At 72.6% G+C, this 107920-nt stretch carries 100 protein-coding genes and 13 tRNA genes; 61 read left to right on the plus strand and 52 right to left on the minus strand.

Features of this window, described 5'->3' with window-relative positions:
* The first annotated feature begins 60 nt into the window (after positions 1–60).
* A complete protein-coding gene (locus Dsi01nite_RS13865; protein WP_203846542.1) occupies positions 61–735 on the plus strand; it encodes a FadR/GntR family transcriptional regulator in 675 nt (224 codons plus the stop codon).
* A 34-nt stretch (positions 736–769) separates the two neighbouring features.
* A complete protein-coding gene (locus Dsi01nite_RS13870) occupies positions 770–1612 on the plus strand; it encodes a fumarylacetoacetate hydrolase family protein (RefSeq protein ID WP_203846543.1) in 843 nt (280 codons plus the stop codon).
* On the opposite strand, the gene Dsi01nite_RS13875 is transcribed toward Dsi01nite_RS13870, so the two are convergent.
* The gene (locus tag Dsi01nite_RS13875) at positions 1609–2433 is read right to left on the minus strand and encodes a class I SAM-dependent methyltransferase (RefSeq protein WP_239135884.1); all 825 of its coding nucleotides are present in this window, start codon (positions 2431–2433) and stop codon (positions 1609–1611) included. The genes Dsi01nite_RS13870 and Dsi01nite_RS13875 overlap by 4 nt on opposite strands.
* Before the next feature lie 83 nt (positions 2434–2516).
* On the opposite strand from Dsi01nite_RS13875, the gene Dsi01nite_RS13880 reads away from it, so the two are divergent.
* The gene (locus tag Dsi01nite_RS13880; RefSeq protein ID WP_203846544.1) at positions 2517–3269 is read left to right on the plus strand and encodes a winged helix-turn-helix transcriptional regulator; all 753 of its coding nucleotides are present in this window, start codon (positions 2517–2519) and stop codon (positions 3267–3269) included.
* On the opposite strand, the gene Dsi01nite_RS13885 is transcribed toward Dsi01nite_RS13880, so the two are convergent.
* The 3 genes from Dsi01nite_RS13885 to Dsi01nite_RS13895 are packed head-to-tail and all read right to left on the minus strand — an operon-like array spanning position 3233 to position 5479.
* The gene (locus Dsi01nite_RS13885) at positions 3233–3589 is read right to left on the minus strand and encodes a DUF4406 domain-containing protein (RefSeq protein ID WP_203846545.1); all 357 of its coding nucleotides are present in this window, start codon (positions 3587–3589) and stop codon (positions 3233–3235) included. The genes Dsi01nite_RS13880 and Dsi01nite_RS13885 overlap by 37 nt on opposite strands.
* Entirely contained in the window at positions 3586–4401 is an 816-nt protein-coding gene (locus tag Dsi01nite_RS13890) for a DeoR/GlpR family DNA-binding transcription regulator (RefSeq protein ID WP_203846546.1), read from the minus strand. Before Dsi01nite_RS13890 ends, Dsi01nite_RS13885 begins: the two co-directional genes overlap by 4 nt.
* Before the next feature lie 49 nt (positions 4402–4450).
* The gene (locus Dsi01nite_RS13895; protein ID WP_203846547.1) at positions 4451–5479 is read right to left on the minus strand and encodes a lysylphosphatidylglycerol synthase transmembrane domain-containing protein; all 1029 of its coding nucleotides are present in this window, start codon (positions 5477–5479) and stop codon (positions 4451–4453) included.
* Between the two features lie 106 nt (positions 5480–5585).
* Between Dsi01nite_RS13895 and Dsi01nite_RS13900 the strand changes: the two genes are divergently transcribed.
* Positions 5586–6347 (plus strand): polyphosphate kinase 2 family protein, encoded by a 762-nt coding sequence (locus Dsi01nite_RS13900; protein ID WP_203846548.1) that lies wholly within the window; start codon positions 5586–5588, stop codon positions 6345–6347.
* Here the strand turns inward: Dsi01nite_RS13900 and Dsi01nite_RS13905 are convergent.
* Together Dsi01nite_RS13905 and Dsi01nite_RS13910 are read right to left on the minus strand one after the other, a co-directional pair.
* Positions 6336–7043, minus strand: a complete 708-nt coding sequence (locus Dsi01nite_RS13905; protein ID WP_203846549.1) for an SDR family NAD(P)-dependent oxidoreductase — start codon at positions 7041–7043, stop codon at positions 6336–6338. The two genes, Dsi01nite_RS13900 and Dsi01nite_RS13905, sit on opposite strands and share 12 nt — an antisense overlap.
* 46 nt (positions 7044–7089) lie before the next feature.
* Positions 7090–7596 carry a hemerythrin domain-containing protein gene (locus Dsi01nite_RS13910; protein WP_203846550.1) on the minus strand — a complete coding sequence of 169 codons (507 nt, stop codon included), beginning with the start codon at positions 7594–7596 and terminating at the stop codon, positions 7090–7092.
* A 92-nt stretch (positions 7597–7688) separates the two neighbouring features.
* Between Dsi01nite_RS13910 and lysX the strand changes: the two genes are divergently transcribed.
* The 9 genes from lysX to Dsi01nite_RS13955 all read left to right on the plus strand — a co-directional run bounded on the left by lysX (position 7689) and on the right by Dsi01nite_RS13955 (position 18979).
* Positions 7689–10922, plus strand: coding sequence for a bifunctional lysylphosphatidylglycerol synthetase/lysine--tRNA ligase LysX (lysX, locus tag Dsi01nite_RS13915; RefSeq protein WP_239135885.1), 3234 nt, complete (start codon positions 7689–7691; stop codon positions 10920–10922).
* A 44-nt stretch (positions 10923–10966) separates the two neighbouring features.
* Entirely contained in the window at positions 10967–11695 is a 729-nt protein-coding gene (locus tag Dsi01nite_RS13920) for an IclR family transcriptional regulator (RefSeq protein ID WP_275423364.1), read from the plus strand.
* Positions 11696–11730: 35 nt separating this feature from the next.
* A complete protein-coding gene (locus Dsi01nite_RS13925) occupies positions 11731–12213 on the plus strand; it encodes a cation:proton antiporter regulatory subunit (RefSeq protein ID WP_203846551.1) in 483 nt (160 codons plus the stop codon).
* Positions 12214–12221: 8 nt separating this feature from the next.
* The gene (locus Dsi01nite_RS13930; RefSeq protein WP_203846552.1) at positions 12222–13397 is read left to right on the plus strand and encodes a cation:proton antiporter; all 1176 of its coding nucleotides are present in this window, start codon (positions 12222–12224) and stop codon (positions 13395–13397) included.
* A gap of 126 nt (positions 13398–13523) precedes the next feature.
* Entirely contained in the window at positions 13524–14246 is a 723-nt protein-coding gene (locus Dsi01nite_RS13935) for a hypothetical protein (protein ID WP_203846553.1), read from the plus strand.
* Between the two features lie 93 nt (positions 14247–14339).
* Positions 14340–14765, plus strand: coding sequence for a MarR family winged helix-turn-helix transcriptional regulator (locus tag Dsi01nite_RS13940; protein WP_239135886.1), 426 nt, complete (start codon positions 14340–14342; stop codon positions 14763–14765).
* 85 nt (positions 14766–14850) lie between these two features.
* Complete coding sequence (locus tag Dsi01nite_RS13945) at positions 14851–16578, plus strand: MFS transporter (protein ID WP_203846554.1); 1728 nt, start codon at positions 14851–14853, stop codon at positions 16576–16578.
* A gap of 160 nt (positions 16579–16738) precedes the next feature.
* The gene (locus Dsi01nite_RS13950; RefSeq protein ID WP_203846555.1) at positions 16739–17494 is read left to right on the plus strand and encodes a DUF2207 domain-containing protein; all 756 of its coding nucleotides are present in this window, start codon (positions 16739–16741) and stop codon (positions 17492–17494) included.
* A 78-nt stretch (positions 17495–17572) separates the two neighbouring features.
* Positions 17573–18979 carry an amidase gene (locus Dsi01nite_RS13955; protein WP_203846556.1) on the plus strand — a complete coding sequence of 469 codons (1407 nt, stop codon included), beginning with the start codon at positions 17573–17575 and terminating at the stop codon, positions 18977–18979.
* Between the two features lie 24 nt (positions 18980–19003).
* Here Dsi01nite_RS13955 and Dsi01nite_RS13960 read toward each other — a convergent pair whose 3' ends face one another.
* Positions 19004–19960 (minus strand): GlxA family transcriptional regulator, encoded by a 957-nt coding sequence (locus tag Dsi01nite_RS13960; protein WP_239135887.1) that lies wholly within the window; start codon positions 19958–19960, stop codon positions 19004–19006.
* A 71-nt stretch (positions 19961–20031) separates the two neighbouring features.
* On the opposite strand from Dsi01nite_RS13960, the gene Dsi01nite_RS13965 reads away from it, so the two are divergent.
* The 3 genes from Dsi01nite_RS13965 (at position 20032) to Dsi01nite_RS13975 (ending at position 22914) form a co-directional block, all read left to right on the plus strand.
* Complete coding sequence (locus tag Dsi01nite_RS13965) at positions 20032–21303, plus strand: APC family permease (RefSeq protein WP_203846557.1); 1272 nt, start codon at positions 20032–20034, stop codon at positions 21301–21303.
* A gap of 31 nt (positions 21304–21334) precedes the next feature.
* Positions 21335–21667, plus strand: a complete 333-nt coding sequence (locus Dsi01nite_RS13970) for a YciI family protein (RefSeq protein WP_203846558.1) — start codon at positions 21335–21337, stop codon at positions 21665–21667.
* A 65-nt stretch (positions 21668–21732) separates the two neighbouring features.
* A complete protein-coding gene (locus Dsi01nite_RS13975) occupies positions 21733–22914 on the plus strand; it encodes an RNA polymerase sigma factor (protein ID WP_203846637.1) in 1182 nt (393 codons plus the stop codon).
* A 90-nt stretch (positions 22915–23004) separates the two neighbouring features.
* Here the strand turns inward: Dsi01nite_RS13975 and Dsi01nite_RS13980 are convergent, their stop codons facing one another.
* Together Dsi01nite_RS13980 and Dsi01nite_RS13985 are read right to left on the minus strand one after the other, a co-directional pair.
* A complete protein-coding gene (locus tag Dsi01nite_RS13980; protein ID WP_203846559.1) occupies positions 23005–23196 on the minus strand; it encodes a hypothetical protein in 192 nt (63 codons plus the stop codon).
* 94 nt (positions 23197–23290) lie between these two features.
* Positions 23291–23635 (minus strand): nuclear transport factor 2 family protein, encoded by a 345-nt coding sequence (locus tag Dsi01nite_RS13985; protein ID WP_203846560.1) that lies wholly within the window; start codon positions 23633–23635, stop codon positions 23291–23293.
* A 137-nt stretch (positions 23636–23772) separates the two neighbouring features.
* On the opposite strand from Dsi01nite_RS13985, the gene Dsi01nite_RS13990 reads away from it, so the two are divergent.
* From Dsi01nite_RS13990 to Dsi01nite_RS14015, 6 genes are all read left to right on the plus strand, one after another.
* Complete coding sequence (locus tag Dsi01nite_RS13990; protein ID WP_203846561.1) at positions 23773–25023, plus strand: ROK family transcriptional regulator; 1251 nt, start codon at positions 23773–23775, stop codon at positions 25021–25023.
* A gap of 371 nt (positions 25024–25394) precedes the next feature.
* Positions 25395–26483: a sugar ABC transporter substrate-binding protein gene (locus Dsi01nite_RS13995; RefSeq protein WP_203846562.1), complete on the plus strand. Its 1089-nt coding sequence runs from the start codon at positions 25395–25397 to the stop codon at positions 26481–26483.
* The gene (locus Dsi01nite_RS14000) at positions 26480–27919 is read left to right on the plus strand and encodes a sugar ABC transporter ATP-binding protein (protein WP_203846563.1); all 1440 of its coding nucleotides are present in this window, start codon (positions 26480–26482) and stop codon (positions 27917–27919) included. The genes Dsi01nite_RS13995 and Dsi01nite_RS14000 overlap by 4 nt, the downstream gene beginning before the upstream one ends.
* Entirely contained in the window at positions 27912–28844 is a 933-nt protein-coding gene (locus tag Dsi01nite_RS14005; protein ID WP_203846564.1) for an ABC transporter permease, read from the plus strand. Before Dsi01nite_RS14000 ends, Dsi01nite_RS14005 begins: the two co-directional genes overlap by 8 nt.
* Positions 28841–29815: an ABC transporter permease gene (locus Dsi01nite_RS14010; RefSeq protein WP_203846565.1), complete on the plus strand. Its 975-nt coding sequence runs from the start codon at positions 28841–28843 to the stop codon at positions 29813–29815. Before Dsi01nite_RS14005 ends, Dsi01nite_RS14010 begins: the two co-directional genes overlap by 4 nt.
* Complete coding sequence (locus Dsi01nite_RS14015; RefSeq protein WP_203846566.1) at positions 29808–30674, plus strand: SMP-30/gluconolactonase/LRE family protein; 867 nt, start codon at positions 29808–29810, stop codon at positions 30672–30674. Before Dsi01nite_RS14010 ends, Dsi01nite_RS14015 begins: the two co-directional genes overlap by 8 nt.
* Before the next feature lie 39 nt (positions 30675–30713).
* Here the strand turns inward: Dsi01nite_RS14015 and Dsi01nite_RS14020 are convergent, their stop codons facing one another.
* Both Dsi01nite_RS14020 and Dsi01nite_RS14025 read right to left on the minus strand, forming a co-directional pair.
* A complete protein-coding gene (locus Dsi01nite_RS14020; protein ID WP_239135888.1) occupies positions 30714–31595 on the minus strand; it encodes a SigB/SigF/SigG family RNA polymerase sigma factor in 882 nt (293 codons plus the stop codon).
* 320 nt (positions 31596–31915) lie between these two features.
* Positions 31916–33091, minus strand: coding sequence for a HEAT repeat domain-containing protein (locus Dsi01nite_RS14025; protein ID WP_203846568.1), 1176 nt, complete (start codon positions 33089–33091; stop codon positions 31916–31918).
* A 31-nt stretch (positions 33092–33122) separates the two neighbouring features.
* Here Dsi01nite_RS14025 and Dsi01nite_RS14030 point away from each other — a divergent pair, with 31 nt between their 5' ends.
* The 6 genes from Dsi01nite_RS14030 to Dsi01nite_RS14055 all read left to right on the plus strand — a co-directional run bounded on the left by Dsi01nite_RS14030 (position 33123) and on the right by Dsi01nite_RS14055 (position 40905).
* A complete protein-coding gene (locus tag Dsi01nite_RS14030; protein ID WP_203846569.1) occupies positions 33123–33896 on the plus strand; it encodes an SAM-dependent methyltransferase in 774 nt (257 codons plus the stop codon).
* A gap of 136 nt (positions 33897–34032) precedes the next feature.
* Entirely contained in the window at positions 34033–35652 is a 1620-nt protein-coding gene (locus tag Dsi01nite_RS14035) for a DUF4331 domain-containing protein (RefSeq protein ID WP_203846570.1), read from the plus strand.
* 61 nt (positions 35653–35713) lie between these two features.
* Positions 35714–37003 (plus strand): tetratricopeptide repeat protein, encoded by a 1290-nt coding sequence (locus tag Dsi01nite_RS14040; protein WP_203846571.1) that lies wholly within the window; start codon positions 35714–35716, stop codon positions 37001–37003.
* A complete protein-coding gene (locus Dsi01nite_RS58295) occupies positions 37003–38619 on the plus strand; it encodes a nickel/cobalt transporter (RefSeq protein WP_203846572.1) in 1617 nt (538 codons plus the stop codon). The genes Dsi01nite_RS14040 and Dsi01nite_RS58295 overlap by 1 nt, the downstream gene beginning before the upstream one ends.
* Positions 38620–38692: 73 nt before the next feature.
* The gene (locus Dsi01nite_RS14050; RefSeq protein WP_203846573.1) at positions 38693–39610 is read left to right on the plus strand and encodes a type IV toxin-antitoxin system AbiEi family antitoxin domain-containing protein; all 918 of its coding nucleotides are present in this window, start codon (positions 38693–38695) and stop codon (positions 39608–39610) included.
* Positions 39611–39870: 260 nt separating this feature from the next.
* Complete coding sequence (locus Dsi01nite_RS14055; protein ID WP_203846574.1) at positions 39871–40905, plus strand: hypothetical protein; 1035 nt, start codon at positions 39871–39873, stop codon at positions 40903–40905.
* A 285-nt stretch (positions 40906–41190) separates the two neighbouring features.
* Here the strand turns inward: Dsi01nite_RS14055 and Dsi01nite_RS14060 are convergent, their stop codons facing one another.
* Positions 41191–43911, minus strand: a complete 2721-nt coding sequence (locus tag Dsi01nite_RS14060; RefSeq protein WP_203846575.1) for an ABC transporter permease — start codon at positions 43909–43911, stop codon at positions 41191–41193.
* Positions 43912–44129: 218 nt separating this feature from the next.
* On the opposite strand from Dsi01nite_RS14060, the gene Dsi01nite_RS14065 reads away from it, so the two are divergent.
* The 11 genes from Dsi01nite_RS14065 (at position 44130) to Dsi01nite_RS14115 (ending at position 53180) form a co-directional block, all read left to right on the plus strand.
* The gene (locus Dsi01nite_RS14065; RefSeq protein ID WP_203846576.1) at positions 44130–46388 is read left to right on the plus strand and encodes an ATP-dependent Clp protease ATP-binding subunit; all 2259 of its coding nucleotides are present in this window, start codon (positions 44130–44132) and stop codon (positions 46386–46388) included.
* Between the two features lie 38 nt (positions 46389–46426).
* A complete protein-coding gene (locus Dsi01nite_RS14070; RefSeq protein WP_203846577.1) occupies positions 46427–47053 on the plus strand; it encodes a TetR family transcriptional regulator in 627 nt (208 codons plus the stop codon).
* A complete protein-coding gene (locus Dsi01nite_RS14075) occupies positions 47050–47412 on the plus strand; it encodes a DoxX-like family protein (RefSeq protein ID WP_203846578.1) in 363 nt (120 codons plus the stop codon). Before Dsi01nite_RS14070 ends, Dsi01nite_RS14075 begins: the two co-directional genes overlap by 4 nt.
* Positions 47413–47470: 58 nt before the next feature.
* Positions 47471–48469, plus strand: coding sequence for a BtaA family protein (locus Dsi01nite_RS14080; RefSeq protein WP_203846579.1), 999 nt, complete (start codon positions 47471–47473; stop codon positions 48467–48469).
* Positions 48470–48471: 2 nt separating this feature from the next.
* Positions 48472–49611 carry a DUF2071 domain-containing protein gene (locus tag Dsi01nite_RS14085; RefSeq protein WP_203846580.1) on the plus strand — a complete coding sequence of 380 codons (1140 nt, stop codon included), beginning with the start codon at positions 48472–48474 and terminating at the stop codon, positions 49609–49611.
* The gene (locus Dsi01nite_RS14090) at positions 49608–50300 is read left to right on the plus strand and encodes a class I SAM-dependent methyltransferase (protein WP_203846581.1); all 693 of its coding nucleotides are present in this window, start codon (positions 49608–49610) and stop codon (positions 50298–50300) included. Before Dsi01nite_RS14085 ends, Dsi01nite_RS14090 begins: the two co-directional genes overlap by 4 nt.
* Positions 50297–50707 (plus strand): hypothetical protein, encoded by a 411-nt coding sequence (locus tag Dsi01nite_RS14095; protein ID WP_203846582.1) that lies wholly within the window; start codon positions 50297–50299, stop codon positions 50705–50707. Before Dsi01nite_RS14090 ends, Dsi01nite_RS14095 begins: the two co-directional genes overlap by 4 nt.
* A 47-nt stretch (positions 50708–50754) precedes the next feature.
* Positions 50755–51519 carry a 3-oxoadipate enol-lactonase gene (pcaD, locus tag Dsi01nite_RS14100; protein ID WP_239135889.1) on the plus strand — a complete coding sequence of 255 codons (765 nt, stop codon included), beginning with the start codon at positions 50755–50757 and terminating at the stop codon, positions 51517–51519.
* Between the two features lie 70 nt (positions 51520–51589).
* The gene (locus tag Dsi01nite_RS14105; RefSeq protein WP_203846583.1) at positions 51590–52060 is read left to right on the plus strand and encodes a hypothetical protein; all 471 of its coding nucleotides are present in this window, start codon (positions 51590–51592) and stop codon (positions 52058–52060) included.
* Positions 52057–52245: a hypothetical protein gene (locus tag Dsi01nite_RS14110; RefSeq protein WP_203846584.1), complete on the plus strand. Its 189-nt coding sequence runs from the start codon at positions 52057–52059 to the stop codon at positions 52243–52245. Before Dsi01nite_RS14105 ends, Dsi01nite_RS14110 begins: the two co-directional genes overlap by 4 nt.
* On the plus strand, positions 52233–53180 hold the full coding sequence (locus tag Dsi01nite_RS14115) for a nucleotidyl transferase AbiEii/AbiGii toxin family protein (RefSeq protein ID WP_203846585.1): 948 nt from the start codon (positions 52233–52235) through the stop codon (positions 53178–53180). The genes Dsi01nite_RS14110 and Dsi01nite_RS14115 overlap by 13 nt, the downstream gene beginning before the upstream one ends.
* Here the strand turns inward: Dsi01nite_RS14115 and glgA are convergent.
* On the minus strand, positions 53162–54346 hold the full coding sequence (gene glgA, locus Dsi01nite_RS14120) for a glycogen synthase (RefSeq protein ID WP_203846586.1): 1185 nt from the start codon (positions 54344–54346) through the stop codon (positions 53162–53164). The genes Dsi01nite_RS14115 and glgA overlap by 19 nt on opposite strands.
* Positions 54347–54406: 60 nt before the next feature.
* On the opposite strand from glgA, the gene glgC reads away from it, so the two are divergent.
* The 6 genes from glgC to Dsi01nite_RS14150 all read left to right on the plus strand — a co-directional run bounded on the left by glgC (position 54407) and on the right by Dsi01nite_RS14150 (position 63866).
* On the plus strand, positions 54407–55642 hold the full coding sequence (glgC, locus tag Dsi01nite_RS14125) for a glucose-1-phosphate adenylyltransferase (protein WP_203846587.1): 1236 nt from the start codon (positions 54407–54409) through the stop codon (positions 55640–55642).
* Between the two features lie 184 nt (positions 55643–55826).
* Positions 55827–57797 (plus strand): alpha-1,4-glucan--maltose-1-phosphate maltosyltransferase, encoded by a 1971-nt coding sequence (locus Dsi01nite_RS14130; protein ID WP_203846639.1) that lies wholly within the window; start codon positions 55827–55829, stop codon positions 57795–57797.
* Between the two features lie 20 nt (positions 57798–57817).
* Positions 57818–59551 carry a maltose alpha-D-glucosyltransferase gene (gene treS, locus Dsi01nite_RS14135; protein WP_203846588.1) on the plus strand — a complete coding sequence of 578 codons (1734 nt, stop codon included), beginning with the start codon at positions 57818–57820 and terminating at the stop codon, positions 59549–59551.
* Between the two features lie 15 nt (positions 59552–59566).
* Complete coding sequence (locus Dsi01nite_RS14140; RefSeq protein ID WP_203846589.1) at positions 59567–60904, plus strand: maltokinase N-terminal cap-like domain-containing protein; 1338 nt, start codon at positions 59567–59569, stop codon at positions 60902–60904.
* 8 nt (positions 60905–60912) lie between these two features.
* Positions 60913–63033 (plus strand): 1,4-alpha-glucan branching protein GlgB, encoded by a 2121-nt coding sequence (gene glgB / locus Dsi01nite_RS14145; RefSeq protein WP_203846640.1) that lies wholly within the window; start codon positions 60913–60915, stop codon positions 63031–63033.
* A 56-nt stretch (positions 63034–63089) separates the two neighbouring features.
* Entirely contained in the window at positions 63090–63866 is a 777-nt protein-coding gene (locus tag Dsi01nite_RS14150) for a phosphotransferase (RefSeq protein ID WP_203846590.1), read from the plus strand.
* A 30-nt stretch (positions 63867–63896) separates the two neighbouring features.
* Here the strand turns inward: Dsi01nite_RS14150 and rph are convergent, their stop codons facing one another.
* The 6 genes from rph to Dsi01nite_RS14180 form a co-directional block, all read right to left on the minus strand.
* Complete coding sequence (rph, locus tag Dsi01nite_RS14155) at positions 63897–66494, minus strand: rifamycin-inactivating phosphotransferase (protein ID WP_203846591.1); 2598 nt, start codon at positions 66492–66494, stop codon at positions 63897–63899.
* A 153-nt stretch (positions 66495–66647) separates the two neighbouring features.
* On the minus strand, positions 66648–67373 hold the full coding sequence (locus Dsi01nite_RS14160; RefSeq protein WP_203846592.1) for a hypothetical protein: 726 nt from the start codon (positions 67371–67373) through the stop codon (positions 66648–66650).
* 10 nt (positions 67374–67383) lie between these two features.
* A complete protein-coding gene (locus Dsi01nite_RS14165) occupies positions 67384–67968 on the minus strand; it encodes a DinB family protein (protein WP_203846593.1) in 585 nt (194 codons plus the stop codon).
* A gap of 54 nt (positions 67969–68022) precedes the next feature.
* Entirely contained in the window at positions 68023–68628 is a 606-nt protein-coding gene (locus tag Dsi01nite_RS14170; RefSeq protein WP_203846594.1) for a pyridoxamine 5'-phosphate oxidase family protein, read from the minus strand.
* Between the two features lie 45 nt (positions 68629–68673).
* The gene (locus Dsi01nite_RS14175; protein WP_203846595.1) at positions 68674–69699 is read right to left on the minus strand and encodes a LacI family DNA-binding transcriptional regulator; all 1026 of its coding nucleotides are present in this window, start codon (positions 69697–69699) and stop codon (positions 68674–68676) included.
* Between the two features lie 98 nt (positions 69700–69797).
* A complete protein-coding gene (locus Dsi01nite_RS14180) occupies positions 69798–70223 on the minus strand; it encodes an SRPBCC family protein (protein WP_203846596.1) in 426 nt (141 codons plus the stop codon).
* 128 nt (positions 70224–70351) lie between these two features.
* Here Dsi01nite_RS14180 and Dsi01nite_RS14185 point away from each other — a divergent pair, with 128 nt between their 5' ends.
* Complete coding sequence (locus tag Dsi01nite_RS14185; protein ID WP_203846597.1) at positions 70352–71707, plus strand: FAD-dependent monooxygenase; 1356 nt, start codon at positions 70352–70354, stop codon at positions 71705–71707.
* On the opposite strand, the gene Dsi01nite_RS14190 is transcribed toward Dsi01nite_RS14185, so the two are convergent.
* A complete protein-coding gene (locus Dsi01nite_RS14190) occupies positions 71666–73396 on the minus strand; it encodes a hypothetical protein (protein ID WP_203846598.1) in 1731 nt (576 codons plus the stop codon). The genes Dsi01nite_RS14185 and Dsi01nite_RS14190 overlap by 42 nt on opposite strands.
* A gap of 257 nt (positions 73397–73653) precedes the next feature.
* Positions 73654–74481, minus strand: coding sequence for a transglutaminase-like domain-containing protein (locus tag Dsi01nite_RS14195; RefSeq protein WP_203846599.1), 828 nt, complete (start codon positions 74479–74481; stop codon positions 73654–73656).
* 23 nt (positions 74482–74504) lie between these two features.
* On the opposite strand from Dsi01nite_RS14195, the gene Dsi01nite_RS14200 reads away from it, so the two are divergent.
* The gene (locus tag Dsi01nite_RS14200) at positions 74505–75299 is read left to right on the plus strand and encodes an alpha/beta fold hydrolase (RefSeq protein WP_203846600.1); all 795 of its coding nucleotides are present in this window, start codon (positions 74505–74507) and stop codon (positions 75297–75299) included.
* On the opposite strand, the gene Dsi01nite_RS14205 is transcribed toward Dsi01nite_RS14200, so the two are convergent.
* A complete protein-coding gene (locus tag Dsi01nite_RS14205; RefSeq protein WP_203846601.1) occupies positions 75287–76144 on the minus strand; it encodes a serine hydrolase in 858 nt (285 codons plus the stop codon). The genes Dsi01nite_RS14200 and Dsi01nite_RS14205 overlap by 13 nt on opposite strands.
* On the opposite strand from Dsi01nite_RS14205, the gene Dsi01nite_RS14210 reads away from it, so the two are divergent.
* Positions 76137–76988: a nuclear transport factor 2 family protein gene (locus Dsi01nite_RS14210; RefSeq protein WP_203846602.1), complete on the plus strand. Its 852-nt coding sequence runs from the start codon at positions 76137–76139 to the stop codon at positions 76986–76988. The two genes, Dsi01nite_RS14205 and Dsi01nite_RS14210, sit on opposite strands and share 8 nt — an antisense overlap.
* On the opposite strand, the gene Dsi01nite_RS14215 is transcribed toward Dsi01nite_RS14210, so the two are convergent.
* Both Dsi01nite_RS14215 and Dsi01nite_RS14220 read right to left on the minus strand, forming a co-directional pair.
* Positions 76958–78292, minus strand: a complete 1335-nt coding sequence (locus tag Dsi01nite_RS14215; protein ID WP_203846603.1) for a diguanylate cyclase domain-containing protein — start codon at positions 78290–78292, stop codon at positions 76958–76960. The genes Dsi01nite_RS14210 and Dsi01nite_RS14215 overlap by 31 nt on opposite strands.
* 30 nt (positions 78293–78322) lie before the next feature.
* Positions 78323–79642 (minus strand): ABC transporter substrate-binding protein, encoded by a 1320-nt coding sequence (locus Dsi01nite_RS14220; RefSeq protein WP_203846604.1) that lies wholly within the window; start codon positions 79640–79642, stop codon positions 78323–78325.
* Positions 79643–79814: 172 nt separating this feature from the next.
* Between Dsi01nite_RS14220 and Dsi01nite_RS14225 the strand changes: the two genes are divergently transcribed.
* The 3 genes from Dsi01nite_RS14225 to Dsi01nite_RS14235 all read left to right on the plus strand — a co-directional run bounded on the left by Dsi01nite_RS14225 (position 79815) and on the right by Dsi01nite_RS14235 (position 83689).
* Positions 79815–80645, plus strand: coding sequence for a C40 family peptidase (locus Dsi01nite_RS14225; RefSeq protein WP_203846605.1), 831 nt, complete (start codon positions 79815–79817; stop codon positions 80643–80645).
* A 76-nt stretch (positions 80646–80721) separates the two neighbouring features.
* Positions 80722–82752: a methyl-accepting chemotaxis protein gene (locus Dsi01nite_RS14230; RefSeq protein ID WP_203846606.1), complete on the plus strand. Its 2031-nt coding sequence runs from the start codon at positions 80722–80724 to the stop codon at positions 82750–82752.
* Positions 82753–82771: 19 nt separating this feature from the next.
* Positions 82772–83689, plus strand: a complete 918-nt coding sequence (locus tag Dsi01nite_RS14235) for an NHL repeat-containing protein (protein ID WP_203846607.1) — start codon at positions 82772–82774, stop codon at positions 83687–83689.
* Here the strand turns inward: Dsi01nite_RS14235 and Dsi01nite_RS14240 are convergent.
* The gene (locus Dsi01nite_RS14240) at positions 83679–84857 is read right to left on the minus strand and encodes an FAD-dependent oxidoreductase (RefSeq protein WP_203846608.1); all 1179 of its coding nucleotides are present in this window, start codon (positions 84855–84857) and stop codon (positions 83679–83681) included. The genes Dsi01nite_RS14235 and Dsi01nite_RS14240 overlap by 11 nt on opposite strands.
* Positions 84858–84946: 89 nt before the next feature.
* On the opposite strand from Dsi01nite_RS14240, the gene Dsi01nite_RS14245 reads away from it, so the two are divergent.
* The gene (locus tag Dsi01nite_RS14245; RefSeq protein ID WP_203846609.1) at positions 84947–85564 is read left to right on the plus strand and encodes a TetR/AcrR family transcriptional regulator; all 618 of its coding nucleotides are present in this window, start codon (positions 84947–84949) and stop codon (positions 85562–85564) included.
* A gap of 54 nt (positions 85565–85618) precedes the next feature.
* Positions 85619–86224, plus strand: a complete 606-nt coding sequence (locus Dsi01nite_RS14250) for a Clp protease N-terminal domain-containing protein (protein ID WP_203846610.1) — start codon at positions 85619–85621, stop codon at positions 86222–86224.
* Positions 86225–86909: 685 nt separating this feature from the next.
* On the opposite strand, the gene Dsi01nite_RS14255 is transcribed toward Dsi01nite_RS14250, so the two are convergent.
* The gene (locus Dsi01nite_RS14255; RefSeq protein WP_203846611.1) at positions 86910–87602 is read right to left on the minus strand and encodes a hypothetical protein; all 693 of its coding nucleotides are present in this window, start codon (positions 87600–87602) and stop codon (positions 86910–86912) included.
* Positions 87603–87724: 122 nt separating this feature from the next.
* Here Dsi01nite_RS14255 and Dsi01nite_RS14260 point away from each other — a divergent pair, with 122 nt between their 5' ends.
* From Dsi01nite_RS14260 to Dsi01nite_RS14270, 3 genes are read left to right on the plus strand one after another with little or no spacing between them, the layout of a single operon-like run.
* Positions 87725–88495: an SMI1/KNR4 family protein gene (locus tag Dsi01nite_RS14260; RefSeq protein WP_203846612.1), complete on the plus strand. Its 771-nt coding sequence runs from the start codon at positions 87725–87727 to the stop codon at positions 88493–88495.
* 41 nt (positions 88496–88536) lie between these two features.
* Positions 88537–89301: a class I SAM-dependent methyltransferase gene (locus Dsi01nite_RS14265; protein ID WP_203846613.1), complete on the plus strand. Its 765-nt coding sequence runs from the start codon at positions 88537–88539 to the stop codon at positions 89299–89301.
* Between the two features lie 19 nt (positions 89302–89320).
* Entirely contained in the window at positions 89321–89839 is a 519-nt protein-coding gene (locus Dsi01nite_RS14270) for an LURP-one-related/scramblase family protein (protein WP_203846614.1), read from the plus strand.
* Here the strand turns inward: Dsi01nite_RS14270 and Dsi01nite_RS14275 are convergent.
* Genes Dsi01nite_RS14275 through Dsi01nite_RS14285 form a run of 3 tightly spaced genes read right to left on the minus strand, consistent with a single transcriptional unit; the run spans position 89836 to position 90956 of the window.
* A complete protein-coding gene (locus tag Dsi01nite_RS14275; protein WP_203846615.1) occupies positions 89836–90075 on the minus strand; it encodes a hypothetical protein in 240 nt (79 codons plus the stop codon). The genes Dsi01nite_RS14270 and Dsi01nite_RS14275 overlap by 4 nt on opposite strands.
* A gap of 44 nt (positions 90076–90119) precedes the next feature.
* A complete protein-coding gene (locus Dsi01nite_RS14280) occupies positions 90120–90377 on the minus strand; it encodes a hypothetical protein (protein ID WP_203846616.1) in 258 nt (85 codons plus the stop codon).
* 9 nt (positions 90378–90386) lie between these two features.
* Positions 90387–90956, minus strand: coding sequence for a TetR/AcrR family transcriptional regulator (locus Dsi01nite_RS14285; RefSeq protein WP_203846617.1), 570 nt, complete (start codon positions 90954–90956; stop codon positions 90387–90389).
* A gap of 95 nt (positions 90957–91051) precedes the next feature.
* Here Dsi01nite_RS14285 and Dsi01nite_RS14290 point away from each other — a divergent pair, with 95 nt between their 5' ends.
* The gene (locus Dsi01nite_RS14290) at positions 91052–91987 is read left to right on the plus strand and encodes an SDR family NAD(P)-dependent oxidoreductase (protein WP_203846618.1); all 936 of its coding nucleotides are present in this window, start codon (positions 91052–91054) and stop codon (positions 91985–91987) included.
* 158 nt (positions 91988–92145) lie between these two features.
* Here Dsi01nite_RS14290 and Dsi01nite_RS14295 read toward each other — a convergent pair whose 3' ends face one another.
* From Dsi01nite_RS14295 to Dsi01nite_RS14380, 18 genes are all read right to left on the minus strand, one after another.
* Entirely contained in the window at positions 92146–93783 is a 1638-nt protein-coding gene (locus Dsi01nite_RS14295; protein WP_203846619.1) for an LLM class flavin-dependent oxidoreductase, read from the minus strand.
* 42 nt (positions 93784–93825) lie between these two features.
* On the minus strand, positions 93826–94233 hold the full coding sequence (locus tag Dsi01nite_RS14300) for a DUF1801 domain-containing protein (RefSeq protein WP_203846620.1): 408 nt from the start codon (positions 94231–94233) through the stop codon (positions 93826–93828).
* Between the two features lie 9 nt (positions 94234–94242).
* A complete protein-coding gene (locus Dsi01nite_RS14305; protein WP_239135890.1) occupies positions 94243–95448 on the minus strand; it encodes an RNA polymerase sigma factor in 1206 nt (401 codons plus the stop codon).
* Positions 95449–95452: 4 nt separating this feature from the next.
* Positions 95453–95869: a YciI family protein gene (locus Dsi01nite_RS14310; protein ID WP_203846621.1), complete on the minus strand. Its 417-nt coding sequence runs from the start codon at positions 95867–95869 to the stop codon at positions 95453–95455.
* A gap of 152 nt (positions 95870–96021) precedes the next feature.
* Positions 96022–96092: transfer RNA gene (locus Dsi01nite_RS14315), tRNA-Cys, on the minus strand.
* A gap of 24 nt (positions 96093–96116) precedes the next feature.
* Positions 96117–96189 (minus strand) — tRNA-Arg (locus tag Dsi01nite_RS14320).
* 11 nt (positions 96190–96200) lie between these two features.
* Positions 96201–96284 (minus strand) — tRNA-Tyr (locus Dsi01nite_RS14325).
* Positions 96285–96297: 13 nt separating this feature from the next.
* Positions 96298–96370, minus strand: a tRNA-Asn gene (locus tag Dsi01nite_RS14330).
* 22 nt (positions 96371–96392) lie between these two features.
* Positions 96393–96468 (minus strand) — tRNA-Glu (locus tag Dsi01nite_RS14335).
* Positions 96469–96476: 8 nt separating this feature from the next.
* Positions 96477–96549 (minus strand) — tRNA-Met (locus Dsi01nite_RS14340).
* A gap of 1 nt (position 96550) precedes the next feature.
* Positions 96551–96623 (minus strand) — tRNA-Lys (locus tag Dsi01nite_RS14345).
* Positions 96624–96636: 13 nt separating this feature from the next.
* A tRNA-Arg gene (locus Dsi01nite_RS14350) sits at positions 96637–96709 on the minus strand.
* 5 nt (positions 96710–96714) lie between these two features.
* Positions 96715–96787: transfer RNA gene (locus Dsi01nite_RS14355), tRNA-Leu, on the minus strand.
* Positions 96788–96813: 26 nt separating this feature from the next.
* Positions 96814–96886: transfer RNA gene (locus tag Dsi01nite_RS14360), tRNA-Gln, on the minus strand.
* A gap of 43 nt (positions 96887–96929) precedes the next feature.
* Positions 96930–97004, minus strand: a tRNA-Gly gene (locus Dsi01nite_RS14365).
* 90 nt (positions 97005–97094) lie between these two features.
* Positions 97095–97169: transfer RNA gene (locus Dsi01nite_RS14370), tRNA-Gly, on the minus strand.
* A gap of 275 nt (positions 97170–97444) precedes the next feature.
* Positions 97445–97518, minus strand: a tRNA-Glu gene (locus tag Dsi01nite_RS14375).
* Between the two features lie 386 nt (positions 97519–97904).
* Positions 97905–98477: a histidine phosphatase family protein gene (locus Dsi01nite_RS14380; RefSeq protein WP_203846622.1), complete on the minus strand. Its 573-nt coding sequence runs from the start codon at positions 98475–98477 to the stop codon at positions 97905–97907.
* 37 nt (positions 98478–98514) lie between these two features.
* Between Dsi01nite_RS14380 and Dsi01nite_RS14385 the strand changes: the two genes are divergently transcribed.
* Positions 98515–99207, plus strand: coding sequence for an HAD family hydrolase (locus Dsi01nite_RS14385; RefSeq protein WP_203846623.1), 693 nt, complete (start codon positions 98515–98517; stop codon positions 99205–99207).
* On the opposite strand, the gene Dsi01nite_RS14390 is transcribed toward Dsi01nite_RS14385, so the two are convergent.
* Genes Dsi01nite_RS14390 through Dsi01nite_RS14400 form a run of 3 tightly spaced genes read right to left on the minus strand, consistent with a single transcriptional unit; the run spans position 99204 to position 101909 of the window.
* The gene (locus tag Dsi01nite_RS14390; protein ID WP_203846624.1) at positions 99204–99644 is read right to left on the minus strand and encodes an Lrp/AsnC family transcriptional regulator; all 441 of its coding nucleotides are present in this window, start codon (positions 99642–99644) and stop codon (positions 99204–99206) included. The genes Dsi01nite_RS14385 and Dsi01nite_RS14390 overlap by 4 nt on opposite strands.
* 46 nt (positions 99645–99690) lie before the next feature.
* Complete coding sequence (locus tag Dsi01nite_RS14395; protein WP_203846625.1) at positions 99691–100818, minus strand: acyl-CoA dehydrogenase family protein; 1128 nt, start codon at positions 100816–100818, stop codon at positions 99691–99693.
* Positions 100815–101909, minus strand: a complete 1095-nt coding sequence (locus Dsi01nite_RS14400; protein WP_239135891.1) for a M24 family metallopeptidase — start codon at positions 101907–101909, stop codon at positions 100815–100817. Before Dsi01nite_RS14400 ends, Dsi01nite_RS14395 begins: the two co-directional genes overlap by 4 nt.
* A gap of 162 nt (positions 101910–102071) precedes the next feature.
* On the opposite strand from Dsi01nite_RS14400, the gene Dsi01nite_RS14405 reads away from it, so the two are divergent.
* Together Dsi01nite_RS14405 and Dsi01nite_RS14410 are read left to right on the plus strand one after the other, a co-directional pair.
* Entirely contained in the window at positions 102072–103022 is a 951-nt protein-coding gene (locus tag Dsi01nite_RS14405; protein ID WP_203846627.1) for an anti-sigma factor RsbA family regulatory protein, read from the plus strand.
* Between the two features lie 27 nt (positions 103023–103049).
* Positions 103050–103958, plus strand: a complete 909-nt coding sequence (locus Dsi01nite_RS14410) for a 5'-3' exonuclease (protein ID WP_203846628.1) — start codon at positions 103050–103052, stop codon at positions 103956–103958.
* A gap of 95 nt (positions 103959–104053) precedes the next feature.
* Here Dsi01nite_RS14410 and Dsi01nite_RS14415 read toward each other — a convergent pair whose 3' ends face one another.
* Positions 104054–104671, minus strand: a complete 618-nt coding sequence (locus tag Dsi01nite_RS14415) for an NADPH-dependent F420 reductase (RefSeq protein ID WP_203846629.1) — start codon at positions 104669–104671, stop codon at positions 104054–104056.
* 64 nt (positions 104672–104735) lie between these two features.
* On the opposite strand from Dsi01nite_RS14415, the gene Dsi01nite_RS14420 reads away from it, so the two are divergent.
* Entirely contained in the window at positions 104736–105083 is a 348-nt protein-coding gene (locus tag Dsi01nite_RS14420; RefSeq protein WP_203846630.1) for a winged helix-turn-helix transcriptional regulator, read from the plus strand.
* Here the strand turns inward: Dsi01nite_RS14420 and Dsi01nite_RS14425 are convergent, their stop codons facing one another.
* Positions 105084–107561, minus strand: coding sequence for a glycogen/starch/alpha-glucan phosphorylase (locus tag Dsi01nite_RS14425; RefSeq protein WP_203846631.1), 2478 nt, complete (start codon positions 107559–107561; stop codon positions 105084–105086). It abuts the gene before it with no gap.
* Positions 107562–107920 lie beyond the last annotated feature (359 nt).

The raw sequence follows: 107920 nt of genomic DNA on the forward strand, positions 1-107920 counted from the left end.
CTCGGGCCGGTCATCGAAGGGGCAGTGTTGGGTCATGCGCCCGGAACGAAGTGAGGACGCATGACGGATCCCGGTTTCGTCAGGGTGCGCCGCACCTCGGCGGCGGGGGACGCGGCCCGCAGCATCCAGGAGATGATCGTCGACGGCCGGCTCGCACCGGGGCAGCGGCTGCCGGCCGAGCGGGAGCTGTGCGAGCTGCTCGGCATCAGCCGCCCGACGCTGCGCGAGACGATCCGGTCCCTGGTCAGCCGCAACATCCTGGAGAGCCGGCACGGCTCCGGCACGTTCGTCGCGGCGCTGGACACCGCGACGCTGCTGGAGCCGATGCAGTTCGTGATGGCGCTCAACGAGCGCACGATCGGGGAGCTGTTCGAGGCCCGGCTGCTGCTGGAGCCGGCCCTGGCCGCCTTCGCCGCCCGGCGGGCCACCGGCGCCCAGGCGGCCGCGATGCGGGCCGCGATCGCCGGCGCCGACCAGGTGGAGGCGGACCTGCTGCTGCACCGGCTCATCGCCGAGGCCGCCGGCAACGCGCTGCTCGCCGCGATGCTCGAGTCGCTGTCCACGCTGGGCCGCTCCAGCCGGTCGATCACCGCGACCAAGCCGGGCGTGCGCCGCCGGACCGCCGCGGACCACGAGGCGATCGTCGCCGCCGTGGAGCGCCACGACGCCGACGGTGCCCGCGCGGCCATGGCCGCCCACCTGGAGCGGATCGCCGGGTTGGCAGGATTGGCTTGACCACTTGGCCACTGAATCCGTACCGTGGCCGCTCATGAAGCTTGCCCGGCTGGGACCTTTCGGTGCTGAACGACCCGTGGTGCTCGACGCGGACGGAGTGGCGCGTGACCTGTCCGCCCTGACCGCCGACATCGACGGCGTCTTCCTGGCCGGCGGCGGGATCCGCCGGGTCCGCGAGGCCCACGAGGCGGGCACGCTGCCGGTGCTCGCCGACCCCCCGGCCCGGGTCGGCGCACCCGTCGCCCGGCCCGGCAAGGTGGTCTGCATCGGCCTCAACTACCGCGCGCACGCCGCCGAGTCCGGCGCCGAGCCGCCCGCCGAGCCGGTCGTGTTCATGAAGGCGTCGGACACGGTGGTCGGCCCGGACGACGACGTGCGGATCCCGCGCAACAGCGTCAAGACCGACTACGAGGTGGAGCTGGCGGTCGTCATCGGCCGCCAGGCGCGCTACCTGGACCGCCCCGAGGACGCCGCGGCCTGCATCGCCGGTTACGCGATCAGCAACGACGTCTCGGAGCGGGAGTTCCAGCTGGAGCGCGGCGGCCAGTGGGACAAGGGCAAGTCGTGCGAGACGTTCAACCCGCTCGGCCCGTGGCTGGTGCCGGCATCCGACGTCGCGGTGCCGGCCCTGCGCCTGCGCTCCTGGGTCAACGGCGAGGCCCGTCAGGACGAGGTCGCCGGCGACATGATCTTCGACGTGCCGCACCTGATCTGGTACCTGAGCCAGTTCATGGTGCTGCACCCGGGCGACGTCGTGAACACCGGCACACCCGCCGGGGTGGCGATGGGCCTCCCCGGCCAGCCCTACCTGCGCGCCGGCGACGTGGTGGAGCTGTCCATCGACGGGTTGGGCCGGCAGCGCCAGCGCTTCGTCTAGGCATTTTCGGCCGGTGTACGGGCAACGAAGAGCAGGTACTCCCAGTCCATCGCGCCGTCACCCAGGTCGTGCGAGCGGGCCAGCTCCAGCAGGGCCGCGTCGAGCGCGCTGACGGCTGCGGGGTCGGCCGCGTTCGCGCGGTACACCGCGATGGTCGGACCGTAGTTGCGCTTGAAGAAGTCCAGGAACGCCGCCGCGGTCGGGAACACGTCGACCCGGAGCATCCGCCGCTGCGCCACGACGTCGGTGACCGCGTCGCCGAACAGGGCCCGGACGTGCTCCTCGCTGCCCCACAGCGGCGGCGGCTGCGCGCCGGGCGGGGGCGGCGGGGCGTAGGGCTTCATCGTCGCGAACATCTGCCCGATGAACCCCTGCGGGGTCCAGTTCACCAGGCCGATCGTGCCGCCGGGCCGGCACACCCGGACCAGCTCGTCCGCGCACACCTGGTGGTGCGGGGCGAACATCACCCCGACGCACGACATCACGGTGTCGAACTCGCCGGCCCCGAACGGCAGCGCCTCCGCGTCGGCGACCTGCCACCGCAGGCCGTCGTTGAGGTTCCGGCCGACCTCCAGCAGCTCCGGGGTCAGGTCGGTGGCCACCACGTCCGCGCCGGCGAGGGCGGCCGGGATCGCCGCGTTGCCGGAGCCGGCGGCGACGTCCAGGACCCGGGTCCCGGGGCCGGCGCCGACCGCCTCGACGAGGACGGGCCCGAGCGACGGGATCACGTCGGCGGCGACGGCCGCGTAGTCCCCCAGCGCCCACATGGCCCGGTGCTTGCTCTTCAACGCCTGGTCGGCGCTCATTTCAGCTGTCTGCATGCCTTCGACGGTACGAACGATCTTCAGGGCGGAACTAGTACAGGATCTGTACTAGTCGGCGAGACGACATCTACCGTGCGGGCATGGGTGCGTCCTACTACCAGTTCTGCCCGGTCGCCAAGACCATGGAGCTGCTCGACGAGCGCTGGACCATGCTCGTGGTCCGCGAGCTCGTCGGCGGCGACCGGCACTTCAACGACCTGCGCCGTGGCCTGCCGCGGATGTCCCCCACGCTGCTGTCGAAGCGGCTGCAGCACCTCGTCGCGGCCGGCGTCGCCGAGCGGCACAAGGCCGGCCCGGAGGTCCGCTACCGGCTCTCCCCCGCCGGCCGGGAGCTCGCCCCGATCGTGAGCGCGCTCGGCGAGTGGGGCATCCGCTGGATCGGCCACCTCGGCGAGCAGGACCTCGACCCGAAGATCCTGCTGTGGGACATGCACCACCGGGTCGACCACGACGCGGTCCCGGCCGGCCGGACCGTGATCCAGTTCCAGTTCCCGGCCGTGGCGCCGTCCCAGCGCAACTGGTGGCTGGTCCTCACCCCGACCGAGGCCGACGTGTGCGACGCCGACCCGGGCTTCGACGTCGCCGTGCGGGTGACCGCCGACCTGCGCAGCATGGTCGAGGTCTGGCTCGGCGACCTGGAATGGACCGACGCCCTGCGCAGCGGCGCCGTCGACATCCAGGGCCCGGAGGACCTCCGCCGCGGCGTCCCCGCCTGGTTCAAGCTCATCTCCTTCGCCGGCGTCGCCCGCCCCGCCCGGGCCGAACGCACCATCGGCGGCGAGCCGTCAACCTCAGCTCAGGAGGCTGCCGGGACCTCGGTCAGCGCGGTGTAGACGCGCTTGCCCTCCGAGCGGGCCTGGGCGACCATCTCGTCGGCGCCGGCCGAGGGGCCGCCGATGCGCAGCACCGCGTCGCAGTGGGTGAGCAGGCGGGCGGAGATCGGGTGGAAGATCTCGTCGAACACGGGATCGCCGACGGTGGCCGAGCCGGCCCGTTCGATCAGGGGCAGGGCGAGGGCCTCACCGGTGACCGGGAGGTGCCCGGCGCGGAAGAGGTGGACGGCGGCGTCGTTCATCGCGTCGACGTTGGCGCGCAGCTTGGCCGGGTCGTCGCCGGTGCCCGAGCGGTACGGCCCGGCTACCAGGATCATCATGACGGGAGCTCCTCAGGGGTTTCGGTGGTGATGACGTCGACGCCCGCCGCCCGCAGTGCCGCCAGGGTTTCGGTGGCGGCCGCGCCGGAGGGCGCGCCGGAGGTGACGAACGTGTCGGCGGCGTCGAGGGGGCCGACCCGGGCGAACGCCTGGACGCCGAGCTTCGTGGCGTCGGCGACGACGACGGTCCGCCCGGCCCGGCGCAGCGCGGCCCGCTTGACGGCGGCGTCGTCGAGGTCGAACTCGGACCAGCCGAGCTCGTGGTGCACCGCCCCGATCGACATGACGAACGTGTCGAAGCGGAGCTGATCCAGGGCGCTCAGCGTCAGGGGGCCGACGAGGCTGCGCTCACCGGCGCGGGACTCGCCGCCGAGGATGAGCAGCCGGATGCCGGGCTGATCGGCGAGCCGCACCGCCGCCTGCAGGCTCAGCACCGCGACGGTCAACGGCCCGGCACCACCGGCACCGGCGCCGAAGCGGGCAGCCAGGGCGGCGGCGACCGCGGCGGTGGTGGTGCCCGCGTCGAGCAGGACCGTGCCGCCCGGCGTGATCAGCTCCGCCGCCGCGCGGGCGAGGCGGGCCTTCGTGGCGGCCTGCCACTGCTCGCGGACGGCGAACCCGGCCTCGTCGCTCGGCACGTCCAGGGCGACCGCGCCGCCGCGGACCCGCCGCACGAGGCCCTGCTCCTGCAACTGGTCCAGATCGCGGCGGACGGTCATCTCCGAGACGCCGAGGCGCCCGGCGAGGTCGGCCAGGGTCAGCCGGCCGCTGCCGCGGACCAGGCGCAGGGTGAGGTCGAGTCGATCGTGCACGGATCGAATCTAACAGCGATCTGTGAAGTTTGAAAGATCCGTGTGAAGTTCACGCCACCGGGGTCGCCTGGCGGGAGACGGGCTCCGGCACGGGGGTCGCGCGGCGGCGCAGGGTCGCGTAGGTCAGCAGACCGAGCGGGATGATGATCCAGCAGGACAGCAGCCGGTAGACGAGCATCGCGGCGGCCGCCGCGTCGTGCCCCGCGCCGGCCGAGACCAGGCCGGCGAGCAGGGCGACCTCCACCACGCCGATGCCGCCCGGGCTGATCGGCACCTGCCGGACCAGCTGCACCGTCAGGTACACCGTGGCCAGCCCGATCAGGCTCACGTCGATGCCGAACGCCGCCGCGGTCGCGGCCAGGCAGGCGAAGTCCAGGCCCCAGTTGACCGTGGCGTGCGTCAGCGACAGCACCCACGAGCGGGGCGGCAGGCGGCGCAGGTCGGCCACGATCCGCGCGACCGACGCCCGGCCGCGGGCGAGCAGCCCGAGCCGCGGGCCGGGCGCCTCGTCGTCCTCCGCGTGGTCCTGCACGGCGGGTGCGGGGCGCCGGGACAGCAGGAAGTCGAGCCCGAACACCACGCTGGCGGTCACCAGCAACCCGAGCACCAGCACCAGGGTGTCGGTGTTGCCGGTCGCGCCGCCGCGGGGGATCAGCACCACGGCGCCGTACATGAGGATCAGCGCGACACCGGACAGCACCGAGGACAGCACGGCCACGGCGCCGGCGGTGCGGCGGCTCGCGCCGGCGGTGCGGAACTGGCGGAAGGCGAACCCGGCCGACATCGCCGAGCCGGCTGGGAGGCTGAAGGAGATCGCGGAGCGGGTGAACGTCACCGCGACCGCCCGGGGCACCGACATGCGCACCCCGAAGCCCGCCAGGAGGCGGCGCTGCTGCAGCGCGAAGTGCCGCAGGGACGTCATCTCGGCCGCGGCGGCGAGGACCAGCCACCACGCGCCGGCCGAGGCGATGGTGGCGCCGATCTGGACCGGGTCCGGCAGCTTGTCCTTGAGCGTGAACACGGCCACGCCCAGCACGACGAGCAATGCGGCGATCCGCAGCGCCCGCTTCGTGCTCATACCAAGTACTGTCGCACCTCCGCCGGACGATGTACCCCATGAACTCATCAGTAAGTGAGTTGTGCTCATCACGCGGGCGCCATCACGGCGTGGCAGGCTGATGGCCATGAAGCGGCTGTCGAAGGTCAACCTGGACGACCCACTGCCGAAGGACGAGGCCCTGCGACGGCTCGAAGCGGCCCAGGAGCGGCTGCTGCGGCTCCGGCTGACCCTGGGCGGTCAGATCGGCGGCGAGGCGGCGAAACTCGGCCCGCCGCTGTGCGTGGTGTTCGAGGGCTGGGACGCCTCCGGCAAGGGTGGCTCGATCAAGCGCCTCGTCGACCACCTCGACCCGCGGCACGTGCGCGTGTCGCAGTTCGCCGCGCCGACATTCGACGAGAAGCGGCACCACTTCCTGTGGCGGTTCTGGCCGGTGCTGCCCGGCTGGGGCGGCATGGCGGTGCTGGACCGGTCCTGGTACGGCCGGGTGCTGGTCGAACGCGTCGAGGGCTTCGCCACCGAGGAGCAGTGGTCGCGGGCCTACGACGAGATCACCGAGTTCGAGCGGACCCTGGCCGCCGAGGGCATGGTGATCGTGAAGTTCTGGATGCACATCTCCAGCAAGGAGCAGCTGCGCCGGTTCCGCAGCCGGCAGGACGACCCGCTGCGCTCGTGGAAGCTCACAGACGAGGACTGGCGCAACCGCGAGAAGCGGCCGGCGTACAAGCGGGCGGTGGAGGACATGCTGGCCCGCACCGACCACCCGGCCGGGCCGTGGCACGTCATCCCCGGCGACGACAAGCCCACGGCCCGGGCGCTGGTGGTGGAGGCGGTGTGCGCGGCGGTGGAGGAGGCCCTGCTCCGCCACGACCTGCGGCTACCCGGCTGAGGCGCCGCCGTCGACGAACATGACCTCGCCGGTCATGAAGCTGGACGCGTCGGAGCCGAGGAAGAGCACCGCCTTCGCGATCTCCTCGGGCGTGCCGGCCCGCCCCAGCGGCACGCTCGCCCGCAGGTCGGTCTCCGGGCGGCTCGACTCGTACCGCTGCAGCATCGGCGTCTCGATCGGGCCGGGCGCGATCGCGTTCACCCGCACGCCGTGGCCGGCCGCCTCCAGCGCCGCCGACCGGGTCAGGCCGTCGACGGCGTGCTTGCTGGCCACGTAGATCGACGTGCCGGCCGCGCCCTGGTGGCCGAGGACCGAGGACACGTTGACGATGCTGCCGTGCCCCTGCTCGAACATGACCCGCAGCTCGTGCTTCATGCTCAGCAGGGTGCCCAGCACGTTGGTGTCGAAGATCTGGGCGTAGGAGTCGGCGGACTGCTCCACGACGGCGCCGGGGCCGCCCTCCGTGCCGGCGTTGTTGACCGCGACGTCCAGCGAGCCGAACCGCGTCACGGTGTCGTCGACGAGCTGCCGGATGTCGTCCTCCTGGCGGACGTCGGCGTGCATGAAGACGGCGCCGGCCGGGAGCTCGGCGTCGTGGCGGCCGGCGACCACCACGTCCGCGCCCTGGCCGGCGAACGCCGACGCGGTGGCCCGTCCGATGCCGGTGAGACCACCGGTGATCAGCACAGTTGTCATGCGCCGGTAGATCCCCCGGAACCGACCCGGTATGCCTGAGGGGCCCTCAGCTGTTCTCCTGGATGTACCGCTTCGGGTCCTTGTCGTGGAACGTGAGGCCCTTGCCGCTGGGGTGCTCGCCGTAGAACGTGAGCCACTGCGCGCCGAGGTCGATCCGCAGCCGCATGCCGGCGTGCTTGCGGAAGTCGGGCAGCACCTCGTCCTCCTCCTCGGCGAGGTGCTCGCTGTTCTCGGTGCGCGCCTCCCACACCGCCTTCCACCAGCCGTCGGAGCCGACCTTCTGCCGGGACGCGGCCTCGATCGCGTCGCGGATCTTGTTGTGGTCGCGGATCGCGTCGTCCGTCTCCTCCTCGGCCGACCCGGTGTCGTCGGAACGCTTGAGCAGGTGCGGGTACAGGATCCGCTCCTCGGCCTCGGCGTGGATCTCCAGGTGCAGGGCCAGGGCCTCCCACACGGCGGTGAGCTGCTCCTCGCCGTCGGCGTCGTCGAGGCGGGCGAACCCCCGGCGGAACGCGGCGTGATCGTCCAGGATGAGCGCGGTGATGTCCTCCATGCCCGCATCATCACCCGCCGCGGAGGTTCCGAAACACGCCGCCGCGCCGGGTCGGCGCGGGGGCCGTGGAACGGGACCGCCATGATGTGCCGGTGAAGAGGCTGCGTGAGAGGCTCCCGGACTGGCTGGCGGGCGGGCTGCTCGCGGTGGCGGCGCTCTGTGCCGTCGCCGCCGTCTCGGCGGCACTCGGCTCGCGGGTCCACCCGGTCCGGGTCAGTGTCGACGCCCTGCTCCTGCCGGCCCCGGCGAACCTCGGCTACGCCGCGATCCTGGCCACCCTCGCCGCCGCCGTGCACAACCGCAAGCACGTCATCTACTGGGTGCTGGTCGGCTTCCTCGGCCTGCAGTGCCTGTTTGACGTGTTCGTGCTGCTCGGCGGCGCCGAGCGCGGCGAGGAGGCGCGCGAGCTGCGGCTGCCGTGGCACGGCGCGGCGGCGGGGCTGGCCAACGCCGGGTTCACCGTGGTCCTGCTGGTCCTGCTGTGGCTGGCCCGGGACGGGTTCTCCGCCCGGGTGCAGCGGGCCAGCCTGCCCAAGGCCGTGGCGACCCTCAGCGCGCTGCTCGCGGTCTTCACCGTGCTGGGGTGGGGCCTGGTCGAGATGTTCCCGGGCACCCTGAGCGACAACCGCCTCGTGTACAGCGCGAAAACCGTGCTCGGCGGGGCGTTCGGCTTCGACGTCGGCCGGCAGGGCCGGGCACCCGGCTGGGTCAACCTGATCCTCGGCGCGTTCGGCGCGATCGCGCTGTTCGCCGCGGTGTTCGCGCTGCTGCGCTCGCAGCGGGCGACCGCGGCGCTGGACGCCGACGAGGAGCGGCGGGTCCGGCAGCTGCTCGCCGAGCACGGCCGCCGCGACTCGCTCGGCTACTTCGCCACCCGCCGGGACAAGGAGGTCGTGTTCTCCCCCACCGGGCGCGGCGCCGTCACCTACCGGGTGGTCTTCGGCGTCTCACTGGCCAGCGGGGACCCGCTCGGCGAGCCGGACGCGTGGCCGCCGGCGATCGAGGCGTGGCTGCGGGAGGCCCGCGACTACGCGTGGACGCCCGCGGTCATGGGCGCGAGCGAGGAGGGCGCGACCGCGTTCGCCCGCGCCGGGCTGCGGGTCATCGAGCTCGGCGACGAGGCGATCCTGCACGTGCGCGACTTCGACCTCGAGTCGCCCCGGCTGCGGCAGGTGCGGCAGGCGGTGCACCGGGTCGAGCGGGCCGGCTACACGGTGCGCATCCGCCGGCACGCCGACATCGGCGCGGAGGAGATGGCGCGGATCATCGAGCTCGCCGCGCGCTGGCGCGACACCGAGACCGAGCGCGGCTTCTCGATGGCGCTCGGCCGGCTCGGCGACCCGAACGACGGCCGGTGCGTCCTGGTCGAGGCGCACGACCACGACGGCCGGGAGGTCGCGCTGCTGTCGTTCACCCCGTGGGGCGCCGACGGGCTGTCCCTCGATCTCATGCGCCGCGACCGGGCCAGCGACAACGGCCTCGTCGAGCACATGGTGGCCACCCTGATGCGCGAGTCGCCACGCCTCGGCGTGGAGCGCGTGTCGCTGAACTTCGCGGTGTTCCGGGCCGTCTTCGCCGACGGCGCCCGCATCGGCGCCGGGCCGGTGCTGCGGCTGTGGCGGGCGCTGCTGCTGTTCGCGTCGCGCTGGTTCCAGCTCGAGTCGCTGTACCGCTCCAACGTGAAGTACAACCCGCAGTGGCTGCCCCGGTTCCTGTGCTTCGAGGACGTGCGGGACCTGGCCAAGGTCGGTCTCGCGTCGGCGGCGGCCGAGGGGTTCCTGGTCGTGCCCAACCTGCGGACGCTGCTGCGCCGGGGCACCCCGGCGGCGGCCGACGCGCCGCGGGAGCTGATCCCGACGGTCGAGGCGGCGCCGGCGGCGAAGCAACGGCCGGAGCAGGTCCGGGTCCGGCTCGCGAAGCTGGACGCGTTGCGCGCGCTCGGCACGGACCCGTACCCGCCCGGCTTCCCCCGCACGCACAGCCTCGCCGAGGTCCGCACCGCGCACCCCGGCCTGCCGCCGGACACCCGCACCGCCGAGCGGGTCAGCGTCGCCGGCCGGGTGGTGCGCCTGCGCGACCACGGCGGGCTGTGCTTCGCCACCCTGCGCGACTGGTCCGGCGATCTGCAGGTCCTCGTCACGGCGGACCCGTCGTTCGCCGCCACGGTCGACCTCGGCGATCACGTGGGTGTCGGCGGCGTCGTGGGCACGAGCCGTCGCGGCGAACTGTCGGTCTTCGCCGACGCCTGGCAGCTCACCGCGAAGTGCCTGCGCCCGCTGCCGGACAAGCACCGGGGCCTGGCTGACCCGGAGGCCCTGGTCCGGCAGCGGCACGTCGACCTGATCGTCAACCAGGCGCCCCGGGACATGGTGCGGCTGCGCTCGGCGGTCGGCTTCGCGCTGCGCTCCGCCCTGCACGGCCGCGGCTACGCCGAGGTCGAGACGCCGGTGCTGCAGCCGGTGCACGGCGGCGCCAACGCACGGCCGTTCGTCACCCACTCCAACGCCTACGACATGCGGCTGTTCCTGCGCATCGCGCCGGAGCTGTACCTGAAGCGGCTCGCCGTCGGCGGGGTCGAACGGGTCTTCGAGATCGGCCGGAACTTCCGCAACGAGGGCGTGGACGCCACCCACAACCCCGAGTTCACGATGCTGGAGGCGTACGAGGCCTACGGCGACTACACCTCCATGCGCGACCTGGCCCGTTCGCTGATCCTCGCCGCCGCGCTCGCGGGCCCGGGTCCGGTGCTGACCCGGGGCGACGAGGTCGTCGACCTGCGCGACGAGTGGCCGGTGGTGCCGGTCTACGAGGCGGTGTCCCGGGCCGCCGGCGCGCCCGTCACGCCGGACGACCCGGTCGAGGCGCTGCGGGCGCTGTCGGACCGGCTCGGCGTCGCGTGGCAGGACGGCTGGACCCACGGCCAGCTGGTCCTGGAGCTGTACGAGCACCTGGTCGAGGGCGCCACCGTGCGCCCCACGTTCTACACCGACTTCCCCGTCGACGTGTCGCCGCTGACCCGCGCGCACCGCGCCGACCCCCGCCTGGCGGAGCGGTGGGACCTGGTCGCGTTCGGGATGGAGCTCGGCACCGCCTACACGGAGCTGGTCGACCCGGTCGAGCTGCGGGCCCGGCTGACGGCGCAGTCGCTGCGGGCCGCCGCCGGGGATCCCGAGGCGATGTCCCTGGACGAGGACTTCCTCGACGCGTTCGAGTTCGCCATGCCACCGAGCGGGGGCCTCGGCCTCGGCGTGGACCGGCTCGTCATGCTGTTGACCAATCGCTCGATCCGCGAGACGCTCCCGTTCCCGCTCGTGAAGAAAATTTGAGTCCGCCATGTTTAAGTCGCGCGGAGATGGGAAACGACAACCCAATGCCCATCGCTGAGGACAGTCCTACGCTCGATGTGCTGGAGCGGTTGTCGGCCGCTACGGAGCGGATGACCTTCGATTCCCTGCTGCGCCAGCTCGGCCTGCCCGAAGGGGTGCTGCGCGGCCGCCTGCGCAGTCTCGTGGACCGGGGCTGGGTCCACGCCGCGCCGGACGACAGCTACACGATCGGGGTCGGTGCGCTGCGGCCGGGCAGTGCGTACCTGGTCACGGACCGCACCGTCAGGATCGCCGGGCCGCTCATGGCGCAGCTGCGCGACCGGCTCAGCGAGGCCGTCCGGCTGGTCCGGCTGGACCCGCCGGGCATCGTCTGCATCGCCAGCCGCGAGGCCCCGCACGACTCGGCCGGCTCCGCGGTCGGCCGGCGGATGCCCGCCTACGTCAGCGCCAGCGGCAAGGCGATCCTCGCCTGGCTGCCGCGGGAGCGGGTCGTGCAGCTGCTGGACCTCGGCGTCGAGGCGCACACCATCGACTCGGTCGTGGACCGGGCGGCGCTGTTCCAGGAGCTCGCCGAGACCCGGGCGCGCGGCTGGGCATACGAGCGCGGCCAGTTCCTGCCCGGCGTCGGGTGCGTGGCGGTCGCCGTCCCCGGCACCACCGACGCGATCAGTGTCGGGGTGCCCCTGGCCCGGCTGACCGACGACCACGCCACCGAGATCGCCGCCAATCTGATCCGCACCACGGAGGAGCTCGGCGAGGCGCTGCGCCGCTGACGGGTGGCAGAGATCCACCTCCGGTACGATGGGGTATGAACGTCGAGCGCACCGACCTCCCCGGCATCGGCACGAGCCACGTGGTGACCACCGCCCGCGGCCGCCGCATCGGCATCGTCTCCCACCGCAGCGGCCGGCGCGATCTCGTCATCTACGACAAGGAAGACCCCGATACCAGCGTGGTCTCCGTGGCACTGTCCGCGGAGGAGTCCAACGCGGTCGCCGAGTATCTCGGCACCGCGCGGATCGTCGAGCACCTCGCCGAGCTGCAGCGGCAGGTCACCGGGCTGGTCACCGAGCAGCTGGTGATCGCTCCCGGCTCGCCGTACGACGGCCGCACCCTCGGCGACACCGCTGCCCGCACCCGCACCGGCGCGTCGATCGTCGCCGTGCTGCGCGGCGGCACCGTGCACGCCAGCCCGCGACCCGACTTCGGCCTGCACGCCGGTGACCTCATCGTCGTCGTGGGCACCGCCGCCGGCACCGAGGGCGTCGCGACGCTCCTCACCGACGGATAGGGGCCGGCGTGCATCACGACACGATCCTCATCGAGCTCGGTGCGGTCATCCTGGCGCTCGGCCTGCTCGGCGCCCTGTCCCTGCGGTTCTCCATCTCCCCCATCCCGCTGTACCTCCTCGCCGGGCTCGCGTTCGGCGCCGGCGGCGTGCTGCCGCTGACCACCAGCACCGAGTTCATCTCCGCGGGCGCGGAGATCGGCGTGATCCTGCTGTTGTTCACGCTGGGGCTGGAGTACACGGCGCCGGAGCTGGTCGGCACGCTGCGGTCCTCGGCTCCCGCGGGCCTGATCGACCTGGTGCTCAACGCCGCGCCCGGGGTCGCCGCGGCGCTCATCCTCGGCTGGGGGCCGGTCGCCGCGGTCGCGATGGGCGGCATCACCTACGTCACGTCGTCCGGCATCACCGCGAAGGTCCTCGGCGACCTCGGCTGGCTCGGCAACCGGGAGACCCCGGTCGTGCTGTCGCTGCTGGTCTTCGAGGACCTGATGATGGCGCTGTACCTGCCGATCCTCACCGCCCTGCTGGCCGGCGTCGGCCTGCTCGGCGGCGCCGCGACCCTCGCCGTCGCCGCGGCCACGATCAGCGCCATCCTGCTCGTCGCGCTGCGCTACGGGCGCATCGTGGAGCGGTTCGTCGCCTCGGACAGCGACGAGGTCCTGCTGCTCAAGGTGCTCGGCCTGACCGTGCTCGTCGCGGGCGTCGCCGAGCTGCTGCAGGTCTCCGCGGCGGTCGGGGCGTTCCTCGTCGGCATCGCGCTGTCCGGCCCCCTCGCCCACACCGCGCGGGAGCTGCTGACCCCGCTGCGGGACCTGTTCGCGGCGGTGTTCTTCGTCTTCTTCGGCCTGCAGACCGACCCGCGGGCGCTGCCACCGGTGCTGGGGGTCGCGGCGCTGCTCGCCCTCGCCGGGATCGCGTCGAAGATGGCGACGGGGTGGCTCGCCGCCCGGCGGGCCGGGGTGGCGATCACCGGCCGGGTCCGGGCCGGCGCCGCGCTGCTGCCGCGCGGCGAGTTCAACATCGTCATCGCGGGGCTGGCGGTCGCCGCCGGCACCAACGCGAAGCTGGGTCCGCTCGCCGCCGCCTACGTGCTGATCCTCGCGGTGGCGGGACCCCTCGCGGCCCGGGGCGCGGAGCCGCTCGTGCGGCTCTACCTGCGCCGGCGCAGCAAACCGGCGACCACATAATCGGCTCGACAAGTCTGCCCGAATTGCGGATTTTCTTCGAACTGTCCGACTTTGCCCAGGTCAGCGTGTTTGGCTCTGCGCGGAGGTTGCCACGGCAGCGTAGCCGTGGCGGACAGGGGGATCACCATGTTGAAGCGCACCAAGATGCTGCCGGCGATCGGCGCCGCGGCGCTGCTGGCCACGCTCGTCAGCGCGCCGCCGGCGTCCGCCGCCGGGACGAACGGCGCGGGCAGCCCCGGCGGCACGGGCAGCGCGGGTATGGCCGGGATGAGCAAGGCCAAACCCGGGCCGAACCAGGTCTGCAAGGAGCTGACCGGCAACGGCGGCTTCGAGCTGCCGAAGGTCGGCAACGCGGACTGGAAGCTGTTCGACGAGGACGACGTGCCGGCGTGGGGCACCGACGACCCGGAGGGCCAGATCGAGATCTGGCGCTCCGGCATGGACGGCGTGCCGGCCCGCTTCGGCAAGCAGTTCGCCGAGCTCAACGCCACCGGCTCCGGCAACTCCATCTACCAGGACATCAAGACGAAGCCGAACACGAAGATCTACTGGTCGTTCTGGATCCGGGCCCGGGACACCTCCGACGCCAAGGACACCGACGCCACCCAGATCCACTTCGGCAAGACCCCGAAGAACGACGGCAGCGTCAACGGGGTCGGCTCGACGTTCGCCTACCTGAGCTCGGCCAGCGACGTGTCGTGGAAGCGGCTCTACGGCTGGTACAAGACGGGCCCGAACCAGACCTCGACCCGGGTGACCCTGACCGCGGTGGAGAGCGCCTCGACCGACGAGGGCTACGGCAACCTGGTCGACGGTCTGACCATCGTGGAGAACCAGAACTGCATCTGAGCCCCTTGTCGAGATGGCGCCGGCTCCGGCCGGCGCCATTTCTGTGACCTGATACATAACACGCTTTTATAAGTGCATGATACAAATTAAGGTATGCCCGCCTCGACGACCGCGCTGGACCCTGCGCGGCTCACGGCCGCTGTCGAGCGACTGTTCAGCCTGCTCCGGCACGGAAACCCGCCCAACGACATCAGCCTCACCGCCGCCTCGACGCTGCGCCGGCTGGAGCGTGAGGGGCCGCGCCGGCTCACCGAGCTCGCCACCGCGGAGGGCGTCACCCAGCCCGCGATGACCCAGCTGGCCCAGCGCCTCGAGCGTGACGGCCTGGCCGAGCGCACCACCGACGCCACCGACGGCCGGGTCGTGCTGGTCCGCGTCACCCAGGCGGGCCGCGACCTGCTCGCCCGCCGCCGCGCGGTGCGCGCCGGGCACCTCGCCGCGTTGCTGACGAACCTGTCCGAGGACGACGAAGCACTGATCGCGGCCGCGCTGCCGGCCCTGGAAAGGCTGGCACCATGACCGGGACGCAGCGAAGCGGAGGGCCGGGCATCATGAGCTCAGCCCTCGGGTCAGGCCGGCGCCGGAGCGCAGCGGAGGCGACGGCATGACCGAGACCCTTGAGCGGGGCGGCTTCCGGGGCGCGCTGTCCGGCGGCTCCGACCACCCGCACTACAAGTGGGTGGCCCTGTCCAACACCACCCTCGGCATGCTGATCGCCACGATCAACTCCTCGATCGTGCTCATCTCCCTGCCCGCCATCTTCAACGGCATCCACCTCGACCCGCTCAGCCCCGGCAACGTCAGCTACCTGCTGTGGATGCTCATGGGCTACATGCTCGTCAGCGCCGTCCTCGTGGTCACGCTGGGCCGCCTCGGCGACATGTACGGCCGGGTCCGCATCTACAACGCGGGCTTCGCCCTGTTCACGGTCACCTCGATCGCGCTGTCCCTCGACCCGTTCGACGGCGGCGGCGGCGCGCTGTGGCTCATCGGCTGGCGGGTGCTGCAGGCCGTCGGCGGCGCCATGCTCATGGCCAACTCGGCCGCGATCCTCACCGACGCCTTCCCGGCCGCCCAGCGCGGCATGGCCCTCGGCGTCAACATCGTCGCCGGCATCGCCGGCTCGTTCATCGGCCTGGTTCTCGGTGGCCTGCTCGCCGAGTGGAACTGGCGCGCCATCTTCTGGGTCAACGTCCCCATCGGCATCATCGGGACCGTGTGGGCGTACCGCTCACTGCACGACACCGGCCTGCGCCGTCCCGGCCGCATCGACTGGTGGGGCAACCTGACCTTCGCGGCCGGCCTCACCGCCCTGCTCGCCGGCATCACCTACGGCATCCAGCCCTACGGCGGGCACACCCAGGGCTGGACCAACCCGTGGGTCCTCGCCGGTCTCTTCGGCGGCGCGGCGGTCCTCGGCCTGTTCGCCTGGATCGAGACCCGCGTCAAGGACCCGATGTTCCCCCTCGGCCTGTTCCGCATCCGCGCGTTCGCCTCGGGCAACATCGCCGGTCTGCTCGCCTCCATCGCCCGCGGCGGCCTGCAGTTCATGCTCATCATCTGGCTGCAGGGCATCTGGCTGCCGCTGCACGGCTACCGCTACGAGGAGACCCCGCTCTGGGCCGGCATCTACCTGCTGCCGCTCACCGTCGGCTTCCTCGCCGCCGGTCCCGTCGCCGGGCACCTCTCCGACAAGTACGGCCCCCGGCTCTTCGCCGCCGGCGGCCTGCTCGTCATGGCGCTGTCCTTCGGCGGCCTGCTGATCCTGCCGACCGACTTCAGCTACTGGGCCTTCGCCGCCCTGGTCTTCCTCAACGGACTCGGCGGCGGCCTCTTCGCCGCCCCGAACACGTCCCTGGTCATGTCCAGCGTCCCGGCCCACCTGCGCGGCGCCGCGTCCGGCATGCGGGCCACGTTCCAGAACGCCGGCATGGTCCTGTCCATCGGCGTCTTCTTCTCCCTCATGGTCGCCGGCCTGTCCACCTCCCTGCCCTCGACGCTCGACGGCGGCCTCACCGCCCAGGGCGTCCCCGCCCAGGCCGCGCACACGATCGCGGGCCTGCCACCCGTCGGCACCCTCTTCGCCGCGTTCCTCGGCTACAACCCGATCGCCTCGCTGTTGGGCCCACACCTGCTGGGCCAGCTCCCGGCCGCGAACGCCGCCACCCTCACCGGCCGCGAGTTCTTCCCGCACCTGGTGTCCGGCCCCTTCCACGACGGCCTTGTCATCGTGTTCTGGCTGGCGATCGGCATGTCGGTCGTCGGCGCCCTCGCCTCCCTCGTCAAGGGCGGCCGCGCCGCCCACCCGGAGGAGGAACCCGCCGCTGGGTGAATGCCACGGGCTCAGCGGCACCGACAGACGGGCCGGCACCTCTTGTGGGAGAGGTGCCGGCCCGTCTGGCTGCTGTGCTCCCGTGATCCGGAGGACCTCGCGCACCCCTGGCTACCCAAGATCTTCCGGATCACGAGACAGCGGCTGCAATCATCGAGGCGTGTCGAAGCTGGAGCTGGCAGGTGTCATCACGGCCGGGTACGCGGCGCTGTTCGTCGTGCTCAACATCCTGGCGTGGATCAGCGACTCGGTGAAGCGCCGCCGCTCCATCGCACCTCCGCCGCCCCCACCGCTCCCCGCCGGGGTCGAGATCGACCCGTATCACGCGCTCGCCGTGCGCTCGGGCGGGCCCGGTGGGATGGACCAGGCCGCCCTCGCCTCGCTCCTGCACGACGGGCTGATCACGATCGACGCCGACGGGCTGCTGGCCCCGTCCGGCGAAACCGGGCCGGAGCCGACCCATCCCGTCCCGGCCGCGTGGCTGGAGTGCCTGCACCGCGCCGAGCGGCCGGTCGCCGTGTCCGAGCTGCGCGACGACCCCGAGCTGTGGCAGCGGCACACGGCGTTCCTGCAGCAGCAGGACGCCCGGGTGGCCGAGTGGAACACCAAGGCCCCGACCGGCGGCTTCGGCTGCGCCAGCATCGCGGCCGCGGCGGTGGTCACCATCGTCGACACCGTCCTGCTCGCGCCCAGCGTGCCGGACTCGTTCTACGGCCCCACCGCGTTCGAGCAGATCGTCGGCTTCGTGCTGCTGGCAATCCTCCTTCCACCGTTCCTCATCAGCATGTGCGCGGCGATCGTCATGACCACGTATCCCGGATCCCCCTCCCCCCTTGACGCCTACTGCGCCCGGCTGCCACCCCACCCCGCCGTCGCCGCCCTCACCGCCGAGGAGGAGCGGCTGCTCGCCGGGTGAACTTTCCCCGTGATCCGGAAGACCTCGCGCAGCCAGGGGTACCCAAGGTCCTCCAGATCACGGGAGAGGGGACGCATCATGAGCACCGACCTCAATCGTTGTGACGCCACCGAGCTCGCCGAACTGATCCGCACGAGGAAGGCCTCCTCCGTCGAGGTGGTTCAGGCGCACCTGGACCGCATCGAGGCCGCGGACCCGAGGATCAACGCCGTCGTCACGCTCGCCGACGGCGCGCTGGACGCGGCGAGGGCGGCGGACGAGGCCGTCGCGGCGGGCGCGGAGATCGGGCCGCTGCACGGCGTGCCCTTCACGGTCAAGGACTCCTTCGACACCGCCGGCGTGCCCACCCAGCGCGGATCCCCGATCTTCGCGGGGCGGGTCCCGGACACGGACGCCACCAGCGTGGCGCGGATGCGGCGCGCCGGCGCGATCCTCCTGGCGAAGACCAACCTGCCGGAGTTCGCGTACTGGATCGAGTCCGACAACCTGCTCACGGGCCGGACGAACAACCCGTGGAACCTCGACCGCAGCGCCGGCGGTTCGAGCGGCGGGGAGTCCGCGGCGATCGCGGCCGGGATGTCGCCGCTCGGCCTCGCCAGCGACCTGTCCATCTCGGTGCGCGGGCCGGCGGCCGACACCGGCATCGCGGCCCTCAAACCGACGCGCGGACGCATCCCGATGACGGGCGTCTGGCCGCGGGAGCCGCGCCGCGACTGGCACGTCGGTCCCATGGCCCGCACCGTCCGCGACCTTTCACTGGCGTATTCGCTGCTGGACGGTCCCGACGGCGCCGACGGCCTGGCCACCGTCCCGCGCGGCTTCGACGCCGGCCTGGGCGCGTCGCCGGACCGTCCGATCCGCCTCGGCTGGCTGGTCGACTCGGGGCTCGGCCCGGTCGACGCGGAGGTCGCGGCGACCGTGCAGGCAGCCGCAGAGACCCTGCGGGGAGCGGGGATCCGGGTCGAGTCCGTCACCATCCCGGCCCTCGAACGCGACAATCCGCTCGAACTGTTCACCCGGCAACACGTCATGGAGATGAAACCGGTGATGCGGGAGGTCACCGCCGGCCACGAGGACCAGATGTTCACGTACTCGAAGACCATGATGGCCACCCCCGACACGACCGTGCGGGACTACGTCCAGGCCGAGCAGGGCGTCGAGCGGCTGCGGGACGGTTTCACCGGGTACTTCCAGCGGTACGACGCGCTGCTCCTGCCCGTGACGACGATCCCCGCGCACGCGCATGGGCTCGAGCAGTTCACCCTCGACGGCCGGACGGTGGACGCCTTCCACGTGATGTCGACGACCGTCCCGTTCAACCTGACCGGGCTGCCCGCGCTGGCCATGCGCTTCGGCACGAGCAGCGACGGCCTGCCGATCGGTGTCCAGCTCGTGGCCGGCTGGCACGCGGAGTCGACGATCCTGCACCTCGCCGCGCTGCTGGAGTCGTTGAGTCCGGTCCGCGACCAGCACCCCGCCCTCTGACCGCCGGGACCGCACGCCGGCGGGTCAGCGGTGGAAGACCTGGCGGTAGGTCGTCGGGGTGACGCTGGTCTGGCGGGCGAAGTGGGCGCGCAGGTTGGCGGGGGTGCCCAGGCCGGTGCGGTGGGCGATCCGCTCGATCGAGTCGTCGGTGGTCTCCAGGAGCTCCTGCGCCAGCCGGACCCGCTGACCGAGCAGCCACTGCAACGGGCTGGTGCCGACCGACTCGCGGAAGCGGCGGGCGAACGTGCGGGGGCTCAGGCGGGCCTGCCGGGCCAGGTCGGCGACGGTGAGCGGCTGGTCGAGGCGGGCCCTGGCCCAGTCGAGGGCGACGCCGAGCGAGTCCGGGGTGCGGGGGCGCTGCGGCGGGTGGGCGAACTGGGACTGGCCGCCGTCGCGGTGCGGCGGGACGACCATGCGGCGGGCGACCTCGTTGGCGACGGCCGCGCCGTGGTCGAGGCGGACCAGGTGCAGGCACAGGTCGATCGCCGCGCCGGTGCCGGCCGAGGTGAAGATGGTGCCGTCGCAGGTGTAGAGGACGTCCGGGTCGAAGGTCACCGCCGGGAAGCGCTGGGCGAAGTCGAAGGCGTTCATCCAGTGCGTGGTGGCGCGGCGGCCGTCGAGCAGGCCGGCGGCGGCGAGCACGTAGGCGCCGGTGCAGATCGCCACGATGCGGCGGCCCCGCTCGTACGCCTCGCGGACCACTTCGACCAGTGCGGCCGGCGGTGCGACCTGGGTGGCACGGGCGAACGCGGGCACGATCAGCGTGTCGGCGTCCAGCAGGGACCGCAGCGGGAACGGCGCGGTGATCGTCAGGCCGGAGCGGGAGGGCAGGACGCCGGGCGTGACGGCGGCGAAGCGCAGCTCATACCAGGGATCGGCGAGGTCGCTGCGGTCGATGCCGAACACCTCGCACGGCACGGCGAGCTCGAAGACCGGCATGTCCTCGGTGGCGGCGACGCCGACGATGTGACGCTGGCTCATGGCTCGAATCTAACTCACCATGGCATTCCTGCCACTCGTCCCGGACCCGGGGGACGGTGTCGAATGGACGCATGCTGAACGTGCCCCAGGGGGCGGCTCTCTCGATCGGTGCGGTGCTCGGCACCGGGGTCATCGCGCTGCCGGCCCTCGCCGCCCAGACCGCCGGGCCCGCCTCCCTCGTCGCCTGGGCCGCCCTGATCGCGCTGTCGGTGCCCCTGGCGGCGACGTTCGCCGCGCTCGGCGCCAGGTTCCCCGACTCGGGCGGCGTCGCCACCTACGCCCGGAAGGCGTTCGGTGAGCGCGCCGCGGCGGTCGTCGGCTGGTGCTTCTACCTGGCGGTGCCGGTCGGCGCGCCCGCGGCGGCGCTGTTCGCCGGGGCGTATGTGTCGGCCGCGCTCGGCGGCGGCACCCGCACGGAGCTGCTGACCGCCGCCGGGCTGATGCTCGCGGTGACGGCCGGCAACCTCGGGGGCGTGCGGGTGTCCGGCCGGCTGCAGCTCGGGCTGGCGCTGCTGCTGGTCACGCTGCTGCTGACCGCCACCGCGACCGCGCTGCCGCACGCGAAGGTCGAGCACCTGCAGCCGTTCGCGCCGCACGGCTGGTGGGCGGTCGGGTCGGCGGCGGCACTGCTGGTGTGGGGGTTCGCCGGGTGGGAGGCGGTCACGTCCCTGGCGGCCGACTTCCGGCGCCCCGAACGGGACCTGCCCCGCGCCACGGCGATCGCGCTCGTCGTCGTCGGGGTGCTGTACTTCGGCATCGCCGCCGCCAGCATCCTGGTGCTCGGACCGGCGCCGGGCGACGCGCCCCTCGCCGAACTGCTCGCCCGGGGCGTCGGCGGGCAGGTCAAGGTCCTCACCGCGGTCGCCGCGGTGCTGCTGACGCTGGGCACGATGAACGCCTACTACGCGGGCGCGGCCAAGCTCGGCGCGGCGCTCGGCCGGGACGCGGCGCTGCCCGCGTGGTTCGGCCGGGGCAGCGGGGCCGGTGAGGTGCCCCGGCGCAGCCTCGCCGTCGTCGCGGCGCTGGGTGGGGTGTCGCTGCTGCTCGCCACCCTGACCGGCACCGGCACCAGGCCGTTGGTGCTGCTGACCAGCGGCGCGTTTGTCCTGGTGTACGTCCTGGGCACGGCCGCCGCGCTGCGCCTGCTGCCCCGGCGGTCGCCGGTCTGGTGGTGCGCCGCCGTGGCCTTCGCCGCCTCGCTGGGCCTGCTGGCCCTCAGCGGCTGGTATGTCCTCGGCACCGCGGCCGTGGCGGGCTGCGCCCTGGCCTACCAGAAATTCTCGGCAAAAAAGTTCGCCCGGCCTGTCGATCCGGCAGACGTCCCGATTGACGTAGGAGTGTAAGAGGACGTTTTCCCTTGAAGGAGTGCCCGCGATGGCCCAGTACCTGATCCTGATCTACGAGAACGAGGCCGACTACGACAACGCGGACCCGTCCGTGTTCCAGGAGGTCATGGACGCACACAACCGCTTCTCGGAGCAGGTCGGCGAGAAGCTGGTCGGCGGCAACGCCCTGCAGCCGACCCAGACCGCCACCACGATCCGCGGCGACGTCGTCACCGACGGCCCGTTCGTGGAGACGAAGGAGATCCTCGGCGGCTACTACGTCATCGAGGCGAAGGACCTCGACGAGGCCCTCGCGATCGGCAAGCTCTGCCCCGCCCGGTTCGGCGGCGTCGAGGTCCGCCCGGTGATGGTGTTCGAGTAGTCGTCTTGGAGACCGCCGCCGTCCGTGAGGCGGTCGCCGACGCGCACCGTCGCGAGTGGGCCAGAGTGCTCGCCGCGACGGTGCGCGTCGCGCGCGACCTGGACCTCGCCGAGGAGTGCGTCCAGGACGCGTACGTCGCCGCCATGGACGCCTGGCTGCGGCAGGGCGTGCCGGACAACCCCGGCGCGTGGCTGACCGTCGCCGCCCAGCGTCGCGCCCTCAACGCCCACAAGCGGGCCGCGACGCTGCGCTCCAAGCTGCCGCTGCTCGTGGTCCCGTCCGCGGACGACCCGCCCGACGCGCCCGACGAGATCCCCGACGACCGGCTCCGCCTCGTCTTCACCTGCTGCCACCCGGCGCTCGCCCGGGAGGCCCAGCTGGCGATCACGCTGCGCCTGGTCTGCGGGCTGACCACGGCGGAGATCGCCCGCGCGTTCCTGGTCAGCGAGCCGACCATGGCGGCCCGCGTCACCCGCGCGAAGAAGAAGATCGCGGCGGCGGCCATCCCCTACCGGGTGCCGCCCCTGGAGGACCTGCCAGACCGGCTCGACGCCGTGCTCACCGTGGTGCACCTGGTCTTCACCACCGGCCACGCCGCCCCGACCGGCCCCGACCTGCTGCGCCCCGACCTGGTCGAGCGCGCGATCGACCTGGCCCGCACGCTGTGCGCCCTCATGCCCGACGAGCGCGAGGCGCAGGGACTGCTCGCCCTGATGCTGCTGCACGACGCCCGCCGCGCCACCCGCGTCGGCGCCGACGGCCGGCTGCTGCTCCTCGAGGAGCAGGACCGCACCCGGTGGGACACCGCCCAGATCGCCGACGGCCTGCGTCTGGTCCGCGGGGCGCTGCGCGGCGGTCGCCCGGGCCGCTTCGCCCTGCAGTCCGCGATCGCCGCCGTCTACACCGAGGCCCCCACCTACGCCGGGACCGACTGGCGGCAGCTGCGCGGCCTGTACGACCTCCTCCTGCACGCCTGGCCCTCACCGGTCGTCGCGCTGAACCGCGCGGTCGTCGTCGCGATGTCCGACGGCCCCGCCGCGGCGCTGCCGCTGCTCGACGCCCTCGCCGAGGACCCCAGGCTGGCGGGGTACCACTACCTGCCGGCGGCCCGGGCCGACCTGCTGCGCCGCCTGGACCGGATCCCGGAGGCCGACGCGGCGTACCGGACCGCGATCACCCTGTGCGACAACGCGGTGGAACGCGCCTTCCTGGAGTCCCGCCTGCGTGGCTCCGGCGCCCGGCCGTAAGGGCCCGGGCGCCGGAGCGCGGTGCGGACCCTGCCGGCCCGGCGGGAGGGGCCGTGGAAGCCCGACGCCGGCCCGGCAGGGCCGCTCGTTTCAGCAGGGGATCAGTTCACCCCGCCGGGCGCGGACGCGCGTGCCGTCCACCAGCGTGATCTCGACGCGGCCGTTGACGTCGGTGTCCCCGAACGCGTAGATCTCCTTGCCGTCGTGCGGGGCCAGCTCGGCGTGGTGCACGCCGTTCCGGTCCGGCCGCAGGACCCACTTCAATTCCGGCGATTTACCCATTTCGCCCACCCCCTCGTCCGAGGCTAACGGCCGGGGAGCCGCCCCGGTGCGCACCCGGGGCCCGGGGCACCCGTGTGAGTGAGGGCGGCCGGATTCAGCGCAGGCCGCCCGGCCAGGCGAGGTATTCGCGGAAGTGGTGCACGAGCCCGTCGCGCACCTCGAAGACCAGGCACAGCCGCTGGGTGAAGGGCTCACCGTGCATGGTGCCGGTCACCTGGACCTCGAACGCGACCCCGGCCTCCCCCGTCAGCACCGAGTGCACCACGAGGTCGGCGCGCACGGAGTCGGCCAGCCACTCGAAGAAGCGGATCGCGTCGGCGGCGCCGTGGCGCACCCCGGCGAACCCCTCGACGGGCACGTGGAACGTCACGGACCCGGCGAGCATGCCGACGAGCCGGGTCCAGTCGCCCGTCGCCGCGCCCAAGATCCAGTGATGCATGGCGGTCATTGCCGGATGCATTTCCATCGCCACTCCAGGGGTGCTCATTTTGCCTGAAACAAGCAGAACCAAACTCGGGGAAGCGCTCTACCGCAGTGTCTATTGACTGGACCATGAGGAATGCGAATACTCAAGTCATGTCGCCGCTCGACTCGAGCTCCGCCCAACGCAGCGCGAACCGCAGCCGTGTGATCCACGCGCTGCGGCAGCACGGTGCGATGAGCCGGGCCGCGCTCGCCGAGATCGGGCTGTCCCGCTCGACGGTCGCCAGCGTCGTCGGCGAGCTGATCGACGCCGGCGCGGTGGTCGAGCTCGGCGGGGACGGACCACGGGCCGGCAACGGCAACGGCAACGGCTTCGCCGCACCCGGCAACGGGTTCGGCGCCAACCGCGGCGGCGCGGCGAAGGCGGGCCGGCCGCCGACGCTGATCGGGCTCAAGGGCAGCCTCGGCGCCGCCGTCGGCGTCGAGATCGGCAACGGCATCGTGCGGATCGCGGTGTGCGACGTCGCGCAGGAGCTGCTGCGGCACCAGGCGGTCGCGGTCGACGAGCAGACCTCACCCGAGGACACCCTGCTGCTGGTCGACCGGCTGATCGACGGGCTGCTGGAGCAGACCGGGTTCCGCCGCGACGAGGTGATCGGGGTCGGCATCGCCATGCCGGGGCCGATCCAGCGCCGGACCGGGCTCACCGGCCGCGCGTGCACCCTCAAACCGTGGGTGGGCCTGGACCCGCGGCTGCTCGGCGAGCACGTCCTCGGGCTGCCGGTGCACGCCGGCAACGACGCCAACCTCGCCGCCCTGGCCGAGATGACCTGGGGCGCCGCGCGGGGGCTGCGGGACTATGCCTACATCTACACCGCCACCGGCATCGGCGCGGGCTTCGTGATGGACGGAAGCCTCTACGTCGGCGCCAACGGCACGGCCGGCGAGATCGGCCACACCACGATCAACGAGGACGGCCTGGTGTGCGCGTGCGGCGGCCGGGGATGCCTGAACACCCTGGCCAACCCGGACGCCATCACTGACCAGCTGTGGCAGAGCCACGGCCGCCGGCCCTCGATCGGCGAGGTGATCGCCCTCGCGCACGAGGGCGACGCCGGGTGCCGCCGCGTCCTCGCCGACGCGGGCCGGCACATCGGGGTCGCCATGGCCAACATGTACAACCTGCTCGACCCCGAGCTGATCGTGCTCGGGGGCAGTCTCGCGCCGGCCGGTGACATCCTCATCGAGCCGCTGCGCCAGTCGATGATGCGCCGCGCGATCCACGCCGGGGAGGCCGTCCCCGACGTCGTCGCCGGTGAGATCGGTATCGACGTGGTCGTCGTCGTGGGTGCGGCCGCCGCCGTGCTCCGCGACGCCACCAGGTTTCCGCTCCCCGTCCGCTGACACCCGCCGCCGTCAGGCGGCCGCCGACGCCACCAGGTTTCCGCTTCCCGCTCGCTGACACCCGCCGCCGTCAGGCGGCCGCCGACCCGCCGGCCGGCCTTCCCAACCCGACGGCCGGCCGGCGCACACCCGGAACACCCCGAAGAAACGCGCCCGCAGACACCCCGGAAACACCCTGGGAAAACACCCCGGAAAACGCACCGGAAAACGCATCCCGAAACCACGGGAAACGCACCGCGCTGAGCCCAGCGCGCCCAAAAGAGGAAACGGCCAGAGCGAAACGGCTCTGGCCGCCCTGCCGCACGCCAATGCAGCACAAACAACCGGCCGCGGATTGCCGTCCGCGCCCGATCGTCGAAGGTGGAGCAACCATGATGCTACCGCGCTACGCGAAGGCCCTCCTGGCGCTCGCGCTCCTGCTGCCGGGCACCGTCGCCTGCAGTTCGGAGAAGGCCACCCCGCAGGAGAGCAAGGGAAAGCTGAAGATCGCCCTGTCCAACTCGTTCATCGGCAACGGCTGGCGGGTCGAGATGGAGAACGTGTTCAAGGCGGCGTGCGCGATGCCGCCGTACAAGGACCAGGTCGACTGCAGCGTGTTCAACGCCGGCAACGACGTGGCCACGCAGAGCCGCCAGATCTCCAACCTGATCGCCCAGGGGGTCGACGGGATCGTCATCAACGCCGCGTCGACCAGCGGCCTCAACGGTGTCGTCCAGCAGGCCTGCGACCGCAAGATCGTGGTCGTGTCGTTCGACAACACCGTCGACAACAAGTGCGGCCTGACGGTCAACACCGACCAGGTCAAGTTCGGTGAGCAGCTCGCCCAGTTCATCGTCGACCAGCTCAAGGGCCAGGGCAACGTCGTCATGGTGACCGGGGTGGCCGGCACCGGCGCCGACAACGACCGCAACGCCGGTGCGAAGAAGGTGTTCGACGCCAACCCGGGCATCAAGGTCGTCGCCACCTACAGCGGCTCGTGGGACTCCGCGACCGCGCAACGGCAGACCGCGGCGCAGCTGCCGAGCCTGCCGAAGGTCGACGGGGTGTGGGTCTCCGGCGGCACCGACGGTGTGATCAAGGCGTTCCTGGAGGCGAACCGGCCGGTCCCGGTCGTCGGTGGCGAGGCCGAGAACGGCTTCCGCAAGTACCTGGCCGGGGTGACGCCACCGAAGGTCAACGGCATGTCGATCGGGCAGCCGCCGTTCCTGTCGGTGATCTCCCTGGAGCTGGCCCGGGCCGTGATCAAGGGTGAGCACCCGAAGACCAGTGTGACGATCCCGTTCCCGATGGTCACGTCGGAGACCGTGAAGGTCGGCGAGACCGTGTTCCCGGACCTGCCGGACAGCTTCTTCGCCGACTTCACCGACTCCGGCCCCAACGCGACCGTCGTGCTGTGCCAGGAGGCGGCGACCGACGGCACGCCGTGCCCGGGCAAGACCCTCGCGGTGAAGCTCGGATGATGGACACGTACGCCGTGCACGCCGAAGGAGTCGACCGCTCCTTCGGCGGGGTGCGGGCTCTGCGGGGCGCGTCGTTCGCGGCGCGTCCCGGCGAGATCCACGCGCTCGCCGGCGAGAACGGCGCCGGCAAGAGCACGATGATCAAGGTGCTCTGCGGCCTCGTCAAGCCCGACCGGGGCACCGTCCGCGTCACCGGGCGGCTCGCGACGGCGTTCCAGGAGCTGTCGCTGCTGCCGGACCTCACGATCGCGGAGAACCTGCTGCTGCACGACCCGCCACGCGGACGGCTCGGTCTGGTCGTGCGGCGGCGGCTGGTCCCGGTGGCGAAGGAGGTCCTGCACGAGCACGGCATCGACGACCTCGACCCGCGCACCGTCACCCGCGACCTGTCGGTGGCGCACCGGCAGGTCGTGGAGCTGGTGCGGGTCCTCGCCACCCGGCCGGAGGTGCTGATCCTGGACGAGCCGACCGCGGCGCTGCAGGAGCAGCAGGTGGCGTGGCTGGCCGAGCACATGCGACGGCTGCGGGCGGAGGGCTGCTGCGTGGTGTTCACCTCGCACCGGTGGCGCGAGATCGAGGCCCTCGCCGACCGGGTGACCGTCTTCCGCAACGGCACCCACGTCACGACCCGGGAGCGGCTCACCGAGTCCGAGGCGGTCACCCTGATGAGCGGCCGCACCCTGGACGCCACATATCCACCACTCGCCCCACCGGGCGACACCGTCGCCCTCGAAGCGCGGGTCGGCGATGTCGAGGTCAAGCTGCATCGCGGCGAGATCCTCGGCATCGGCGGGCTGGCCGGGCAGGGCCAGCGCGAGCTGTTCCTCACGTTGTTCGGGGCCGGACGGCAGAAGCCGGCCGTCACGGTCGGCGGCACGGCACGCACGATCAGGAAGCCGAAGGACGCGATCCGGGCCGGGATCGGCATCGCGTACGTGCCGGAGGACCGCAAGGCCGAAGGGCTGCTGCTGCCCATGTCGGTGCGGGACAACCTGGCCCTCGCCACCCTCGAGCGGCGCTCGGTCGCCGGGTTCGTGCGCCGGGCCGCGGAGCACCGGGCGGTGCGCGACATCGTGGACCGGCTCGCGGTGCGCACCGCGTCGACCGGCCACCCCGTCGGCACCCTCTCCGGCGGCAACCAGCAGAAGGTCCTGATGGGCCGCTGGCTGCTCAGCGGCGCCGAGGTGCTGCTGCTGTTCGACGTGACCCGGGGCGTGGACGCCGCGACGAAACACGACTTCTACGCCCTCGTCGCCGACCTCGCCGCGCAGGGGCGGGCGGTCCTGCTGTACTCCAGCGAGACCGAGGAGATCGCGCACCTGTGCCACCGGGTCCTGGTGATGCGGGAGGGCCGGGTGGCGGCGGAGCTGGAGGGGCCCGTCGGTGACGCGGAGCTGATCGTCGCGGCGGCGATGCGGGAGCGTGAACATGTCTGAGCTGCGCGCCGCCACCCTCGGCTACGCGGTCCTCGCCGCGACCGCGATCGCCTACCTCGTCGTGTACACCACCAGCCTCGGGCACCTGCCGACACCGTTCGACTACCTGTCGCTGCTCAACACCTCGCTGCCGCTGGTGTTCGTGGCGATCGGGCAGAGCCTCGTCGTGCTGACCGGCGGCATCGACCTGTCCGTCGGCGGGATGGTCGGCCTCGGCGTCGCGATCGTCGCGGCCGGGTCGACCTCCGGCGCGGCCGTCACCGCCGGCTGGATGCTCGCGGCGGTCGGCGCCGGCGCGGCGTGCGGCGCCGTCAACGGGCTCATCGTCGCCAAGGGCCGCATCGCACCGATCCTCACCACCCTCGCCACCCTGTCCGTCTACAGTGGACTGGCGTTGAAGGTGCTGCCGGTGCCCGGCGGCGAGATCTCCCCCGCGGTGCGCTCCGTCCTCACCGACCCGGACGTGCCGACCGGCCTGATCTGGCTCGGCGTCGCGGTCGCCGGCTGGCTGGTGTTGCGGCGCACCCGCTTCGGCATGCGGGTCTACGCCGTCGGCAGCGACGAGACCGCCGCCCGCGCCGTCGGGGTGCCGACCGTGTGGGTGAAGGTCGGGGTGTACGCGCTGTCCGGCGTGTGCAGCGGCCTCGCCGCGGTGTTCTACGTGTCGACGACGACGTCCGGCGACCCCAACGCCGGCGACTCGTTCATCCTCACCTCGATCGCCGCCGTCGTCGTCGGCGGCATCGCGTTCGCCGGCGGGCGGGGCTCCGCACTCGGCGCGGTCGCCGGGGCGTTCGCCCTGACGCTCGTCATCGACGTGCTGTTCTTCGCCGGCATCGACCCGCTGTACCAGTCGCTGTTCCAGGGACTGTTCCTGGTCGTCGCGGTCCTGCTGGGCAGTCTCGTGCGCTGGAGGCGGGCATGACCACCCTCGACACCGCGAAGCGGGTCCTCGCCGGGCCGCACCGGCGGGTCCTGTACGCGTTCGCCGCCGCGGCCACCATCCTCGTCGCCGGCGCCGTCATCCACCCCGGGTTCGGGTCGTGGACGAGCCTGCGCACGATGCTGGTCCTGGCGAGCTTCATCGGGTTCGTGGGCGCCGGGCAGATGCTCGTCGTCCTCGTCGGCGGCATCGACCTGTCGATGCCGTGGGTGCTCAACGGCGCCGCGATCGTGCTCACCACCAGCAGCCTCGGGCAGTCCGGCCGGCTCCCCCTCGCCGTCGCCCTCGCGCTCGGCGTCGGTGCCGCCGTCGGGCTGGCCAACGGGCTCGGCGTCGCCTGGCTCGGGGTGCCCGCCGTCGTCATGACCCTCGGCATGAACGGCGTCCTGCAAGGGCTGTCGCTCGGCCTGTCCAAGGGGCTCACCTGCGGCTCGTGCGCGTCGTACGCCCCCGAACCACTGCGCCGGCTGGTCGTCGGGCGGCTCTTCGGCGTGCCGTCGGAGCTGCTGCTGTGGGCGGGGGTGGCGCTGTTCGTGACGGTGCTGCTGACCCTCACCACGTTCGGCCGGCGGGTCTACGCGGTGGGCAACAACCCCCGCGCGGCGTTCCTGGCCGGCGTCGGGGTGCGCGGGGTCACCGTGGTGCTGTACATGCTCAGCGGCGTGTTCGCCGCCCTCGCCGGGATCACGCTGGTCGCCTACGGCGGGCAGCCGTCGCTGGGGCTCGGCGACCCGTACCTGTTCGAGTCGATCGCCGCGGTCGTCGTCGGCGGCGTGTCCATCCTCGGTGGCCGCGGGCACTACGTCGGCGTCGTCGCCGGCTCCGTCACCCTGGTCGCGATCGTGACCCTGCTGCAGGCCGAACGCGTCCCGGAGTACGGTCGCAACGTCATCTACGGATTGGTCATCCTCGCCATCCTCTTCACCTACGGCAGGGAGCGCGCTGATGATTGAGACTCCGGTGGAGACACTGAGTGACATCCCGTGCGAGCTGGGCGAAAGCACGCTCTGGGACGACGTCAAGGGCCGGCTGCACTGGGTCGACATCGACCGGGACCTGCTGTTCACCCTCGACTGGGCCACCCGCGACGTGGCGACGCTGCACCTGCCGGCCACGGCCGGCAGCGTCGGGCTGCGGGCCGGCGGTGGCCTGGTGGCGGCGCTGCGGCACGCCGTCGCGTTCGTCGACGTCGACTCCGGCGTCGTCGAGGTCGTCGCCGAGCTGGAGACCGACCGGCCCGGTAACCGGTGCAACGACGGCGCCGTCGACCCCGGCGGCCGGTTCTGGTTCGGCACGATGGACGTCGAGGAGACCGGCGCGACCGGCGCGTTCTACCGGTTCGACGAGGACCTGGCGGTCACGCGGGCGTTCGGCGACGTCATCGTGTCCAACGGGCCGGCGTGGAGCCCCGACGGGCGCACGATGTACCACGTCGACTCGGCCCGCAGCCGGATCACCGCCTACGACTTCGACCCCGGGTCGGGCACCGTCGGCGGCGGGCGGCTGTTCGCCTCCGACGAGGACGAGGCGTGGTTCCCGGACGGCGTCACCGTCGACGCGGACGGCTACGTCTGGAACTGCAAGTGGGACGGCGGCCGGATCGTGCGCTACTCCCCCGACGGCGTGATCGACCGGGTCGTCGAGGTGCCGGTGCCGCGACCGACGCGGTGCGCGTTCGTGGGGGCGGACCTGAGCCTGCTGGCGGTGACCAGCGCCCGGCGGGGTCGCGGCGCGGAGGCGCCACGCTCCGGGCACCTGCTGCTGCTCGACCCGGACGCCCGCGGGCTGCCCGCGCCGCGGTTCCAGGGATAGGCGGAAGGGGCGGCCGTGGCCGCCCCTTCCGATCGATCGTCAGTCCCTGGTGAGGGACGCGCGCAGCGTCTTCAGGGCGCCGGCCAGGAGCCGGGACACGTGCATCTGGGAGATGCCGAGCTCCGCGGCGATCTGCGACTGGGTCAGGTTGCCGTGGAACCGCATCGCGATGATCTTCTGCTCGCGCTCCGGGAGCTTCGCCAGCAGCGGGCGCAGCGCCTCCCGGTTCTCGACGTTGACCATGTCGGGGTCGTCGCCGCCGAGCAGGTCACCGAGGCCCGTGGCGCCGCCGTCGCCGGCCTCGCCGACGGGCGCGTCCAGCGACAGCGCACGGTACGCCTGGCCGCAGTCGAGGCCCTCGATCACGTCCTCCTCGCTCACGCCGAGCTTCGCCGCCAGATCGGCGACGGTCGGGGAGCGGCCGAGGTCCTGCGCGAGGTCGCCGGAGATCTTGGAGATCTCCAGGCGCAGCTCCTGCAGGCGGCGGGGCACGCGCACGTCCCAGCCCTTGTCACGGAAGTGCCGCTTGAGCTCGCCGACGATCATCGGGATGGCATAGCTGGTGAACGCCGCACCCCGGGTCGGGTCGAACCCGTCTACCGACTTGATCAGACCCAGGTTCGCGACCTGCACGAGGTCGTCGAACAGCTCGCCACGGTTGCGGAAGCGCCGGGCGAGATACTCGGCGAGCGGGATGTAGAGCTCGATGAGCCGGGCCCGGACGCGCTCCCGGTCGACGCCGGCCGGCAGGTCGGCGAGCAGCGACAGCAGGGCCTTGGCCTGCGCGTCGGTCTCCCGGGTGCGGTGCGTCCCAGCGGCCGGCGCGGCGGCGGTCCGGGCATCGGGGGCCGGCGTGGTGGTGACGGTGACGCTGTCGGTGGTGCCGATAAGGGTGGCGTCGGTGTACAGGTCAGTGCTCACGGCAGGGTCAGCCTTTCGGTGCATGACCGGCCAGTCCTGGTGGGACGTCGTTTGGAGCGACGACGAGCGGGCAATCCTGGATGCAGGACGCACGGGGCTCAAGACCGGTCAGAAGATCGCTCACAGCGCCCGTGTCTTGAGCGCCGGCGGTAGACCGCGGAACCGTCATCGCCGGGTGGACCGCCGCTGTCTGGACGGGCCCGGCGGCTGACCTGCCTGGTCACGCTGTGTGCACAACGTAGGGCAGGTCGCCTGTGGTGACGACTTCCCCACCGTACAACAGATTGCCGGATGACAACAGTTGACCCGCCCGGACGTGGTCAGCCCGCGAGGGCGCGCAGCTCATCGGGGTCGCCGGGCAGTCCGTACGCCCGCAGCAGCGAGGTCACGTTGCCGAACCGGCGCCCGCCGAACTGCCATGCGGCGGGCGCCGAGGCCAGGGTCCGGGCGAACCGGCGCTGCGCGGGGTCGAGCGGGTCACCGGCGGGCAGCGGCCCGTCCGGGAAGACCGACCGCAGCGCGGTGCCGAGGACCGGCAGGGTCTCCACGCCGGTGACGGAGCCGAGCCGGGCCAGCAGCGCGTCCAGGCTCGCGGCGGCGTACCCGGCGCCGAGGCCGGGCAGGGCCAGCGCCGCGTATCCGGCGAGGTCGCCGTCGAGGAACGGGATGCCGGCCCGGGCGGTGCTCGCGCCGCCGGCCCACGCCAGCAGCTCCGCGGCGGCTCCGGCGCCCGCCTCGGCGCCGTGCACGCTCGCGAGCCCGATCGCCGCCGCCCACCGGATCTCCGGCTTCGGGTCCTGCAGCGCGGCCGGCATGGCGGTGCCCAGCAGGCCGAGCGCGACGAGCGCGGTGGCGGCGACGGACCGGGACGGGTCGCCGACGGCGCCGGTCAGCGCCGCGTCCGACGGATCCTCGGGAAACCAGGCGAGGGTGAACGCGGCGGCGGACCGCACCGCCGCATCGCCGTCTGCGAGGAGGTCCCGCAGCGCCGGCAGCCCGGCGCGGACCGCGTCGTAGGCGGCGACGTCGATGTGCGCGGCCATCGCGTCGCGCTGCGCGTCGTCGAGGCCCTCCCAGTAGTCCATCCTGGTCTCGACGTCGTCGTCGGCGTCCTCGTCGTCCTCGGTCGGTGCCGGCGCGGCGCGCAGCAGCTCGGCCCCGCCCACCGCGGCGGCGCGCAGCTCCGCGACCGGGAACCCGCCGGGCAGCCACGCCTCGTGCTGGCCGACCGCGATGCCCGCGACGAGCCCGGCGATCGCGGCGCGGTCCGGGGTCGCCGGGTCGGCGAGCAGCTCCAGCAGGAACGGCACGGCCGGCGCGCTCGCCTCGTAGCGGGTCCCCTGATGGCAGATGTCGCCGTACAGACCGCTCAACGCGCGGCGGCGGTCCTCCGCCTCCGGGGCGAGCAGGCCACGCAGATGATCGGGCACGTCGGTGGCCGGTCCGTAGGCGTGTTCGAGGCAGGCCCAGTCGACGTCTTCGAGTCCGTCCAGCATGGCCCGCAACGTACCCCATTAAGGTGGATGGATGACCGGTCTCGGCGACGTCGACTCCAGCATCCCCAACGTGGCCCGCATGTACGACTACTACCTGGGCGGGTATCACAACTTCGCGGTCGACCGGGAGGCGGCGGAGAAGATCCTGGCGATCTTCCCCGACACGCCGGCGGCGGCGCGGACCAACCGGCGGTTCCTGCAGCGGGCGGTGCGGCACCTGGCGGACGCCGGCGTCCGGCAGTTCCTCGACATCGGCACCGGCCTGCCGACGCAGGGCAACGTGCACGAGATGACCGACGGCAAGGTCGTCTACGTCGACAACGACCCGGTCGCGGTCGCCCAGGCCCGGTCCCTTGTGGACGGTCTGGACCGGGTGTCGGTGGCGTGCGCGGACCTGCGGGAGCCGGAGGCGCTGCTCGCCGACCCCGCCGTCGCCGGGCACCTCGACTTCAGCCGGCCGGTCGCGATCCTGATGGTGTCGATCCTGCACTTCGTGCCGGACGAGGCGCACCCGGGTGACCTCATCGCCCGGCTGCGCGACGCCACCGCGCCCGGCAGCCACCTCGTCGTGTCGCACCTGACCCTCGACGGTGTACCGGTCGCGCCCGCAGCCGCCGGCCAGCAGGTGTACCGGCAGTCCAGCGCGCCGATCGTGCCCCGTGCCAAGGCCGCCATCGCGAACCTGTTCGACGGTTACGACCTGCTCGAGCCCGGACTGGTGTGGCTGGGCGAGTGGCGCCCCGACGACGGCGAGGAGCAGGTCTCCCACGGTTACGGCGGCGTCGGGGTCCGCCGGGAGCGCTGATTCGGAGCTGAGACAGGGGCGGATGGGTCGCTGACAGCAAGCCGACACCGACCCATCCATCGACCCGGGCGAAAGCGAAGTCCTCTCGTGCGGCGGTCCACCACAGGACCGCTCCAGACGCGGGAGGACCACCCTCATGACCACTCCAACCCGGGCAGGTCGCCGGTGGCGCGCCACCGCCGCCACGCTCGTGGCGGCCGGTGTGGCGTTCGCCGGCCTCGGGCCCGGCACCTCGTCGGCCTCGAGCCACCGGGAGGCGCCGCTCGTCGCCGCCGACCCGGCCGTCGACAACACCGACCTCTACGCGTTCGTCAGCCCCGAACGTGCCGGCTACGTCACGTTCATCGCCAACTGGCAGCCGTTCTCCGAGCCGAACGGCGGCCCGAACTTCTACCCCTTCGCCACCGACGCCGTCTACAACATCAACGTCGACAGCGACGGCGACGCGAAGGCCGACGCGGTGTTCCGCTGGACGTTCCAGAACATCGACCGCCGCGGCGGCGACACGTTCCTCTACGCCAACGGCCCGGTCACCTCGCTCGACGACGAGAACCTGCTGTTCCGCCAGACCTACACCCTGGAGTCGTCGTTCCACGGTGAGCCCTTCAAGACCAGGATCACCGGCGCGCCGGTCGCGCCGTCGCGGGTCGGCAAGGCCACGATGCCCGACTACGCGAAGCTGCGCAACGAGGCCAACAAGCGGCTCCCCGGCGGCTGGAACGTCTACGCCGGCCAGGCCGACGACCCGTTCTACCTGGACCTGCGGGTGTTCGACCTGCTGTACGGCGGTGACCTGAGCGAGGTCGGCCAGGACACCCTCGCCGGCTACAACGTCAACTCGATCGCGCTGCAGGTGCCGTTCTCCGACGTGGCCCTCAAGGGCGACGCGAAGCGCAACCCGGTCATCGGCGTCTGGACGACCACGGAACGCGCCAAGACCCGCGTCACCGGGGTTTCCTCCGCGGTCCAGGGCGATCGCGTCCAGGTGTCCCGGCTGGGCAACCCGCTCGTGAACGAGGTCGTCGTGCCGGCGTCGCTGAAGGACGCGTTCAACTCGATCAGCCCCGACCAGGACGCCGGCATCCCCGCCGTCGTCGCCCGGGTCACCGACCCGGAGCTGCCGAAGCTCATCGAGGCGATCTACAAGGTGCCGGCGCCTCCGGCACCCCGCAACGACCTCGTCGAGATCTTCCTGACCGGCATCACGACCAAGGCCGGCGGGCCGATCAAGGCGGACCTCAACTCCCAGCTCAACAACGCCGACGTCGTCGCGGCCAACTTCCGGCCGTCGGAGATGCTGCGGCTCAACCTGGGCGTGCCGGTCACCGCACAACCGAACCGGCTCGGCGTCCTCGCCGGCGACCTGCAGGGCTTCCCGAACGGCCGGCGGCTCACCGACGACGTCGTCGACATCGCGGTGCAGGCCGTCGAGGGTGCGGCGCAGACCGGCAAGCTCGTCGACGCCCTCGCCGCCGGCGACAAGGTCGACGCGAACGACAACGCCTTCGAGGGTGCGTTCCCGTACCTGGCCCTGCCGAACACCGAGTCGGTCAACAAGGGCGGCGGCACCGGCGCCTCTTTGAAGAACGGCGCGCCCGCCACCTCGGCGGCCGCGCAGCCTGACACGACGCCGTCGGCGTTCGAGTCCGGCACCGGCATGACCGCCGTCGCGGTCAGCACGTCGGCGATCGCGGCCGGTCTCGGCGCGCTGCTCTTCGTCGGCTGGTGGCGGCGCCGCCGCACCACCCAGCCCTGATATCGCCGAACCGCGGGGCGCGTCCACAGTGGACGCGCCCCACCCCTTGGGAGGAGGAGTCATGCGGGTTCGCATCGTTCTGGGAGTGGTACTGGCGGCAGCGCTGCTGTTCGGCCTCGGCGCTCTGGTCGGCCGCCCGTCCGGCGGTGCACCTGCGGCGGTGGAGTCCAGCCGTCCACCGGCGACCAGCCGGCTGGTCGCGACGATCGCCGCGCAGCAGGAACGGCTCCGCCGCGTTCCGGGCGACTGGACAGCCTGGGCCGCGCTCGGCGAGGCGTACCTGGAGCAGTCCCGGGTCAGCGCCGACCCCGCGTACTACCCGAAGGCCGAGGGCGCGCTGCGCAAGTCCCTGGAGGTGCGCCCCGACGGCAACGCGGCCGCGCTCGCCGGCCTCGGCGCCCTCGCCAACGCCCGGCACGACTTCGCCGCCGCCCGCGACCTCGCCGGGCAGGCCCTCGCGGTGAACGCCTGGTCCGACACCGCATACGGCGTCCTCGCCGACGCGGAGACCCAGCTCGGCCACCCCGACGCCGCCACCGCCGCCGTGCAGCGGATGCTCGACCTGCGGCCGGGGCTCGCCTCGTACACCCGCGGCTCCTACGACCTCGAACAACACGGCAAGCGCGCGGAGGCGGTCGCGCTCATGACGCAGGCCCTGGCCAGCGCCACGGAACCGGCCGACGTCGCGTTCTGCCACCAGCACCTCGGCAGCCTCGCGTGGGCCGCGGGCGACCTCGCCACCGCCGCCCGGCACGTGTCCCTCGGCCTGGCCGCCGACGCCGGCACCGTCGGGCTGTGGCAGCTGAAGGCCCGCCTGGACACCGCTCTTGGCGATCTGGACGCCGCGCTCGCCGACCTGGAGAAGGTCGTCGCCCGCACCCCGACCGTCGACGCGCTGCTCGACCAGGCCCGCCTGCTGCGGGTCGCCGGCAAGGACCCCGGCCCCGCGCTGGGCCTGGCCCGCGCCGCGCACGCCCTCTTCACCGCCAACGGCGGCACCGACGACCTCGGCGCCGCGGCCCTCGCGCTCGCCGCGGGCGACGCCACCGCCGCGGCCCGGTTCGCGATCGCCGAGTGGGACCGCCGCCAGTTCGGCGAGGTCGCCGACATGGTCGCGTGGACGCTGCTGTCCGCCGGCGACCCGGCCGCGGCGCTGCCGTTCGCCCGGCACGCCAACGCGCTCGGCCAGGTCGACGCGACGCTCGCATACCACTACGGCATGGTCGCCTTCGCACTCGGTGATCGGGAGACCGCGCTGGTGCAGCTGCGTCTGGCGCTCGCGCTCAACCCGAAGTTCTCCCCCGTCGACGCGCCGATCGCGGTGCGGACCCTCGCCACCCTGGAGTCGTGATGCGTCGCCTGCTCCTCCTGCTCTGCGCGGTCGCGGCCGGGGTCCTGCTGTGGCCCGGCAGCGCGCAGGCGCACCCGCTCGGCAACTTCTCCGTCAACCAGCTGGGCGCGCTGACGTTCCAGCCCGACCGGGTCAGCGTCGCCTACGTCGCGGACCTCGCCGAGCTCCCGACGTTGCAGGCCGCCCCGTCGTGCACGGACGTGGCACCCGCCTTCCGGGTCACAGTCGACGGCGCTGCCCTCACGTGGACGATCGACCGCGCCGTGTTCACCTACTCCCCGGGCGCCGCCGGGCTGCGAACCAGCCGCCTCGAGTGCGACCTGTCCGCTCCGGTGTCGTCGGTCTCCACCGTCGTGGTGAGCAACGACTTCGACGCCGACCGTATCGGCTGGCGGGAGCTCACCGCGACGGCCGTCGGTGTGCACATCGTCGACTCGCCGCTGCCGACGTCGTCCCGCAGCGACGTGCTGCGCTCGTACCCCGACGACCTGCTCAGCTCGCCGCCTTCCGTGCGCACCGCGACCCTGCGCCTCGCCCCCGGCGGCAGCACGCTCGGCGCCGCTTCCCCGCGCCCGCCGGTCGCGCTGCCGGCCTCGGTGCTGCCCGGCTGGGCGGGCCAGGCGGAGCTGACGCTGCGCGGCTGGGTCGCCCAGCGCGCGCTGACGCCGTGGGTCGGGTTCCTGGCGGTGCTGCTCGCGCTCACCCTCGGCGCCGCGCACGCCGCGCTGCCCGGGCACGGCAAGACGGTCATGGCCGCGTACCTCGCCGGCCGGCAGGGCCGCCCCCGCGACGCGCTCGCCGTCGGCGCCACCGTCACCCTCACCCACACCGGCGGGGTGCTGCTCCTCGGGCTGCTGCTGACGACTGCGGCGGGGCTGGCCGGGGAGACGGTGCTCGGCTGGCTGGGGGTGACGAGCGGGGTGCTGGTGGCGGCGATCGGCCTGAGCATGCTCCTGTCCCGCCGCCGCGGCACGGCCCACGCACACTCCCACGGCCCGTCGGGTCACACCCACTCCCACGGCCCGGCCACGCATTCGCAGGCGCCGCACACGCACGACGAGCACGACCGCTCCCACTCCCATGAGAACGACCACGACCACTCCACCGGCCACGGCGAATCCCATGACCACTCCCACGGCCACTCCCACGGCCACGGCCATGACCACGGCCATGAGAACGGCCACGACCACGACCACTCTCATGACCACGACCACGACCACGACCACGACCACGACCACGACCACGGTGGATCCCGTGTGCACGAGCATGCTCACGGGCACGGTCATGGGCGCGGGGTGGAGCGGCCGAGCCGGCTCGCGGTGGTCGGCATGGGGATCGCCGGTGGGCTGGTGCCGAGCCCGTCGGCCCTGATCGTGCTGCTCGGCGCCGTCGCCCTCGGCAGGACCTGGTTCGGCGTTCTCCTGGTGCTCGCCTACGGTCTGGGCATGGCCGGCACCCTCACCGCCGCCGGCCTGCTGCTCATCAAGGTCCGCGACAAGTGGCCGGCCCGCCTGCGGTTCAATGACCGGCTGACCAGGCTCGCGCCCACCGGCACCGCCGCACTGGTCCTGCTCGTCGGCTCCGCCCTCGCGGTCCGTTCCCTCGTCACCCTCTGAGCGTCCCGGCCCGTTGTCCACAGGCACGAACTCGTGCTGGCGCACCGGCCGGGACGGTCCCACCCTCGACAAGGTGCGTGCAGAGGAACAGGCCGGTGTCATCACCCGCGGCCAAGCGGTCGCGGAAGGCATCTCCGCGGACCAGATCCGCAGGCGGCTGCGAACGGGCCGGTGGCAGCGGGCCTTCGCCGGGGTGTACTACACCTTCTCCGGCAAGCCGACCCGCCCCGCGGTGCTGTGGGCGGCGCTGCTGACCGCGGGCCCGGATGCCGTGCTGAGCCATCAGACGGCCGCGGAGCTCATCGGCCTGATCGACCGGCCGGAACCACCGATCCACGTCAGCGTGCCATGGCAACGGCATGTCAGGCCGATCGAAGGCGTCTGGACGCACCGCCGTCACCGCACGCCCACCGAAGCATCGGCGCGGGACCCGGCCCGCACCGGTGTGGAGGACACCGTTGTGGACCTGACCCAGGCCGCGAAGGACGTCGACGCGGCGGTCGCCTGGATCGCGCGGGCGTGCAACCGGAGGTTGACGACACCGGACCGGCTCCGCATGGCGTTCTCCGCCCGCGAGCGGCTGCGCTGGCGGGAGGCGCTGACTGCCGCCGTCGCCGATGTCGCGGCCGGCTGCCACTCGGTGCTGGAGCTGCGTTACCTGCGCGACGTCGAGCGGCCGCACGGGCTGCCGCCGGGCACCCGGCAGCGCAGGCGGCAGGACCGGGGCGCGACGACGTACAGCGACGTGGAGTATGAGCCGTTCGGCCTCGTCGTCGAGCTCGACGGCAGGGCGGTGCACGAGGACCCCGGCCACGACCGGCTCCGTGACCACGTCAGCGCCGTGCGGGGACGGATCACGCTGCGGTTCGGCTGGGCAGATGTGCACCGGCGCCCGTGCGTGAGCGCCGCCGCGGTCGCCGTCCTCCTCCGCCGCGCCGGCTGGCCCTCGTCGCCGACGCGCTGCGGACCGAAGTGCCGACTACCTGGTTGATTACTGGCCGCGGGCGACCACCGATCAACCAGGTAGTCGAGGTCGCTCCGCTGTCGGCGAACACCGCGGGGTGGGACGGGGACGGTGGGGCGGCGGTATCGTCAGGGTGGGCAGTGCGCCTGCCTGAGCCACGACACGGTCGCCCACGCCGGCCGTGACCCGAGGCCAAGAGGCTCAGACTCAGCGCGGCGGTGCAGGCTGCCCGGCGGAGTTCCGCCGTCCGATCGGTGCGGGCGTGGGTCGACGCCGGAGGTCTCGTGATGGCAGACGAAGCGGACAACCAGGACCCTCACCGCGCCGCGGAACCCGACAAGCAGGAGCCCCAACCCGACGGCCAGGCGCCCGGCCCCGCCGCGGAGGAGTCCGGCGGCGGGCAGGTCGGTTCGGGTGGACGGGCGCGGCGCGACCGGAAGCGCCGGCGCGCGATCAGGGCACACGCCGCGCAGGCCGGCATCGCCTACTCGGTCGCCGCCCGCCAGCTCGCCGGAGCCGGCGTCGGACCGGGTGAGAGCTTCGCGAGCCTCGGCCGGACCGTGTACCCGTCCGGCGTGCCGGGCCGGTGGACCATCATCGGCCGGGAGCTGCGACCCGCCGCGGTGAAGCTCCACGACACCCGCCGCGCCGCACGCCTCGCGGGTGGACGGGCCGCACACCTGGTGGAGCGGTTCCCCGCGGGTGAGAGCCACGCGGGTCCCTGCTACGCCGGTGATGGGCTCGAAGACCTCCTCGCCATGCTGTACCTGGTAGTGGTGCGGGAGGCGCCCGGGCTGGTCCCGGCCGCGATGGACCTCGCCTGGACCGCGGAGCTCGGGGAGGAGACGGCCGTCGACATGGAGTGCGCGGAGGTCGACCGGGCCGCCCGGCTGGTCCTCGACGACGGGGTCGCCGAGCTGTGGGGGCGGGTCGAGGACGCGTTGCGGGCGGGCCAGGACAACGCGAGCCCCGCGGTGCGGCACGACGCGGACCGGCTGACACTGGTCTGCCGCACGTTCACGATGCCGGTCGAGGGTGCTGACGGTGAGCCGTACGTGCTGCGCGCCCCCTGGGACGGCGCGGGTCAGGTGCTCGACGCGCTCCTCGTCGTCGCCGACGACGGTCACGCCCCGGGGACCAGGATCCGGCTCGCGGGGTCACCGTCGACCGGCACGATCGTCGGCGCGGCCTGGGGTGCGGTGGGGCCACCGCGGCGATACGACGTCCGCCTCGACACCGACCCCGGGACCCGCTCGATGCGCCCCGACGACCTCGTCGTCCTGCCCGGCCAGGAGTCCGACGCCGCAGCCCTCCAGGTCTGACCGGACCGACCGGCGCGCGACAGGCACAACGCCGCCAGACCAACCTCGCTGACCATCGTCTCGTGATCAAAGCCGCGGACCGGTCGCTCCGACGACCGGCACACGGCTTCGATCACGAGCAGGAGCCGGCCCGAGACCGGGTCACGCCCGGTGAGGAGGCGGGCAGGCGACACACGGCACCCGGCGCGACACACGAGCAGGCCCCGCGACCGGTCACGCCCGGTGAGGAGGCGGGCAGGCGACGCGCGGCGCGCGGCGCGACACACGAGCAGGCCCCGCGACTGGTCATGCCTCGGCGAGGAGGCGGGCGATCGGCAGGCGGCGCAGGGCACGCAGCGGGATCGTGGCCGCCGCGACGGTGACGAGCAGGCCGGCCACCGCGGCGCCGGCGGCCGCGAGCCAGACCGGGCCGGGCAGCGCCCCGCCGAGGGCGTAGGCCAGGCCGAGGCTGATCCCGGTGCCGAGGAGCGCGCCGACCGTCCCGAGCGCGACGGCCTCGTAGCCGGCGAGTCGCACGAGCAGGTGGTCGCCCCAGCCGCTGGCGCCGAGGAGGGCGAACTCGCCGGCCCGTTCGCGGATGCCGCGGTACAGCACGTCGGCGACCGCGGCCGCGCCGAGCAGGATCGTGAGCACGGCGGCGAGGTAGTCGGTGCCGCGGACCTGGACGGTGACCGCGTCGCCGAGGACGGTGCCGCTGACCGTGCCGCGGAAGCCGATGGTGAGCACGGCGAGGAACGTGAGCGCGGCGACGCCGATGGCGAGGCTGAGCACGCCGACCAGGGTGCGGCCGGGGGTGCGCAGCAGGTTCGTCCAGGCGAGGCCGGCGATCCTGCGCGGGGTGCGGGCCCGCCGGACCGTGCTGACCGCCGGCCGGACCGCGGCGACCGGGTCGGTGCGGTTGGCCCGCCAGGCGGGTTGCAGCGCGGCGAGGACGCTGAGCAGCAGCGCGGCCGGCACGGCGACGGCCGCGGCGGTCCATTGCAGGGTGATCCCGAGCGCCGGGGCGGCCGCGAGGGCGATCACGGTCCCGGCCAGGCCGGCGGACAGGCCGAGGGCCAGGGCCTCGGTCAGGACCAGGCCGAACAGCCGGCGGCCGGGCCAGCCGAGGCAGGCCAGGACGGCGAGCTCCGTGTGCCGGGCGCGCAGCGCGGCACCGGTGGCGTTGGCGACGGCGAGGACGCAGGCGACGAGGACCAGCCCGGCGAGCAGGAGGCTCTTGCGGTCGATCGCGGAGACGACCACGGTCGCGACGCCGGTGCGCAGCCACGGCTGGTCGACCGTCAGCGCGGGACGGCCGTGGACGCCGGCGGGCACGGCCAGGTCGGCGGGCGCGACGGACGAGCCGACGGTCAGGTCGACCCGCAGGCCGGTCGCCTGCTGGATGCGCTCGGCGACGGCCCGGACCCGCTCCTGCGACAGCTTGTCCATGCCGACGTCGCCGCTGACCCGCACCCGCACCGTGTTGATCGGCGCCTCGGCGAAGCCCGGCGACGCGGCCGCGGGCGGCGGTGCGTACGGCGGCTGGCGCAGCGCCGTCATCGCCGACAGGCTGGTGAGCAGCGTCGGCCGCGCCGCCGCGGGGCCGCCGATGTTGCCGCCGGGCAGCAGGGTCCGGTTGCCGAGGGCGGTGCGGGACGCGGCGTCGGCGCCGGTGAGGGCGGGGTCGCCGGTCAGCGAGGCCGGCAGCGTGGCCAGGGGCGGGCCGGCGTCGAGCTTCGCCGGGTCGAACGTGCCGATGCCCTGCAGCCTGACCGGCGGCACGGAGCCGGGGCCGGTGTATTCGGCGCCGACCCGGGGCAGGGCGCGGACGTGCGGATCGGTCAGCTCCAGGGGCAGCGGGTTGTACCAGACGCCGTTGTCGGCGGAGCCGCCCCAGTCGCCGGTCGCCGGTTGGGCCGCGCCGGCCGCGCCGGGCAGCCAGTACTGGCCGACCAGGGTCCGTCGCCGCGCCCAGTCGGGCGACCCGTCCGATGCGGGTGCGGAGAGGTCGGCGAGCAGCTGTCGGTAGACGTCGGAGACGTCCACGGTGCGTTCGTCGACGGTACCGCCGCGATCAGCCTCGAAGACGTCGAGCAGGTTGTCCAGGCGCACCCCGGCCGCACCCGAAGCGGCGGAACCGTCGGAGAGCCGGTCGATGCGCAGCTGCAACTGCCGGTCCACGGCGGGGGTCGTCGAGGCGAGGACGGGCACCTGGCCGGGGGTGGCGGGGCGGGTGAGGGCGGTGGTGTCGAGGCCGTTGAGGCGGGCCTCCTGCGCGGGGTCCACGGCGGCCATGACCATCGGCAGGCTGAACGCCACGTACACCTCGGCCCGTTGGGGCTGCTCGACGGTGGAGCGGGGATTGCTGGACCAGCAGGCCAGGTCCTTGCGGTGCTTCGGGTCGAGCGGGTCGGTCATGCCGATCGTGCGAGCGAGCGCCTCGCAGACCTCGGTGCGGGAGCCGTCGGCGCCGATCCGCCAGATGTGCTCGCGTTCGGGGATCTCGTCGCCGGTGTACATGCGGCCCTGCTCCCACGGCTCGCCGGGCTGGAGCTCCAGCTCGTCGCCGGTGGCCCAGAGGTAGACGGCGCCGTCGGTGGCGCTGGTCAGGCCGCGGTCGGAGAGCCAGGTCGGCAGGACCCGCAGCGCCTGCTGCGGCAGGCCGGGGCGCAGCTGCCCGGTGAGGTCGACGGGCAGGCGCACGGTCTGCATGAACGTGCCGACGGGAGCGAGCGGCGCGGCGACGTCGACGCCCGGCAGGGCCTGAATGTCGTGCCACTGCTGCAGGGTGATGCCGCCGTATCGGGTGCCGACCTGGTCGAACCCGATCTGCCCGGGGCCGGCGTCCGCGGGTCGCACGAGGATGTCGTACAGCGGGCGGAAGTTCGCCTGCACGGTGCCGGTCGCCCGCACCTGCGCGCCGCGGGCGGCGGACAGCAGCAGCGAGAACCCGGCGACCGCGATCGCGACGGCCAGCAGCGTGGCGACGAACCGCCCCCGCTGATGGCGTAGCTGTGCAAGGACCATCGATCTCTCCCCCCGTCAGAGAGCGCTCTCCGGCCAGCTTGCCGCTTGTCTCGACCGGCTGTCAACGCCTCGGCTATGGTTGATACGGCAGCGCGCCTGCCCGTGCCGCGGATCGACGGAGCCCACGCCTCCGCCGGCGGCCAAGAGGCTCCGACTCAGCGCATCCGTTCCGTGCGGATGCCGGGTGCGTGGGGCCCCGCCGAAAAGGCGTGATCGTCATGTTCGAGCGGTTCACCGACCGGGCCAAACGCGCCGTCGTGCTGGCGCAGGAGGAAGCCCGGATCCTCAACCACAACTCCATCGGCACCGAGCACCTGCTGCTGGGCCTCATCCAGGAGGGCGACGGCGCGGCGGCCAGGAGCATCGACGCCATCGGCGTGTCCGTCGAGGACGTGCGGCGGCAGGTCGAGGAGATCATCGGCCTGGGTTCGCAGGCGCCGGGTGCGCACATCCCGTTCACACCGCGGGCCAAGAAGGTCCTCGAGCTCGCGCTGCGCGAGGCGTTGCAGCTCGGGCACAACTACATCGGCACCGAGCACATCCTGCTCGGCCTCGTCCGGGAGGGTGAGGGCGTCGCGGCGCAGGTCCTGATCCGCCTCGGCGCCGACCTCAACCGGCTGCGCGCCCAGGTGATCCAGCTGCTGTCCGGCCACCCGTCCGCCCCGGTGCCCGACGCCACGTCGGTCCCCTCCTCCACCGTGCTCGACCAGTTCGGGGTGAACCTCACCGCGGCCGCCCGCGACGGGCTGCTCGACCCGGTGATCGGGCGGACCGCCGAGGTGGAGCGGGTCATCCGGGTGCTGTCCCGGCGGCGCAAGAACAGCCCGGTGCTGACCGGCGCGCCGGGCGTCGGCAAGACCGCCGTGGTGGAGGGCCTCGCGCAGCGCATCGTCGCCGGTGACGTGCCCGAATCACTCAAAGGGCGGCAGCTGTACACCCTGGACCTGGGCGCTCTCGTGGCCGGCTCGCGGTACCGGGGCGATTTTGAGGAACGGCTGAAGAAGGTCACCAAGGAGGTCCGCGGGCGCGGCGACATCATCCTGTTCATCGACGAGATCCACAACCTGGTCGGGGCGGGCGCGGCCGAGGGCGCGATCGACGCGGCGTCGCTGCTCAAGCCGCTGCTGGCGCGGGGTGAGCTGCGGACCATCGGGGCGACGACGGACGAGGAGTACCGGCGGTACATCAGCAAGGACGGGGCGCTCGACCGGCGCTTCCAGCCGGTGCCGGTCCCCGAGCCGACCGCGGAGGACACGGTGCTGATCCTGCACGGGTTGCGGGAGCGGTACGCGTCGCATCACGGAGTCACGTACACCGACGCGGCGCTGCGGGCGGCGGCGCTGCTGGCCGACCGGTACATCGCGGACCGGCACCTGCCGGACAAGGCGATCGACCTGCTCGACGAGGCGGGCACGGCCGGCGCCGCGGTCGTCGGCCCGGACGAGATCGCGGCGGTGCTGTCCACGTGGACCGGCATTCCCGTACACCGGCTGACCGAGCAGGAAAGCGCCCGGCTGCTGCGGATGGAGCAGACCCTGCACGAGGACCTGGTCGGGCAGGACCTCGCGGTGGCGGCGGTGTCCCGCGCGATCCGCCGGACCCGGGCCGGGCTGAAGGACCCGCGCCGCCCCGCCGGGTCGTTCATCTTCGCCGGGCCGTCCGGCGTCGGGAAGTCGTCCCTGGCCAAGGCCCTGGCGGGGTTCCTGTTCGGCACCTCCGACGCGCTGATCCAGCTGGACATGTCGGAGTTCCACGACCGGGCGACCGTGTCGCGGCTGGTCGGCGCGCCGCCCGGCTACGTCGGCTACGACGACGGCGGCCAGCTGACCGAGCAGGTGCGCCGCCGGCCGTTCTCGGTGGTGCTCTTCGACGAGGTGGAGAAGGCGCACCCGGACGTCTTCAACGCGTTGCTGCAGATCCTGGAGGACGGCCGGCTCACCGACGGGCAGGGCCGCGTCGTGGACTTCAAGCACACGGTGCTCATCCTCACGACCAACCTCGGCACCCGCGACCTGCAGCTGCAGGCGGGCTTCCAGTCCTCGGCGGTCCCGCAGTACGAGCGGATGCGCCAGAAGGTCGACGACGAGCTCAAGCGGCACTTCCGGCCGGAGTTCCTGAACCGGATCGACGACACGGTCGTCTTCCACCAGCTCGGCCCCGTCGAGGTCGCCGGCATCGTGGACCGGATCCTGCTGGACGTGGCGTCGCGGCTGGCGCTGCGCGACATCGGCCTGGTCGTGACGCCGGCGGCCCGGCAGCTGCTGGCCGAACGCGGCCACGACCCGGTGCTCGGCGCCAGGCCACTGCGGCGCACCGTGCAGCGGGAGGTCGAGGACCCGCTGTCATCGCAGATCCTGCTGGGTTCGCTGCGGGCCGGGGACACGGTGACCATCGACCGCGGTGAGGAGAGTCTCACGTTCACCACGCCCTCTCGCGTCACACCCTCTCGCGTACCGCTTGAGCAAGTGCTTAAATAGCTCCCGTTGAGCGACTGCTCAAACGACGGGGGTGAGTGGTGGCCGACACGAAGGAGCGCCTGGTCGACGGGGCGATCAAGGTCCTCGGCAGCGAGGGCCTCGCCGGGGCGTCCGCGAGGGCGATCGCCGCGGCGGCCGGCGTCAACCAGGCGCTCGTCTTCTACCACTTCGGGACCGTGGACCAGCTGCTCTCGGTCGCCTGCCGGCAGGCGACCGAGCGGCGGGTCGCGCTGTACCGTTCCCGCTTCGAGGCCGTGCAGAGCATCGGCGAGCTCCTCGACGTCGGCCGGCAGCTGCAGCGGACCGAGCGGGCCGAGGGCAACCTCGCGATCCTGGCCCAGCTGCTGGCCGGCGCGCAGACCGACGAGCGGCTCGCCCCGGCCGTCGCGGCCGGGCTCGAGCTGTGGATCACGGAGATCGAGTCGGTCCTCGGCCGGCTCACCACCACCTCGCCCGTCGCGGACCTCGTCGACGTGCCGGGACTGGCCAGGGTCGTCGCTTCCACGTTCATCGGGATGGAGCTGTACGGCGGCGTCGACCCCACCGGAGCGTCCGCGGCGGTCACGGCGCTGGAGCGGCTCGCCGTGCTGGTCGAGGTCGTGGACGGCCTCGGACCGGTCGCCCGCCGCGCCCTGCGCTCCACGCTGCGGCGGTCCTCCCGATGAGGATCCGGCTCGCCCGGGCGGCGGTGGCCGCGGTGTGGCTGTACGAGGGACTGTGGTGCAAGGTCGTGAGCGGTGACCAGCTCTCGATCGTCGCCGCCGTGCCGTTCCTGCCCACGGCCCTCGCCGCCGCCGCGCTGGCCGGCCTCGGCGTGGCCGAGACCGCGCTCGCGGTGTGGGTGCTCACGGGGCGACGGGCCCGCGCCGCCGCGATCGTGCAGACCGTCCTGCTCGTCGCGTTCAACGCCGGCGGGCTGCTGTTCGCGGGCGACCAGATCACCGACGCCGGCCGGATGCTGACGGCCAACGCGGCGCTGCTCGCCCTGGCGTGGCTCCTGACTGCTGTGCCCACTCATGACTAACCCCTGGCAGCGGGGCCGGCGCACGGTCGGGCGGAAACCGCAGGTCATGTTCGGCCGCATGTACGAAGATCCCGGCGCCGAGCTCAGCGTCTTCCCCGCCGGTGGCCGGGTCCTCGCGATCGCCTCCGCCGGCGACACCGCCGCCGCGCTGGCCCGGGCCGGGCACCGGGTCACCGCCGTGGACATCAGCGCCACCCAGCTCGCGTACGCCCAAGCCCGGCTCGCCGGCGCGCCCACCGCCACCGGCACCGCCGAGCGGCTGCAGGCCGTCGCCCGCCGGGCCGCCGGCGCGGTCCTGCCCGGCTGGCGCCCCGCTGCGATGACCACCTTCCTGCGCCTGCACGACCTCGACGCGCAGCGCGAGCACTGGCACCGGCACCTGGACCGCCCGCGGCTCGCCGCGCTGATGCGCCTCGCGTTCGCCTCCGCCGGGCTGGTCCGCCGGGACCTGTGGCGGTCGCTGCCGCCGAGGATGGACCTGGTCCTGCGCCGGCGCCTGGCCACCGGCCTGACCACCCACCCCAACGCCACCAACCCGTGGGCGTGGCGGCTGCTCCTGGGCCGCGACTGCCCAGCCGTCCCCGACCCGATCCGGGCCGCGGGCCGCGACTACCCAGCCGTTCCCGACCCGATCCGGGCCGACGGCGTCACGTGGGCGCACGACGCCGATGGCGTCACGCGGGCGCACGGCGACGACGGCGTCACGTTGGCGCACGGCGACGATGGCGTCGCGTGGGCGCACGGCGCCGACGGCATCACGTGGGCGCACGGCGACGTCGTGGAGCACCTGCGGTCGGTGCCGCGCGGCTGGTACGACGCCGCCACCCTCTCCAACGTCCTCGACGGCCCACCACCCGCCTTCGCCGCCGAGCTCCGCGCCGCCCTCAGCCACGGCGTCCGCCCCGGCGGCCCGGTCGTGCTGCGCACGTTCGGCAACACGCCGCCGCTACCCGGCGACCCTCTCCCCGACCGCTCCCTGCTCTGGGGCGCCGTCGTCCACCTCCACCCGCGCACCCTCCACCCGCGCACCCCCAACCCGCTCACCCCAGGAGCGTGACCATGCTGCAGGCCATCCGCCGGCACCCGCTGCCGATGCGCACCCGGTTCGGGCATTCGCTCGTGCTCACGTACGCGCTGCCCCCGGCCGTCCTCGAGCCGCTGCTGCCGGCCGGGCTGACCCTCGACACGTACACCACGCCGGGCGGAACCACGCACGGGTTCGTCGCCGTCGGCGTCGTGTCGACCCTCGGCCTGCGACCGGCACCGCTGCCGGCCGGGCTCGGCCTGGACGCCGTCCTCACCGGCTACCGGATCTTCGCCAGGTTCCCGACCCCGGCCGGGAAGACCATGCGCGGGCTGTACATCCTGCGCAGCGACACCCACCGGCCCGTGCTCGCCGCCGTCGGGAACCTGCTCACCAGATACCGGTACCACCTGGCCCGGGTCCGGCTCACCCTCGACGGCACGACGCTGACCGCGACCGTCGACAGCCGCGACGGCGGCGCGGACCTCACGGTCACCGCCGACCTCGCGTCCCGGCCCGCACCGTTGCCGCCCGGGTCACCGTTCGGCGCGGAATCGCCCGGGTCACCGTTCGACGCGCGGTCACCCGGGTCACCATTCAACCCCAGATCACCGTTCAACCCGGAATCGACCGGGTCACCGCTCGACGCGCGGTCACCCGGGTCACCATTCAACCCCAGGGCACCGTTCGACGCGGAATCGTCCGGGTCGACGTTCGACGCGCGGTCGACGTTCGACGCGCGGTCGACGTTCGACGCGGGGTCACCAGCGGCGTCAACGTTCGACGCGGAATCGACGTCCGCCAGGACCTGCAGTGGGGGTTCGGCGCGGCGTGACAGCCTCCTAGGCACCGTACACCACCCCCGGAAATCGATCTCCGAAAGCGTTGCGCACCAGTCACGCTCCGTTGGATCCGGTGCGGCGCGGAGGTTTGCCGGACCGTTGCCCTACACCTTCGATCACGAACCGGCGACCAACTCCATCGTCGTGGTCAAAGCTCACCGTACCGCGTGGACGCCCGAGCCCGTCGCCGTCCACGTCACCCGGCAGACCTTCCTGGAGCGCGGGCCGTTCGCCGGGACAACGCCGGTCCTGGCGCAGGCGTTCCACGTCGCCGACCTCGACTACGGCTGGCACCGCGGGGTCCGCCGGGCCCTGGACGGGAGCGTGCGATGACCCGGATGGTCCGCTACAACTGGCCCAAGTATGTCGCCGCCGTCGCCGCGCTGCTCATCGTCGCCGCCCTCCCCTGGCCGTGGCGGCTGCTCGCCGTCCCGGGGGCGGCCGGGGTCGCGGTCAGCCTCGTCGCGACCTGGTGGGTCTACGACCACAGCAGCCTGTACCACTGGCGCTGGGCACTCAACCTGATCCCCGTCCCGACGCGGTACGCGGTGGTCAGCACCGGGCTCGACGAGATCAGCCCCACGCTCCGCGGCCTGCTTCCGGACGCCGAGCCGACCCTGCTGGACTGCTACGACCCCGTGGTCATGACCGAGCATTCGGTACGCCGGGCACGGAAGCTGAACCCTCCCCCGGCCGGATCGGTACCCGCGTCGGCGGGCGCGCTGCCCGTCGCCGAGGCGGACCAGGACGCGGTGTTCCTCGCGTTCGCCGCGCACGAGCTCCGCGAACCCGCCCAGCGGCGGGCCCTGTTCGCCGAGGTGGCGAGGGTGCTGCGGCCCGGCGGGCACCTGGTGCTCATCGAGCACTGCCGCGACGCGGTCACCGTCGCCGCGTACGGGCCGGGCGCCTGGCACTTCTACCCGCGCCGGGAATGGCTCCGGCTGGCCCGTGCGGCCCGGCTCACCCCGGCCGGCGAGGCGACGATGACGCCGCTCGTGCGGGCCCTGGTGTTCCGGCGGTGAGCATCGAGATGCAGTTGCGGCTCGTCGGCGTCGTGCTCGTCGGCCTGGGTCTCGGCCATGTGGCGCTGCCGCGGGTGCTGGCCTGGCGGCCGCAGTTCGCCGCGCTGGCGCCGTTGACCAGGCACGTGCTGTACACCCACACCTTCTTCATCGGTGTCATGTGTGTGCTGCTCGGGCTGGCGCCGCTGCTGCTCGCCCCGGATCTCCTCGCGCCCGGCAGCCGGGTGCACTCGGCCGTGCTCGGCGCCGAGTGCGTGTTCTGGGGGCTGCGGTGGGCGGCCCAGTTCGTGGCGTTCCCGCCGGCGACCTGGCGCGGGTCGCGGCTGCACCGGGTCGGGTACGCCGGGTTCACGCTGCTGTGGACGTGGATCGTCGCGGTCTTCGCAGCGGCATTGTTCACACGCTGACCCGCCGCCACGGACCGGTGCGGGGGTGGGCGTGGTACAACGACGCGGTGACGGCAACGACGCTGTTCCAGCGCACCAGTGGACCCCCCGGCGCGCCGGTCCTGCTGCTCGGCGGTTCGCTGGGCAGCAACCTCGACATGTGGCGCCCCCAGCTGCCCGCGCTCGCCGATCTGCGGGTGGTGCGCTTCGACCACCGCGGCCACGGTGCGTCGCCGGCGCCGCCCGGTCCGTACCGCCTGGACGACCTGGGCCGCGACGTCCTGGCGCTGCTCGACCGGCTCGGCATCGCGAAGGCCTCCTACTGCGGCCTGTCGCTGGGCGGGATGGTCGGCATGTGGCTGGCCGCCAACGCCCCGGACCGGATCGAGCGGCTCGTGTTGATCTGCACCGCGGCGCACCTGCCGCCCGCCGACGGTTGGGCCGCCCGCGCCGAGCAGGTCCGCTCGGCCGGCATGGGCAGCATCGCCGACGCCGTCCTCGGTCGCTGGTTCACGCCCCGGTTCCGGGCGGCGTTGCCGGCGAAGGTCGCGCCGTACCGGGCGATGATCGCGGCGTGCCCGGCGGAGGGGTATGCGGGTTGCTGCGAGGCGATCGGCGGCATGGACCTGCGCGACGACCTGCCGAGGATCACGGCGCCGACGCTGGTCATCGCCGGCGCCGACGACCCGGCGACCCCGCCGGAGCACGGTGAGCGCATCCACGCGGGGATCGCCGGCAGCCGCCTGGTCGTGCTGCCGGGCGCCGCCCACCTCGCCAACGTCGAGCAGGCGGTGGTGATCGGCCAGCTCATCAAGGACCACGTCAGTGGATAGCCCCTCATCAAGAACCAAATCAAGAACCAAATCAAGAACCGCATCAGGTACCGCATCAAGGACCGCGTCGGTGGACAGCTTCGAGACCCACGTGACGGTGGACTTCGACGAGCGGCTGCCGGCGTGGGCCGCCGGGGCGGGCCTGAAGTACACGAGGATCCGGCTCGCCCGGGGCGCGACGACGGACCAGCCGATGCTGACCGGCACCGGCCACGGTGACCTGGCGGCGCAGCGCGCCACGGCGGAGGCCCTCGTGGACCGGTTGCGCGGCGACGGGTTCACGGTGCGGCGGGTGAAGATCGAGGCCGCGCCGTGGAACAGCGCGGTGCCGGTGGAGCCGGGTCCGACCGGCGAGTGCTACTTCGAGCACCACGTGAAGCTGGTCCTGCGCGGCGGGGACGAGCCCACGGGCACGAGCGCCGCGGGGACGTGGAAGGCCGGGAAGAGGAGCAGGCCCGGCGGGTCGCGGAGGCGCACGGCGCGCACCTGTCCCGCAACGCCCGGCGGGTCCGCGACGACGGCCGGCACGAGCGGTTCGTGACGCAGCGCTGCCGCGACATGGGTCGCCCGCAGGCCCGGGAGCGCCTCGACGCGCTGATCGCGGCCCTGACCGCCCATCGCCTGACACCGGTCGAGGTCGAGGAGGAGTACGTGCTGGTCGAAGTCGAGGAGGAGTACGTGCTGGTCGACGACAACCCGGAGCTGGACGCCGGATGGATCCGCTGACCGCCGCGCACCGGGACGTCCTCGACCACGTCCTGGCCGTCGTCGCCGGCGAACCGGTCGGCGACTCGCTCGTCCTGCGGGGCAGCATGACGATGCCCGCGTGGGTCGGCGGCCGGGCCCGCCCGCCGGGCGACCTCGACTGGGTGGTCCTGCCGGTGGTGGTGCGGGGGCTGGACGGCCGCGACCCGTATCCGTACGTGGAGCGGATCGACCCCGTCCAGTACTGGCCGGAGGCGACGCAGGGTGCCGGCCGCGCCCAGCCGTGGGAGTTCCAGGACGAGGCGACCGGTGGTGTCCGGGCCCTGCTGCCGCCGGACGGCCTGACCTGGATCCACGCGGCGGACATCGACGACGTCGACCAGCCGCACCTGACCGTGCTGGAGGCCCTCGAACGGCGGCCCCGGACGCCGGGCGGGGCGGTCCTCGACGTCGCCAACGCCGTGCCCGACGGTGAGTGGGACTACGCCGCCCACAACCTCGACTACCGCGAGTTCGCCGGTGCCCGGGTGCGCATCCCGTGGCGGGCCGGCGACCTGACCGGCGACGTCCAGCTCGACTTCTCCTACGACGAGACGCTGCCGGAGCCGCCGGTGCTGACCGCGGTCCCGCGCGGCTCGGGCGGCACCCCGACGACCGTGTGGACGGCGAGCCGGGCGCTGTCGTTGCTGTGGAAGCTGCGGTGGCTGGCGGACGACCTGGCCCGTGACGGCGCTACCCAAAGCAAGGACGTCTACGACGCGGTGCTGCTGGGCGAGCTGGAGGGTGTCAACCTCTCACCCCGGCTGCGCCGCCTGCTGCCGTCCCTCGACCCGGCCGCGGTCCGCACGATGGCCGTCGACTGGTCCGGCCACCCCGTCCACGACCCGGAGAGCTGGCTGGACCGCCTGGCGTGGGCGGTCCAGCAGCACTGCGAGAACTACGAGACGGACCGGTAGACGTCCAGGGTCTGCTGGGCGATCGCCGACCAGGAGAAGTGGTCCAGGGCCCGCTGCCGCCCGGCCCGGCCGAACTCGGCGGCCCTGGCCGGCTCCTCCAGCAGCTCGTTCATCGCGTCGGCGAGGTCGCCGACGAACTTGGCGTCGTCCAGTGGCGTGCCGGATCCGTCGCTGACCTGTTCGATCGGCACGAGCAGACCGGTCGACCGGTCCGCGACGACCTCCGGGATGCCTCCGGTGGCGGTCGCCACGACCGCGGTCTGGCAGGCCATGGCCTCGAGGTTGACGATGCCCATCGGCTCGTAGATCGACGGGCAGACGAACAGCGTGGCGTGGGTGAGGACCTGGATGACCTCGCGTTTCGGCAGCATCTCCTGGACCCAGATGACGCCGGAGCGGGTGGCCCGCAGGTCGTCGGCGAGCGCGGTCACCTCGGCCGCGATCTCCGGGGTGTCGGGGGCCCCGGCGAGCAGGACCAGCTGCACGTCGGCGGGGAGCCGCCGGGCCGCCCGCAGCAGGTACGGCAGGCCCTTCTGGCGGGTGATCCGGCCGACGTAGACGACGCTGGGCCTGGTGGGGTCGACGCCGAGCCGGGTCATGACGTCGGTGCCGGGGTCCGGCGCGTACTGCTCGGTGTCGATGCCGTTGTAGATGACGTGGACGCGGTCGGGGTCGACGCGGGGGTACGCCTTGAGCACGTCGGCCTTCATCCCGGCGGAGACGGCGACGACGGCGTCGGCGGCCTCGATCGCGGTCCGCTCGCACCAGGAGGAGAGCGCGTAGCCGCCGCCGAGCTGGTCGGCCTTCCAGGGGCGCAGCGGCTCGAGGCTGTGGCTGGTGATGACGTGCGGGACGCCGTGCAGGAGTTTGGCGGTGTGCCCGGCGAAGTTGGCGTACCAGGTATGGCTGTGCACCAGGTCGGTCCCGGCCGCACCCGCGGCCATCTCCAGGTCGACACCCATGGTCCGCAGGGCAGCATTCGCTCCCGAAAGACCGGAGGGGTCCTGGTAACCGATCACGCCGGCTTCGCTGCGAGGGGCGCCAAAGCAGTGCACTCGCACGTCCAGAGGTAGGCGGCGCAGTTCACGCGCCAGGTACTCCAGGTGAACGCCGGCTCCGCCGTAGACGTCCGGGGGATACTCTCGAGTTAACAGGTCCACGCGCACATCGGAAGACTAATCCTGTTCGTCTGGCGCAACACGCCGGACACGTTTAGCGTCTCGACCATGGCCGCCAAAAAAGTCCTCGCGATCGTCCTCGCCGGCGGCGAGGGCAAGCGATTGATGCCCTTGACCGCTGACCGGGCGAAGCCGGCCGTGCCGTTCGGCGGGATCTACCGCCTGATCGACTTCGTGCTGTCGAACCTGGCCAACGGCGGCTACCTGAAGATGGTCGTGCTGACCCAGTACAAGTCGCACTCCCTGGACCGGCACGTGACCAAGACGTGGCGGATGTCGACGCTGCTGGGCAACTACGTGACGCCGGTGCCGGCGCAGCAGCGGCTCGGGCCGCGCTGGTTCGCCGGGTCCGCGGACGCGATCTACCAGAGCCTGAACCTCATCAACGACGAGCGGCCCGACTACGTGATCGTGTTCGGCGCGGACCACATCTACCGGATGGACCCGGAGCAGATGATGCGCCAGCACATCGAGTCGGGGGCGTCGGTGACGGTCGCCGGGATCCGCCAGCCGCTGTCCAGCGCCGACCAGTTCGGGGTGATCGAGGTCGCCGACGACGGAAGGCAGATCTCCGCGTTCCGGGAGAAGCCCCGCGACGCCAGGGGCCTGCCGGACGCGCCGGATGAGATCTTCGCGTCGATGGGCAACTACATCTTCACGACCGCGGCGCTGATCGAGGCGGTCACCCGCGACGCGCAGGACCCGTCCAGCAAGCACGACATGGGCGGCAACATCATCCCGTACTTCGTCGACAAGCACGAGGCGGCCGTCTACGACTTCAGCAACAACGTCGTGCCGGGCAGCTCGGAGCGGGACAAGGGCTACTGGCGCGACGTCGGGACCCTGGACTCGTTCTACGAGGCCAACATGGATCTCATCGCCGTGCAGCCGGTGTTCAACCTGTACAACTTCGAGTGGCCGATCTACACGGGCAACAGTCCGTGGCCGCCGGCGAAGTTCGTGCACGGCTGGGGTGAGCGCGTGGGGCGGGCGGTCGGCTCGATGATCTCCCCCGGGGCGGTCATCTCCGGTGCGCTGGTGGAGAACTCCGTCGTGTCCCCCAACGTCAAGGTCCACTCGTGGGCGCACGTCGAGGGTTCGGTGCTGATGGAGGGCGTCGACATCGGGCGGCACGCCGTGGTGCGCAACGCCATCCTGGACAAGAACGTGATCGTGCCCGAGGGCGCCGAGATCGGCGTCGACCTGGAGAAGGACCGGACCCGCTACACGGTGTCCGAGGGCGGGATCGTGGTCATCGGCAAGGGTCAACGCATCGAGCCGTAGCAAATCGTCGCTGACGCTGCCAACCCCGCGCGGATTCGATACGGTGAGGATCATGGGTACCCCGACACCCGAGAAGCTCGACATCGCCCGGACCGACACCGAGACCGCGCTCGCCACCGAGGATCCGGTGGTGGTCGCCGACGCGCCCGCGAGCACCTGGCAGGCCGCCACCGGTCCCGGCGTGGTGACCGGCAACCGGTTCCCGATCGAGCAGGTCACCCCGCAGGTCGAGGGTGGCCGGTTCCCGGCGAAGGCCGTCGTCGGGGAGCTGGTCCCGGTGACCGCGGTCGCCTACCGCGAGGGTCACTCGATGATGGGCTGCAACGTGGTCCTCATCGGCCCGGACGGCAGGGAGGGCCCGTTCACCCGGATGGGACCGGGTGCGCCGGGCACCGACCGCTGGCACGGCACGATGCGGCCCGACGCGGTCGGCGCGTGGACGTTCGCGGTCGAGGCGTTCTCCGACCCGTATCTGACCTGGCACGACGCGGTGACCAAGAAGATCGGCGCCGGGCAGGGCCTGCAGGACCTCGGCAACGACCTGGCCGAGGGCGCGGTGCTGCTCAACCAGGCGGCGACCGGTGTCCCGGCGGCCGAGCGGGGCCGGGTGACCGGCGCGGCGCAGGCCCTCGCGGACGCGTCGATCCCGTTGTTCGCCCGGGTCTCCCCCGCGCTCGGCCTGACCGACGTGCTGTGGCGGTATCCGGTGCGCCAGCACGTGACCAGGTCCAAGGAGCTGCCGATCTGGTGCGACCGCCAGCGGGCGCTGTTCTCCGCGTGGTACGAGTTCTTCCCCCGGTCCGAGGGCGCCGTCGTCGACGAGCACGGAAAACCGGTCACGCACGGCACGTTCGCGTCCGCGACACCGCGGCTGCAGCAGGTCGCCGACCTCGGGTTCGACGTGGTGTACCTGCCGCCGATCCACCCGATCGGCCGGGTGAACCGCAAGGGTCCGAACAACACCCTGGTCGCCGGCCCGCAGGACATCGGCTCGCCGTGGGCGATCGGCGCCGCCGAGGGCGGCCACGACACGATCCACCCGGACCTCGGCACCCTGGAGGACTTCCGGGCGTTCGTCGCCGCCGCGCACGAGGCCGGCGTGGAGATCGCGATGGACCTGGCGCTGCAGTGCGCGCCGGACCACCCGTGGGTCACCGAGCACCCCGAGTGGTTCACCACCAGGGCGGACGGTTCGATCGCGTACGCGGAGAACCCGCCGAAGAAGTACCAGGACATCTACCCGCTGAACTTCGACAACGACCCGCTCGGCATCCGGGACGAGGTGCTCCGGGTCGTGCTGCACTGGGTCGAGAACGGCGTGAAGATCTTCCGGGTCGACAACCCGCACACCAAGCCGGTCGGGTTCTGGCACTGGATCATCGACGAGGTCAAGTCGGTCGAGCCCGACGTGCTGTTCCTGGCGGAGGCGTTCACCCGGCCCGCGATGATGCACGGCCTCGGCAAGCACGGCTTCACCCAGTCCTACACGTATTTCACCTGGCGGGTGCAGGCGTGGGAGCTGCGGGACTACGTGCAGGAGCTGATCGCGGCCGCGGACTACATGCGGCCCAACTTCTGGCCGAACACGCCGGACATCCTGCCCGAGCATCTGCAGCACGGCGGCCCGCCGATGTTCAAGATCCGGGCGGTCCTGGCGAGCCTGCTCAGCCCGTCCTGGGGCATGTATGCGGGCTTCGAGCTGTTCGAGCACCTGCACCGGCCGGGTTCCGAGGAGTACCTCGACAACGAGAAGTTCCAGCTGCGTCCGCGCGACTGGGCCGCCGCCGAGGCCGCCGGGGAGTCCCTGGCGCCGTACCTCAGGAAACTCAACCACGTCCGCCGGGACAACCCGGCGCTGCACTGGTTGCGCAACACGGTGTTCCACGGCATCGACAACGAGCAGGTCCTGTGTTTCTCGAAGCGGGACCCCGACAGCGACAACACCGTCCTGGTCGTGGTGTCGCTGGATTCGCAGAACGTCCAGTGGGGTAACACCACCCTGGACATGCCCGCGCTCGGTTTCGACTGGCACGAGCGGTTCACGGTGCGCGACGAGCTCACCGGTGCGACCTTCGACTGGGGACAGCACAACGCGATCCGGCTCGACCCTCTCTACGAGCCGGCGCACGTGTTCACGGTGCACCGTCACCGGTAACAAGCAAGGTAGGTGGCAGCATGACGGATCCGGTCGAAGGCACCCACGTCACGGACGGCACGGTCGAACATCCATCCGCCAGTGACTTCGGCAACGCGCGAATCCTGCCGAAGGACGAGACCTGGTATCAACGCGCGGTGTTCTACGAGGTGCTCGTGCGGGCGTTCGCCGACTCGAACGCCGACGGCTCGGGGGACCTTCAGGGCCTCATCGGCCAGCTGGACTACCTGCAGTGGCTGGGCGTCGACTGCCTCTGGCTGCCGCCGTTCTACGACTCGCCGTTGCGTGACGGCGGCTACGACATCCGCGACTTCTACAAGGTGCTGCCGGACTTCGGCACCGTCGAGGACTTCGTGGAGCTGCTCGACGCGGCCCACAAGCGTGGCATCCGGGTCATCACCGACCTGGTCATGAACCACACGTCGGACTCGCACCTGTGGTTCCAGGAGTCGCGGCGGGACCCGACCGGGCCCTACGGCGACTACTACGTGTGGAGCGACGACAACACCGCCTACTCCGACGCGCGGATCATCTTCGTGGACACCGAGGAGTCGAACTGGACGTTCGACCCGGTGCGCCGGCAGTTCTACTGGCACCGGTTCTTCCACCACCAGCCGGACCTCAACTACGAGAACCCGGAGGTCCAGCGGGAGATGCTGGACGTGCTGCGGTTCTGGCTCGGGCTCGGCATCGACGGGTTCCGCCTCGACGCGGTGCCGTACCTGTTCGAGGACGAGGGCACCAACTGCGAGAACCTGCCGGCGACGCACGAGTTCCTGCGCCGCTGCCGCAAGGTGGTCGACGACGAGTTCCCCGGCCGGGTCCTGCTCGCCGAGGCCAACCAGTGGCCGGCCGACGTCGTGCAGTATTTCGGCGACGGCGACGAGTGCCACATGGCGTTCCACTTCCCGCTGATGCCGCGCATCTTCATGGCGGTGCGCCGCGAGTCGCGCTTCCCGATCTCGGAGATCCTGGCGCACACGCCGGAGATCCCGGCGAACTGCCAGTGGGGCATCTTCCTGCGCAACCACGACGAGCTGACCCTCGAGATGGTCACCGACGAGGAACGCGACTACATGTACGCGGAGTACGCCAAGGACCCGCGGATGCGCGCGAACGTCGGCATCCGGCGGCGGCTGGCGCCGCTGCTGGAGAACGACCGCAACCAGATCGAGCTGTTCACGGCGCTGCTGCTGTCGCTGCCGGGTTCACCGGTGCTGTATTACGGCGACGAGATCGGCATGGGCGACAACATCTGGCTCGGCGACCGCGACGGTGTGCGCACCCCGATGCAGTGGACGCCCGACCGCAACGCCGGGTTCTCGCAGGCGAACCCGGGGCGGCTGTACCTGCCGGCGATCCAGGACCACGTGTACGGGTACCAGTCGATCAACGTCGAGGCGCAGAAGGAGAGCTCGACGTCGGTGCTGAACTGGACCCGGACGATGCTCGCGGTCCGGCGCAGGCACGAGGCGTTCGCCGTCGGCACGTTCCGGGAGCTCGGCGGGTCCAACCCGTCGGTCCTCGCATATGTGCGCATCCACGACGAGGATGTGGTGCTGTGCGTCAACAACCTGTCGCGCTTCCCGCAGCCGATCGAGCTCAACCTGCAGCAGTGGGCCGGGTTCACCCCGATCGAGCTCACCGGTCACGTCCAGTTCCCGAACGTCGGGCACCTGCCCTACCTGCTCACCCTGCCAGGCCACGGCTTCTACTGGTTCCAGCTGTGCGGCCCGCCGGCTGAGCAGAGCTGAGGAGAGACACCCATCATGACTGCCCTGCCGTTCACCGACTGGCTGCCGCATCAGCGGTGGTACGCGGGCCGTAACCGCACCCTGACCGACGTCCGCCCGGCGGTCGTCACGCCGCTGCCCGACCAGGTCGACCACGTGCTGCTCGACGCGCACTACGAGGACGGCGGCACCGAGCGCTACCAGGTGTTCGTCGGCTGGGACCTCAACGTCATCAGCGAGCTGCAGGCCGCGGCGCTGATCGGCGCCGACGGCGACCACACCGGCTCCGACGCCCTCTACGACGAGCAGTGCGCGCAGCGGCTCCTCGGCCTGATCGACACCGGTGCGACCGTCGACGGGGTCCGGTTCGTGCCGGAGCCGGGGGTGGCGCTGCCGGTCCAGGCGCCGGCCCGGGTCGTGGACGCGGAGCAGAGCAACACCAGCGTCGTGTTCGACAGCGCCGCGATCCTCAAGGTCTTCCGGCGGGTGTCCCCCGGCATCAACCCGGACCTGGAGCTCAACCGGGTCCTCGCCCGGGCCGGCTGCCCCAACGTGGCCCGGCTCCTCGGCGCGGTCGAGAGCAGCGACCCCGACGGCGCACCCGTCACGCTCGCCATGGTCACCGAATACGCGCAGAACTCCGCCGAGGGCTGGGCGATGGCCGCGACCAGCGCCCGGGACCTGTTCGCCGAGCACGACCTGAACCCGGAGGAGGTCGGCGGCGACTTCGCCGGCGAGTCGTGGCGGCTCGGTGAGGCGGTCGCGCACGTGCACCGCACCCTCGCCGTCGAGCTCGGCTCCGAGGTGGCCCCGGCACCGGCCGGGGCGATGCTGGCCAGGCTCGACGCCGCGGTGCAGGCGGTGCCGCAGCTGGCCGAGTTCGTGCCGGGCGCGCAGGCGATGTTCCGCGACGCCGGCGACGACCCGATCAAGGTCCAGCGCATCCACGGAGACCTCCACCTGGGCCAGGTGCTGCGCACCCCCGAGTCGTGGCTGTTGATCGACTTCGAGGGTGAGCCGGGGGTACCGGTGGAGCAGCGCCGCCGCCCCGACTCGGTGCTGCGCGACGTCGCCGGGATGTTGCGCTCCTACGAGTACGCGGCCTACCAGCTGCTCGTCGGCGAGGAGGGCGACGAGGCCCTCGCCGAGCGGGCCCGGCAGTGGGTGGACCGTAACCGGACCGCCTTCTGCGACGGTTATGCTGCCGCCGCCGGCTACGACCCCCGCGAGGACCAGGCGTTGCTGTGCGCCTACGAGCTGGACAAAGCGGTCTACGAGACCGCCTACGAGTCCCGGCACCGGCCGACCTGGCTGCGGATCCCCCTGCAGTCCATCGAGCGGCTGGTCAAGGGCTCCTTGACGGAACCCAGGTGACGGAGCTTATGAATCTCGACGACCTCATCGCCGGCCGGTCCCATGACCCGCACGGCATCCTCGGCGCCCACCCAGTGGGAGGTGACCGTGCCGACACGACCGTGATCCGGGCGTTGCGCCGGGGCGCCGGCACCGTCGCGGTCGTGGCCGACGACGAGCGGTACCCGATGCGGCAGGTGCACGGCGAGGGCGTCTTCGAGGCCGAGCTGCCCGGCATCGTCACCGACTACCGCATCGACGCCGACGGGGTGGTGACCGACGACCCGTACCGGCACCTGCCGACCGTCGGCGAGCTCGACCTGCACCTGATCCAGGAGGGCCGGCACGAGCGGCTGTGGACGGTCCTCGGCGCGCAGACCCGCCCCGGCGGGGTCGCGTTCGCGGTGTGGGCGCCGAACGCCCGCGGGGTCCGGGTCGTGGGCGACTTCACCGGCTGGGACGTGCACGCCGGCTGGCCGATGCGCTCCCTGGGCGGCAGCGGCGTGTGGGAGCTGTTCGTGCCCGGCGCGCAGGCCGGCCACCGGTACAAGTTCCGCCTGCTCACCCCCGACGACGGCTGGGTCGAGAAGGCCGACCCCCTGGCGCAGCACACCGAGGTCCCGCCGGCGACGGCGTCGGTGGTGTACCGCTCCGGCTACGACTGGAAGGACGGCGACTGGCTCGCCCAGCGCGCCGAGCGCCGCACCCACGAGGCGCCGGTCAGCGTCTACGAGGTCCACCTCGGCTCGTGGCGGCCCGGTCTGTCCTATGTGGAGCTCGCGGACCAGCTGACCGAGTACGTCAGCGACCTCGGCTTCACCCACGTCGAGTTCCTGCCGGTCATGGAGCACCCGTTCGGCGGCTCCTGGGGCTACCAGGTCACCGGCTACTACGCGCCGACGGCCCGCTTCGGCAACCCCGACGAGTTCCGCTACCTGGTGGACCGCCTGCACCAGGCCAACATCGGCGTCATCCTCGACTGGGTCCCGGCCCACTTCCCGAAGGACGCCTGGGCCCTGGCCCGTTTCGACGGCACCCCGCTGTACGAGCACGGCGACTGGCGGCGCGGCGAACACCCCGACTGGGGCACCCTGATCTTCGACTTCGGCCGCTCCGAGGTCCGCAACTTCCTCGTCGCCAACGCCCTCTACTGGTGCGACGAGTTCCACGCCGACGCGCTGCGGGTCGACGCCGTCGCCTCCATGCTCTACCTCGACTACTCCCGCGAGCACGGGCAGTGGGCCCCGAACCAGTACGGCGGCCGGGAGAACCTCGACGCGATCTCCTTCCTGCAGGAGGCGAACGCGACCGTCTACAAGCACCACCCCGGGATCATGATGATCGCCGAGGAGTCCACGGCGTGGCTCGGCGTCACCCGCCCCACCGACGCCGGCGGTCTCGGCTTCGGCTTCAAGTGGAACATGGGCTGGATGCACGACACCCTGACCTACGTCGCCAAGGACCCGGTGTACCGCCAGTACCACCACAACCAGATGACGTTCGCCACGGTGTACGCCTGGAGCGAGAACTACCTGCTGCCGATCAGCCACGACGAGGTCGTGCACGGCAAGGGTTCCCTCGTCGGCAAGATGCCCGGCGACCTGTGGAAGAAGCTGGCCAACGCCCGCGCGCTGCTGGCGTACATGTGGTCCTTCCCCGGCAAGCAGCTGCTCTTCATGGGCTGCGAGCTCGGCGACGAGCAGGAGTGGAGCGAGGAACGCGGTCTGGACTGGGGCCTGCTGCACGACCCGCAGCGCGCCGGCCTGCAACGCCTGGTCCGCGACCTCAACGGCGTCTACGCCCGCACCTCGGCCCTGTGGAGCCAGGACATCACCCCCGACGGCTTCCGCTGGATCAACAACGAGGACTCCGGCGGCAACGTCTTCTCCTACCTGCGCTGGGGCACCGACGGCTCCGCGGTCGCGGTCGTCGTCAACTTCGCCGCCCACCCGCACGAGGGCTACCGCGTCGGCCTGCCCTTCACCGGCCGCTGGGCGGAGATCCTCAACACCGACGCCGACGTCTACGGCGGTTCGGGCGTGGGCAACATGGGCGCCGTCGAGGCCACCGCCGTGCCGTGGAACGGCCTGCCGGCCTCCGCCGAGCTCCGCGTCCCGCCGCTCGGCGCCCTCTGGCTCAAGCTCGGCTGACCCGCCCGCCGCTAAATCGGGTGCGACCGGCACCCGGCGGCGGGTATACAGCATCGATGAGCGAAGAGACCCTGGCCGGCGGCAACACCGTCGGTGCGGTGCGGATCGGCGACGTGGTCCACAAGGAGGCGTCGCCGTGGACGCCGACGGTGCACGCGGTGCTGCGGCACCTGGAGGACGCCGGGTTCGACGGCGCGCCCAGGGCGCTCGGCTTCGACGACCAGGGCCGCGAGATGCTCACCTACCTGCCCGGGGAGACCGCCGCCGGCCGGTTCCCGTGGCCGGCGTGGACGTTCACCGACGCGACGCTCACCCAGGTCGGCCGGTGGCTGCGCCGCGTCCATGACCTGACCGCCGGTTTCGTGCCGGCGGCGGACGCCCAGTGGTTCGCCGGACGGACGATGCGACCCGGTGACATCATCGGCCACCAGGACGCGGCCCCGTACAACGCGGCGGTCCTCGACGGTGACCGCCTCGTCGGCTTCTTCGACTGGGACACCGCGGGTCCGTCGACGCGGGAGTACGACCTGGCGCTCTCGGCGCTGTGGTGGGTGCCGCTGTGCCCGGCGGACGTGGCCGACGGGCTGGGCTTCCACGACAACGCGGACCGGTCCCGGCGCGTGCATCTGCTGCTCGACGCGTACGGCTACGACGGTGACCGGCCCGCCTTCGGCGAGGTGTTCGTGCAGCGGGCGCGGCGGCAGGCCGCGATCATGCGGGAGATGGCCGCCGCCGGGGACCGGGCCGCGATCGCGCTGCTGCCGGTCGCGGGCTACATCGAGGCGTCCGCGGCCGACATCGAGGCGCAACCGGCCGGCTTCTGGACCCGCTGACCAGGTGCTGACCAGGCGCTGACGGGTGCGTCACGGCAGGAGCTCGACGTACCCGTCACCGCCGTGCACCCGGATCCGCTGCCCGTCGGCGATCAGCCGGGTGGCGTCCACGACACCGACGACCGCCGGCAGGCCGTACTCCCGGGCGATCACCGCGCCGTGGGTCATCGCCCCGCCGACCTCCGTCACCAGGCCCGCGACGGCGACGAAGAGGGGCGTCCAGCTCGGGTCGGTGTGGGTGGTGACGAGGATGTCACCCGCCTCCAGGTCGGCCTCGGCCAGGTCGACGATGACGCGGGCGCGGCCTTCGACGGTCCCGGCGGAGACCGGCACGCCGATCAGGGCGCCGGCCGGCACGTCGTCGCGGCGGTACGCCCCGGTGAGGGCCTCGCCGTCGGACGTCAGCACCCGGGGTGGCGTGAGCGCGTGATAGGACCGGAACGCGTCCTTGCGGCGGTGGATCAGCTGGTGATCCACCCGGTTCGAGCGCACGGCGTCGTGGAACTCGGCGAACGTGAGGTAGAAGACGTCCTCCCGCTCGGGCAGGACACCGGCCCGCACGAGCCGGTCGGCCTCGGCCAGCAGGGCCTGCTTGTAGACGAAGTAGCGGCTGATGATGCCGTACTTCGGGTACTCCCGGTAGCCGATGAACGTCCGGACCCGGTCGATCATCCGCTTGGTCTCGGCGGCCTTCCGCTCACCGTCCGGCAGGGCCAGCAGCCGGGCCAGCACCTCCTGCTCCTTCTGCTGCGCGTCGCGCCGTCCCTGCTCGAAGCGGCGCCCGGCGGCGCCCGGCGCGAAGAGCTTGACGTTGTCGAGGATCAGCGGCACCAGCGTGCTGGGGCGTTCCCGCCACCGCGGCCGGGTGATGTCGATCTCGCCGACGCAGCGCATGCCGTAGCGGTCGAGGTAGGCCTCGATGGCGTCGCGCGCCTCGGTCCCGCCCGCGAGCTTCGGCAGCTCGTCCAGGAAACCGTCGTCCCCGACGTCCCGCAGGTACGCCACCACCTGCGGATGCGGGCGGACCGCGTCGGCGACGTCGAGCAGCGCCAGTCCCATCTCCGACGTGATGTTGCCGGGGGCGGACAGCGTGAGGGTGTCGGCCGCGTTCTTCTCGCCCAGCCATTCCAGCAGTTGGTCGTTGAGCCACCAGGTGGCCTCCATCCCCGCCATGATCGCCTGGAAGTTCAGCGGCTCGCCGAGGACCCGCTTGTGCTCCTGGAAGGCCTCCAGCAGGAAGTCGAACAGCGCCGGTCCGCTCACCGTCGCGATGTCGCGGCGCAGCGCGGCGATGGACGCCTCGCTGCGCTCGATCAGTCCGGTGACGATGGCCGGATCGGTCCCGATCGGCGCCGGTGCGGCACCCGGTGGCCGGCCGGGCGCCGGGTCCGGCCGCGGGTCGGGTTGCGTCGGCACGAAGTCGTCGCGGTCCAGGACGGTCTCCAGCGCGTCCCTGACCAGCGGATCGCCCTTGCCCATGACCTCCAGGAGCGCGGCGCGGCCCGCGGGTGTGGCCAGGCGCCCGGTGACGTCGACGAACAGCCGCCCGCCGGCCTCGTGCATCGCCACCATGGCCGTCAGCTGCCAGCACGACAGCCCCAGGGGCTTCATGGGGTCGGTCATCATCTGCCCGTGACCGACCGAGACGTAGACGTGGGGCTCCTGGTCGCCGGTCTCGGGGATGGGGAACAGCGTGGTGATCGGCCGGCTCTGCACGATCTGGAAGTCGTCGCCGGCCAGGCACCACTCGATGTCCTGCGGGCGGCCGAACTCCGCCTCGATCCGCCGGCCGAGCCGCACGAGCCGCACGACCTGCGCGTCCGTCAGCGCCGGCTGGTCGCGCCGGTGCGGGTCGACCGCCACCTCCTGCGTCCCGCCCGCCGGCAGGGGCTGGACGGCGCGCAGTTTGGCGGCGACCGACCTGGCGACGATCTCGCCGTCGCGCACCTGGAAGACGTCCGGGTTCACCAGCCCGGAGACCAGGGCCTCGCCGAGGCCGAACCCGGCGTCCACGGTGGCGACCTTCCGGTTGCCCGTGACGGGGTCGGCGGTGAACAGGATGCCGGACGCGTCCGGAAACACCATGCGCTGCACGACCACGGCCATGTGCACCGTGCGGTGGTCGAAGCCGTTGCGCAGCCGGTAGGTCACGGCCCGCTCGGTGAACAGCGACGCCCAGCACCGGGCGATGTGCCGGAGGATCTCGGCCGGCCCCACGACGTTGAGGAACGTGTCCTGCTGGCCGGCGAAGGAGGCCGTCGGCAGGTCCTCCGCCGTCGCGCTGGACCGCACGGCGTAGGCGGCGTCCTCACCGTGCCGCGCGAGCGCGCCGGCGACCGCCGCCGCCAGGTCGGCCGGGATGGTGACGCCTTCGACGGTCCGGCGGATCCGCGCGCTGAGCGCGCCGATCGCGTCCCGGTCGTCCGGGTCCAGGCGCGCCAGCCGGTCGAGCTGTTCGTCCATCGCCGGCGCCTCCGCCAGGATCTGCCGGTAGGCGGCCGTCGTCACGCAGAACCCGGACGGCACCCGGACGCCGTCGATCCGCGCCAGCCCGCCCAGGTGCGCGGCCTTGCCCCCGACGGCCGCGACCTGCGTCGCGTAAACCTCTTGAAGATCCACCACAGCCATGCCGCGCCCCCACTTCCCCATCGGCGCCGTGCCCGGCCGCCGATTCTGCGCCACGACCCGGGTCTTGCCGCAAGCCCCCTGGTGCGCTATACGTTAGAAGTGGCAGGGAGTTGATTTCTCCTTGCCTTCTGCTGTTTCAGGACGCCTTCTGCTTCAGGGCGAGGTCGGCTGGGCGGCGTAGAGGCTGTCGAAGACGGGCAGCGGGTTCAGGGCGGTGTAGGACCTGGCCCGGTCTCCCGCGATCAGCGCCGAGCAGGTCGGGTCGACGATCACCACGAGGGGCTGCTGCTCCGGCAGTGTGAACACCAGGCTCAGCTGCACCGGCAGGGTGATCGGCAGGCAGGCCTGATCCGCCGGGACCGCCGGCAGCGCGTTGAGCACCGCGGCGAGCTGGTCGACACCGGTCGTGAGGACCTTCGGCGCCGCCACGGCGGTGGCCGACCGGCCCGGGCGTCCCGTGGCCAGCGGCGTCTCGCACCGGGTCACGGTGGTCGCGCCGGCCGGGACGAGCGGGCCGCCGGCGTCGGTCGGCGGCGCACCGCCGCCGACCCGGATCCGCACCTCGGCGCAGTTCACCGTGGTCCAGACGGCCCCCGACGCGAACGGTGACGCCGCCGCGGAGGGCGTCGCCATCGACGGAGACGCCATCGGCGGCGAAGCCATTCCGGAGCCGAAGCCAGAGCCGGAGACCGAGACGGATGCCGACGGGTCGACCGGCATCGCCCGGTCCGCCCGGGCGGGCCCGGCCGGCGGCGGCCCGGCGAGCGGTGCCGCCAGGGGCGGGCCGGCCGGCGTGCCACCCTGGGCGCCGGCCAGCATCGCGGTGCCGCTCGCGAACACCACCGCGGCGACCGCCACAAGGGCGGCGGGGACGGCCATGCCCTCCAGGCTAGGCGGGCTGCGCGGCGCCGGTGGCGGGTTGCCAGGGCTGCACCCAGGGGGTCGCCGGCCAGCCCTCGGCGGCGGCCATGAGCGGCCAGCAGGTGGCGCCGTCGACGGCCTCGCGGACCAGGTCGGCGTGCCCGGCGTGGCGGGCGGTCTCCTCGATGAGGTGCAGCAGCACCCAGCGGACCGACCAGGCGTCGACGTCGTCGGGGAACCAGGGGACGCCCTTCGGCACGGGCACGGGCCGGCCCATGTCGGCGATCCCGGCGACGGCCGCGGTGGTCTCCTCGGCCGCCTTCGCGTAGTCGGCGAGGGCGCCGGCGAGGGTCTCGTCGTCGCGGAGCCGGAAGCCGTCGTCGTAGTCGGCCTGCTGGCCGGGCTCCTGCACCATGATGGCCACCCAGTTGCGCTCCATCTGGGCGAGGTGCTTGACGAGCCCGCCGACGCTCAGGGTGCCGGCGGTCGGGGCCAGCCGGGCCTGCTCGTCGGTGAGCCCGAAGGCGGCGTTGCGCACACCCTGGCGCTGCTGGTCGAGGAAGGCGAGCAGACCGTCGCGTTCGTCGGCGACCGGAGGCACGTTACCCGGCATGGCTGGACCCCTCTCAACAGGAACTGTCGAGACTCATCCTGCCCGGGTTTGCGGTCAGGATCTGTCCGCTACCGGAATTGGCGTCGGCGGGAGCGGCAGCGGCAGGCCGGGCAGCCCGTCGAGGCTGACCCCGACGTGGTCCTTGCCCTCGAAGTACCTGCTGAGCGACTCGTCGTCCTCCCGCGCGAACCGTTTCGCGTGCAGGTCGCGGTCGGCGTCGTAGGTCATGAACGGCACCGCGTAACCGCACGTGTCGCGGATCAGGTCGGCGTGCACGACGATGATCGCGCGCAGGCCGTGCTGCGTCGTGTCGATGCCGGGGAAGTGCGCCACGAGGTCCGTCCAGCGGGGGTCGTCGCGGAACACCGGCTCGCCGCGCCCGTGCACCCGCACGATGTTGGGCGGGCCGTCGAACGCGCACCACATGAGCGTGATCCGGCCGTTCTCCCGCAGGTGCGCGACGGTCTCGGCGTTGCTGCCGGCGAAGTCGAGGTAGGCCACGGTCAGCTCGTCGAGGACGGCGAACGACCCGGTGAGCCCCTTCGGGGACAGGTTGATGGTGCCGTCACCGGACAGCGGCGCGGTCGCGGTGAAGAAGATGTGCTGCGCCTCGATGAAGGTGCGCAGCCGGCCGTCGATCCGTTCGTACTCCTTACCCATGCCGCCATCGTCCCGCCGAACGGCCGCTCCCGCGTATGACCGGCGTTACAGCGGCAGCAGGGCCGGCGCGGCGGTGCTCTCCCGGACCACGAGCCGGGTGGCGAGCTCGATGCGGGTCGACTCGATCCGCTCCCCGGCGATGATGCGCAGCAGGGTGCGGGCGGCGGCGACGCCCATCTCGTGCAGCGGCTGGCGGACCGTGGTCAGCGGCGGCGCCGTCCACTCGGCGAAGTTGAGGTCGTCGAAGCCGACCACGCTCACGTCGTGCGGGACGCTGCGCCCGGCCTGCCGCAGCGCCTCGTAGACGCCGGTCGCCTGCTGGTCACTGCCGGCGAAGACCGCGGTCGGCGGGTCCGGCAACGCCAGGAACCCGGCCATCGCCCGCAGGCCCCCGTCGTGGTGAAAGTTTCCGTAGCGCACCAGGTGCCGGTCGGCGACGATCCCCGCGGATTCGAGGGCCGCCCGGTAGCCGGCGATGCGGGCGCGGGTGCACTGCAGCTGCTCCGGCCCGCCGATCGCGGCGACCCGCCGGTGCCCGAGCCCGACGAGGTGCTCGGTCGCGGCATAGCCGCCGGCGAAGTTGGTGGCGCCGATCGACGGCACGTCCGGCGGCGGCTGGCTGACCCCGTCGACGACGACGAACGGCATGCTCCGGCGGGACAGCTCGGCCCGCTGGTGCTCGCTGAGCTCGGACAGGACCAGGATGGCGCCCTGCGACCCGCGGGCGAGGAGCGACTCCAGCCACCGCCGGGTCAGGCTCTCCCGGTTGTGCACGGCGGAGACGACCAGGCCCAGGCCGGCCGCCTCGACGACCTCCTCGACGCCGGTCAGGATCGACAGGCCCCAGACGCTGTCGAGCTCGTTGATGACCAGGTCGACGAGGTCGCTGCGGCGGCCGGGCCGGCGGGAGGCGTGCGGCCGCTGGTAGCCGCGGTCGGCGAGGAGCTGCTCGATGTGCTTGCGGGTGGCGACGGAGACGTCGGTGTGCCCGTTGAGCACCTTCGAGACGGTCGAGATGGCCACGTTCGCCTCGCGGGCGATCTCCGCCATGGTCGGCCGTTTCGTCACCATGCCGCGCCCCTTTTCGAAAGTTTCGGCCGCCATACGTCCCGCAGCGGCACGGTACACCCGAAAACGCACGCTCGAAATACCTCGGAAACTTTCGAACGTCAGCCCCGGGTCACCTCGGCGCGCAGGCCCGCGCCCTCCATGGCCATGTACCGCCGGACCAGCCCCGAGTAGAACAGCAGGGCCGGCCGCGCGAGGGGCCCCGCGAACGACAGCGTCAGCTCGGCGACGCAGGTGCCGTCGCCGGCGTCGGTCGCCCAGTGCCCGGCGACGTTGCTGATGCCGGCCGACCGCGAGGTCCACTCGAACCCGGTCGGGCCGACCTTCGTCACGGTCCACGTCGACGGCGACAGCTTCGGCTGCTTCACCACGACGGTCTCGCCGACCGCGAGCGGGCCGGTCCCGGACCGCTCCACTGTGGACACCGAGGCGGTCCACCGCGGCCAGCGGGCCACGTCGCACATGATGCGGCCGACCACCTCGGCCGGGGCGCCGATGGGCACGCGCTCGGAGAAATCGATCGCCATGCCCGACACCCTATGCCCGCCCCGGACCGGACCGGCCTGTCCCACACAGGACAGTTCCGCGCCCGAACCAGCGCCGGGCCCGCGCCGTGATTCCACACGACAGACTGTCCAGTGAAAAGGAGGGGACGATGAGCGTCCTCGTCGTAGGCGCCGGCCCCGCCGGTCTGACCGCCGCCGTCACCGTCGCCCGCTACGGCCTGCCGGTGCTGCTCGTGGAGCGCCGGCCGGACACCACCAGCCTGCCCCGCGCCACCGCGGTCAGCACCCGCACCATGGAGCTGTTCCGCTCGTGGGGCATCGAGGACCGGGTCCGCGCCGCCGGCCCCGACGTCACCTGGCAGGCCCGCGTCGCACGCAACCTGACCGCGCCTGAGGGGTTCGTGGCCGACGTCGGCTTCCCCACCCGCGACCAGGCCCTCGAGGTCAGCCCGACCTGGCCGGCGTGCGTGCCGCAGGACGCCCTGGAGCAGATCCTGCTCGAGCACCTGCGGGGCTTCCCCAACGTCCGGATCCACCAGGCGACCGAGGTCACCGACCTCTACGACGGCCCCGACGGCACGGTGCTCGCCCGGCTGCGGGACCGGCGCACCGACGCCGGCCGCACCGTCGCCGCGGCGTACGTCGTCGGCGCCGACGGGCCGCGCAGCGTCGTGCGGGAGGCGGCCGGCATCGGCACCGAGGGGCCCGGCGTCCTCGCCGACTACTCCTCCACGATGTTCCACGCGCCGCTGTGGGACCACCTGGGCGAGCACCGTTACGGCATCTACCCCGTCACCGACCCGGACGTGTCCGGCGTGCTCCTGCCGGCCGGCGGCGACCGCTGGGTGTACGGCCGGGAGACCGACGGCCGCGACGGCACTGCGGCGCTGCTGCGGGCCGCGACCGGCGTGGCGGACCTGCGGCCCCGGATCACCCGCGAGGCCCGGTTCCGGTTCACGGTGCGCCTGGCGCGGCGGTACCGGACCGGCCGGATGTTCCTCGCCGGCGACGCGGCGCACCAGATCACGCCGCGCGGCGGCACCGGGATGAACACCGCCATCCACGACGGCCACGACCTGGGCTGGAAGCTCGCGTGGGTGCTGCTCGGCTGGGCCGGTCCGCGGCTGCTGGACACCTACGAGGCCGAGCGGCGGCCCGTCGGGCTGCGCAACGCGGAACGGTCGATGCAGCCTGACGGCAGCTACCGCCCCACGACGAGCGAACTGCCCAACGACCTCGGCGGCCGGGTCCAGCACGCCTGGCTCGACCGCGACGGCACCCGGGTCTCGACCCTGGACCTGCTCGGCCTCCGCGGCACGCTGCTGGTCGGTCCGCGCCACCCGCGCGTCGAGCCGGGCCCGGACACGCACCGCCTCGACGCGGCAACGGCCGACCTGCTCGGCATCGAACAGGCCGGCTCGTTGCTGCTGCACCCCGACGGCCGCCCGGCGGCCGCGCGGGAGCTACTTCTCCAGGAGGCCGGCGCCGGGGACCTTCGGCGCTAGCGCCGGGCAGTGGCTGTGCGTGGCGGCGGCCAGGCCACCACACTGCGCCGGCAACCCGACGAGCAGGTTGTGGTCGTAGACCAGCAACGCCCAGCGACCGAAGTCGTGCCGCTCGACGGGCGGGCCGAACTGCGCGAGCGCCGCTTCCACGGTGCCGTACCTGGCATGCTTCAGGTCGACGACGAGGAACCGCGCGTCGTGCGCGGCGGCGTCGTACCAGTCGGCGTCGGACTCCCACCGGAACGAGCGGATGTCCGGCCCGATGACCGGCGCGACGTGGACCTTCCCGCCGCTGGCGACGGTGATGTTGTTGGAGCCCCAGTAGCTGCCGAGCCCGTACCGCAGGTCGTGCGCGACGAGGTACTCCGCGACCGCGTGCGCCTCCGGCGGCTCCGGCTCCGCGGCCGCCGCCTGCGTCCCGAACGCCACGACGAGCACCACGCACCCGGCCGCCATGACCCGCCTGGCGGCCGGGCCGGCGGCGAGGAGCCGCTCACCCCACAGCCGCCCGGCGAGGGCCGCGCCGAACGGCAGCACGGTGACGATCTGCCGGGCGCTGCCCATGTCCCCGGCCTGCGTCGAGGCGATGAACGCGGCGAGGTTGACCATGATCGCGGCGGTCATCACCTCGGCGACCCGGTCCCCTTCCGCCGGGCGGAAGAACCTGGCGACGGTCACCCCGAACGCCGCCACCGCGAGGAGCAGCAGCGCCAGGTTGACGATCCCGGCGGCGAGCGCCACCGGTCCGTCCAGCGACGGCAGGTACGCGCCATAGTTGTGCGCGGTCGCCGTCACCGCGGTCGCCACGTGGTCGCCGAGCTGGTCGGCGGGGCTGAACCGGGCCACCGGCGAGTGCACCGAGAACCCGCCGGCCCACCAGATCAGGGCGAGCAGCCCGTGCGCGAGCGCCATCGAGCCGACCGCGGCCACGAGCAGGTGCGCGTCGGTGCCCCGCCACGTGCGGGCCCGCACCAGCCGGGCCGCGCTGACCAGGGTCAGCGGCACCGCGCCGACGAACATCGCGAGGGGGTCGGCGACCTGGGCGAGCGCGAGGATCACCAGGACCCCGACCGGCCACCACCGCCGCAGCGGCGTGGCCGAGCGCCGGTCCACGAGCAGCCACGCGAGCAGCAGCGGCACCGCGGTCCCGGTGTGGTCCGGCGCGTACAGCACGATCGCCCACCCGCCGTGCGGCTGCGGCACCAGCAGCGTCGCCACGACCACCGCCACCCGCGCCCAGGCCGCCCGCCCGGTGGCGTCGCCCTTGGCGACCAGCGACGCGAACACGATCAGCAGCAGGTAGGTGGTCGCCGACGCCACGTGCACGACGTCCTGGTCGAGGCCGTAGAAGACCTCGATCAGCGCATACTGGATCAGCTCCGTGGTGTAGAACGACACGTCACTGAGCGTCCAGCCGCGCAGCAGCACGTCGCCGTGCAACATGTCCCACGCCTGCAGGGCGTTGGCGGACGCGTCGCTGTTCGTGGGGGTCGCCCGCGCCATCCGCAGATAGCCCAGCAGCAGCACCGCCACCCCGGCCAGGACGGCCCCGACCGTCGCGAACCGGACCTTGCGGGTGGCTGGTGCCTCCGGTGTACCGGCACCGCCGGCTCGAACACGTTGACGCGGGATTGTGGGCAGGGTTGCCCGCTGGGCGGGCCCCGTCACCCCGCCGAGAGTTGGGCTCACACAGCCTCCGACGCTTTCCCCCCGCCGCGTGGTTGGCGGCACCCAGTGAACGTGATCTACCTGTGATCCCGTTCGCGGGCAATTGTGCAGCACGCCGGCCACGCCCGGTGCCCCATTGGCGGGGATGTGTCACATCCCATCTCCGCCGTCCAGGTCCGACGATCACGACGCATGCGGTTCTATCGAGGAGGTTGGATGAGCCGAAAACAGCATGGACGTCTCCTACCACCCTGTGGTGAGGAGGCGAACAACGCCGATCAGACGTCGACCCAGGCGTCCAGACCACTCGGCGAGACGCAGTGCACCCGGCCGCCGGGATGCAGGGCGGGATCGGCCGCGTACCGGGAGGCCAGCTCCTCCTCCGCCTCCACCGAGCCGGCGTCCGCGGCGAGGAGGCGCTCCGCCACCCAGTCCGCGAGGTCCTCGTCCACCGCACCCCACTCGTCCCACAGCAGCAGCTCGTCGCGCTGCCGGTGGGCGAGCTCGTGGCGGACCTGGTCGAGCAGGAAGCGGTGGCCGCGGAAGGGCCCGACCGGGTCGGCGCCGTAGTTGTCGGGGTCGATCTCGTCGCGGCGGTGCGCGGTCCACGCCTCGGCAGCGGTGATGAAGTGCCGCACGTCGAAGGTGTCGAAGTCGGTCGTGGCCGGGTCCAGCTGGGCGTCGACGCGGACCCAGCGCTCGCCGTTCCAGTACTCGGTGACGACGTGGTCGTAGTGGAACGCGTCGCCGAAGTAGCCGGCGAACCCGATCCGGCTGCGGGCGGCGACCCCGCGGTGGCGCAGCGCGGCGACGGTGAGCAGGGTGAGGTCGCGGGCGCAGCCGACCACGCGGGTCTTCGGCTCGCGGGGCGCGCCGAGCGGGCGGGTGTGCCGGGAGCGGTCCGCGGCCAGGATCCGCGCCACCCACCGGGAGTCGACCTCGGCAAGCCGTTCGCCGGAGAACGACAGACCCTGCGCGTAGTAGTGCACGATCACGTTGCGCACCACCCCGACCAGGCCCGGGACGTCCGTCGGCAGGTGGGCGAGCAGCGCGGCATAGGGACCCGGGTCGCTGTAGGCGGACTGCGACCGGTACCGATCGACCATGCGCCTCAATGTACCGTCACCCGATGCGCATCGACGCTCGCGGGCTCACCTTCGACGTGCACCCCGGAGGCCCCGCCGACGGCCCCGCGGTCCTGCTGCTGCACGGGTTTCCGCAGGACAGCCGGGAGTGGGACGGGATCACCGACGGGCTGCACGCGGCCGGCCTGCGCACGTTCGCCCTCGACCAGCGCGGCTACTCCCCCGGTGCCCGGCCGGCGGGCAAGGACCGGTACCGGATGGCCGAGTGCGTCGCCGACGCCGTCGCGGTGCTCGACGCGCTGGCCGTCGACGCGGCGCACATCGTCGGGCACGACTGGGGCGCCGCGGTCGCGTGGCAGCTCGCGGGCCGCCACCCGGACCGGGTGCGCACGCTGACCGCGGTGTCGGTGCCGCATCCCCGGGCCTATGCGACGTCGGTCAAGCGGGATCCGGCGCAGCTGGTGAAGTCGGCCTACATGCTGTTCTTCCGCACGCCGTGGCTACCCGAGCGGGTCCTGTCCGCCCGCGACGGCGCGCTGCTGCGGCGCGTGCCCCACGGCGCGGCGATGCTGCAGCCGGGACGGCTGACCGGGGCGCTCAACTGGTACCGCGCGATCTCCGGCGACGACCTCGACGGCCTCGGATCCGTCGGCGTGCCGACGACGTTCGTGTGGAGCGACCGGGACGTGGCGATCTCCGGTCCCGCGGCCCGCAGGTGCGCGGCCCACGTGACCGGAGACTACCGGTTCGTGACCCTGGAGGGGGTCAGCCACTGGATCCCGGACGAGGCGCCGGAAGCACTCCTCGAGGCGGTCCTCCAGCGCGTTCAACGAGAGTGAACCGCGTCGAACATGGCGCGGCCGAGCACCGCGTGGGCCTCGACCGCGGGGTGGGTCGCGCCGTAGTTGTCGCGGTCGCCGAGGCCCTCGGCGAACAACGCGTAGATCAGGGCGGGCGCGCCGTCGGCGCCGAACATGATCCCGGCCTCGTGCCGGGACGCGCCCAGGGTGTTGTGGTCCTGGCCGGGTTTCGTCGCGACCCGGGCGCGCTCCCGCGAGGACATGTTGCGGCGGACACCGTCGTGGTAGCCGCCGGTCGCGCGCAGGATCCCGAGCAGGAAGTCGCACGACGCCGGGGTGAGCAGCGTCCTCGTCGCGAGGCGCCACAGCAGGTCGTGGGTCTCCCGGGGCGTGGTGTCGCCGAGAAAGAAGCGGGCCGGGTCGGCGACCGGCTCGACCCTGGTGTGCGCGAACCCCTTCGCGGCCAGGATCTCGTTGATCTCCTGGGCCGGCACGACCCGGCCGCACATGCGCACCGCGGTGTTGTCGGAGACCAGCAGCATCGCGGTGAGGACGTTGGCGACGGTGATCTCGTCGCCCCACACGGTGTGCAGGTGGTAGCTGCCGGTGCCGCCGAGGATGAGGTCGGCCCGCAGGTCGAGTTTCCGCCCGAGGGACAGCTCACCACGGTCGACCTTGTCCATGACGGCGGTGGCGACGGCGAGCTTCTGCACGCTGTAGCCCTCGGTGACGTGGTCGGCGTCGTCCTGGACGAGGACGACCGGCTGCCCCACCCCGGCGGCATCGACCAGGGTGATGTGCGAGTGCCAGGTGCCGCCGGCGCGGGCCTTCTGCCGCTCGTACACCTCGCGCACCCCCTGATTGTAGATTTCCAGGATGGACATCGCCGCGTCCCTCACGGGGGCATTGCAGGCGGTCACCTTCGCCGACCGCGGCGCCGACGAGGTGACCGGCCTGCTCGTCGACGCGGTCGTCGGGTGGGGTGAGCAGCTCGGGTGGCGCACCTACCGCAGGGCGGCGAGCGTGGTGCCGTTGCCACCGCCGTACGAGCGGCAGCACTCCGTCGTCGACGTCGCCTTCGCGCGTCCGGACGGCCCGCCGGTGGTGGTCGAGGTCGACCACGGCGACCGGCGGCGCACCGTGGACAAGCTCGCCGCCGAGGCGGCCGCCGGCCGGGTCGCGGTCTGGGTGCGGTGGGGTCCGGGCCGGCTGCCGGCGCCCGACGGGGTGCTCCTGGTGGCGCTGCCGGTGACGACGAGGACCGGCCTGCACGGGCGGGGCAAGGTGTACTCCCAGACGCCGGACCTGCCCGCGCCGGAGCACAGCGCGAGCGGCGGGTCGTACACGACGGAGGAGCTCGACGCGGACATGGCGCTGGTGCTGCGCGCCTATGCCGCGTTCGCCCGGGGCGACATCGACGGCGCGGTGCGGGACCTGGCGCCGGACGTGGACTGGATCGAGCCGGACGAGTTCCCGGGCGGCGGGCACCATCGCGGCCCGGCGGCGGTCGCGGCGTATCTGCGCGACTCCTATGCCGGGTGGGCGGAGCTGCACTCGGAGCCGGTCGCGCACCGCCGCGGCGACCAGGTCGTGATCGTGCACCACGTGTGGGGCGTGCTGCGCGACGGCAGCCGCGGCGAGGCGACGGTCGCCGACGTCTTCACCGTCGAGGACGGCAAGGTCGTGCTGATGATGGCCTACGCGGACCCGGCCGACGCGTTCAGGTGAGCGTGCGCCACGCGGCTCTTCCCGCCGGTCTTCGCGGCGTACATGGCGACGTCGGCGTCGTGCATCAGGGCGTCGATCGGGATCTCGCCGTCCCACAGTGACACGCCGATGCTGGCCCGCGGGGTGAGCGTGGCGCCGTTGTAGCCGGTCGGCAGCTGCAGCGCGGCGAGGAGCCGGTCGGCGACGGCGTCGACGTCCTCGCGGGTGTCCATGCCGTCGAGCAGGACCGCGAACTCGTCGCCGCCGAGCCGGGCGACGGTGTCGCGGGCGCGCACGCCGGCGAGGAGGCGTTCGGCGACGACGGTCAGCAGGTGGTCCCCGGCGACGTGCCCGTGCGCGTCGTTGACCTGTTTGAAGCCGTCCAGGTCGACCAGCAGCATCGCCACGGGCAGGCCCGCCCGGGCGGTGTCGCGGGCGACGCCGAGGCGTTCGCGCAGCAGCGCCCGGTTGGCCAGGCCGGTCAGCCCGTCGTGGGAGGCCCGGTGCTGCACCTCCTCGAACGCGTTGCGCAGCACGCCGAGCGTCTCGTTGAGGGAGCGGCCCATCTGGCCGACCTCGTCGTCGCGGTCGAGCTCGACGCGGCGGCTCAGGTCGCCGCGGGCGACCCGGGCGAGGACGTCGACGACCTCACGCAGCGGCCGGGAGATGGTCCGGGCGGCCAGGACCGACAGCAGCACGGCGGTGATCGCGCCGATGCCGAGCAGCAGCCCCATCAGCTGGGCGGTGCGGACGCTGTTGGCCCGGGCCCGGCGGGCGCCGTCGTCGACCGCGTCGACGAGCTGGTCCAGGAAGCTGCCGGCGCGGTCCTTGACGGCCCGGGCGATCGCCTCGGAGCGCACGAGCACCACGGAGGCGGCCTTGCGCTGGTCGCCGGACCTGGCCGCGTCGAGGGCCGCGTCGCGGGCGGTGCGCCACATGGTGATGGTCGCGGCGAACGCGCGGAGGCTCTCGTGCTCGGCGGCGGGCAGCCCGATGCGGGTCAGCGCCCGGATGTCGGTGTCGATGGCCCGGTCGGTCTCGGCGATGACCTCGGCGTAGCTGTCGCGGTAGAAGCCGGGCTCCGACAGGATGTAGGACAGCACGGACTCCTGCTGCGAGCCGACGGCGGAGCGCACGGCGGTCATCCGGGCCAGGGCCAGCACGTTGACCCGATACTCGCGGTCCTGCTCGGCGACGAGGCGGCGCAGGTTGAGCAGCCCGACGACGCCGGACGCGGTGAAGATCGCGGTGACGACGAGCGACACACTGATGATCTTCGTGGCGATCCGGCGGTCACCGGCCCAGCGCCGCACCCGCTTGTACACACTGCAGACATCGGCGCGCGGCGCCGGAAGCTAAGCGGGCCAGCTCGCTTGGATGCGGTGCAACGCGGTTGCCGTGTCGGTGCCCCTGACCCAGGCGGTCATCCCGGTCCAGAAGGTGCCGGCACCGACGCTCGCCGGCATCAGGTCGGAGCCGTCGAAGCGGAACGTGACGCCCGGGTCGGCGAGCAGGTCCGCGGACAGCTTCGCCACCGGCGTGGCGAGCAGGCTGCGGTCCAGGCCCTTGTTCGCGCTGACGATGTTGCCGGTGACGGCGCGGTGGTCGGCGAACTCGGGAGTGGCCAGATACGCGGCGAGCGCCTGCACCTCCGGCCGGTCGGTGAACGCGCCGGCGAAGACCCCGGCGCCGAGGACGGGCCGGCCGGCGGCGGCGTCGATCGGCGGCAGGTAGAACGCGTAGATGTCGCCGTCCTCGTTGACCTGCGCGGTCTCGGGCCACCACGTGCTGTAGAACGACGCCTGGCGGTGCATGGCGCAGGTGTGCTGGAGGATCGGCAGGCCGCCCTCCTGGAAGGACGTGGTGGCGACGCTGTCGACGCCGCCGTAGCCGCCGTTGACGTAGGCCGGGTTGCGCAGGATGCCGCCGACCCGGTCCAGGGCGGCGACCACGGCCGGATCGTCGAACGGGATCCGGTGCTCGACCCACTGGTCGTACACGTCGGGGCCGGCGGTGCGCAGCAGCGTGTCCTCGAGCCAGTCGGTGACCGGCCAGCCGGTCGCGCCGCCGGACTCGATGCCGGCGCACCAGGGCTTCACCCCGTCCGCGGCGATGCGGTCGCTGAGGGCGAGCATCTGCGCCCACGTCGTCGGCACCGCGTACCCCTTGGCGGCGAAGTACTTCGGGGAGTACCAGACGAAGGACTTCACGTTCGCGTCGACGGGCGCGCCGTACAGGACGCCGTCGACGCTGCCGTAGCGCTTCCAGTCCGCGGAGTACCAGCGGTCCACGTTGGCGACCACGGCCTTGCCCGCGGGCTTGACCGCGCCCGCCGTGACCATGCTGGTCAGCAGCCCGGGCTGCGGGAAGAGCGCCAGGTCCGGGGCCTGGCCGGAGCTGACCCGGCCGGGCAGGTCGGCCTCGAAGCCGGCCGAGCCCTCGTAGTCGATGGAGATGCCGGTGCAGGCCTGGAACCCCTCCCAGGCGTGCGTGAGCTTGTCCGCCTCGACGTCGCGGATCGAGGAGTACACGGTGACGGTGGTGCCGCGGTGCCCCTCGTATCCGGCGTACGGCGCGCAGCTGGCGGAGGCCGCCGGGCCGTCCGAGCCGCCGCCGGCGCAGGCCGCGAGCAGCAGCAGGGGGACACCGATGCGCAGCACCCGCAGAATCCCCATGAATGCAGCATAAGCGCTCGATTCGGTCAGGCAGGCGGGGTCGCCGAGAGCGGTCGGTCGTCCGGTCCTCCCGGCTCGGCCGTTCGGCTCGGACATTTCCGGTGATACGGGTACCCAGGCGGGCAATCGCGGTTGTGAATGATTTCACGCTCGACAACGTCCGGCGGGTCGGTTGGTTAGCGTCGCCCACGGCCCTCATGACGGCCGAACGCCACATCGTCCGTTTTCGCCCGGTACTTCGGGGCCCGGCCGGCTACCACAGCGGACGGCATCCCCGAGACACGCACGAGAGCACCGGGCCGACCGTGGAGTCATCCTGAACGCACGCCAGCCGCTGCACCGCATCGCAGCCGGCACCACAGCCCTCGCCCTCACCGCCGTCTGGCTCGGACCCTCCGCGGCAGCGGCCCAACCGGCACCGAACACGCTCAGCCTCGACCCGGCGGTCACGATCGCCGAGCAGGAAACGGAACTGGCCGCCTACGAGCGCGCCGACAAGGCGTACCGGACGATCCGGCTCACGACCCAGACGGCGCCCAGCGCCAAGGACGCCGACACCCGCCCCGCGGCCGCTGTCACGAAGCCGGCGTCGAAGCCGGCCACCACCACGAAGCCGGCCCCGAAGAAGACGACCGGCTCCGGCGGGTCGACCAGCACCGTCAAGCCACCGTCCGGCGCGGCCGGCACCGTGGTCTCCTTCGCCCTCGCGCAGGTCGGCAAGCGCTACGTGTACGCCACCTCCGGCCCCAACACGTACGACTGCAGCGGCCTGGTCGCGGCCGCCTACGCCCGGGTCGGCGTCAAGCTGCCGCACCAGAGCGAGCAGATCGCCGCCCGCGGCAAGCGGGTGCCGGCCGGGCAGTGGATGCCCGGCGACGTCATCCACACCTCCGGCCACGTCGCCATCTACATCGGCGGCGGCAAGATGGTCGAGGCCGCCAACCCCAGCGCCGGCGTGCGGATCGCACCGGTGCGCGGCGGCACGGCGTACCGCTTCCTGTAACGGCTCCTCTGGGGGTTTCGGGCCCACGCGCGCCCGAAACCCTCAGGAACCGCCCCGCAACGCCGATGCGACCGGGGTGACCGGATCTGGACGGCCGGCGCTGCTCGCGCCGGCGCTCTGGCTGGCGGACCGGGTCCGCACCAGCACCCGCCTCGGGGTGCTCTGCGTCGTGCTGCTGATCCCCGGGCTCGGTGCGACGTGGGCCTACACCGGCTCCGTCAACGGCCAGATCAACTTCACCGGTGCCGAGGTCGACGGCACCGAGGTGGTCCACCCGGCGCTGGACGTCATGGCGTCGCTGGCCGCCGGTCAGTCCCCGGACCTCGGCCCGCTGCGCGCCGCCGTCGCCGACCACCCGGACCTGTCGCTGACGGCCGAGCTGGAAGCCGTCGCCGCGGCGCAGGGCACCGCCCCGGCGGCCGCCGCGCTCGCCGCGCTCATCACCGAGGCCGGCAACACGTCCAACCTCATCCTCGACCCGGACCTCGACTCGTACTACATCATGGACATCCTCATCATCGAGCTGCCCAAGGCGGTGCTGGCCGCGGTCGGCGCGGCCGACCCCGACACCAGCGGGCCGCTCGACGACCGCGTCGCCGCCCAGGCGGTCCTCGCCGGCACCCTCACCGGCACCGCCGCCGCGATCCGGGCCGCCGTCGACACCGCCACCCGCAACACCCACGACACCTCGCTCGCGGGACGGCTCACCACGCTCGGGCCGGCCGCCGACGCCATCGAGGCGCTCGGCACCACCCTCACCGACACGCTCACCAGGCCCGGCCCCACCGCGTTCGAGGGCGCCGCCGCCGTGACCGCCGCCGTCGAACCGGCCACGGAAGCGCTGAACCGGCTGCTCGGCGTCCGGCTGGAGCACCTGCGCAAGGACCGGACGATCAACCTCACCGCCACGACCGTCGGGCTGGTCATCGCGCTGTGGCTGGCCGCCGCCGTCTGGTGGCGCACCCGCCACGACGTGAACCTCGCCTGCGCCGGCGTCATCGCCACCGCCGACGGCGACCTCGCCGAGCGGGTCCTGCCCGACGGTCGCGACGAGCTCGGCGACCTCGGCCGGGCGCTGCGCAAGGCCCGCACCCGGCTGGCCGAGCAGGACGCGGAGCTGCGCCAGGCGCAACACGTCCGGGAGGAGCAGCTGCACGCCTCCTTCGAGCAGCAGCGCGAGGCGCAGAAGCAGCTCCGGGAGCGGGCGCAGCTCGTCGTCGACGAGTCTGTCGGGGAGATCTCCCGGGAGCTGCACGACGTCCGCGCACAGGTCGACGCCGTCCGCGACGCCGCCCGCACCATCGAGGAGCGCGTCACCGAGGCGGACCGGGCCACCGCGTCCGTCGTCGACCGGGCCCAGCGGGCCGAGCAGGTCGTCGCGGCCCTCGGCGAGAGCCTCCGCCAGGTCGACGGCACCACCCAGCTGATCGCCGGCATCGCGGCGCAGACCCGGCTGCTCGCCCTCAACGCCACCATCGAGGCGGCCCGGGCCGGGGAGGCGGGCCGCGGCTTCACCGTCGTGGCCAACGAGGTCAAGGACCTCGCCGGCACCACCGCCCAGTCGACCGAACAGATCGCCGACACCCTCACCACCCTGGAACGCAGCGCCGCCGACATGACCGCCACCATCGCCGCGATGGTCACCGGCGTCGGCGGCATCGGCGAGGCGACCGGCGTGCTGCGCGCGGTCGCCGTCGACCAGCACGGCGTCGTCGACGTCCTCGACCAGCAGGTCAACGGGACGATGGAACGCATCCAGCAGATGTCCGCCCTGGCCGAGAAGCTCGAACGCCGCCACGCCGAACGCATCGCCGCCACCGGGCCGGTCCGTCTCGGCCTCGCCGGCGGCCGCGACATCGTGCCCGCCGAGCTGCAGGACCTCAGCAGCGGCGGCCTGCGCTGCCAGGCCGAGGGCACCGTGCAGCTGCGCACCGGCGACACCCTCGACGTCGACCTCACCCTCCTCGGCCAGGCGCCGCAGCGGCTGCACTGCCAGGTCGTGCACTGCGTCGCGCAGGGCGCCGTGACCGAGCTCGGCCTGCAGTTCCTGGCACCGCCCCCGGAGGCCGTCGACAGGATCCAGCGGTACATGAACGCAACCACCTGAATTCGGGGTACACCACGACATGTCGAAATACCTGCGCGTCACAGCCATCCTGACCGTCGCGTTGGCGACGGTGCTGGTGTCCGCACCGGCGCACGCTTCGACCACCGCGCTGCCTTCGGTGTTGCGCCTTCCCGACGGCTTCCAGCCCGAGGGGATCGCGACCGGGCCGGGACCGTTCGCCTACTTCGGCTCCCGCGCCGACGGCCGCATCTACCGCGCCAACCTCATCACCGGCACCGGCGCCGTGATCAGCCCGGCCGTCGGCACCCAGTCCCTGGGCATGAAGACCGACCAGCGCGGCCGGCTCTTCGTCGCGGGCGGCAACGCCGGCAACGCCCGCGTCATCGACGTGCGCACCGGCGCCGTCCTGCGGTCCTACCAGTTCGCGACCGCCCCCACCTTCGTCAACGACGTGGTCCTCACCCCGCGGGCCGCGTACTTCACCGACTCCAACAAGGCCGTCATCTACAAGCTGGCGCTCGGCCGGCACGGTTCGCTGCCCGCGACGTTCGAGACCATCCCGCTGTCCGGCGACTTCGTCCTCAACCCCAACGGCCTGAACTTCAACGGCATCACCCTCACCCCGGACGGCCGCGCCCTCATCGCGGTCCAGTCCAGCACCGGGTTCCTGTTCCGCGTCGACCCCACCTCCGGCGTCACCGACCGCATCGGCGACCTGGTCCTGGTCAACGGCGACGGGCTGCTGACCGTCGACCGCACCCTGTACGTGGTGCAGAACCGCGACAACACGCTCAACGCCGTGAAACTGTCGAAGGACGGCCGCGACGGCACCCTGCGCAGCACGGTGACCGACCCGCGGTTCGACGTGCCGACGACGGTGGCGAAGTTCGGCAACCGTCTCTATCTGCCGAACGCCCGCTTCACCACGCCGCCGACCGCGACGACTCCCTACACGGTGGTCGCCGTCAGGATCTAGCCTTCTTCGCCAGTGCCCTGATCGCGAGGTCGCCCAGCCAGACGTGGAACCTGGTCGGCGGGGCGTACTGCCGCATACCGCGGCGGGCCTGTGCCTGGCGTTTCATGACCGCCGGTCGCAGGCCCGCCTCCCAGCGTTTCAGCGGGTTGCTGTCTTCGTTCAGGGCGTCTGTCAGCGTGTCTGTCAGCCCGTCTTTCAGCCGGTCATTCAGCGCGCCTTTCGGGGCGTCTTTCAGGGCGTCTTTCAGGGCGTCGCCGAGTTGGTCGGCGCCGGCCAGTGCCAGGGTCGCGCCGTGCCCGGCGAACACCGTCACGCACCAGGCGGCGTCGCCGACCAGCACCGTCCGGCCGGTGCTCCATTGGGGCATGACCACCTGGCTGACCGCGTCGAAGTAGGCGCTCGCCGGGTCGCGGGCCAGGTGCCGCAGCGCGTCCGGCACGCCTCCGCCGAGGTCGCCGAAGGCCTCCTCGAGGGCCGCGACCGGACCGTCGCGCAGTGCCGTTTCGGCGTTTTGGCAGCGGTACGCGAAAAAGGCGCTCGACCGGTCCTGCCCCAGGTCGATCAGCGCCGCGGTGCGCCCCGGCCCGATGAACGTCGTGGCGGTCCGGTCCTTGTCCCCGCCCGGGATGTTGAAGGCGGCGACCACGTATGGCAGGTCGTGCCGGGACCCGTCGCCGAACACCGCCGACCGGGTGGCGGAGTGCACGCCGTCCGCGCCGACGAGCAGGTCCGCGGTCACGGTGGTGCCGTCACTGAGCACCACGTCGACCGCGTCGGGACCCTCGCTCAGCGCCGCGACCGTGGTGCCGAACCGGATGTCGGTGTCGACCGCGTCGAACAGCACCGACTCCAGGTCGCCGCGGAACACCGACACGGCCCGGTCGCCGAGGGCGGCCGCGGCGACCTCGGCCGGGACGGTCAGCTTGACCCGCCCGTCCGCACGCACCAGCACCGTGGTGAACAGGCCCAGGTTCCGCGCTTCCAGCGCTGGCAGCAGCCCGAGCCGCTCGGCCGCGTCGTAGCCGGGCCCGATCAGGTTGACGACGTAACCGCCGGTGCGCCGCCGCGGGGCCCGCTCCACGACGACCGTCTCCCACCCGTCCCGGCCCAACCGCAAGGCCGTCGCCAGCCCCGCCACACCCGCTCCCACGATCACCGCACGCCGCATCGCTGCGTTCCTCCGCTCCAGAATGAACATCCGCTCAAACCAGTATGAGCCGATGTTCATTCTCGATTCAAGGGGGTTAGACTGCGACAATGCCGCGTGGAGTCGCCATCCCTGAGCCCAGGCAGCAGCTGTTCGCCGCACTCGAACGCGTGATCGCGGGCTTTGCCACCGCCACCGCCACCGGCGACAGCCCGGCCCGGCTCACCGGGCGGGCGGTGACCCGCGAGGCCGGGGTCGCCACCGGGCTGCTCTACACGCACTTCACCGACTTCGACGCGTTCCTGACCGGGTACGCCGTCGACCGCGCCTTCCAGCTCGCCGGCGCCGTGGCCGGGCTGCCGTCCCGCGCCGGATCCGGCCGGGTCGCCGGCAACCTGGGCGACGCCCTCCTGGCCACGCCCCTCACGACACTGGCGGCGTTCACCCGGCTCACCGCGTTCCGGCCGGACCTGAACCCCGGCGTCGAGGCCGTGCTGGGCACCGGGGGGCTGCAGGCCGTGGAGCGCACCGTCGCCGACTACCTGGCCGCCGAGCAGCGCCTCGGGCGGGTCCCGGCGGACGCCGAGCCACAGGCCCTCGCCCTGGTGGTGGTCGGGGTGCTGCACCATGTCGCGCTCACCACCGCACCCGACCCGGCCGCCGACACCCTGATCCGCAGCGCGATGGCCGCGCTCACCGCAGGCTTCCCCGCGGTGGCCCCCTCCTGACGCGCCGGTGTGGAACGATCATCTGGTCCCCGTCGACTCGCAGGAGTGCCTTCGTTGTTCGAGCGATTCACGACCGACCTCCGCTCTGTGATCGTCGGCGCGAAACAGCACGCCGTCGCCGCGGCCCACGATCAGATCACCCTGTGGGACCTGGCCGCGGCGCTGGCCGTGCCGAGGGGAAACACCGCCGACCTGTGGACCGCCGCCGGCGCACCTGCTCCGGTGCCGGATGCGCCGGTTTCCGAGCCCGCCTCCGAGCCCGCCTCCGAGCCCGCCTCCGAGCCCGCCTCCGAGCCCGAGCCCGACCTTGATGCCGGCGTCCGGAGCGTCCTGGAGGAGTCGCTGCGGGTGGCGCTGAGCCAACACGCCCCGCACGTCGGCACCGAGCACCTGCTCGCGGCCCTGGTGAGCAGCGGAGCGCCCGACGTCGTGGCCTGGCTCGCCGAGCGGGGCGCGACCACCTCGACCGCCGACGACCTGCTCGCCCGCCTCGCCGGCGGCCCGGGCATCGAGGTCCTGGCGGCCGAGCCGACATCCGCCGAGGAGCGCCGCTGGCAGCGTGCGGCAGGGCACCGCCGCCAACTCAGCCCCTTCGTGACGGCCATCATCGTCGTGGTCGTCATCGCGGTCCTGTTCGTGCTGTGCGTCTGGGGCCCGTGACGCCTTCAGCCGTCCCGGCCGGGCACCACCAACCGCACCAGCCACCCGACGAACTCCCGGCCGTCGACGTCCGGAATCCACCCGCTCGCGATAGCCACAGTGCTGCGGCTTCCTGAGCCCGGGACGGGCACGCTGGCCCCGTCCTCATCGCGCTCCTGCCAGCAGTGCACGGCGTCGTCCTCTCCTCCCCATCGAGGATGGTGGTCTTCGACCGCCTCCAGCCGCCCAGTTCCACTGGCACACCGTCCCGGCGCCCCATCCCGCAACTGCCCCTGACCAGCGGCGGCACACTGCCTCCACCAACATCCGGTACCGCCGCCCACCACCGGTGAGGCCCTCCGCCGACAGCCGGCACCGGCTCAAGGCTGACGACGGGCCACAGCCGACACCGGGCACCGGGCACCGGGCACCGGCTGACGACGGCCACAGCTGACGACGGGCCACGGGTCACGGGTCACGGCTGACGGGCCACGGCGGGCGGCGGCTCAAGGCGGGCAGCGGGTCACGGCTGACGACAGGTCACAGCTGACGGGTCACGACTGACGGGCAACAGCTGACGGGCCACGGCTGACGACGGGCCACGGCCAACGGGCCACGGCCAACGGGTCACGGCTGACGGCGGGTCACGGCTGATGGGTCACGACCGACGGGCCACGGCGGGCGGGTCACGGCTGACGGGTCACGGCTAGTGGCGGAACTTCCGGCGGTAGCTCAGGAATGCTGCGACCGCCAGGATGCCAGCCGTCACAGCGACCATCAGCGTCACGCGGGGTGTGCCGGCCGGCGCCGGTGCGGCCCGGGCCGCGGGTGCGGGTGTGGGCGCGGCCGACGGCGAACCCGGCGCGGCGGCCTGCACGGTCGACGCCGAGCCGAACGGATCCCGGCCCGCGTCCTGCGGCACGGCAGGCGGGCGGATCGCACCCGGCCAGTACCTGTCCGCCTGCGGCGACTCCAGCGGCGGCGGCACCCCGAGCACCGCCAACCCGCCAGGCACCGTCAACGTGCCGACGTGATAGTCGGCGAAGCGGCCCTGCACCCCGACAACCGCCCACTCCCCCGCGTGCGGCACTGCGATCGCCGTCGCGTAGTGCGCCGCCTCCGGCAGCGCGACCGCCGGGAAGACCACGGCGGTGCCCTTGCCGTCGACGAGCCGCAGCGCGACCGGTCCGAGGTCGTCGCCCTCATACGGGTGGAACCCGTGCTGGAGCACCCACATCCCCACCGTGTATCCCTTGCCCGGCTCCAACCGGTCCGGCAACGGATCGAGCACGGTGACCGCCCAGTTGCCCGCAAACGCAGGCGACGGCGCCAGGAACAGCCCGCCGGCCAGTCCGACCAGGGTCGCGGCCAACAGGGCAAGCTTGCGCGACATCCGCATCGTGCACCACCTCCGCACCCGACGAGTCCTACCCGTCCAGCCGGGTTCCCGGCGCGGCGGCTTCCGCTGTTGACCAAGGGTGCGGGAGGGTGCGCCGGCGACGCGTGTGATGTGCTCGGCGTGTGACAGGGGACTTCGTGGCGTGGAACCAGGCCGCCTTCGAGGTGCTCGGCGGCGCAGACGAGCAGGTGGACACGGGCGAGCAGGTGGGCGTGGGCGACGAGCTGGCCGTGCTGGAGCGGTGGGTCGGCGGCGAACTGCCCGCCGCCGTCCGCGAATGGTTCCTCGGCGGCGGGGACCGCGGGCTGGCCTCGATCAGCTCGAACCTGGTGACCCGGGCACGGGATCTCACCGGCTCGACGGTCGGCCGTTTCCTCGACCACGGGTTCCTGCTGCTGGAGACCGACAGCCAGCACTGCTGCCGGTGGGTCGTGCCGGTCGAGGCGAGCTACGGTGACCCGCCGGTGTTCCTGATCGACCCGGACGACGACGCCTGCGCGACACGGACCCGCTACGCCGGCAGCTTCTCCGACTACACCTTCACGGCCGCCTGGGACGCGACGCTGTGGCAGGGCGGGCCGTCCGCGGACTTCGACCACCCGCTTCCACCGGACGCGCTCGACCTGCTCGCGCGACGGCTCACGGCGCTGCCGGCGACGCACGGGTGGGCCATGAACCAGCCCTGCGACACGGTCCACCGGTTCGGCACTCCCGCGAAGGCCGGGGTCGCCGTAGCGGTCGTGGGCAGCACAGCGGTGTGGAGCGCGATCGCGGCCCCGTCCGCCGCCGCCCGGCACACCTTCGCCGCGCTGATCGGTGCCGAGCCGGACCAGCCCGACGACGAGCAGCACTCCACGCAAGATCACGTCCATCAGATCCCCCCGGTTTCCTGACAGGCCCCAGTTCTACCACCCGGGTCTGACAGAATCCGGCGGTGAGCGACCCAGGGGCAGGCAGCAGGTTCGGTGAGGTCGCCGACGTGTACGACGACGCCCGGCCCGGCTACCCACCGGACCTCACCACGGCGATCGTGTCCTATCTGGACCGTCCACTGGAGACGGTCGCGGAGATCGGGGCCGGCACCGGGCACGGCACCGCGGTGCTCGCCGGGCTGGGCGCGCCGATCACGTGCGTCGAGCCGGACCGGCGGATGGCCGCGATCCTCGCCGCCCGGCACCCGGAGGTGACCGTGGTGGTGGCGCCGTTCGAGCGGTGGAGCCCGCCGCCCGGCGGTGTGTCGCTGCTCGCGTGCGCGATGGCGTGGCACTGGCTGGACCCGGCGACCCGCGCCCGGAGGGCCTTCGACGCGCTCACGCAGGGCGGGACGCTTGCCGTTTTCGGTCATCGGTACGCCTATGCCGACCCCACCCACGACGCCGCGATCGGTGCCGCGTTCCGCTCGGTCGACGGCGACCGGCCCCAGCCGCCGGCCCGCCCCGACGACTGGGCGCGCGACGACATCGCGGCGTCAGGATTGTTCAGCGACGTGACGCTCGTGTCGGTGGCGCGGGAGGTACCGATGACAACCGCGGCGTATCTCCGGCTGGTGCGCACCTTCGGGCCCTTCCGGGCCAGGTCGCCACGGGAGCAGCGGGCGGTGCTGGACGCCCTCGCCGGGACGCTGGACGGGCTCGGTGGCGGCACCGTGCTGGACCTGCGGACCAACCTGACGCTGGCCCGCCGGGCGGTGGCGGCGTGACCGGGGGACAATCGGCGGCATGTATGTCATCAAGGAGCGGTTCTTCGATGTCGGCGACGACTTCGACATCACGGACGACTCGGGCCGGCTGGTGCTGCACGTCGACGGCAAGGTCCTGAGCCTGCGCGACAAGCTCGTGATCGAGGACCCGCACGGCGCAGAGGTCGCGTCGGTGCACCGGCAGCTGATCGCGTTGCGGCCGACGTACCAGATCGAAATCGGCGGCGAGAAGGCCGCTGAGGTGCGCAAGAAGCTGTTCACGCCGTTCCGCGAGAAGTTCACCATCGACCTGCCCGGCGACGACGACCTGACGATGGCCGGTGACCTGTTCGACCACGAGTACACCGTGGAGCGCGACGGTCGCGAGGTCGCGTCGGTGTCGAAGCGCTGGCTGAGCATCCGCGACAGCTACGCGGTGCGCATCGCCGACGGCGAGAACCACGTCCTGATCCTGGCCGCCGTCCTCGCCCTGGAGCTCGCCACGCAGCGGGAGAAGGACGAGGAGAAGCAGCAGAAGGAGCAGCGGCAGGACGACTAGGAGCTGCACGCGGCGCAGCGCCTGTCGAGCCACTCGACCTGCCACCCCTGCTGCCGGATGAAGGTCGCCGGGTCCTGGGTCCAGTGGTCACCACCGGCGGCCGGATTGTCGATGTCGTCGACCAGGTACACGTAGAAGCCGCTGGTGTCCTCCACGTCGTGGCACACGTGGAGGAACATGCCCTCGTCCGAGTCGGCGGCGACGATCCTGCCGAACCGGCCGTATTCGATGTCCATCTCAGCCTCCGATGCGGCCCACGGCGGTCGCGATCGTCGCAGGTTCAGCGGCCGTCCGGTGGGGTGTCCTGGACGGGGTGGAGGTCGATCTCCTGCTCCTGGACCTGCCACGCCGCGGTGCCGCTCCCGGCGAGCCGGCGGGCCTCGGCCATCACCTTCCCGCCGTCGAGGTGCCGGTGGCCGTCGGCGTCCAGGTCGGCGGCCATGACCGCGTCCGTGACCGGGACCCGGACGTAGGCGTCCTCCGTGGTCACGCGCCGGACCCGCACGACGATCGAGTAGGTGGCGTCCGGCGGTGGCATGCGGCGACTCTACCGGGCGCGTACGCCGTCCATGAGCAGGTCCAGTAATCGCCCGGCCTGCTCCCGCTGCTCCGGCTCTCCGGTCGCGAGGCAGATGCCGTTGAGCGCGGTCAGCAGGTCTAGGGGGACGACGTCGGCGCGCAGCGCACCGGTCCCGGCCGTTGCGAGGTCGCCGGCATTCAGGAGGTCGCCGACCGCCTGAACCAGTCGCTCCCGGCTGTGCGCGAACGGGGTGCCGCCCGCCGCGATCACCATCTTCAAGGCGTCGGCAAGGCCGCGTTTGGTGGTCATGTAGTCGATGAAGCGGTCCATCCAGACGCGCAGCGCCCGGTCCGGCGGGTCGGCGGCCAGGAGGTCCGGCACGGCGTCGCAGAGACGGGCGAGCTCGGTGCGGTACACCTCCTCGATCAGCGCCTCCCTGGTCGGAAAGTGTCGGTACAGCGTGCCGATGCCGACGCCCGCATGTTTGGCGATCGCGTCGAGGGTCACCTCAGGGGCGTCGGCGAACGCGATGACGGCGACGTCGAGCAGGCGGGCACGGTTGCGTTGCGCGTCGGCCCGCAGCGGTCGCTCAGACATCACACCCCCGGAAGGTTGGCAAACGGAGGGACCTCCGCTTACTGTGGGGAGCAGGTAGTGGAGGCTCCTCCACTTCCGATCCTACAGGGGGACTCATGGCACCCATCAGCACACCGTTCACCCGCGAGTCGACCGCCGAGCAGGTCATCGAGGGCATCGACCTGACCGGGCGGCGGGCCGTCGTGACCGGCGGCGCGTCCGGCATCGGCGTCGAGACCGCCCGCGCCCTGGCCGGCGCCGGCGCCGAGGTCACCCTGGCCGTGCGCGACACCACGGCCGGCGACCGCACGGCCGAGGACATCGTCGCGACGACCGGCAACAAGCAGGTCCACGTCGCCCGGCTCGACCTCGCCGACCAGGCGTCGGTGCGGGCGTTCACCGCCGCGTGGGACGGCCCGCTGCACATCCTCGTCAACAACGCGGGCGTGATGGCCGCACCGTTGACGCGCACGCCCGAGGGCTGGGAGCTGCAGTTCGCCACCAACCACCTCGGCCACTTCGCGCTCACGACCGGCCTGCACGCCGCGCTTGTCGCCGAGGGCGCCCGGGTCGTCAGTGTCAGCTCCAGCGCGCACCTGCGCTCCGACGTCGTCTTCGACGACATCCATTTCGAGCGTCGCGCCTATGAGCCGTGGTCGGCCTACGGTCAGTCCAAGACGGCCAACGTGCTGTTCGCGGTCGAGGCGACCCGCCGCTGGTCCGGCGACGGCATCCTCGTCAACGCGGTCATGCCCGGCAGCATCCGGACCAACCTGCAGCGGCACGTCACCGACGAGGAGCTCGACCGGCTGCGCGCCGCCGCGGGCGGTGGAGCGTTCCAGTGGAAGTCCGTCGAGCAGGGCGCAGCGACGTCGGTGCTGCTGGCGACCTCGCCCTTACTGGACGGTGTCGGCGGGCGCTACTTCGAGGACTGCGCCGAGGCAGGCCCCGTCCAGGAGGGCAACAGCCGGCGCGGGGTCGCGGCGTATGCCCTGGACCCGGACTCCGCCGCCCGCCTGTGGACCGTCACGGAGGCCATGCTGGGCCGCTGACCACCACGTGCCGGCCAGGCTGCACACTCCCGCCGTCGGATGGGTCGCGTGAAGCGCGGCCCTCCGCAGGCGAGGGCGGCGAACCGGGCGGCTCGTGATCGGAGACCGGAACCGGTGCGCGTGACCGTTCCGGCCCTCGGCCACGGGGGCGGGCGGGATCAGAGGATGCGGAGGCGGCCCAGGGGTTCGACGAGTTCACGCTCCTCGTAGGCGAGGTGGGACAGCAGCGTGTCGGTGAGCAGTCCGACGGCCTGACGGACGGCGGCGATGCCGTCGGGACGGGACACCATGGCCACAAGGGCGGCGTCGACGCGTTCGAGCACCTCGGCGATCACGTGGTGCTCCGCCTCCAGGCGGTCGACGACCGGGACGAGCCGCGGGTCGGCGGCGCGCAGCCGGGGAAAGAGGTTCACGTCCTCGATGGTGTGATGCGTGGTGACGACCCGGCAGTAGCTCTCGCAGTAGGTGCCCAACGTCCAGCTGTTCTGCCGCATCGTCATCGTGTTGATCATCGACCTTGCGTCACCGAGGTCGATGGCGCCGGCCGCGACCTGCTCGACGAGGTCGCGCAGCTGCTCCAACTCCTGACGGAGGTGGTCGTGCACGTCGACGAGGTGCTGACCGGAGGCCCGCTGAGCGGCGGTGAGCGGGACCGCCGGGTCGGGCGCGGGACCGGTCGGCCGCGCGGACTCGTCCCAGACCGTCACGGCCCGCCGGCCGGCACCATCGGAGGTCGCCGGATCGTGGACCACCGCACCGCCGGAGGGCACCGCACCACCGGAGGGCACCGCACCACCAGAGGGCACCGCACCACCGGAGGGCACCGCACCACCAGATGCGGTCACGGCTGACGCCCCGGCACTTGCGGACGAGGCCACCGCGCGCGACGCGGCCTCACCGGGCGGCGGAGTGGTGAGGGCGGCCGAGCGGGCGGCGGCGACGAGCTCCTTGGCCTCCGGCACCACGTCCAGGGCGAACCGCCGCAGTTCGCTGTCGCCGCCCGCCCTGACCATCAGGATGAACGTGCTCATGCCCTCCGTGAGCGCGAGCTCGGCCACCTGCTCCGCCCACAGCCGCGGCGGGCCGGCGAGGGGCGCCTGGCCGGGGACCACGTTGTACAGGCGGCGGACGGCGCTCGGGTCGCGGCCGGCGGCGAGTGCGGCGTCGTCGATGCGGCGGTTCCCGTCGGTGAGCTGCGGCACCGGCACGTACGGCGCGCTGGGCAGCCACCCGTCCGCGACGCGGCCGATGAGCCGGAGCATGCGGGGCTTGATGCCGCCGATCCAGATTCCGATCGGGTGGGCGGCGGGCGGGCCGGGGTGGGCGCCCCGCAGCCGGTAGTGGGTGCCGTCGACACGGGCGCTGCGTTCGGTGCTCCACAGGGCGCGGATGACGCCGACCGCCTCCTCGAGGGCCTCGATCGACGCGCCGGGCGTGAGGACGTCGCCGCCCATGCCGGCGATCGCGTCCCAGAAGGCGCCGGCGCCGAGGCCGAGCTCGACCCGGCCGCCGGTGAGGACGTCGAGGCTGGCCGCGGCCCTGGCCAGGACGGCGGGTGGGCGCAGCGGTAGGTTGGCGACGTTCGGAAACACCGACAGGGTGCTGGTCTGCGCCGCGATGACGGACAGCAGCGTCCAGGCGTCCAGGAACCGCGCCTGATACGGATGGTCCTGCACGCTGGCCAGGTCCAGGCCGAGCTCCTCGGTGAGCACGGCGAGCCGGAGCGTCTCACCGGCGGTGGCGGCCTCCGCGGGCAGGAACGTACCGAAGCGCAGCTCGTGGCCATAGTCGGTCATGCAGATATTCTGCCACACAGATGATAACGGCCGGGCAGGGCACTACGAGGGCATGCGGAACGAGCGGTCGACCAGCTCGCGCAGGACGGCGGCGTCCGCGTCGCCGACGCGTTTCAGGTAGAGGCAGCCCTTGCCGGTGGTGTGCGGGCCCAACCGGTCGAGCAGGTCCTGGTAGGCGTCGAGACCTCCGCTGAGATACAGCACCGTCTGCGCCTTGCGCGGCGAGAAGCTGACCGCGGGCATGTCGCCCTCCCGGCCGGACTCGTAACGGTAGTGCCGGGACCCGAAGCCGATGATCGCCGTGCCCCACAGGACCGCCGGCTGCCCGGTGACGGCGCCCATGAGCTCGACGAGGTGCCGGGCGTCGGCGCGGCGCCGCTCGTCGGCGACCCCGTCGACGAACGCGCCGACGTCACCGTCGCCTGGGGTCGTGATGTTCGTATCAGCCATGCCCACACGCTACGACGGGGGTACGACACTTCCACGAAGCCGGGCGGCGCGCATCGTCAGGTACCGCCGCTCCGGTGAGCTCGCCGTCCCGGCCGCCGCGGCCCGGTAGTGCAGTGCCGCCGCCGTCGCGTCGCCGGCCAGCTCGTGCAGGTGGCCGCGCACCGCGTCGAGCCGGTGTCCCGCGTCCACCCGGCCGTCCAGGGTGGACAGCAGCCGCAGCCCCTCCTGCGGGCCGTGCACCATCGCCGCCGCCACCGCCCGGTTCAGCGCCACCACGGGGCTGGCGGTCATGCGTTCGAGCAGGCCGTACAGGGCGAGGATCTGCGGCCAGTCGGTCTCCTGCGCGTTCCCGGCGCGGTCGTGCAGGGCGGCGATCGCGGCCTGCAGCTGATAGGGCCCGACGGCCCCGGCGCTGAACGCCGCGTCCAGCACGGCGGTGCCCTCCTGGATCAGCGGTCGCAGCCACCGGCCGCGGTCCTGCTCCGCGAGCGGCACCAGGTCGCCGGAGGCATCGACGCGGGCCGGGCGCCGGGCGTCGGTGAGCAGCATCAGCGCCAGCAGCCCGGCGACCTCGCCGTCGTCGGGCAGCAGCCCGTGCAGCATCCGCGCCAGCCGGATCGCCTCACCGGACAGGTCGACGCGGACGAGCGGCCCACTGCTGCTCGCGTACCCCTCGTTGAAGATGAGGTACAGCACGTGCAACACGGTGCGCAGCCGGGTGGCCCACTCCAGCCGGTCCGGCATCCGGAACGGCGCCTCCAGGGTGCGGATCCGCTGCTTCGCACGGCTGATCCGCTGGCCCATCGTCGCCTCCGGCACCAGGAACGCCCGGGCGATCTCGCCGGTGGTCAGGCCGCCGACCGCGCGCAACGTCAACGCGATCGCGGACGCCTCACTCAGCCGCGGATGACAACACAGGAACACGACGACCAGGGTGTCGTCCTGGTCGTACACCACCGGCGGCGGCTCGGCGAAGAGCACCTCCCGGCGCCGTCTGGCCTGGTCGGCGCGCAGCTGGTCGAGCAGCTTGCGCGAACCGGTGCGGATCAGCCAGCCCCGCGGGTTGTCCGGCACGGTGTCCCAGTGCGTGGCGGCGGCGAGCAGCGCCTCCTGGGTGGCGTCCTCGGCGGCGGAGAAGTCCCCGAACTGCCGGGCGAGCACGCCGAGGACCTGCGGCGCCAGCTCGCGCAGCAGGTCCTCGATCCGTTCCGGCACGGGCTCAGACCTCGGAGGTCAGCAGCTCGAAGTCGGCGGCGCCCATCACCCGGCGGACCCCGATCGGCTGCTGCTGCGGAACCCCGCCGGGACCCGGCACCTGGGAGATCTTCGCGGCGATCTCGATCGCGCGGGCCTCGGAGTCGACCTCGACCAGCTGAAACCCGGCGAGCATCTCCTTGAACTCGGCGAACGGCCCGTCGGTGACCACGGGCGCGGACACGCCGTCGGAGGTGACCTCCTTCGCGTGCTCCGGGCCGGTCAGCGCCTGCTGGTCCACGAGCTCGCCGCTGTCGAGCAGCTCCTGCCGCAACGCCCCGTAGTAGTCCATGTGCGCCCTGATGTCCTCCGGCGTCCACTCGTCCATCGGCGTGTCCACGGCACCACCGCGGTAGTCCACGATCAGCAGGTACTTCGCCATCTGAGGCTCCTCCCGTCATGCCGCGCCCGTCGAGCGCGGTCACCCCTGTAACGGAGCCGGTCCCGCGTTCTCGACATGCCCAGCACAACGATCTTCGCACCGGTCGCGGGAGCCACGACCGGTGCGAAGACACTCCACAGTGGATGACTTTGAGGCCGAAGCCGGACTCGAACCGGCGTATACCGCTTTGCAGGCGGGCCCCTTACCTCTCGGGCATTCGACCATGCTGAGACCGTGTTGTACGGCGTGCCCTCGGCTGGACTCGAACCAGCGACCTTCAGGTTCGGAACCTGGTGCTCTCTCCACTGAGCTACGAAGGCGTTGACGTGCGTGCGGGTGGAGGGAATCGAACCCCCTGAGCACGATGGCACCTGGGTTACAGCCAAGCCCGACTCTCCAACGTCGGCGCACCCGCGTGATGTGTGTTGCTCCGGCGCCCGGATTCGAACCGGGACCTGGACGGTTAACAGCCGTGTGCCCTGCCAGTTGGGCGACGCCGGATCGGCCTTGGTGAAGCTCTGAGCAGCGCGGACGGGCCTCGAACCCGCACAGTGTCCCGGGTGAAAGCCGGGCGACTCTCCCAATTCGTCCACCGCGCCAAAAGTGACGGGGGTGGGATTTGAACCCACGATTTCCGGCGTATGAGACCGGTGAGGACGGCCGAACTCCTCTACCCCGTTGTGCGCCGCCGGGGACTCGAACCCCGAACATACTGAGTAAGAGTCAGCAGCTCTACCAGTTGAGCTAGCGGCACTTGCTTCCGTACGTGTCCTCGGCTGGACTCGAACCAGCGACCTCCAGGTCCGCAACCTGGCGCTCTCTCCACTGAGCTACGAAGACGTGCGTGCCCTCGGCGCGATTCGAACGCGCACCAACGACGTCCTCAACGCCGTGCCTCTACCTTTGGACCACGAGGGCGGGTGGCGCCCCGAGCCGGGGCGACGCTGCAGGCGGAGGATTCGAACCCCCAATGTCCGGTTCAGAGCCGGATGTGTTGCCGGGTTACACCAGCCTGCAAGGGGCCGGGCGGGGTGATGGCCCGCCCGGACCGGAAGAACGGAGCGGCAACCGGGATTCGAACCCGGGACCTTCGCCATGGCAAGGCGACGCTCTGACCTGACTGAGCTACAACCGCATTGGCATTGCTTGTGTACGAGCTAGGGCGGCGCGGGGTGGAGCGGGGCGCCGACAGTCCCCCCGGCGCTGTCGGCACCCCGGCACCCGGAGCGGTAGCGGGGACTCGAACCCCGTCAACGGTCTGCTTGGAAGGCAGGTGTCCTACCTGTTGGACGACTACCGCGCGGAGATAACCAGCCGCTGACAACGTCCTGCGACGATCCGGATCATGTTCCGGAGCTTGACGTCGCGCTTCCTTGCTACGACCTCGAACTTGAGGCGCTGCTTGTTCGTTGGTAGTGATCGTGGCGCAACTCGGCCTGGCACGACCGACACCGGGTCTGCCTGCGACCCGTGCTCTGGCGCTTGATCGCGAACTCCCCCGTCGGCAGTTCCGATCCACATCCCGGTCGTCGAACACATCAGGCTTCCTCCCCATCGAACACGTGCACGATGGCGTCGCCCGTCCGGGGGTTGAACCCGGTCTGCCGGATTGAGAGTCCGGTGGTCTACCTTCCTCAGCCTCACGGGCGCTTTGTTTTGCATCGTCATATAGACGTGCGTCATCCACTATGGAGTTTTCAAAGAACAGCATTCAACCGCCGGGGAGCGGGCAAAGAAAAACCGCCCGGTTCCCGGTTTCGGGAAGGGCGGTGGGGTGCGTTGCCAGCGGGATGCTAGCCGCTCCACCTGCCCTGGTGCTGCAGAAGTCGCTCCAGGCGACATCCGCGATAACCGAGGAGACCACCCTCGAGCACGGCTTCCTCGCCGCGCGGCGTCAGCCGCTGCGGTGCATTCGAGGGGAGCCGCTTCATGGCCTGTCTCCTGTCGCTTCGTGTTTTCATCCGGTGTTGATGAATACGATAGGCCGCGCCCGCAACGACGACAACCCTATTTATCGAATTCGCGCGGGACCGCTTTAGTGGACGGTCGAGTTCCAGGTGCGGATCGACTGGTGCTCGTGCTCGTGACCGAGGATCGAGACGGTCGCGGTGTCGAGGCTGAGCCGGGCGCCGAAGGAGACGGGCTCGCCGATCCATCGCGATGCGAGGGCCCGCGACGCGTGGCCGTGGCTGACGACGGCGACGTCGCCGAGGACGAGCATCGGCGCCAGCCTGGCCAGGAACCGGTCCAGCCGGTCCGTGACGTGTTGCGGGGACTCGCCGTCCGGGCAGCCGTCGGTCCACAGGTCCCAGTCCGGCCGCTCGGCCCGGATCTCGGCGCTGGTGCGCCCCTCGTAGGACCCGTAGTCCCACTCGGCGACGTCGGCGTCGACGGAGGTGACCGTGAGGCCCGCGAGCTCGGCGGTGCGCTGGGCCCGCTTGCGGGGGCTGCTGACGACGGCGACGAACGCCGCTGTCACGAACGCCCGGCTCAGCGCGCGGGCCCGGTCCTCACCCTCGGGGGTGAGGTCGAGGTCGGTCCTGGAGGTGTGCCGCCCGGTGGCGCTCCACTCGGTCTGCCCGTGCCGCACCACCACGATGTCGCCCATCCGCCTCATTCTGCCTCGCTTCGCTACAGTGCGTCTCGTGGACGAGGTTCTGGTGCTCTGGGATGTTGACCATACCCTCGTCGACGTCGATGGGTTGGGTCGTGAGGCATACGATCTGGCGTTCCTGCGCCGGCACGGCCGGCCGATCACGCACCAGCCGCCGATGGCCGGGCGCACCGACCGGGCGATCGCCCACGACGTGCTGCGGCTCAACGGCGCCCCGACCGGCGAGGACGACCTGGAGGGGTTGCGGGCCGCCGCGGAGACCGCGTTCGACGAGCTGGCGCACCTGCTGCCGGTCCGGGGCCGGGCGCTGCCGGGCGCGGTCGCGGCGGTCGCGACCACACCGGGGGTGCAGTCGGTGCTGACCGGCAACCTGCGGCGGATCGCGGAGGTGAAGCTGGGCCCGTTCGGCCTCGTCGAGCACCTCGACCTGGACGCGGGCGCGTATGGCTGGAGCCACGCGGTGCGCGCGAACCTCGTCGACATCGCCCGGGGCGCCGCACGGCAGCGGTACGAGCGCTCGTTCGACGGCCGGCGCACGGTCCTCGTCGGTGACACGCCGCTGGACGTCGAGGCGGCGCTGCTGACCGGCGCGGGCGTGGTGGCGGTCGCGACGGGCCGCTACACAGGCGAAGAACTCCAAGCGGCCGGCGCGCACGTGGTCCTGCCGGACCTGTCCGACACCGTCGGCGTCGGCGATGCCATCGAAAAAGCCGCGAAGGGCTAGATCTTCGGCGACCGGTTCTCGTACGGCGTCGACAGCACGACCGTGGTGCGGGTGATGACGTTGGCCGCGGTCCGGATCTCCTGCAGCAGCCGCTCCAGCGCCAGGGGGCTCTCGACCCGGACCAGCAGCAGGTAGAAGTCGTCGCCCGCGACGGAGTAGCACGACTCGATCTGCGGCAGCTTGGCGAGGCGTTCCGGTGCGTCGTCGGGCTGCGACGGGTCGATGGGGCGGATCGCCACGAACGCCGTCAGCGGCAGCCCGATCGCGTCGTGGTCGAGCTGGGCGGCGTAGCCCTTGATGACGCCGCGCTGCTCGAGGCGGCGCACCCGCTGGTGCACCGCCGACACCGACAACCCGACCCGCTCGGCGAGGTCGGTGTAGGACAGGCGTCCGTCGACGGCCAGGGCCGCCACGATCGCGCGATCGGTCTCTTCCACGGCACGAACCCTAACCTGCGACGCAACTCGGTTGCCGCCGAGATCCTCAGAGCGACCGGGCGATCACCAGGCGTTGGATCTGGTTGGTGCCCTCGAAGATCTGCAGGACCTTGGCCTCGCGCATGTAGCGCTCCACGGGGTGGTCGGACACGTAGCCGGCGCCGCCGAGGACCTGCACGGCGTCGGTGGTGACCCGCATCGCGGTGTCGGTGCAGAACAGCTTGGCCTTGGCGGCCTCCGCGCTGTGCGGGCGGCCGGCGTCGCGCAGCCGGGCCGCGGACAGGTACAGGGCGCGGGCGGCGGCGATCTGGGTCGCCATGTCGGCGAGCATGAACCCGACGCCCTGGAACTCCAGGATCGACCTGCCGAACTGCTGGCGGTCCTTGGCATAGTCGACGGCGTAGTCGAGGGCGGCCTGGGCGAGGCCGACGGCGCAGGCGGCGATGCCGAGCCGGCCGCCGTCCAGGGCGTTCAGCGCGATCTTGAACCCGCCGCCGGGCTCGCCGAGGAGCCGGTCGGCGGGCACGTGCGCTCCGTCCAGGACGATCTGCGCCACGGTGGAGGAGCGCAGTCCCATGGTCCGCTCCGGCGCCTGCGGCTGCAGTCCCGGGGTGCCGGCGTCGAGCAGGAGGCAGGAGATGCCCTCGGGGGTGCGGCAGAAGACGTTGTAGAAGTCGGCCTTGCCGGCGTGGGTGATCCAGGCCTTGGTGCCGCGGACCGTGTAGCCGTCGCCGTCGGGCTCCGCCCGGGTCGTGAGCGACGCCGCGTCGGACCCGCTCTGCGGCTCGGAGAGACAGTAGGCGCCGAGCAGCTCCCCACCGAGCATGTCGGGCAGGTGCCGCTTGCGCTGGGTCTCGGTGCCGAACGCGGCCGTCGGGTAACAGGCGAGGCTGTGCACGGAGACGCCCTCGGCGACGGCCAGCCAGCGGCCCGCGAGCTCCTCCAGGACCTGCAGGTACACCTCGTAGGGCTGGCCGCCGCCACCGTGCTCGACGTCGAACGGCAGCCCGAGCAGCCCGGCGCGGCCGAGCAGCCGGAACTGCTCGCGGGGGAACTGGGCCCGGGCCTCGAAGTCGTCGACGCGGGGCGCCAACTCGCCGTCGGCGATCTCGCGGACCAGCCCGATGAGGTCGGCGGCCTCCTCGGTGGGCAGGACCCGCTCGACGGGTTTCACAGGATCACCAGCTCGGTCGGCAAGGTGTTGAGCCGGTCCACGCCGTCGGTGGTGCACACGACGATGTCCTCGATGCGGGCGCCGTGCCGGCCGGCGAGGTAGATGCCGGGCTCGATCGAGAACGCCATGCCCGCCTCGAGGACGGTGTCGTTGCCGGCGACGATGTAGGGCTCCTCGTGCCCGTCCAGGCCGATGCCGTGCCCGGTGCGGTGCAGGAACGCCTCGCCGTAACCGGCCGCGGCGATGAGGTCGCGGGCGACGGCGTCGACGGACGCGGCGGTGACACCGGGCCGCACGGCGGCGACCGCGGCCCGCTGCGCCTCGAACAGCACCTGGTAGTACGCGGCGAACTCGGCGGGCGGCTCGCCCACGCTGTAGGTGCGGGTCGAGTCGGAGCAGTAGCCGTCGGGCATCCGGCCGCCGATGTCGACGACGACGGGCTCGCCCGCGCCGATGACCCGGTCGGAGGTGCCGTGGTGCGGGCTGGCGCCGTTGGGGCCGGCGGCGACGATGGTGAACTCGACTCCTGCGTGCCCGGCGGCGCGGATCGCGGCGGCGATGTCGGCGGCGACCTCGTTCTCGGTGCGCCCGGCCCGCAGCCACTGCCCCATCTGGGCGTGGACGGCGTCGATGGCCTGCCCGGCCCGGCGCAGCGCCTCGATCTCGTCGGGTGACTTGCGCAGGCGCAGCGCGGCGAGGACGGCGCCGGCGAGGCGCTGCTCGGCGCCGGGCAGCGCGGCGCGCAGCGCGAGGACCTGCTCGGCCCACATCCGGTTGCCCACGCCGACGGCGTCGGGCTTGCCAGCGAGTGCCGCGGTCACCAGCTCGTAGGGGTCGGAGCCGTCGACGTGGTCGACGATCCGGACGCCGCGGGGGTCGGCGGCCTCGGCGGCGGGGCGCTCCAGGCGCGGCACGATCAGGGTCGGCTCACCGTCGGCGGGAAGCACGAGCAGCGTGAGCCGCTCCAGTGCGTGCGCATCGTAACCTGTGAGATACTGCAGGTCGGCGCTGGGCGGGATGAGCAGCGCGTCCAGCCCGGCCGCGGTGGCGGCGAGCTGCGCGGCACGGAGTCGCTGTTCCTTCTGGGACACGTGAGCCAGCTTAACGTTCGTTTGGGTTTTGAGTCGACCGCGCCCTGTCGATACCAACGGGCAGGTGTCGACCGGCTCGCGGTGGCGTAGTGTGCAACTGGAGCTTGAGTACACAAGGCCCGAACCTGAGCTGTATTCGAATCGAGATGAGCAACGCATCTCATGAGTCCGCGCAGCGTCGACGCGCACGGCGACCGGCTCTCCGAGCCGTTCGTCCATGAGGCGTTGCTGTATCACGATCACGCGACCTATCTCGACGGCACGATGAAGTTCATCTACGAGGGCGTCGCGCGCAACGAGCCCGTCGCCGTCGCGGCGCCGCCCGCCAACGTGCAGCTGATCCGGGAGCGCCTCGGCGCGTTCGGCGACGGCGTCACCTTCCACGACATGACCGAGGCCGGCCGCAACCCCGGGCGGATCATCCCGTGGGTGCTGTCGAGGTTCATGGACGATCACCCCGGCCGCCGGGTCCGCATCATCGGCGAGCCGATCTGGAAGGGCCGCTCCGACGACGAGTACCCCGCCTGCGTCCAGCACGAGGCGATGATCAACGTGGCGTTCACGGGCCGTGAGGCGGCGATCCTCTGCCCCTATGACACCAGCCGCCTGGACCCGCACATGGTCACGGACTCCTACGCGACCCACCCGGTCATGGTCGACGCCAGCGGGAAGCACGCCAGCGACGGCTACGACCCCTATGGCATCACCGACGCCTACAATGTGCCGCTGTCCGAGCCGCCGTTCGGCGCGACCACACTGCGCTTCGAGGTCGGCGACCTGGTCAGGGTCCGGCGCGCCGTCGCGGAGGTTGGCCTCGATGCGGACCTGCCACCGGACCGCATCGTCGACCTGCAGAGCGCCGTCAACGAGCTCGCCACCAACAGCACCGCGCACGGCGGCGGCTCCGGCACGCTGCGCACCTGGTGCGACGACGAGCGGGTGGTCTGCGAGGTCCGCGACTTCGGCAGCCTCACCGACGTGATGGCCGGCCGGCTCCGGCCCGCCGACGGCCGCCGCGGCCACGGCCTCGTCATGGTGCACTTCCTCTCCGACCTGGTCCAGCGGCACACCAGCCAGACCGGCACCACGACCCGCGTGCACGTGCTGCGATAACCGCGCCGCTCATGGCAGGCTGGCCGGGTGGCCCGTCCTCTGCTGCTCATCGACTCCGCCAGCCTCTATTTCCGCGCGTTCTTCGGGGTACCGGAGAAGGCCGCCCTCGCCCCGGACGGCACCCCCGTCAACGCGGTGCGCGGGTTCCTCGACATGCTGTCGACCCTGGTCCGCGGCCGGGGCCCGGACCGCCTCGTCTGCGCGCTCGACGAGAGCTGGCGCCCGGCGTGGCGGGTGGCGCTGCTGCCGTCGTACAAGGCGCACCGGCTCACCCCGGCCGGCGGTGAGGAGGTCCCCGACGCCCTGTCCGTCCAGGTCCCGATCATCCTGGAGTTCCTGGCCGCGCTCGGCATCACCGCCGTCGGCGCCCACGACTACGAGGCCGACGACGTCATCGGCACCCTCGCGACCCGGGAACCCGGCCCGATCGAGGTGGCCACCGGCGACCGCGACCTGTTCCAGCTCATCGACGACGCCCGCGAGGTGACCGTGCTCTACTGCGGCCGCGGCGTCGCCAAGCTCGAGGTCCTCGACAACGCCGCCCTGCACGCCAAGTACGGGGTGCCCGCCGCCGGCTACGCCGACTTCGCCGCGCTGCGCGGCGACCCGTCCGACGGCCTGCCCGGCGTCGCCGGCGTCGGGGAGAAGACCGCGGCGCGGCTCGTCGACCGGTACGGCGACCTCGACGGCATCCTCGCCGCCCTCGACGACCCCGCGTCCGGTTTCGCCCCGGGCCTCCGCGCGAAGATCGTCGCCGGCCGCGAATACCTCACCTCGGCCCGCGACGTGGTGGCGGTCGCCCGCACCATCCCGCTCGGCGACCTGGACACGAAGCTGCCGGCGTCCCCCGCGGACCCGGACGCGCTGCTCGCCCTCGCCGAGCGCTGGGGTCTCGCCGGCGCCACCAAACGCATCGTCGACGCCCTGGCCGCCTAACTCAGTGATCCGGAAGGCCTTGTGCACCCCTGGGGTACCCAAGGTCTTCCGGATCACGCAGACGACATCACGCGGACGACATCACGCGGACGACATCACGCGGACGACGGAGAAGGGAACGCCCAGCGCGGCTCGGCGCCGGCGAACCACATGCCGATGGCGAGGGCCGCCGTCGCCTCCAGGTAGCCGGCCCGGACCAGCCCGCCGCAGTGCGCCGGGGTGCAACCGATCGATGTGATCAGGGCGTCGACCACGGCCACGGCCGGGGCATCGTCGGCGCAGAACGGGACAACCAGGGGCTGCCCCTCGTACACCGGCCACCGCTGCGTCCAAATGCTCTCGTGGCAGAGGTTGAACGCCTTGACGAGGTGCGCCCCGGGGACCGAACGCGGGACCGATGCCGGCGTGAGCATGAGCCCGTCGGCGGTCGGTCGCAGGGGGTTGGTGCAGTCGATCACGGCCCGGCCGGCGAGCTGCCCGGCGACGCCCGCGACCACCTCGGCCACCGCACCCGCCGGCACCGCGACCAGGACGGCCTCGCCGAAGCCGGCCGCGTCGGCGAGGGTGCCGTGCCCGGCCGCGCCGATCCGGCCCGCGACGGCCGCCGCCTGCACCGGATCGCGGCCACCGATCACCACCTCGTGCGCCGCGCCGACCCACGCGCCGCCGAGCGACGCCGCCATGTTGCCCGTGCCAAGAATCCCGATTCGCATCCGGAAACCGTAGGCAGGTCGATGCACACCACCCGGTGTGCGACGGGCGGGGCAGGATGGAGCGATGTACACCGCCGACTGCCGGGCGCGGATCGCCTTCGAGGTCCTCGCGAACCGCTGGGACAGCGTCGTCGTGTTCACCCTCGCCGACCTCGGGCCGGCCCGCCCGCGGGTGCTCGCCGAGCGCATCGGCGGGATCGGGCCGAAGGTCCTCAACGACGCGCTGCGACGCCTGGAGTGCAACGGTCTCGTGCAGCGTCGCCGGTACGCCGAAGCCCCGCCCCGCGTCGACTACCAGCTGACGGAGGCGGGGGCGGCGCTCATCGAACCGATGCGGGCCATGGGCGCCTGGGCGTTGCGGTACGGCGACGCGGTCCTGGCGGCGCAGGAGCGCCACGCGGCTACGGGTTGACTACGGGTTGACGCGGACCGGGTCCACCTTCCAGATCTGCTCGCAGTACTCGCGCACGGTGCGGTCGGAGGAGAAGAAGCCGCACCGGGCCGTGTTGAGGATCGACATCCTGGTCCAGCGCTCGGTGTCGGTCCAGGCGTCGGCGACGGTGTCCTGGCAGTCGACGTAGGCCCGGTAGTCGGCGAGGGCCATGTACTCGTCCCGGCCCAGCATCGCCTCGACGACCGGGGCGAACACGCTGCGGTCGCCCTTCGCGAACGCGCCGGACGCGATCGTGTCCACGGCCAGCCGCAGCTCGAAGTCGGCCTCGTAGAACGACCGTGGCGAGTACCCGGACCGGCGCAGCGCGGCGGCGGCCGGAGCGTCCATGCCGAACAGGAAGAAGTTGTCCGCGCCGACCCGGTCCCGGATCTCGATGTTGGCGCCGTCGAGGGTGCCGATGGTGAGCGCGCCGTTGAGGGCGAGCTTCATGTTGCCGGTCCCGGACGCCTCCTTGCCGGCCAGGGAGATCTGCTCCGACAGGTCCGCGGCCGGGATGACGAACTGCGCCTTCGTCACGTTGTAGTCCGGCGGGAACACCACCCGCAGGTGCCGGGCGATGACCGGGTCGGTGTTGACCACGTCGGCGACCGCGTTGACCAGCTGGATGAGCAGCTTCATCGCGTGGTACCCGGGCGCGGCCTTCCCGCCGAACAGCACCGTCCGCGGCACGTAGGTCGCCTGCGGGTCGGCCCGGATCCGGTTGACCATGGTGATCACGTGCAGCAGCTTCAACTGCTGCCGCTTGTACTCGTGGAACCGCTTGATCATCACGTCGGCGAGCGCGTCGGGGTCGGCGAGCACGCCGGTGGACCGTTCGACGGCCGCGGCGAGCTCGACCTTGTTCTGCCGCTTGACGTCGCGCCACGCGGCCCGGAACGCGGGGTCGTCGGCGGCCGTGCCCAGCCCGTGCAGCCGCTCCAGGTCGGTCAGCCACCCCTCGTCGCCGAGCGCCTCGGTGATCAGCGTCGACAGCCGCGGGTTGGCCATGCGCAGGAACCGCCGCGGGGTGACGCCGTTGGTGATGTTGTGGAACCGCTCCGGCCACAGCGCCGCGAAGTCGTGCAGCGTCGTCTCGGCGAGGAGCTTCGTGTGCAGCTCGGCGACCCCGTTGACGGCGGTGCTCCCGACGACCGCGAGATGCGCCATCCGCACCCGGCGCTCATCCCCCTCCTGGATGACGGACATGCGCCGCACGACGTCCTCGTCGCCCGGGTACGCCGCCCGCACCTCCTCCAGGAAGAAGTGGTTGATCGCGTAGATGATCTCCATGTGCCGGGGCAGGAGCCGCTCGAGCAGCCGCACCGGCCACGTCTCCAGGGCCTCCGGCAGCAGCGTGTGGCACGTGTAGTTGAACGTCCGGCGGGTGATCGTCCACGCCTCGTCCCACCCGACCCCGTGCTCGTCGACGAGCAGCCGCATCAGCTCGGTGACCGCGACGACCGGGTGCGTGTCGTTGAGCTGGATCACCACCTTGTCCGCGAAGCCCTCCCAGCCGCTGTTGCGCAGCCGGTACCGCCGGATGATGTCCCGCAGCGAACACGCGACGAGGAAGTACTGCTGCTTGAGCCGCAGCTCCCGCCCCAGCTCCGTGCTGTCGTCGGGGTACAGCACCTTGCTGATGTTCTCGGCCTTCACGATGTCGTCGACGGCCTCCACGTACTGCCCGACCCCGAACCGCGCCAGGTCGAACGACTCACGGCTGGCCCGCGCCTGCCACAGCCGGATGATGTTGACGGTCTGCGTGCCGTAGCCGGGCACCAGCATGTGGCTCGGCTCGCCCCGCACCGTCTCCCCCGGCACCCAGTGCTTCTTCAGGCCCGTCGGGTCCTTCGGGTCCGCCTTCGTGGTGCCGTAGAACCCGACCAACTGCCGGTCGTCCGGCGCGGGGAACTCCCACGGGTTGCCGTAGAAGGTCCAGTCGTCGGGCCGCTCGACCTGCTGGCCGTCGCGGAACGTCTGCTTGAAGATGCCGAACTCGTAGCGGATGCCATACCCGACGGCCGGGATGTCCAGCGTCGCCATCGAGTCGAGCAGGCAGGCCGCGAGCCGTCCGAGCCCGCCGTTGCCGAGGCCGGGCTCGACGTCGTACACCTCCAGCGCTTCGAGGGACACCCCGAGGTCCTCGGCGATCGGCCGCACCCAGCGCTCGGTGTCCGTGTACAGCAGGTTCTGCCGCAGCTGCCGCCCGAGCAGGTACTCCGCCGACAGGTAGTAGACGAACCTGGGGTTGGCCGCGTAGTGCGCCGCCGCGGTGCGCGCGTATCGGTCGACGAGCCGGTCCCGCACGGTCACCGCCAGGGTGTGGTAGCCGTCGGGACCGCTGGCCGACTCGATCGTCGTGCCACGCTGGTAGTAGAGGTTGGAGATCAGGTCCCGCTCGAAGTCCTCGAGCGAGTCGCCGACAGTGCGCCTGAGTCGGGGCCGGGCCTCGGTCACCCGCCAAGTATCCGCCAGCCGATCACCCCGCAGCGACCGTCTCCCGAGATCTCACCACTCACACCCCTGCCCCACCAGCTCAAGATCCCCGCTTCCAGCACCAGCCCCCGCCCAACAAATGCGAATAAATCGCCCATATCGGCGCTCCCGCGGCCTGCATTCAGACGCATGATCTTGCACCCTTGATCAAAGGAGCCGGATGGCCACCCAGACGACCACAGCGCTCCTTCGATCAACAGCGAGGCGAGAGATCGCCGTCCGTGCGCCGGCACCGACCAGTCCAGCAATCGATGGCTTTCGTTTTGGCCGAAGACGGTGTTGTACCACCGAATGATGACCCCGACGGCGCTGGATCATGC

The organism is Dactylosporangium siamense (assembly GCF_016862795.1).
Classification (GTDB): Bacteria; Actinomycetota; Actinomycetes; order Mycobacteriales; family Micromonosporaceae; genus Dactylosporangium; species Dactylosporangium siamense.

What these genes read in the sequence shown, in the direction of transcription:
- Dsi01nite_RS13970 (WP_203846558.1), top strand. Translation starts at nt 21,335, where the DNA reads ATGGCCCAGTACCTGATCCTGATCTACGAGAACGAGGCCGACTACGAC.
- Dsi01nite_RS14165 (WP_203846593.1), bottom strand. Translation starts at nt 67,968, where the DNA reads ATGCCGGGTAACGTGCCTCCGGTCGCCGACGAACGCGACGGTCTGCTC.
- Dsi01nite_RS14275 (WP_203846615.1), bottom strand. Translation starts at nt 90,075, where the DNA reads ATGGACATCGAATACGGCCGGTTCGGCAGGATCGTCGCCGCCGACTCG.
- Dsi01nite_RS13965 (WP_203846557.1), top strand. Translation starts at nt 20,032, where the DNA reads ATGCTGAACGTGCCCCAGGGGGCGGCTCTCTCGATCGGTGCGGTGCTC.
- treS (WP_203846588.1), top strand. Translation starts at nt 57,818, where the DNA reads ATGACGGATCCGGTCGAAGGCACCCACGTCACGGACGGCACGGTCGAA.
- Dsi01nite_RS14240 (WP_203846608.1), bottom strand. Translation starts at nt 84,857, where the DNA reads ATGCGGCGTGCGGTGATCGTGGGAGCGGGTGTGGCGGGGCTGGCGACG.
- Dsi01nite_RS58295 (WP_203846572.1), top strand. Translation starts at nt 37,003, where the DNA reads ATGCGTCGCCTGCTCCTCCTGCTCTGCGCGGTCGCGGCCGGGGTCCTG.
- Dsi01nite_RS13995 (WP_203846562.1), top strand. Translation starts at nt 25,395, where the DNA reads ATGATGCTACCGCGCTACGCGAAGGCCCTCCTGGCGCTCGCGCTCCTG.
- Dsi01nite_RS13880 (WP_203846544.1), top strand. Translation starts at nt 2,517, where the DNA reads ATGGGTGCGTCCTACTACCAGTTCTGCCCGGTCGCCAAGACCATGGAG.
- Dsi01nite_RS14025 (WP_203846568.1), bottom strand. Translation starts at nt 33,091, where the DNA reads ATGCTGGACGGACTCGAAGACGTCGACTGGGCCTGCCTCGAACACGCC.
- Dsi01nite_RS14205 (WP_203846601.1), bottom strand. Translation starts at nt 76,144, where the DNA reads ATGTCCATCCTGGAAATCTACAATCAGGGGGTGCGCGAGGTGTACGAG.
- Dsi01nite_RS14015 (WP_203846566.1), top strand. Translation starts at nt 29,808, where the DNA reads ATGATTGAGACTCCGGTGGAGACACTGAGTGACATCCCGTGCGAGCTG.
- Dsi01nite_RS14415 (WP_203846629.1), bottom strand. Translation starts at nt 104,671, where the DNA reads ATGCGAATCGGGATTCTTGGCACGGGCAACATGGCGGCGTCGCTCGGC.
- Dsi01nite_RS14010 (WP_203846565.1), top strand. Translation starts at nt 28,841, where the DNA reads ATGACCACCCTCGACACCGCGAAGCGGGTCCTCGCCGGGCCGCACCGG.
- Dsi01nite_RS13885 (WP_203846545.1), bottom strand. Translation starts at nt 3,589, where the DNA reads ATGATGATCCTGGTAGCCGGGCCGTACCGCTCGGGCACCGGCGACGAC.
- Dsi01nite_RS13940 (WP_239135886.1), top strand. Translation starts at nt 14,340, where the DNA reads ATGCCCGCCTCGACGACCGCGCTGGACCCTGCGCGGCTCACGGCCGCT.
- Dsi01nite_RS14290 (WP_203846618.1), top strand. Translation starts at nt 91,052, where the DNA reads ATGGCACCCATCAGCACACCGTTCACCCGCGAGTCGACCGCCGAGCAG.
- Dsi01nite_RS14000 (WP_203846563.1), top strand. Translation starts at nt 26,480, where the DNA reads ATGATGGACACGTACGCCGTGCACGCCGAAGGAGTCGACCGCTCCTTC.
- glgC (WP_203846587.1), top strand. Translation starts at nt 54,407, where the DNA reads ATGGCCGCCAAAAAAGTCCTCGCGATCGTCCTCGCCGGCGGCGAGGGC.
- Dsi01nite_RS13945 (WP_203846554.1), top strand. Translation starts at nt 14,851, where the DNA reads ATGACCGAGACCCTTGAGCGGGGCGGCTTCCGGGGCGCGCTGTCCGGC.
- Dsi01nite_RS13990 (WP_203846561.1), top strand. Translation starts at nt 23,773, where the DNA reads ATGTCGCCGCTCGACTCGAGCTCCGCCCAACGCAGCGCGAACCGCAGC.
- Dsi01nite_RS13900 (WP_203846548.1), top strand. Translation starts at nt 5,586, where the DNA reads ATGAAGCGGCTGTCGAAGGTCAACCTGGACGACCCACTGCCGAAGGAC.
- Dsi01nite_RS14180 (WP_203846596.1), bottom strand. Translation starts at nt 70,223, where the DNA reads ATGGCGATCGATTTCTCCGAGCGCGTGCCCATCGGCGCCCCGGCCGAG.
- Dsi01nite_RS14160 (WP_203846592.1), bottom strand. Translation starts at nt 67,373, where the DNA reads ATGGCCGTCCCCGCCGCCCTTGTGGCGGTCGCCGCGGTGGTGTTCGCG.
- Dsi01nite_RS14255 (WP_203846611.1), bottom strand. Translation starts at nt 87,602, where the DNA reads ATGCGGATGTCGCGCAAGCTTGCCCTGTTGGCCGCGACCCTGGTCGGA.
- rph (WP_203846591.1), bottom strand. Translation starts at nt 66,494, where the DNA reads ATGGCTGTGGTGGATCTTCAAGAGGTTTACGCGACGCAGGTCGCGGCC.
- Dsi01nite_RS14310 (WP_203846621.1), bottom strand. Translation starts at nt 95,869, where the DNA reads ATGGCGAAGTACCTGCTGATCGTGGACTACCGCGGTGGTGCCGTGGAC.
- Dsi01nite_RS14195 (WP_203846599.1), bottom strand. Translation starts at nt 74,481, where the DNA reads ATGGTCGATCGGTACCGGTCGCAGTCCGCCTACAGCGACCCGGGTCCC.
- Dsi01nite_RS13910 (WP_203846550.1), bottom strand. Translation starts at nt 7,596, where the DNA reads ATGGAGGACATCACCGCGCTCATCCTGGACGATCACGCCGCGTTCCGC.
- Dsi01nite_RS14185 (WP_203846597.1), top strand. Translation starts at nt 70,352, where the DNA reads ATGAGCGTCCTCGTCGTAGGCGCCGGCCCCGCCGGTCTGACCGCCGCC.
- Dsi01nite_RS13870 (WP_203846543.1), top strand. Translation starts at nt 770, where the DNA reads ATGAAGCTTGCCCGGCTGGGACCTTTCGGTGCTGAACGACCCGTGGTG.
- Dsi01nite_RS13955 (WP_203846556.1), top strand. Translation starts at nt 17,573, where the DNA reads ATGAGCACCGACCTCAATCGTTGTGACGCCACCGAGCTCGCCGAACTG.
- Dsi01nite_RS13875 (WP_239135884.1), bottom strand. Translation starts at nt 2,433, where the DNA reads ATGCAGACAGCTGAAATGAGCGCCGACCAGGCGTTGAAGAGCAAGCAC.
- Dsi01nite_RS14040 (WP_203846571.1), top strand. Translation starts at nt 35,714, where the DNA reads ATGCGGGTTCGCATCGTTCTGGGAGTGGTACTGGCGGCAGCGCTGCTG.
- Dsi01nite_RS13980 (WP_203846559.1), bottom strand. Translation starts at nt 23,196, where the DNA reads ATGGGTAAATCGCCGGAATTGAAGTGGGTCCTGCGGCCGGACCGGAAC.
- Dsi01nite_RS14420 (WP_203846630.1), top strand. Translation starts at nt 104,736, where the DNA reads ATGTACACCGCCGACTGCCGGGCGCGGATCGCCTTCGAGGTCCTCGCG.
- Dsi01nite_RS14270 (WP_203846614.1), top strand. Translation starts at nt 89,321, where the DNA reads ATGTATGTCATCAAGGAGCGGTTCTTCGATGTCGGCGACGACTTCGAC.
- Dsi01nite_RS14035 (WP_203846570.1), top strand. Translation starts at nt 34,033, where the DNA reads ATGACCACTCCAACCCGGGCAGGTCGCCGGTGGCGCGCCACCGCCGCC.
- Dsi01nite_RS14140 (WP_203846589.1), top strand. Translation starts at nt 59,567, where the DNA reads ATGACTGCCCTGCCGTTCACCGACTGGCTGCCGCATCAGCGGTGGTAC.
- Dsi01nite_RS13985 (WP_203846560.1), bottom strand. Translation starts at nt 23,635, where the DNA reads ATGCATCACTGGATCTTGGGCGCGGCGACGGGCGACTGGACCCGGCTC.
- Dsi01nite_RS14220 (WP_203846604.1), bottom strand. Translation starts at nt 79,642, where the DNA reads ATGGGGATTCTGCGGGTGCTGCGCATCGGTGTCCCCCTGCTGCTGCTC.
- Dsi01nite_RS13920 (WP_275423364.1), top strand. Translation starts at nt 10,967, where the DNA reads ATGCCCATCGCTGAGGACAGTCCTACGCTCGATGTGCTGGAGCGGTTG.
- Dsi01nite_RS14235 (WP_203846607.1), top strand. Translation starts at nt 82,772, where the DNA reads ATGTCGAAATACCTGCGCGTCACAGCCATCCTGACCGTCGCGTTGGCG.
- Dsi01nite_RS14055 (WP_203846574.1), top strand. Translation starts at nt 39,871, where the DNA reads ATGGCAGACGAAGCGGACAACCAGGACCCTCACCGCGCCGCGGAACCC.
- Dsi01nite_RS14175 (WP_203846595.1), bottom strand. Translation starts at nt 69,699, where the DNA reads ATGGTGACGAAACGGCCGACCATGGCGGAGATCGCCCGCGAGGCGAAC.
- Dsi01nite_RS14085 (WP_203846580.1), top strand. Translation starts at nt 48,472, where the DNA reads ATGCTGCAGGCCATCCGCCGGCACCCGCTGCCGATGCGCACCCGGTTC.
- Dsi01nite_RS14065 (WP_203846576.1), top strand. Translation starts at nt 44,130, where the DNA reads ATGTTCGAGCGGTTCACCGACCGGGCCAAACGCGCCGTCGTGCTGGCG.
- Dsi01nite_RS14280 (WP_203846616.1), bottom strand. Translation starts at nt 90,377, where the DNA reads ATGCCACCGCCGGACGCCACCTACTCGATCGTCGTGCGGGTCCGGCGC.
- glgB (WP_203846640.1), top strand. Translation starts at nt 60,913, where the DNA reads ATGAATCTCGACGACCTCATCGCCGGCCGGTCCCATGACCCGCACGGC.
- Dsi01nite_RS14005 (WP_203846564.1), top strand. Translation starts at nt 27,912, where the DNA reads ATGTCTGAGCTGCGCGCCGCCACCCTCGGCTACGCGGTCCTCGCCGCG.
- Dsi01nite_RS13905 (WP_203846549.1), bottom strand. Translation starts at nt 7,043, where the DNA reads ATGACAACTGTGCTGATCACCGGTGGTCTCACCGGCATCGGACGGGCC.
- Dsi01nite_RS14405 (WP_203846627.1), top strand. Translation starts at nt 102,072, where the DNA reads ATGAGTCCGCGCAGCGTCGACGCGCACGGCGACCGGCTCTCCGAGCCG.
- Dsi01nite_RS14200 (WP_203846600.1), top strand. Translation starts at nt 74,505, where the DNA reads ATGCGCATCGACGCTCGCGGGCTCACCTTCGACGTGCACCCCGGAGGC.
- Dsi01nite_RS14295 (WP_203846619.1), bottom strand. Translation starts at nt 93,783, where the DNA reads ATGACCGACTATGGCCACGAGCTGCGCTTCGGTACGTTCCTGCCCGCG.
- Dsi01nite_RS14030 (WP_203846569.1), top strand. Translation starts at nt 33,123, where the DNA reads ATGACCGGTCTCGGCGACGTCGACTCCAGCATCCCCAACGTGGCCCGC.
- Dsi01nite_RS13925 (WP_203846551.1), top strand. Translation starts at nt 11,731, where the DNA reads ATGAACGTCGAGCGCACCGACCTCCCCGGCATCGGCACGAGCCACGTG.
- Dsi01nite_RS14115 (WP_203846585.1), top strand. Translation starts at nt 52,233, where the DNA reads ATGGATCCGCTGACCGCCGCGCACCGGGACGTCCTCGACCACGTCCTG.
- Dsi01nite_RS13895 (WP_203846547.1), bottom strand. Translation starts at nt 5,479, where the DNA reads ATGAGCACGAAGCGGGCGCTGCGGATCGCCGCATTGCTCGTCGTGCTG.
- Dsi01nite_RS14080 (WP_203846579.1), top strand. Translation starts at nt 47,471, where the DNA reads ATGTACGAAGATCCCGGCGCCGAGCTCAGCGTCTTCCCCGCCGGTGGC.
- Dsi01nite_RS13960 (WP_239135887.1), bottom strand. Translation starts at nt 19,960, where the DNA reads ATGAGCCAGCGTCACATCGTCGGCGTCGCCGCCACCGAGGACATGCCG.
- Dsi01nite_RS14090 (WP_203846581.1), top strand. Translation starts at nt 49,608, where the DNA reads ATGACCCGGATGGTCCGCTACAACTGGCCCAAGTATGTCGCCGCCGTC.
- Dsi01nite_RS14210 (WP_203846602.1), top strand. Translation starts at nt 76,137, where the DNA reads ATGGACATCGCCGCGTCCCTCACGGGGGCATTGCAGGCGGTCACCTTC.
- Dsi01nite_RS14245 (WP_203846609.1), top strand. Translation starts at nt 84,947, where the DNA reads ATGCCGCGTGGAGTCGCCATCCCTGAGCCCAGGCAGCAGCTGTTCGCC.
- Dsi01nite_RS14170 (WP_203846594.1), bottom strand. Translation starts at nt 68,628, where the DNA reads ATGGGTAAGGAGTACGAACGGATCGACGGCCGGCTGCGCACCTTCATC.
- Dsi01nite_RS14380 (WP_203846622.1), bottom strand. Translation starts at nt 98,477, where the DNA reads ATGGGCGACATCGTGGTGGTGCGGCACGGGCAGACCGAGTGGAGCGCC.
- Dsi01nite_RS14150 (WP_203846590.1), top strand. Translation starts at nt 63,090, where the DNA reads ATGAGCGAAGAGACCCTGGCCGGCGGCAACACCGTCGGTGCGGTGCGG.
- Dsi01nite_RS14075 (WP_203846578.1), top strand. Translation starts at nt 47,050, where the DNA reads ATGAGGATCCGGCTCGCCCGGGCGGCGGTGGCCGCGGTGTGGCTGTAC.
- Dsi01nite_RS14300 (WP_203846620.1), bottom strand. Translation starts at nt 94,233, where the DNA reads ATGGCTGATACGAACATCACGACCCCAGGCGACGGTGACGTCGGCGCG.
- Dsi01nite_RS14285 (WP_203846617.1), bottom strand. Translation starts at nt 90,956, where the DNA reads ATGTCTGAGCGACCGCTGCGGGCCGACGCGCAACGCAACCGTGCCCGC.
- Dsi01nite_RS13865 (WP_203846542.1), top strand. Translation starts at nt 61, where the DNA reads ATGACGGATCCCGGTTTCGTCAGGGTGCGCCGCACCTCGGCGGCGGGG.
- Dsi01nite_RS13935 (WP_203846553.1), top strand. Translation starts at nt 13,524, where the DNA reads ATGTTGAAGCGCACCAAGATGCTGCCGGCGATCGGCGCCGCGGCGCTG.
- Dsi01nite_RS14060 (WP_203846575.1), bottom strand. Translation starts at nt 43,911, where the DNA reads ATGGTCCTTGCACAGCTACGCCATCAGCGGGGGCGGTTCGTCGCCACG.